The following is a 114,484-nucleotide window of genomic DNA, read 5'->3' as shown; positions in this document are numbered from 1 at the left end:
CCGTCACCCTGACCTTCGAGAAGGCCGGCGCCGTGACCTTCGACCTCTCCGTCGAAAAGATCGGCGCCAAGGGCATGGCCGGGCACATGGATCATGGTCAGATGGGAGCGGGCCAGATGGATCACGGCAAGATGGGTCAGGGGCACTCCGCCCACACGAACTGAGCCGCGCGGCTCTTCCCGATCCACGGTCGCCGGGGTGGCATGTGCGCTTCCTCCGGCGACCCCACATATGAGGCATCAGCATGTCGCGACTGAAAATCATCCGCTACACCGCCTGGGCGGCCGTGGTCGTCCTGGCCTTCGTGGCCGCCGTCACCATGGTCACCCAGATCGTTGCGCCCAAGGGTGGCGACAGCGTGCAGCGCGCGGCCATCGGCGGCCCCTTCACCCTGACCAACGCCCAGGGCGAACCGGTGACCGAGAAGGATCTGATCGGCAAGCCGTCCGCCATTCTCTTCGGCTTCACCTTCTGCCCGGACGTCTGCCCCACCACCCTGTCCGAGATGCAGGGCTGGATCGAGGCACTTGGGCCCGATGCGGACAAGCTCAACTATCTCTTCATCACGGTGGATCCGGAACGGGACACGCCGCAGGTGATGGCTGACTACGTCTCGGCCTTCGACGCAAGGATCCAGGGCCTGTCCGGTACGCGCCCGCAGATCGACGAGGTTCTGACCGCCTACAAGGTCTATGCCCGCAAGGTGCCGCTGGAAAATGGCGACTACACGATGGACCATTCCGCCGCCGTCTATCTGATGGACGCGGACAATCGCTTTTTCGGCACCATCGCCTATAATGAGGCCGAAGAGACCGCACTGGCAAAGCTGCGTCGACTGATCGACGGGGCGGCACCGGAAAGCTGAGCTGCCGCGCGCGACCCGGTGAAGACCTTCGTGCGGCACCGAACCTTGAGCGACAGGGAGACACCGACCGGATGAGGATGGACTGGCCCCTTTATGCCGGACTGAGTGCGGTCGGAGCCCTCGTGCTGGGCGCGGCTGTGGCCCTGTGGCTGCGCAACGGAGAATCTGTCTTTGCCGACAGGCTGCTCTCGGCCATCGCCGGCTGTTTCTGAAATCGCCCTTGGCCTTGCCTGCCGCTGACGCTAGAAGCCGCCCATGACAGACAAGACCCGCCTGGACCAGCTTCTGGTCGATCTCGGACATTTTCCCTCCCGCGCCCGGGCGCGGGACGCCATTCTTCGGGGCACGGTGACGCTGGATGGCGCGCCCTGCCTGAAGCCGGCGCAGAAGGTTGCGGCAGGCGCGAGCCTTGCCATCGCCGACCCGGCGGCGGCCTATGTCTCGCGGGCGGCCCTCAAGCTCCTCTGCGGTCTGGACAGTTTCGGGATCGACCCGACAGGCCGCATCTGTCTCGACATAGGTGCCTCCACCGGCGGCTTCACCCAGGTTCTTCTGGAACGGGGCGCCCGCAAGGTTCATGCGATCGATGTCGGGCACGACCAGCTGCACGAGAGCCTTTCCGGCGATCCCCGCGTGGTGCGGCGCGACGGGCTGAATGCCCGGGAACTGACGGGCGAGGATCTGGGCGGCGACGCGCCGTCCCTGCTTGTGTCGGACGTCAGCTTCATCTCGATCACCCTCGCCCTGCCGCCGGCCCTCGCCCTGGCCGCACCGGGGGCGGAGGGGGTGTTCCTGGTCAAGCCGCAGTTCGAGGCCGGACGGGAGAACATCGGCAAGGGCGGGCTGGTCGACCCGGTGATCGCCGAGGAAACCGCCGCGAGGCTCCAGCGCTGGCTGGCGGAGGTGCCCGGGTGGCAGGCCGGTAACCTGATCCCCTCCCCCGTGAAGGGCGGGGACGGCAACGGGGAATGGCTGCTGCACGGGCGCAAGCTCGGCTAGACCTCGGGGAATTTCGCCACCCCTGTTACTTTCGCCGCTTGTCCTGACGCCTTGCGCCCTGTATCGCCTGTGCCATGACACAGGACGCGCAAACCCTCACCATTTCCACTCTCGGCCACCGGGGCGACGGCATTGCCGAGACGCCCGCCGGCAGCCTCTTCGTGCCCGGCTCCCTGCCGGGCGAAACCGTCAGAGCGAAGGTCGACAAGGGCCGCGCCACGGTGCTGGAGCTGCTGGAGGCGAGTGCCGACCGGGTGACCCCGATCTGCCGCCATATCGACGAATGTGGCGGTTGCACGGTGCAGCATCTGGCCACAGCCCCCTATCTCGACTGGAAGCGGGACATGGTGGTCAAGGCGCTGGCGACCCATGCCATCGAGGCCCCTGTCGCGCCGACTATCGCCTCTGCGCCGCACAGCCGCCGACGGGCGGTGCTGACCGCGACGCGGGCCGGGCGTGCGATCCTGCTCGGCTATCACCAGAAGGCCAGCCACAAGCTCACCGACATTCGCGAATGCCCGGTGCTGATGCCCGAAATCGTCAGGCTCCTGCCCGGCCTGCGCAAGCTCTCGTCCGAGCTGATGCCAAAGAAGGGCGATCTGCGCTTCACCGTGCTGATGACCGGCGGCGGCGCGGATGTGGCGGTGGAAGGTGCGGCGCGCGACTTCGAACGGCGCCTCCCGGCCCTCTCCCAAGCCACGATGGAGCTGGATCTGGCCCGCCTGTCCGTCAACGGCGAAGTGGTGCTGGAAATCCGTCCGCCGCAGCTGACCATGGGCAAGACCGCCGTCGTGGCTCCGCCCGCCGGCTTCACCCAGGCGACCCAGGAAGCGGAAGAGGCTCTGGCCGGGCTCGTGCTCGACGGGCTGCAGGGCTGCCGGTCGGTCGCCGATCTCTTCTGCGGCTCGGGCACCTTCGCCCTGCGCCTTGCCATGGCGGCAAATGTGCATGCGGTGGAAGGGGATGCAGCGGCCGTGAAGAGCCTGGTGCAGGCGCTCAACCGCACGCAGGGGCTCAAGAAGGTTACCACGGAGCGGCGCGACCTTTTCCGCCGGCCGCTGATGGCCGCAGAGCTTGCCGCCTTCGACGGGGTGGTCTTCGATCCGCCGCGGGCGGGTGCCAGCACCCAGGCCGAACAGCTCGCGCTTTCGGGCGTGAAGCGGATCGTCGCCGTGTCGTGCAATCCGGCGACGCTGGCCCGGGATCTTCGCATCCTCCTCGATGGCGGCTACCGCATCCGGGAGGTCACGCCGGTGGATCAGTTCCTCTATTCCACCCACGTGGAAGCTGTTGCCATTCTTAAGAAATAACCCAAGATCGACATGCTGACCGACCCGCGAAAGAAAGCCATGGCCGAGCTGAAGACCTGCCCGTTTCTCGTGATCAACCTGGATCGCAGTCCGGAGCGCCTTGACGCGATCCGGGCGCAGCTTGAGCCGCAGGGCCTGGTGGTCGAGCGGGTACCTGCCGTCGATGCGCGGCTCATCAGCGAGGACGAGCGCCGCGCGCTCGGCTGCTACCGCTTCTCACCGGATGGCGGCATGCCTCTGTCGGTGGTGGACGCGGCCATCTGCCTCTCCCATTTCAAGGCGCTCACCCGGTTCCTGGAGAGCGACGCGCCCTTCGCTGTGGTGCTGGAGGATGATGCCCGGATCACCCCGCTGGCGCTCTCCGTCGTCGCGGAGGTGCTGCGCGATCCGCACAGACTTCCCGATTTCGACGGACTGGAGCTCTCGGGATGGGGGCGCAGCGAGATGCCGATTTTGCCCGTGATGCAGTGCGGACCCGTGACCATCGGCAAGGCACGCAAGAGCACGCCGGGTGCCGCAATGACCCTCTACTCTCGGCAGGGTGCTGCCAAGATCCTGCGCAAGGCCCATCCCTTGCGCTCGCACTGGGACAATTACCTCTCGCTGTCCTGGCTGCACGGAGCAAGGCTCTACACCGCCCGCCCCTTCCCGGCCTCCCAGGACAGTGGATTTGCCTCGACCAACGTCGAGGTAACCAACGCGCCGCAGATCCGCAAGCGGCCTCTCGACCAGTGGCTGCGCAGGGCGCGCTATCGCATTCATCAGGGGCCGCGCAAGTTTCTCTCCGACCTGATCTGGATGGGCCTGCCCGCCATGATGAACTGGCCCGGAAGCACGGTGAGCGTCGCGACCGACCTGCACCCGGACCACGCTTCGGTGGAGGCCTCCGGTGAGGCCGTGCCCACAAGCCGGTAAAAGTCCACTGAACCATCCGGCGCGCCAGGCGTTGAACAGGGAAATCCCGTTTGACTGGCTGGAACAAGGGCGCCCCACGTGCAGGACTTTCGATCCCATTATCTCAAGCCACAAGTGCTGCAGACCGCGGAAGGCTCCGAACGCCGGGTCGGCGTGGAGCTGGAATTTGCAGGCGTCTCGGCGCGGGCCAGTGCCGAGCTCGTCCGCTCCCTCTTCGGCGGGACCATCGTGGAAAAGGATCCGCACCGCTTCGTGGTGAAGGACACCCGCTTCGGCGAATTCGTGTGCGAGCTGGACAGCCAGTATGTGCATGACGCGGAGGGCGACGAGACGGCCATTGACGCCACGGATCTGAAGGTCCGCTTCCGCCGGTCGCTGCAGGAGATCGTGGGCGATGTCTCGGCGCTTCTGGTCCCCGCCGAGGTGGTCTGCCCGCCGATTGCCTGTTCGGATCTGCCGGAGCTTGCGGCGCTGGTCACCGCGCTGGAAGAGGCCGGCGCCTGCGGCACACGCGACAACATGCTCTACGCCTTCGGAGCCCAGCTCAACCCGGAAATCTCCACCTCCTCGCCGGCCTATATCGCCAGCGTGATGAAGGCCTATCTGCTGCTGTCGCCCTGGCTGCGCAAGATCATCGACGTGGACCCGACCCGCAAGCTGACCTTCTTCGCCGACCCCTTCCCGGCCGCCTATCAGCGCAAGATCCTCTCGCCGGACTACTGGCCCGAGATGGACCGGCTGATCGACGACTATCTGGCCGACAACCCGACCCGCAACCGGGAGCTCGACATGCTGCCGCTCTTCTCCCACCTGGACGATGCCCGGGTGCAGAAGGCCATCCGCGATCCGCTGATCAAGTCCCGCCCGACCTTTCATTACCGCCTGCCCGACGCAAGACTGGGGGATGCGGACTGGTCGCTGGCGCTGGAGTGGAACCGCTGGCTTGCGGTGGAGCGGCTGGCGGGCGACGGCGAGAAACTGAAGGCCATGAGCGCGGAGTTCGTGCGTTTCGACGGGGCAGGCAAGCCCAAGGCCTGGGCGTGGCGCGCAAGCGAATGGCTGGCGCTGGCATGATCGGACCGAAACCGAACCCGCGCCGCCGTCCGAGGATCGGCGTGACGACCTCGCGCGGCGGCGGCCGCTACATGTGGTGGTTTTACTGGATCGCACTGCGGCTTGCTGGCGCACGTCCCGTGCGACTGATCGCGCCTGCGAGCCAGCATCCCCTCGACCGGTTCGACGGCTTCATCATCGGCGGCGGTGACGACATCAGCCCGGATCTCTACCGGGGCGATACGCTGGTCGACGCCCGGCTCGATCCGGAACGGGACCGCATGGAGCTGGAAGTGCTCGCCCATGCAGGGCCTCGGGACGTGCCCGTGCTGGGCGTGTGCCGGGGGGCCCAGATGATCAACGTGCACCAGGGCGGCACGCTCTACCAGAATGTTCAGGCCGCCTTCGACAAGGTGCCTGACATGTGGACCCCGCTGCCCGTGAAGACCGTGACCTTCAAGACTGGCAGCCGGCTGAAGCGCCTCGCCCAGCGCGAGACCCTGCGGGTCAACAGCCTGCATCATCAGGCGGTGGACCGGGTGGGCGAGCAACTGGAAATCGTCGCCTGGGACGAGTTCGGCGTGCCGCAGGCGCTGGAGAACACCTCTGCCAGCTTCATGATCGGCGTGCAGTGGCACCCGGAGTTCCTGCTGCATCTGAAGCCCCACCGGCGCCTGTTCCGCGCCTTCATCAAGGCGGTGCGGACAGGCATGGAGCGCGGAAGGGCTCACCCGGAGATGGACGCGACGGCGGGCCACCAGGCATTTCAGTGATACTGAAATATTTTTGGAATGGCTCTTGCCCGGACCTCGGCACTCGATTACATCGGGGCCATGAGATTGGATCACTGGCTCTTGGCAAAGGGGGAAAGTCGCAGCGCCTTCGCGCGTCGCGCCAACCTGTCTGCCGCCTCCGTCACCGCCCTGTGCAACGACCCGAATGTCTGGGTCTCCCGCGAGATGGCCCGGCGCATTGCCGAGGCCACCAATGGCGACGTGACGCCCAATGACTTTCTCGGTCTTTCCACCACCAAGGAGCATCCCGTGTCCCAGGCCCGAGTCGCTGAAGCCATCCGCGCGTTCGAACGCGGTGAGATCGTTGTCGTCACGGATGATGACGACCGTGAAAACGAAGGCGATCTAATCGTCGCCGCATCGCGGGTGACCGCCGAGCAGATGGCCTTCATCGTGCGCCACACCTCCGGCATCGTCTGCGCCCCCATGACGGTCGCCCATGCCAAGCGCCTGCGGCTTGACCCGATGGTCTCCCAGAACGATGCGCCGCTCGCGACCGCCTTCACTATCTCGGTGGACTACAAGCAGGGCCTGACCACCGGCATTTCGGCCGAAGAGCGCTGCTCGACGGTGCGGGCGCTTGCCAACCCGAACGCGGGCGCAGCCGATTTCGTGCGTCCCGGCCACATCTTCCCGCTGATCGCCAAGGAAGGCGGCGTGCTCATGCGCTCCGGTCACACTGAAGCGGCCGTCGACCTGTGCCGCCTGGCCGGTCTCGACGAAGTGGGCGTGATCTCCGAGCTGGTCAATGACAACGGCACGGTGAAGCGGGGCGAGGAAGTCGCCGCCTTCGCCAAGGAACACAATCTGCCGATGGTGTCGGTGTCCGACCTGATCGCCTGGCGTCAGCGCACGGAAAAGCTCATCGAGCGCGTCAACGAGCAGCCGATCCAGACCCTGGCCGGTCCGGCCTATGCGGTGACCTATTCCACGCCCTACGACCCAATGCACCACGTGGCCGTGGTCTTCGGCGACATCCTCGACGGACGCAACGTGCCGGTTCGCCTGCAGCTGGAAAACGTGCTGGATGACGTCTTCGGCGCCTCCCAGCCGCTGGATGCCACCGTGCGCCTGATGGCGGAACGGGGCCGCGGCGTGGTGATCTATCTGCGCGAGGGCTCGGTGGGCGTTGCCCGTCAGTCCACCCGCGCCCGTGCCGATCTGGATGCCGCCGAACGGGAAGAGCACGGCTCGGCCCAGGTCCGTCAGGAACAGTGGCGCGAAGTCGGGCTCGGTGCCCAGATCCTGCGGGATCTCGGCGTCAGCTCCATCCGCCTGCTGGCCTCGCGCGAGCGCCACTACGTCGGCCTTGAAGGCTTCGACATCAAGATCGAAGCCACGGAGATCCAGGACATGTGACCGGCGGGGAGCCTGCCCGGCACCGGGCATTAGAAAGGCTTCCTTACGGTATTGTCAGGATCTTCAAGCCCGGCTAGGGTGAAACGCAGAAGTTTACAGGGCAGCCTCCCGCGCGGGGCTGCCCTTGTGCTTTTTCCCGTTTCCCGTCTTGCTTCAGGATCCCCCATGTCCGGTTCCCCCATGTCCGGTTCCCTTGCGCGGCCCGCGCTTGTCCTCGGCCTGATGGCCGCCGTCGGTCCGCTCGCCATCGACATGTATCTGCCGGCCCTGCCCGAAATCGCCTCCAGTCTGGAGGCGGATCCGGCGTCCGCGCAGCTCACGCTGACCGCCTTCTTCCTCGCCTTCGGCCTGTTCCAGATGGTCTACGGCCCCCTGTCCGACCAGCTCGGCCGCAAGCGTCCCCTCTACGCCGGGCTCGGGCTGTTCCTCCTCGGCTCATTCGCCTGTGCACTCGCGCCGACGCTGAGCTGGCTGGTGGCTGCCCGCGTGCTTCAGGGGGTCGGGGCGGCCTCCGTCATGGTGCTGCCGCGCGCCATTGTCCGCGACATGTTCACCGGCTACGAGGCCACGCGCCTGATGGCGCTGATCATGCTGGTGATCAGCGTGTCGCCGATGCTCGCCCCGCTGCTCGGCACGGTCTTCATGGCGCTTGGCGACTGGCACACGATCTTCGTCTTCCTCGCCGTTGTCGCCCTGCTCAGCATCGGCCTGACCCACTTCTTCCTTGGTGAAACGCTTGCGGAGGACGAGCGGGTTCCCGTCCACACCGCCTCGCTGATCCAGGGCTGCAAGACCCTGCTGCGCGATCCCCTGTTCATGGGCCTGACCCTGATCGGCGGCTGCGGCATGGCCAGCTTCTTCGTCTTCATCGCCAGCGCCTCCTTCGTCTACACGACCTATTACGGCCTGACCGAAGTTGGTTTCTCCATTGCGTTTGCGGTGAACGCCATCGGCTTCTTCGCCTCCTCCCAGCTTGCGGCCGGCATGGGCCAGCGGTTCGGCATCCATCGCCTGATCGGGGCGGCCCTGACCGGTTTCCTGCTGGTCGAGAGCGTTCTTCTGGCGCTGGTTCTCTCCGGCTTCGATCAGCTGCCGATCGTCATGGCGGGCCTCTTCCTCGGCAATGCCTGTCTCGGGCTCGTCATTCCCACCTGCATGGTGCTGGCGCTCGACCGGCATGGCCGGATCGCCGGTCTTGCGTCCTCGCTGGGCGGTACCCTGCAGATGGTCACCGGCGGTCTGATGATCGTGGTCGCGGGCCCCTTCTTCGACGGCACGGTGACACCGATGATCGCGGCGATCTTCGGCTGTGCGCTCGCCGCCTTCGTGCTGATGCATGTGCTGGGCGTGTCACGGCCGGCCGCCGATCCCGAACCCGGGTTTTGACATTTCGGGCAAGGCTTGAAACAAAGGAGGCGGCCCGCGCGGCCGCTTCGCTTCTCCGACAGCACGGTCCGATGTCCGACACTCTCCACGATCCCTTCGACGCCCCCGCTCCGCCCGCCGCCGAGCCCTTTGCCATCGGCTATCGCCGGTCCAACGGGGAAGGCCTGGTCTATGGCGGCCTGATGTTTGCCGCCGGGCTTCTCGTGCTGGGCCTCTTTGGCAAGGCGCGGATCCTCACGAGCCTGTCGCTCATCCCGATCTTCGTCGCCTACTGGCACTATCCCATGGTCGACCGGGGGCAGCCGCAGCTTGGCGCCAACAAGGACGGCCTCTTCCTCGAGCGGCTCGGGTTCCTGCGCTGGGATGCCATCGCAGGTTTCCATCTGCGCCAGACATCCGTGCGCATGATCGAGATCGCGGTTCTCGACATCACGCTGACCGGCACGCTGGAAGACGCGATTGCCAAGGCACAGGTCTTTCCCTTCTGGCGCGCGGTGATGACGCGCTGCTGGAAGGTGAAGAAAAACCAGGACGGCCAGACCGTGCTGCGGGTGAACCTGCATCCGCTCAATGGCGAGGCGGAAGAAATCGTCTCCCGCCTGCGGGCGTTCCGTCCCGTTTGAGGCCAACAGGGAAGGGATTCGCGCCGGCGCAAGGTCAGTCGCGACCGGGTTGACGATTGCGCCGCGCCTGTGATCAGTCCATCCTGCAGATCCTGTCTGTTCTGCCCATATCCGGGCCCCAAGCCGCTCGCAGAAGCGGTCATCATCTCGTGGAGGACTACATGATCAATTCCGCCGTTCTGGCAGGCCTCGGGCTTGCCGCCAGCGTCATCCTGACGTCCGGCGTCCAGGCCGAAACCCGCATTACCTACAAGTCCGCCAAGGCCGGCTCGTCCTATTACCAGATGGGCGTGGAGCTGGCGGAAGCGATGAAGTCCGGCACCAATGGCGAGATCATCGTAACGGTCGAGGAAAGCCAGGGCTCCGTCCAGAACGTGATGGAAGCCCGCGGCCGCGGCGGCGACTACGTCTTCACCACGCCGCCGGCGCTCGTCGCCTCGGCTCAGGGCGCCAAGGGTCCGTTCGACGGCAAGGGCAGCCCGAAGTTCGATGACATCCGCGCCCTCTTCCCGATCCCCTCGCTGACGATGCATTTCGTCGTGTCAAAGGCCGCCGGCGTCGAGGACCTCTCCGGTCTGGAGGGCAAGACCCTGCTGCTCGGCAAGGGCTCCTTCGGTGCGACCGAGGGCGAGAAGTACCTCAAGCTCTTCGGGCTGGAAGGCAAGGTGACCCTGGCAGAAGTGGAACTCTCCAACGCCGTGCCAGCGCTGAAGAACGGCCAGATCGACGGGTTCGTGACCGCAGGCTCCTGGCCCGCGCCGAACGTGGTGGAAGCCGCAGCCTCTGCCGACGTGAGCGTCCTGTCCCTGTCCGACGCTCAGGTGGCGGAGACCAAGCGCACCCGCACCGTCATTCCGGCGGGAACCTATGCCGGACAGGATCAGGACATCGTCACCACCTCGCTGGCCGTGGTCGCCTACTCGACGCTGGCGATGGATGAGGACACCGCCTATCAGCTGACCAAGACCTTCTGGGAAACGAAGGCCAAGCTGAGCGAAAGCGCGCGCTGGTGGGCCGGCGTGGATCAGGGCCTGATGGGCACCATCGAAGGCAAGATCCATCCGGGCGCCCTGCGCTACTACAAGGAAGCCGGCTTCCCGCTGACCGACGCCCAGCAGTAAGACCGTTGCCCCTCCCGGTCCCCGGACAGATCCCTGTCCGGGGACTTTCCTTTTGCCGAGCCCCTCATGATCCCTTCCGCCGAAACGCCGCCCGCCGGTCGCACTGCCGGCCGTACCGTCGCCCCTGCGCTGATCCGCCCTGCCCGCCTCATCCTTGCCCTGTGCCTTGTCGCCTTTCATCTCGGCCTGATCTTCTCCGGCCTGGTGCCGAACCTGGTCAGCCGGCCGCTGCACATGGCCCTGGCGCTTCCCTGGGTCTTCGTCTTCGGCGCCCGCTCGCCGGCTGCCTTCTGGACCGGCCTGCCCTTCCTCGTGGCGGGCATGGGTGGCTGCCTCTGGCTTGCCCTCAATCACGAGATGCTCGGCGATCAATACGGGTTCCTGGAAGGCCCCTTCCAGCAGGTCGTCGGCTTTGCGCTTCTTGTCACGGTGCTGGAGGCCGCCCGTCGCGCGATCAGCTGGCCCCTGCCCACCGTGGCGCTGATCGCGCTGGCCTACGGCTTCTTCGGCCAGCACATTCCCGGCGAATTCGGTCATGCGCCTCTGCCCGTGGACAGTTTCCTTGGCACCCTGACCATCGCCGAGGGCGGACTGTGGGGTTCGCTGACCGGGGTGTCCGTGTCGGTGGTGGCCATCTTCGTCATTCTGGGCGCCGTGCTGAATGCCGGTGAGGCCGGCAAGGGCTTCATGAACCTGTCCGCCTCGGCGGCAGGGCGGCTGAACGGAGGCGCGGCCAAGGTCTCGGTGCTGTCGTCGGCGCTTTTCGGCTCCATCTCCGGATCGGCCTCCGCCAACGTGGCTTCGACCGGCGCGGTGACCCTGCCAGCCATGACCCGTCTGGGTTACCCGAAGCGCCTTGCCGCAGCCGTCGAGGCCGTGGCGTCATCCGGCGGCCAGATCATGCCTCCGCTGATGGGGGCCGGTGCCTTCGTCATGGTGGAGCTGACCGGCACGCCCTATGCCTCCATCATGGCGGCGGCCGTCCTGCCGGCAATCCTCTACTTCCTTGCGGTCTGGGTGGGCATCAACGCCCATGCGAGCGTGCTCGACCTCAAGGGCATTGCCGAGGAGGACCGGCCAAGCTGGCGCGAGACGATGCTCACCACGGGCTTCTTCCTCGTGCCCTTCGGCGTGCTGATCTGGGGCATGTTCGTCGCCTCCTTCACGCCGCAATATGCAGGGACGCTCGCGATCCTCGCGGCCGCATTGCTGCTCTTCCTCGATGCCAGCCTGACCTTCGGCTTCCGCCGGGGGCTGGCCCGTCTGGAAGAGGCGCTCAACAGCGCCGCCGTTCAGGTGGCAATGATTGCCTCGATCATCCTCTGCGCCTCGATCGTCGTCGGTGTGCTGGCAGTCACGGGGCTTGGCGTGAAGATCACCTCCGTGATCCTGGCGGGCGCCGGGGGGCAGCTCTGGCCCTCGCTCTTCCTGACCGCTCTCGCCTGTCTGGTGCTGGGCATGGAGATCCCGACCACCGCAGCCTATGTGATCTGCGTCTCCGTCGCCGGGCCTGCGCTGAACCAGCTCGGCCTGGAGCCGCTGCAATCCCACCTCTTCGTGTTCTGGTTCGCGCTTCTGTCCACCATCACGCCGCCGGTCTGCGGCGCGGTGTTCATCGCGGCGGGAATGATCGGCGAGAACTGGCTGAAGGTGGCGACCAGCGCCATGGCGCTCGGCATCGGGCTCTACATCATCCCGCTCGGCATGATCGCCAATCCGGCCCTGCTCAAGCTGACGGAGACGCCGGTCGCGGCCCTCATCGCCTTCGGGCAGATCGGTCTCGGGCTGACCGCCGTGTCCTACGGCCTGATCGCCCGGCCGCGTCTCTGGGTCCGGGGGGCGCTGATCCTGACGGGAGCCCTGATCATCTTCATCCGGCCTCTGATCGGGGTCTAGGAACACGGAAAGGCCCGGCGGATCCGCCGGGCCTTTCTGCAGGATCGGGATGGGGCCCGCGACTGTCTGTTCAGTCCATTGTCACGTCAGATGTTTCGTGAACCAGGCGATCGTGCGCTCTTCGGCCAGCTTCGCCTTTTCCGCGTCATATCGCGGGGTCGTGTCATTGTGGAAGCCGTGGTTCGCGTTCTCGTAGATGTGGACCTCATAGGTCTTGCCATTGGCATCGAGCGCCGCCTTGAAGTCCGGCCAGCCGGCGTTGATGCGCTCGTCGAGCGCGCCATACTGGATGAGCAGCGGCGCCTGAATGGCCGGCACGTCCTCCGCCTTGGGCTGGCGACCATAGAAGGGCACGCCGGCGCCGAGCTCGGGATAGGCCACGGCCAGCGCGTTCACCACCCCGCCGCCATAGCAGAAGCCGACCGCGCCAACCTTGCCGGTCGAGCCTTCGTGCTTCAGCAGGAACTCGAAGCCCGCGAAGAAGTCGTTCATGAGCTTGACCGGATCAACGGTCTTCTGCAGCTCGCGCCCCTGGTCATCGGAGCCCGGATAGCCGCCGACGGAGGTCAGGCCATCGGGGGCGAGCGCCAGAAACCCTGCCTTGGCCATGCGCCGCGCCACATCCTCGATATAGGGGTTCAGCCCGCGGTTCTCGTGGATCACCAGCACGGCGGGAAGCTTGCCCGTCGCCGCGGCGGGGCGCACCAGATAGCCGTTCACCTCGCCATGGCCATTGGGCGAGGGAAACGTGATGCGCTCGGTCACGATCTCCGGATCGTCGGCGGCCACCTGCTGGGCGAGCGCATAGTTGGGCGAGAGCTGGTCGAGCAGCATGGCCGCCGTCAGGCCGCCGATGGCAAACTTGCCGGCCCGGTCGAGAAACTCGCGCTTGGTGATCCGGCCGTGGGCATAGAAGTCATAGAGATCGAGCAGTTCCTGGGGAAAGTCCTTCGCCGTCTTGCGGCGCACCGGTGTCAGGTCGTTCATCGGCATGTCCCTCCTTGGTTAGGCCCCTGCCCTGCCATGGCGGGCAAGAGGTCCGGAAAAGAGACTAGGCCAATCGGACGCCCGGTCGACGGCTGCAGCCGCGCGAAAGTGTAACGAGATGTCACCGGGTCCGGAAACAATGGGCCTTTTCGCCGCAACCTCGCGCAAACGTGATCCCGCAAAGAAAAAGAGGCGGCCCGGTGTCCCGCTGCCGCCCCTTCTCACATCAGACGTGCCGGACGTTCCGGCTGGCCCTTGCGCGATCAGCCGATCTGGCCGCGATGGCGCAGGAAATGGTCAGCAAGGGTGCAGGCCACCATGGCTTCGCCCACCGGCACCGCACGAATGCCGACGCAGGGGTCGTGGCGCCCCTTGGTCATGACATCGACTTCCTCGCCCTGCCGGGTGACCGACTGGCGGGTGGTGAGGATCGACGAGGTCGGCTTCACCGCAAAACGGGCCACAATGGGATCGCCATTGGAGATGCCGCCCAGAATGCCGCCTGCATTGTTGGACAGGAAGCGCGGGCGGGAGCCATTGCCGAGGCGCATCTCGTCGGCGTTTTCCTCACCGGTCAGCTCGGCTGCCTCGAAACCATTGCCGATCTCGACGCCCTTGACGGCGTTGATGGACATGAGCGCGGCGGAGATTTCCGTGTCGAGCTTGCCGTAGATCGGCGCGCCGAGACCGACGGGCACGTTCTCGGCCACAACTTCCACCACGGCACCGACGGAGGAGCCCGCCTTGCGGATGCCGTCCAGATAGTCCGCCCAGAGTTCGGCTGCCGCTGCATCCGGGCAGAAGAACGGGTTGAGATCCACCTGATCCCAGTCCCAGTTGTCCCGATTGATCTTGTGCGGGCCGATCTGGACGAGGGCCGCACGGATGCGCACGTCCGGGATCACCTTTCGGGCAACCGCACCGGCCGCAACGCGCATGGCGGTCTCGCGGGCCGACGACCGGCCACCGCCGCGATAGTCGCGGATGCCGTATTTGGCGTCGTAGGTATAGTCCGCGTGCCCCGGGCGATAGCGGTCCTTGATCTCCGAGTAGTCCTTGGAGCGCTGGTCGGTGTTCTCGACGAGCAGGGAGATCGGCGTGCCGGTCGTCTTCTGGATCCCGTCCTCGTCGATCATCACGCCCGACAGGATCTTCACCTGATCCGGCTCGCGACGCTGGGTGGTGAAGCGCGACTGGCCGGGCTTGCGCTTGTCCATGAAGCCCTGGATGTCATCCTCGGTGAGCGGGATCAGCGGCGGGCAGCCATCGACGACGCAGCCGATGGCCGGGCCGTGGCTTTCGCCCCAGGTTGTCACGCGAAACAGATGACCGAAGCTATTGTGAGACATGAGGCCCTTCCGGAAGCGCCGGCGACAGGCAGGACCCAGACGCCGGCGGGAAAAATTCAGCGGCCCAGCGATACGGCATGGCGCGTCCAACCTCAAGCCCTGCAGGGCGGCCTCATTGTCCTCCGCCGCCCTCGACAGGTGTTCATGACGCTGCAGCGCTTGAAAAACTACCCCTGCGACAGCTTTTTTCGGGTCTCGCAAAACTTGTGCGAGCGAAGTGAAAATATTCGCGCATTAACACCAAAGTTACTGTTTGCATTGTGAAAATCAGCTCGTCACCATCCGTCGTTCTCGTTATGACCCGCCCTTCAAAGCCCTTCGACGGCTAAAAATTTCGTCGTCGTTGCCTTTCCATTCGGCTCAGCTTTCCGGTCCCGCACTTGCCTGAAAAGAAGTCCCGCTCCTCATTGAAGATGCACCGCTGGCTGAGCGCCATCGTCCTGCTGCTCTTCCTGCCGCTGATGCTCTTCGCGGGACTGTGGCTGCGCCAGAGCCTTGGCGCGCTCGAAACGCTGGATCGCAATCTCGCGACCCTTGCGGCGCTGGAACACCTGAAGCCGGCCCTGCGGCGCGCCCTCCTCGCCGACCTGACCACCGAACCGCCCTTGCAGCTGGACACCACGGGACATCTGCATCTGAGGTCAGAACACCAGACCCGCGCGGTGGAGCTCTATTTCGAGTTGCTCAATCCCGGGAACCTCAAGGAGGCCCTTGAGAGCGGCTCGGAGCTGATCCGTCTCCTGACCAGCCATATCGAGATGCCACCGGCGGCCCCGCCGCGGGCGCAAACCCTTGACCTGTTGATCCGGCACACCTTACTGGAGGTGCTTCTGGAGGCCAATGCGGTTCGCGAGCGCACCTTGGCCATCGCAAACCATCCGTTGCTCAACATTTCGGACAAGCTCGCCATCACCGTCTCGGGAGGCCAGTACAAGCTTGTGGCGGACGCCGTGGACCGCTTCACGGCGGAGCTTCTTCAGGATGAAGATTGGGCAGCCGACCCGCAGCTGCGCGACCTCGCTACCCTCTACATGTTGGCAAACCGGACCTTCCAGACCTCCGGCCGGCGCCTCCTCGTCAGCGCAATCGAAGAAGAGCGCGGAGCGGATCTTTATCTTGCCCCCGTCCTGCGTGACTTTCCGCAGCTCATCGCGGCCACGCTCGATCTCTGGGTCGGGGCGATCCAGACCTCAAATCAGGAACTGTCCAGGCTGCGGCAGGAGAGCCTTCGCTCCGTCGGTCTGGCAAGCCTTTCCGGCGGACTGGTCATTGTCTTCACGCTGGCGCTGGCGGTTCTCTACAGCCGGCAGCTCATGGAGCAGGCGGGCGAAACCCTCATCCATCTGGAAAGCCTGGACAGTCTGACCGGGCTTGGCAACCGCCAGTCCCTGACCTACACCGCACCCGCGCCAAATGAGGCGGAGGACGTCTGGAGCGGGTTGCTGCATCTGGATCTGCGTCGCTTCAGAGCCATCAACACCCGCTACGGCGAGGATATCGGCGATCAGGTGCTGAAGGCCGTCGCCTCCCTTCTCAAGTCCATGATCCCAGAGACCGCACAAGTCGCCCGAGCCGGCGGCGCCGAGTTCATCGTGCTGATCTCCCGCCTGCACAAGCAGCGCGATCTGGAAGACCTGGCCGATCGCATCACGGTGGCCCTCGCAGCGGAACGCTTCGTTCATGGTCATGCGATCCCTCTGGACTGCTGTATCGGGCTCTCGCTGCTCAAGGCAGGCAGCGGCGATCTGGAGCGGCTGCTGACGGACGCCTCGCTGGCCCTGCGTGCAGCCAAGTCCAAGGGATCCTTCGGGACCTGCCTTTACGCTCCGCACATGCGCCAGTCCTTCGTGCGCAACAGCGAGATTGCCAAGGACCTGCAAGAGGCCATGTCACGGGGCCAGATCGTGCCATGGTACCAGCCGCAGATCTGCACCCGGACGGGACGGATCGTCGGGGTGGAGGCTCTGGTGCGCTGGATCGATGAGAACGGCGCCCCGCGGTCTCCCGCGAGCTTCCTGCCTGCTGCGGAAGAGGCTGGCTACATGAACCGGCTCGATACGGTCATTCGCGCCCGTGCCCTTTCGGAAATCGCCCGGATCCCGATCTGCCGCGAAGGGTCGTTCCATATCGGCCTCAACATCACGGCGGGCATCCTTGCCGAGCCGGATTGCGTGACCCAGCTTCTGGACGCCACCTCGCAAGCCGGGCTATCGCCGTCACAGGTCAGCATCGAGATCCTGGAGGCGGTGATGCTGGACCGGCCCGACGCGACCCCGATCCTGAAAAACGTCACGCATCTGTCCCGTCTCGGCTTCCACATGGAGCTGGATGATTTCGGCACCGGCCATGCCAGCATCGCGAGCCTGAGGGATCTCAAGATCGACCGGGTGAAGATCGACCGCAGCTTCGTGGCGGGTGTCCATGCAAACCAGGAACTTCAGACTTTCACCCGGGCTCTGATCCAGCTGGCCCGCAGCCTCGGCATCGAGGTTCTGGCAGAGGGCGTTGAGATGGAAGAGGAACGCCGCTGGCTGACGGCCAACGGCTGCGCCGTGCTTCAGGGCTATCTCTTCGCCAGGGCCATGCCGTTCGACGACCTGCGTGCGCTCATGGAGCGTCAGCCCTTCCTGCTTGAGATCGTGCCGCCGCCAGGCCGACAGACCACGGCTCAGGCGTGTTGAACCGCGCTGCGTCGCGGCGCTCGCGCTGATCGCGCAAGCCGATCGACAGGGACGTTGCGGCAGCGGACAGGCCGCCCCCTGCACCATCGATGAAATGCAGGTGCCGTCCCTGGGACAGGTCGGAGACAAAGCAGGTCATGATGGCCTCGTCCGCCTCGTGCAGACCGAAGACGAGCTCTCCCCGGGCTTCTCGCGCCTCGAGGAACTGGCGCATGGCAGTGACCTGCACCGGGCTCAGATCCAGCACGAGGCGCAGGCTGTCATCCAGCTTGCGATGGTCCGTCTGCCATGAAATCTCTTCCAGATAGCGGACCGGATTGAAGGGCCCGATCTTGCGGCGCAGTCTGGAAGCCACGAGCACGACGAGCGTCTCGAAGACGGCCGATACACCGGCGCGGAACCGGCCCTTGCGCCCGCCGACCATGCGGATCTCGCGTGCAAGGCCCGTCGGAGGCCAGCGGAAGGTCAGCCGCTCGGAACGGAAGAGACGGCGAGGGGATCCGAAGGCCTGACTGTCCCGGCCGATGATCCGCTCAAGCCGATCGCGGATTTCGGACAGAACCCGCTCTGCCCCCGGGCCGGGAGTGGGACGAATGATGAGAGAAACGATCCGGCCACGCTCGGACTGGATCGGCTCCCAGCGGCAGGACAGCCCGGAGAGATCAGGCGGCGGCGGATCGGCAATGGCAATGGCGAAGGCGTCCCGCTCGGTCGGCGACTTGAGGATGCTGTCTGCAAGCTCCAGTCCGCCGCCCACGGCCATGGCCAGATAGTTTCCCGGCTGCAATTCGTATTTGCGCAGGCGCACGTCCCGCCCACGGGCACGCAGGATGGACACAGGGATGGCGGCGATGCGCAGGTCCAGACCGGTTTCCTCGTGCGCCAGCTTCGCAAGGCCCGCAAGCGCAAGTCGCCCGGCCTGGAGATCGCTGCCTGGCACAAGCACCATCGCGCCGTCGCCGCCGAAGACGAAGGGAATGCGCTCGTCATCCACCGCATTGAGAACGCTGGCAATGACCGCCGAACCGACGAAGTTCACATCCTTCTGCCGGCCCTCGGAAATCGCCCTGCGGGACTGGACGATATCGGCGGCCAGCACGATCCAGTCGTCGGGAACCGGCCGGTAGGCGGCCAGATAACCGATGTCGCGAAAATCGCGAAAGCTGGGCAGGTGCAGATAGAAATCTTCCGTGCGATCGGCCATGCGCTTTCCATCGGTTGGGGGGTCAGCTACGCGTTCTTACGCAACGGAACCATAATCAGACCTTACCGACCGCGCAAAGCACTTGTCACAGTTTCGTGAACGAAACCCTGCACGCAAGGGATGCATCAGATCCAGGACGGTGCCCCGTCCTTCCAGACGAAGACGCGATCCTGAGGCACATCGAGCTTGGCGGTGTGCCGCGGGCTCAGCTCTTCCAGCATGCCGCGCAGAACCCGCATGACCCCTCCGTGGGCGACACAGATGGTTGGCTCATGCACTTCGGTCAGCCAGCCAGCCACCCGCTCGCGCAGCATGGCATAGCTCTCGCCCTGCGGCGGCACGAAGCCATACTTGTCGCGGGACCGTTCGGCCACCCGCTGCGGATCCCGCACCTTCAGCTCTTCGAGGGTGAAACCCTCCCAGGCGCCGAAGGTCAGTTCCTTCAGCCGGTCGTCGGTGCGATAGGCGGCCGGGTCGAGCCCCATGCCTGTCCGCACCCGCTCCATGGTCTCCCGGGTGCGGCCGAGGGGCGAGGCCACGAAGTCGAACACCTCCGCCGTCAGTCCCGCCTCCGCCAGATAGGCCGCCAGCCGCAGCCCGTTACCGCTCGCCTGCTCCTGCCCCACCGGATTGAGGGGAATATCCTTCTGGCCCTGCATCCGCCCCTCCCGGTTCCAGTCCGTCTGGCCATGCCGGATGAAGATGAGAAAGCGCGGGTCGTGGATGCGAGTGAGCGTATCAGTCATGGAAGGGGCCGTGGATGAGGACAGGGAGCGGGAGGACATATATGGGGCCGATCGGGACCGGTCCCAACCCTTGTCACAGGTTGCGGCCCCAGTTCAAGGGCAGAGCCTGCCCGCCGGCACCCGCGACAGGAGGAGAGGAGTGAGGACTGGGGCGGTCTCTCCACTGGCTGTCCGCTGTCTCAGACCTGAAACACCGGCAGCCACGCGCAAACCGCCGCTGGCCCCGCATTAATGAATTAATTACACTGCGTTAAATAACAATGATCCAGCGTTTCTTCCGCATCCGGTGCCCGTCATGGTTTCGCTGTCCAGCCTGCTGTCTCCTTCCACCGGTTCCCGTCTAACCGGGACGGACGCGCACGCCTCGCGCCAGCTCGCAGGTGCGAACACCTCGGCGGCACAGAGCGGGACGAGTGAAGCGGCCGAGGACACGCGCGATCCGGTGACGGCCGCCCTCGAAGATGCCGAAGCCCTCGGCGAGCAGCTGGCGTCCCAATGGGAACAGGCAAAGGCCAAGGCGGAAATCGTCTATCAGCTGATCACCGGCGGCAAGATCGAGGGGGAAGAAACCCAGGATCTGATCACCAACATGCTGCTCACCGCCTATGACGAGCTCTACACGGCGGAAGACCAGAATGCGGTTCTGGAGGACATGCCCTCCTATGCCCTGGCGCTGACCCAGTGGGGCCACGAGCACAAGACCACCTCGACCTATTCGCTTCTGGCGTAAGGAGACCGGCGGCTAACCTCGGCCCTTGCGCAGGTCGCGAAGCGCCCCGCGCCAGACCTCAAGCCGATCCGCCATGGGTGTCTCGAGCGCGCGACCGCCCTCGCTCAGGTTCGAGAAGAGCATTTGAGGCCGGGCACGCCGTTCCTTCAGCGCCGTCACGATGCCGGCCTCGAGATCCTCTCCCTCCACCTCGACCTCATGCCACAATGGCCAGAAGTGACGCAGACGATGGAAGTCGCAGCCGACCGTCGGGGCCAGGCCGGTGCGTGCAAGGAGCGTCCTTGCCTCCTGCCCCGGCGCGATCCCGTCGGACTTGCGGTTCCACAGCTCTATCCCGTCGAGAAGCGGAATGAACCGGTCGTCGAACTTCCCAAAGGCCTGACGGCGGATCGGATGGGCGAAGATCGCGACACCGCCATCAGTGCGGACCCGGTCGAGGGTTTCCAGCACGGGCCGATGCTCCACCAGAAAGCGGGAGAGCCCCCAGGTCAGAATATGGATGTCGTTGTCGGGAGAGGAATATTCGATCCCTGGGATCAGGCGGCACTTCGGTGTGGATGCTGCGGCGCAGGCCTCTCGATAGGCCTCGAACCGATCCGGCGCGAAGCCGGTGTCATGCTCGCTCATGAGCACTGCGTCGACGCCGAAGCGGCCGAAGAACCGGGCGACCTGCGAAAGCGACCAATGGCCGTCATAGGACCAGGTCGAATGGGCATGCAGCACGACGCGCAAGGATCTCGTCATGAACGGCCCTTTCGCAGGGTCCGCATTACCGTTCCATAGGCTTCCCGCAGGAAGAACCCGGGATAGGCTGCGTCGAAATTGTAGAAGCCTTTCGGCCCGCAAGGGGTGAGCACCCCGCGCAAGGACGTCAGCAGGCGTGGCCAGCGCGCCGCATGGAAGCGCGTCTTCGGCCCCTTGATCAGGAACAGGAGATGCAGGATCTCGCGGCCCAGATGCCGGACCTGCCGGCGCTGTGGCGGGTTGGCCGGCAGCCTTGGCACGAAAGCCGGATCAAGCGCCTGCTCGACCGCCCAGGCGGCATATTCGAAGCCGTTGCGCCGCGACAGGGCGAGTGATCCCCAAAGGCGACCATTCAGCTCCACGAACCAGTGACGGCCCTCGTCATCGCGCAGCAGCTCGACCATGAAGGGGCCGACCCATCCCGCGGCATCGATGAAGGCACGCACGGCGTTGCAGAGATCCTCGGAGGGTCTGGCAACCTCGCAGGCACTGGCGCCGGAGCCGTGAGGGTTCATCATCCGCAGCCGCCTATGCCCGAAAAGACAGTCCACCCCGCCTGCCCCGGCAAAGCCGAAGGCCCCCACACCGACCCCATGAACGAGAGGCTGCACCAGCAGGGGTTCCTCCGGGTCGACGACCGTCACCTTTGCAAGGTCTCCCGCAGCATGGAAGAACAGCGTCTCCCCCTTGCCCAGAGCGCCCGACGCCGTGAGCGTGATGGCGCGCGCAGGCCGCGCAATGGAGGGGAAATGCGTCACGGCCGCGAGATCCGCGACCTGGCGGACAAGAACCGTCGGCAGCACGGAGAGCCCGGCGACCTTCGCGAGGTCAACCTGCCGGGCCTTGTCGAGCGCCACGGCACAAGCCTCTCCCCTCGCGTTGGCAACCCGGATCTCCCGGCCGTTGCGCGTGAGTTGCGAAGCCACCTCGTTGACCAGCCACAGGCTGACGTCATCCACCCCCATGAGGACGGCAATGTCCGTCCGGGAGGCGATGGCCTGGCGAAGGTCGACCACGGCCTGTTCCGTCGAGACTTCCGGGGCGGTGATCTCGAAGACCTCCTCCAGCGGCAGGCCTTTCCAGGACAGGGACATCCCGCCGGGGCGCCGGAAGGCACAGATGCGAAACCCCGCCTGATGGAGGCTGAAGACGGCTTCCGGGAAGGCAAGCGACTGGGCAAACCCGATCAGAACCAGAGGGCGCATGGGCTTGTGATCCTTCAGAGCCAGGTCTTCTTCGCGCGGGAGGCAATGCGGCGCAAGCGGGGATAAAGCCCCTCGTCATCGTTCAGGAAGGCTTCCAGATCCGCCTCGGTTGTTCCCGACTGAACCGACCAGCGCGGAACCGGATGCGGATCTCCGGCGAAGGCACCGCCGTCGCTGGAATAGACACGACGATAACCCAGCCTCTTCAGCGCGGCCAGTGTGGCGCGGTCATAGCGGCCGAAAGGGATGGCTGCCTCGTCGACCGGTTGGTCGATCGTGTCCGAAAGCTTCCGGCGCGCGAGCACAAGCTCTTCCTCCAGCACCGATGGCGCCATTGCGATCCAACTGCGGTGGGAATAACCATGCGTGCCGATGCGATGTCCTTCTGAAAGCAATTCCCGGACCTGGCCCGAGCTCAGCGAGCCCTGCGTGTCCAGACGGCCAGCCAGCGGGAAGAAGACAGCCGTCAGGCCATGGCGTGCCAGCCCAGGCGCCCCGAGTGCATAGTCAGACAGATTTCCGTCATCAAAGGTGATGCCGACCTCGGCTCCGGACCCTGCAATCAGTCCCAGAAACGCGTCATACTGACCTTCAGAGATCCAGTATTTGCCTTCGCCCGGCTCAAGATCTCTGGCAGGCGTTCCGATGCCATGGAAGTTGACGATCATCTTTTTAGGCACAGGCGCCTCGAATATCTGAAATCAATTGCAAGAATAATATCGGAGACACCGGAAAGAGCGCCTGCGTGAACCCAAACAGTCCGCGGGCACGATATTACAGGCAGGATTTCCGGTAAAGAATTCAATCCAAAAAAAGAAAAGGGAGGCCACCCGGGGGGCCTCCCTTGCGTGTCTGCCGGATGCGGTGGTGTCAGTCCTTGGCGACGACGATGTCCGGAGCGTCGACCGCCTTCATGCCAACGATGTTGTAGCCGCAGTCCACGTGCTGGATCTCGCCGGTCACGCCACGGCCCATGTCGGAGAGAAGATAGAGCGCACTGTCGCCCACTTCCTCGATGGTCACGGAGCGGCGCAGCGGAGCGTTGTACTCGTTCCACTTCAGGATATAGCGGAAGTCACCGATGCCGGCGGCGGCGAGGGTCTTGATCGGGCCGGCGGAGATGGCGTTGACGCGGATCTGCTTGGGGCCCAGGTCCATGGCGAGATACTTCACGCTGGCCTCAAGTGCCGCCTTGGCCACGCCCATGACGTTGTAATGGGGCATGACCTTCTCGGCACCATAATAGGTGAGCGTCAGGATGGAACCGCCATGGTCCATCAGCTTCTCGGCCCGCTGGGTGACGGCGGTCAGGGAATAGACGGAAATATCCATGGTGCGGGCGAAGTTGCCCGGGGTGGTGTCGACGTAGCGGCCGGTCAGCTCTTCCTTGTCGGAGAAGGCGACGGCGTGGACGAGGAAGTCGATCTTGCCCCACTTGTCTTCCAGGGTCTTGAAGACCGCGTCGATGCTGGCGGCATCGGTCACATCGCAATGGCCGGCGACGAAGGCGTCGAGCTGTTCGGCAAGAGGTTCGACGCGCTTCTTCAGCGCTTCGCCCTGATAGGTCAGAGCCAGTTCCGCACCGGCGTCGCGCAGGGCCTTGGCAATGCCCCAGGCAATCGACCGGTTGTTCGCAACGCCCATGATCAGCCCGCGCTTGCCGTGCATCAGTCCACGCGTTTCCGCCATCTTCGTCTCCAGAAGAAATTCCTTAACCACCCGTCCGGGTTTGAGGTTCCTATGGCATACACCCCCTGTTCCTTCAAGTCGCCCGGACCCGCCACGGACCCCGTCGACGGGGCGGATTGGAGCCACTATGTTACCGCAACATTTCCCCGCGACGAGGAGGCTGCGCGTTCATGACCTGGACCGCCCACGCCGAACGACTGGCCGCCATGATCGGCGCCGCGAACGTTCTCACGACCCCCGAGCAGAAGGCTCCCTACCTCACCGAGTGGCGCGACAAGTTCCCCGGCAAAACACCGATGGTGCTGCGTCCGGGCACGACAGCCGAAGTGTCGCAGGTGCTCACCTATCTCTATGCGCACGACATCCGCAGCGTGCCGCAAGGGGGCAATACGGGCCTCGTCGGAGCGCAGATTCCCAGAGAATCCGGGGATGAAGTGGTGGTTTCCCTGTCGCGCATGACCCGCGTGCGCGACGTGGATCCGGATGGCTACACGATGAGCGTCGACAGCGGCGTGGTGCTTCAGCAGGTGCAGGAAGAGGCCGAGAAGGTGGACCGGCTGTTCCCCCTTTCGCTCGGCTCGCAAGGATCCTGCCGCATCGGCGGCAACATCTCCAGCAACGCCGGCGGGACCGCCGTGCTGTCCTATGGCAACACCCGGGATCTGGTCCTCGGGCTGGAAGTCGTGCTGCCCACAGGGGAGGTCTGGGACGGTCTCAGAACCCTCCGGAAGGACAATACCGGTTATGATTTGAAACAATTGTTTATCGGTGCGGAGGGCACTTTGGGGGTGGTGACGGGGGCCGCGCTCAAACTTTTCCCCAGGCCCCGGAAACTGGAAGCGGCCTTCGTCGGACTGCCCAGCGCAGAGGCCGCCCTGAAGCTGTTCTCCCTCGCCCGGGCCCAGGCCGGACCGGTGCTGACCGGCTTCGAGCTGATGCCCCGCATCGGCATGGAGTTCTGCCTCGCCCACTTGCCCGGCGCCCGCGCGCCCTTGAGCGCGACCCATCCCTGGTACGTGCTCATGGAGCTCTCGAGCGGGTCGGAGGCCTTCCCCATCCACGACCTGCTGGAAGCGATCCTGACCGAGGCGCTCTCGGCCGGTCATGCCACGGATGCGGCGATTGCCCAGTCGGTCGCCCAGGTGAGCGACTTCTGGCGCCTGCGCCACGGCATGTCCGAGGTGCAGAAGAAGGAAGGCGGCTCCATCAAGCATGATGTCTCCGTGCCGGTGGCCTCCATCCCCGCCTTCTTGAACGAGGCGATTGCGGCCGTGGAAGCACTCCTGCCCGGATGCCGCCCGGTGCCCTTCGGCCATCTGGGCGACGGGAACATCCACTTCAACATCAGTCAGCCCGTAGGCGCCGACAAGGAGGCGTTCCTGGCGCGCTGGGACGAGGTGAACGACCTTGTCCACGGCATCGTGCACAGCTACCGGGGGTCGATCTCCGCCGAGCACGGCATCGGCATCCTGAAGCGGGATCTGCTGACCCGTGTGAAGTCTCCCCTCGAACTGGAGCTGATGCACCGGATCAAGGCGGCCTTCGACCCGAAGGGCCTGATGAACCCGGGCCGGCTGCTGCGCGAGACCCGCTCCTGAGCGGCGGCCTCCGGTGACCGGGCCGGTGCTATCCTGTTGACAGGGGCACCCTTATGAGGACTTATGAGCGCCGGGCCGGAAGCGCCCGCCGCTCGCGGGCCTCACGGCCTCTGGTGAAGTCTTCCTCCGGATTGTCCGGACATGACCCTGATCCCGTCTTGACGCATCTGGCGCAGGCTGGGGGCAATGCGAGCTCCTCCTCAATGGTCCTGCGCCCTTGATGCCAAGGCAGGATAGATATGACACTTCCCTCTCTCGACGCGCTGAAGGCCCAGGCCCAGCGACTGCGCCGCAGCCTTGAGGCTGCCGGCACGCCGGTCTCCCATTCCCGCGCCCTCGAACTGATCGCCAGACAGCTCGGCTATCGCGACTGGAACACCCTGCATGCGGCCGTCGGCAACCAGCCCGACCTGCGCCTGGAACCGGGCAGCCGGGTGCGCGGCACCTATCTGGGCCAAAGCTTCGAGGGCGAGATCCTCGGGGTGGAACGGCGCAGCGTTTCCGGCACCCTTGCGGTGACGATCCAGTTCGACCAACCGGTGGACGTGGTGACCTTCGACAGTTTCTCCGCCTACAGGAGCCGGGTGCGGGCGACGGTCGACCAATCCGGTCAGACCCTGGAAAGGACGTCGAACGGTGAACCCCACATGACACTGCGAAGGGTCTAGTTGGGCGGGCGAAAGGCCTAGTTAGGCGGGCAAAAGATCTGGACAGGCGGGACGGACGGCGCATGATGACCTTCAGGCCGCCCGCCTGCTGCAAGGGGCCGGAGCGTGGCGCAGATCACAGCCCGGCCGGCAGGATGCGGGCAGTGTGTGCAGATGATGCTGGTCCGTCGCCCTGAGGGTGACACCCTGCTTCGCCGGAATGCCGAAGCGGAGGACAAGGGCCAGCGACGCAGAAGCCAAGGGGGCTGTCATGCATCATCAGGGTTCGAACGCATACTCCGGCACGCTTGCCCGGTATCAGCCGGGAGCCGCATGGCGCCTCGGGGCAACGGGCACCCTCGCCGCTCTGTTCTTTCTCCTCGCCGTGACCCTCGCCAGTGCCGGGATCCAGCCCAGAGGCGGAAACTGGCTGGTGATCGCCAGCCGGGCCTCCTCCGGCGAAGCGCTGGAGGTGGCGCGGGACTATGCCGGGCGCTTTGCGCAGACCACGGTTTTCCAGTCCAACAACGGCTGGTTCGCCATCACGCTCGGCTGGCTCGACAGTGCTAGCGGCGAGCAGATCAAGGCGGGGCTGATCAGCCGCCGTCTCATCCCCGGCGACAGCTATCTGCACAATGGCCAGAGGTTCTCGCGGGTCATCTGGTCCGCCACCGGGGTTCCCGGCGAGGCTCTCGCTCCCCTGCTGGCCGCAACCCGCTATGGCAGCGGCGGGGTCGCCGAGACGCCGCCGGTTGCAAGCGCTGATCCGGCCTATGGCATGCGGGGATACGTGACGGGGCTCAATCCGGCGGGCGACAATTACCTCAGCCTGCGCAGCGGCCCCGGAGGCTCCTCGCGGGAGCTCCTGCGCATGGGACCAAATACCCCGCTCACCATTCTGGGGCGCAGCGGATCCTGGTATCAGGTGCGCCTCGACAGTGGCCAGGCGGGGTGGGCCCATAGCCGCTATGTTGCCCTTTCGCCGGCCGCCGCTTCTCCTGTGGCAGCGCCCGTCACGCCGCAGCCGGCGCCCCAGGTCGTGGCTTCGCCGCTTTCCCCTGACCTGCACGCGCGGGTGGGCGACCTGACCGGCACCTCGGACAGCTATCTCTCCCTGCGCGGGGCGCCGACAGCACGCAGCGCGGAGCTGGCGCGTCTGCTGCCGCGCACGCCACTCACCCTGACGGCGCAGGCGGAGGGCTGGTACGAGGCACGGCTCGACAATGGGGTGACGGGATGGGTGAGCGCGGCCTATGTGGACATCGTGGCGCGCACGGCGGAGGTGACCACCTATGGCCCGCAAGGTACGCCGGAGAGCGGCTCGCAAACCTCCTCTGCCGATCCGCAGCCCTCGTCTGCGGAAGCGTCGGCGGACGGCGGGATCACGCATCAGGAGGCGGTGGCCCCTGCCTTCGACGGCAAGCGCGTGGCGCTTGTCCTCGGCAATTCACGCTATGAACACGCACCCGAGCTGCCCAATCCGAAGAATGATGCCGCCGACATCTCCGACAGTCTGAAGGGATTGGGCTTCGAGGTGATCACCGCCCTCGACGGCACGAAGGCAGGCATGGAACGCTCGATCCGCGACTTCGTGCGGGCGCTGCCCGGTGCGAAGATCGCTCTCTTCTTCTATGCGGGCCACGCCATGCAGGTGGACGGGGTGAACCACCTCATTCCCATCGATGCTAGCCTGGAGGACCAAACGGCGGTCGACTTCGAGACGATCCGCCTCGACACGGTGCTGGACTTCATGAACGCCCCGGACCGGCTGTCGATCGCCCTGCTGGATGCCTGCCGGGACAACCCGCTGTCGCGGCGCTTTACCCGATCCATGAGCGCGACCCGCTCGGCCTTCATCGGCCGCGGGCTCGCAGCCCCTGCCATTGCCGGCGGCAACATCCTGATCGGCTATGCGACCTCTCCCGGCGAGGTGGCGCTCGATGGCGCCGGGGACAACAGCCCTTTCACCACGGCGCTGCTGCGCCACATGAGCACCCGCGGTCTGGAAGTGGAGCTGATGATGAAGCGGGTGAAGGCGGATGTCTTCGAGGAGACCGGAGGCCAGCAGGCCCCCTGGCACAACTCCGCCCTTCGGGATGAGTTCTACTTCGCGTCCGCTCCGGCCGCCCCGCAAGCGGAGAGCGCGGGAGCGGACGCGCAATAAGGGTCAGGACGTCTTGCGCGCGATGACCAGATGGCCGGAGACGGGCTCGCCGTCCTCGAGCCGCACGGTGATCGGGTTCAGCTGCAGGATCTCGAAGCCTTCCTCGCCAAGCACCCGGCGCAGATAGGTCTCGGACTGGACGAAGCGCTGCTTGCGCCCGACCTTGTAGTCGCGACCGTCCATCTGGCTGTCGGGAAGCGTCTCGGTGGAGAAGGCGAAATAGCCCTTCGACGTGAGACGGTCGGCCGCGCCCTTCACCATGCGCTCGATGGCGCCCAGATAGGGGAACACATCGGTTGCCGCGATGAAGTCCCAGGACGGAAGGGTGTCGTCCTCGTCCTCGAACTCCTCGAGGAAGCTGACCGCCTCGCCCACATAGAGATCCTCGTAGACCTCCCGGTCGAAGGCCAGCTCGATGATCCGCTCGGACAGATCGACGCCGGTCAGATGTTCGGCATGATCCTCGAAGGCAACGCCGGTCAGGCCGGTGCCGCAGCCCAGATCCAGAAGACGCTGGAACGGTCCGATGCCGAGCTCGCGCACGGCTTCGCGCAGGATCAGCGGCACGCAATAGCCGAGCTGGTCCACCAGGATCTCGTCGAAGACATCGGCATGCTGGTCGAAGAGGGTCGCCACATAGGCTTCCGGCATGCTGTCGGGCGACGGGGCACGGCCCATGGCTGCCAGACGGATGGTCACGCCGCCGGTGTCTTCCGGATCCAGCGCCAGCGCCTCGCGATAGGCAGCCTCGGCCCCATCGAAATCACCGGCCTTTTCCAGATCCAGCCCGCGATTATAGGCCTCGGCCAGAGCTTCGTCGTCGATGTCGGTGTGGCTGTCGCTCATGGCGCTCGCGCTCCTGTCAGGGTTCAGGATCCGGCCCGAGGCCGTCCCTTTCCCGCCCTCATAGCGGATCGCCTGCCCTTGCGGCCAGCAGATTCCGAAAGGCCGGGTCCATCTCCCGTGGAGAGGGCTTCAGAACAGGGTCAGCTGATCATCCGGCGCCCCGCCGGAGGAACCGCCGCCAGAGCCGCCGCCAGAACGCCGTCCGCCGCGGGCCGTCTCCGGCGCCTTGGGCCGGGCTTCTGCGACGGCCTCCGGGACTTCCTCGATCAGACCGGGGTCGTCATTGGCGACGGAGTTGACCCGGGAGGAGACCGGAGTTGCGACCAGCATGTCGTCGTCGGCCGGGCGCAGGAGCCGGCGGGCGTCGCGCGCCATGACCTTTCCCATGTCCAGCCAGATACCGAACTCCTCCGGCCTCAGAACCGCCGGCATCCGGTCGTGAACCTGCGCAAGCGTACGATTGGCCGGCGTGGTCAGGATCGCGCCCGTGTCCATGTCGCCGCCATCGGGATCGCACCAGGTTTCCCAGAGCCCGGCCACGGCCATGACACCGCGATCGGCGCGATGAATGAAGAAGGGCTGACGCCCCTCGGCGGTGCGCCGCCATTCATAGTAGCCGCTCATGGGGAAGATGCAGCGCCCGTGCTTCATGGCGGTGCGGAAGGACGGCTTCTCGACCGCCGTCTCGGAGCGGGCATTGATCAGCAAGGTGAAACTTGCCGGGTCCTTCACCCACGCGGGGACCAGCCCCCAGCGCAAGAGCCCGAAATGACGATGCCCCCCGTGATCCTGCCGGACGATCGCGACCGGCTGGGTCGGCGCGATGTTGTAGCGCGGCGGGAAGTTCGGGACTTCCTCATAGGCAAACAGCGCCCGAACCTCGTCCGGTGTCGCATCGAGTGAGTAGCGCCCGCACATGTGCAGTGTCCTTGCCGACGAAGATTGCCCCAATGGATCCAGACAATTAGTCAAATCTCAAGGATCAGGGGGTTAGCGTCGTCCCATAGAGTTCTTGGGGATCCGGTATGAACAATGAGCAACCTGTACTTGGCAAGGGCCTTCTGGCCGCGGACAGGCTCGCTCATGCCAATATCAATCCCGCGACCGGACTGGCAACCGACTATCTGAATCACTTCAATGAAGTGGTGATGCTTCTCGAAATGCTCCCCGCCATGCCGGAATGCGCCGAAGACGTGCTGGACTGGAGCCCGGTTCCCTACGAGGCCCACTTCGAGACCTCCACCTTCAAGGACAAGGAACTGGCGGTGATGGCCTATCGGGCCGCGCCGCAGAAGCTGCGAACCCATCTGGAAGCCCGCGTGGCGGCGATCAATTCCGCCGTGGAATCCGCCCAGCAGCAGATCCGCGAAGCGCCCGATGTCTCCATCGCGGCTGCGGACATCTGCGAGATGGCGATCCAGCTGATCCGTCCGCTGATCAGTCAGGCCAGCGGCATCATCCATGGATATACGGCACCCGATCCGTCCCAAGCCGAGGGCGAGGACGCCCAGGCCGAGATCGACGCGATGTTCGCCTGATCCCGGATCCGGACGCCGCACATGTCTTCCCGCCTATATCCCGAACGCCCCATCCTGTCCGTCAGCATCCTGTGCCGGCGCGGCGACAGCGTGCTTCTCGTCCAGCGCAGCAAAGAGCCCTATCAGGGGCACTGGAGCCTGCCCGGCGGTGCCGTCGAGGTGGGCGAGACCCTGCTGGAGGCCGCAGCGCGCGAACTCCTGGAGGAAACCGGGCTGGTGGCGGAACTGCACGGGGTCGCGGAAATCTTCGACAGCATCCAGCGGGACGATGACGGGCGGGTCCGCAGTCATTTCGTGCTGGCAGTGGTGATGGCCGATGCCCCCGATGGCGAAGCGGTGGCCGCCGACGATGCGGCAGATCTGTGCTGGGTGACCCCGGATGCCGCCCTCGACCTGCTAACCACGCCCGGAACACCGGAGCGGATCACCCGTCTCCTGCCGGGTTTCCCTGCGTTCTTGCCCTGAAGTGGTGATGCGGCGGCGGCCTTAACCAAGGTGGTCTCGTCTGTGCAGAGAGCTTTCCGCGTCCGGCTTGGCGCTTGCAGGGTCTGCGCGAAGCACTCACTATTGCCGGCATGTGCCAGCCAGACCGCTCCTCCCGTCCCCGCCTGCCCCGGACCCTTATCCGGATCGGCTTCTGCGTCGCTCTTGCGACCGTGGCCGCCTGGGAACCCGTGTCACAGGCGCTTGTCTCGACCGCTCACGCCCAGAGCTCAGTGACGGCCCAGACGGATCCCGCGGAAGACGCGACAGGAGCAGCAACGGCCACCGGCGCACCTTATGACAAGGACCTGCAACGGCTGGCGGAGATCCTCGGGGCCCTGCATGCCCTGCGCCCGCTCTGCGGCGAGACGGACGACCCGTCCTGGCGCGACCGGATGATCGCGCTGCTGGATGTGGAAACCGATCAGGGAAACCGCAGACGGCTCTTCATCGAACGGTTCAACCAGGGTTTTCGCGGGTTTTCCTCAACCTATCGCACCTGCACGCCGGCGGCGCGTCTCTCTATGAAACAATACGTTAGCGAGGGCAGCGCCCTGATCCGCGACGTCACCACCCGTTTCAGCCGCTAAATTCCTTCCCAATTTTTACGCTTCTTACCGATTGGTTAACCTTTTCGTTTAAATTTGTGGGTGGCCGTTAAGTTTGTGTTCACGGTTGCTTATCAGCGCGGACCTCCGTGTTAGGCTCTCATTGAAAAGATTCGGGAGGCCACTCGGACGGTTCCGATCCCGCTACTGCCTTGAAACCGGTAAGGAAACGCATGATTTACGACGACTTGAACGATGCGGCCATGGAAGCGGAATTCGCCGAGGATGAAGACATCCGGCGCGCTGCCCTGAGCTTCATTTCCGACGCTTGGGCCGAAGCGATCGCCAACGGGGTGGATGCCGATGCCGTGGCCCACGCAGCCATGTTCACCGCACTTGCCGATCTGGTCGCCACCTATGGCGAGGACGCCGTGTCCAAACTGGCCGAAGGCCTGCCGGAGCGCATCCAGCGCGGCGATTACACGGTGAACCGTATCCTGCAGTGAGCCTTCCGGGTCTGTGCGACCCGCAGCATGTTTTGCCCTGGCGCCGCGTTCCGAGCGCCCGGCGTCCCGGCAGAGAGGCAGATGTCTCTCCGGAAAGGCCAGAAGGCTTTCCCCTCCGGTCTCAGACCAGCCAGCGGATCAGAAGGTCCGCATAGATCCCCACTCCGAACAGCATGAGCAAGGCACCGGCGAGATGATTGGCCCGGGCAAGCCATGATGAATCCACCCGTGCGGACATGTGGCTGACGCCCCAGCACAGGCCGGACCACCAGACGAGCGCTCCCGTGGCGACGCCCGCCAGCAGGAACAGCGCGCCCGAGGTGTCGCCGGGCTGCGGCCGCCATGTGCCCAGCCCGCCAAGAATGGCGACGAACCCGAGGATCACGCCCGGGTTGGTGAGGGTGAGGAGAAAGGCGGCGACCATGTCGGTCAAGGCCGAGGCGGCACCCGCCTGCGGGTCCATGTGGGGCCGGGAGCGGTAGACACGCCAGCCGAAGCCGAAGATCAGCGCGCCACCGGCCAGCTTGATCAGGCCCTCATGGCCTGTCACGAAACCGGTCACTGCCGAAACACCGAAGACAGCCAGAGCCGCATAGAGCAGGTCTGCGGCCACGGCCCCGAGGGCGACGGTCACCCCTTCCCGGACCCCGTGGGCGGCTGCGTGGCGAAGGGTCATGATGTTGACGGGGCCGACAGGCGCGCTGGTCAGAAGGCCGATGCCCGCCCCGATCAGCAGGAAATTCAGATTGGTCACACTGCCTCGCCGGCTGGAAGTCGCATCGGGACACTGCCCCCTTGGTCGAAGGGGATCAAGCCCCCTGGCCGCCACCGCCGTGACACTGCAACAGCAGGGCGCGGAAAATGACGGAGGAGCAGTGGTCCGGAGGCACGATTGCCTCTGGTGGAGCTTCCCGGAATATGATTAGGAAACGGTCTCTCTGCCCCGCTTTTCGGCCCCGCTTCCCGGCCCAGGCTCTGAAGGGACCCCTTCCCATGCTTCGCAGCCCCCTCGCCCCTGCCCGTCTTTCCCGCAGCGCCCGCACCCTCACCTTGATGCTGGCGACCAGCCTCGCCGGCCTGACGGTGGCCCCGGGTGCCGGTCTCGCAACCACGGTGAAGACCGACACGATCACCGTCGCCCCGCCCGTGGTGGACGAACAGGTGGACAGCTCGCCCTCCGATGCTCCGGCCGTGGAGAGCCTTGACGGCAGCCAGCAGCCGGAAGAGGCGACCGCAGACGCCCCGCTGGAGGAGAGCGCCGAGCTTCCCGCCCCGGCTGTTGCCCAGGGCGAGGCGCCGGAGATCCTGCGCGACGTGTCGAGCCTGCCGAAACTCGTCGCCCGAACCCACGACCAGCTGCTCGAAGCGGCGCGATCGGGGGATCTGGAGCGGCTGCGCATGGTGCTGGAAGGCAACGAGGTGATGCCGACCCTCTCCCTGTCCGAGATCGAGGACCCGATCGACTTCCTGCGGGAAAGCTCGGGCGATGGCGAGGGCATGGAGATCCTGGCGATCCTGGCCGACACGCTGGAGGCCGGCTTTGTCCATGTGGATGAAGGCACGCCGCAGGAAATGTATGTCTGGCCGTATTTCGCCCATTATCCGCTCGGCCAGCTCAGCCCCGCCCAGAAGGTGGAGCTCTACCGGATCGTGACCGCCGCCGACTTCAGTGAGATGCAGGCCTACGGGATCTGGCTGTTCTATCGGGTGGGCATCGGTCCGGACGGCACGCTGCATTACTTCGTCGCGGGCGAATAGGCCGGGCCGAGTTCGGCATAGAGGGCATAGCCCCGATAGAGGGTCGCGACGTCGAGTGCGCGGCCTGTGGCCTCCGCCACGCCCTGCAGCTCGGCGACCAGCTCGCCGCGCGGGGTCACATGGAAGGCCCGAAGCCAGGCGAGAAGCAGGGTGCGGAAGCTGCGCGGCAGACGCTCCTGCTCACCGAAATCGACCACCGACAGACGGCCACCCGTCTTCAGAGCGCCCGCCCCCACCGCGATGGCCTGACGCCAGACGGGGATCATGGACAGGGTGTAGGAAAAGAACACCCTGTCGAAGCCTTCTGCGACCTCGGGCGCGGCCGTGAAGTTGCGCAGGACCAGCGGGTCGGAGGCATCGCCGCGCACCAGACAGATGCGATCGGACAAGCCGGCCCGCGCCACATTGGCGCGCGCCGTTTCCAGCATCTCCGCCGAAATGTCGAAGCCGAAGAACCGGGCCTCCGGATACCGCCTTGCGGCCGCGATCAGGTTGCGCCCCGTGCCGCAACCGACCTCCAGCACCCGCTCTCCGGCGGCAGGCTGGAGCCGGTCGATCAGCCGGTCGCGCCCGAGCAGATAATATTTGCGGGTCAGATCGTAGATGTGGCGCTGGTTGCGATAGACCGCATCCATCAGCCGCGCGGTCTCGCCCGTCGCGATTTCCTCGGCCACCGGCTCAGCCCTTGAAGACGTAGAGATGGAAACCGCCATAGATGGAAGACCGGTCCATGGCGCCGAACTTCAGGCTCTCGTCAGCCTCATAGGTCCACTGTGCCAGGATGTCGTCCGCGACCCGTCCGGGCAGAAGGGTCGGCTCGGCGGCGGTACGGAAGATCACACGGGCGCCAGGGGCTGCGGTGCGCGTGATCTCGGACCAGAGCTCGTTGAGCTGCTGGTCTGTCATCCAGTCCTGGGCATCAAGCAGCACATAGGCGTCCAGACTGTCGTCCGCACAGCCCTGAAGATGTTCGGCGAAATTGCGGTTGATCACCTGCACCCGCTCGGCCCGCTCGCGGATCGTGTCGAAATGCTCGCGCTTGAGGTAGGGCGGAAGCGGACCGGAAGGGCCGGTGCTCTCGCCCTGCCCCTGTGTCTGAGCCTGCGGGGCATATCCGCGGGTGAAGGCCTGCCAGGCGAAGTAGTTGTCGGACAGGGAGAAATTGCAGGCGAGCTTTTCCAGCCGCTGGCGCAGAACGGCGGACATGTCGCGCTCGGCGCTGGCCGTGACCAGCGCGTCATATTGTGCGGGCGGAATGCCCAGACCGTAGAGCGACATCTTCTTGGACGTGGCCCAGCGGACCAGACGCTTGTCGAAGATCGGCGCCAGGGCCGTGTCGAAGAAGCTGCGCTGCTCGTCGAGGGTGCGGGCCCGAGCAATGTCCTTGGGGTCGATGCCATAGAGCCGGGCGACAAGGTGGCCGATCCCGATGAAATAGCCGAGCAGACCGTGGTGATAGAGGTCGCGGGAAAAGAGCGTGATGCGCTTGCGGCCCCAGCCGGCCAGATCGCGGCCCTCCCAGTAGGCGCGGCTCTCGGCATCCAGCGCATCGCGCAGGAAGCGCTCGTAGGCCGCGATATTGGCTTTCTCGTCCGCCTCGCCGAAGAAGCGGTAGAACGTGTCGTAATTGGGCAGAAGGCGTGCGGCCAGAAGCTTCAGACGCCCCAGCGCCACGTGAGCGCGGTTGAGATCGACGGCGGTGATCGAGGCGGGATCCGCCGTCAGATAGGACATGACATTGCAGCCGCCCGACGCGATGGCCACCATGCGGGATCCGGGTCCGAGGCGCAAGGCCGCCATGTCGACCTCCGGGTCCTCCCAGATCTGGGGATAGACCAGCCCCTTGAAGGCGAAGGTGAACAGCCGTTCCAGCATGCCCTCGGCGGACACGATGCTCGACCGGTGAACGGCCTTGCTCAGACGGGACTTGGAGGCTTCCAGGGAACTTGCAGCGGCACCATTGGTCATCGGTCACTCCCTCGGCGTCGTCGGACGTGGTCGGATGTCCTTACGGGAGTCGCGCGACACTTTGGTGACGGGGCCTGGCTCCCCGCGCCTTCCGTGCCCGAAAGCCGCAGCCGGAGGCCGGGCCCTGAAACGCGAAAAGCCCCCCGTTGCCGGAGGGCTTTTGCGATGAAGGGCCGGATCGGGGACAGGCTGGATCGGATCTAGCGGGTCACGACCACGAAGTCGGTGCCCAGGCCGGTGTTGCGGGCAAAGGACCGGTCGGTCACGATCAGGGAGCTTCCCGGGGTCAGCATGGCGGAGAGGTCACGGGCAACCTTGTCGCCGATCACGAGACGGTCCAGCGCCTGGGTCATGGTGGCGAGGGTCTCGCCCTCCGCCGGCACGGCCATCCAGTCCACGGACCGGTCGCCTTCGCGGAAGTTCAGGGCGGTGAAGACATGGGTGCCGATGGGCTTGTCCGCATCGCGCAGGGTCACTTCGGCCTCGTAGACATCCTTGAAGTTGCGGCGGATGCGCAGGGTGGCGTTCTGCGGGGCCTCGTAGCCTGCGGCCGCATAGACCGCGTGACGCAGGCCTTCCGTAACCTGTCCGGTCACGGGCAGGTCGGCGCCTTCCTGGAACAGGGCGACTGCAGCGCGGGTGCGCTTGCCGATCACGCCATCGGGCGCGCCGGCATCAAAGCCCATGCGGTTGAGCAACTGCTGCAGGGTGCGCGTCGCGTTTTCCGGTTCGCGCGGCGTCACGATCATGCGCAGCGGATCGTCGAAATGCGGGTTGGAGGCAATGGCCGCCGGGGTCTCATCGGTGCCTGTGGGCGCCATGGCGCCGCGCAGGGCGGGATCTGCGGCAATGGTGCTGGAGGTCAGGCTGGCAACTTCCTGGCCCAGGCCACGCGGCTGGGGCAGAACCTCGCTGGAAATCACGGTGGGAGCAACGCGCTCGCGGGTGACGACCACATGCACGCCCCGGTCGGTGATGCCGAAGAGATCACGAGCGAAGGATTCCGGCAGGCGGATGCAGCCGTGGGACGCGGGATAGCCCGGCAGGCGCCCCTGATGCAGGGCAATGCCCGACCAGGTCAGGCGCTGCATGTAGGGCATGGGCGCGTTGTCATAGATGTTGGAGAAGTGCTTGCGGCGCTTTTCCAGGATCGAGAAGACGCCGGTCGGGGTCGTGTGACCGCGCTGGCCGGAGGAGATCGGAGAGCTCTTCAGAAGCGTCGCGCCGCGGTAGACGTCGATCTTCTGCTCGTCCAGGGAGACGAGGATCTGCATCGGGGCTTCCTGCAGCTGGGCCTCGACAGCGGCACCGGCAGGCAAGGCAGCCGTCTGTTCCGACGCTTGGCCGGCACTCGTCCCGAACAGGAGGGAGGCTCCCAGCATCAGCGCTGCCGTGCGATAGGCAACACCGGTGGCGCGGAGACGCGCGCAGCTGAAACGGGAAGACATGACGCGGGACATGATCGGAACGGACACCTGAAAAGCCATGAGAGAGCCTCTAACGCAAAACCGGACAGCTCAAACAAAGGATTAAACGGCTCCCGTGTATTTTAGGTTAGGAGACAAGGTTACCGAAGTCTGAATGCTGTTGTTCTCAACCCTAGCGCGCTGATGCTCCACAGGCTGTGCCGCAGATCACAGGCTGAGCGAATGCACGGCCGCCCGCACCGCGAAGCGGCTCAGCGCACCGAAGCGGCCAAGGCGCGCAGGGTCTGCGCAACCGAGCGGGCATCCCCGTCACAGTCGCGCACCAGCTGATCGAAGTGATCGGTCAGGGCCCGGACCTGACGGCTTTCCCGGAAGATCAGATATTGCGAGCCGATATAGACCACGGCCAGCAGCGGCCCGAAGATCGTGACCGGTGCGGAAAACACTACCTTCGGATCGAAGAGATAGAGGCGCAAGGAGGGATAGAGCGCGCCACAGGTCTCCGCCATCTGCTCCAGCTGCTCCCGGCGTGCGTCGGCCGGAAGATCGCGCCAGTAGCCCTCGCCCCTCGCAAGACAGTCCAGATGGTCACGCGAACAGCAGATCTCGTAGTCCGATCCGGGCCGCCGCAACCAGTCCGCCCGTGCCCGCATGGAGGAGATCGCCTGGTCGGGTGTCTTGTCGCGGAAGGCGGCGTATTCGAAGGCAAAGACGGCGTCGGTCTTCAGGATGTCCGGCAGGGTTGCGGGCACATGGCGCACCTTGTAGCCCGCGGCCTCCCGGTGCCATTCATCGATCTTCGTGTCTGCAAAGGTGCGCTCGGCTTCCGCCACGCGGAAGGAGGAGGCCAGAAGGTCGGCCGCCGTTTCACGACGATCGGTCAGCCCCAGAAGCCAGTCCGCGCTGACGCCCAGCGCCTCGGCACATTCAGCGGCCAGATGGGCATTCGGCAGCCGTCCCTCGTCATCGGAGAGGAGCAGGGCAATGGTCGACCGGTCCGCACAGCAGGCCCTCGCCAGCGCCGAGCGGCTCATGGCGCGGGAGGTCATGGCCTCCTGCAGACGGTGACGGAAGATGGTAGATCGATCACGCTTGTCCATGCGCTGATTATGATCAGCATTCATGATTAAAATCAACAAGCGGGAAAAAACGTCGCGAAAACGCAGAATTCCCGACACGGGGAGATCCGCTTATTGAGAGGGAAAGAAACCCACGCAAACAAGGCCTTGGCCGACTTGGACAGCACCCGTCGCACCCTCGCCAAATGCATCACCTGGCAACTGCTCGGCATTGTCACCATGACCATTCTGAGCCTACCGCACACCGGATCCCTCCTGTCGGCCCTGGGACTGGCGGTGAGCGCATCCGCGACCGGTTTCGTCTGCTTCTTCCTGCATGAGAAGATCTGGAACCGGGTGCTCTGGGGCCGCCAGGGCTGACGGTGCCGGACCTGACCCCAACCTCCAGTGCACCCTGGACGCAACGCCAAAAGGCTGGATTCCCGGCACAAAGCCGAGAATGACCCGGGAGAGCGAATGCCCCCCGGCGGCCGACACGAAAAACCCCGCCGGAGCGGGGCTTTCCTTGAGGGTGGACCGTCTGGACCGATCAGGCGCGGGGAAGCCCGTCGAGGAAGGTGACCGCCTCGCCCCGGGAGGGGGTGGCAAGTTCCTTTTCCCACATGACCTTCTGGCCGCGGACGATGGTGCCGACCGGCCAGCCGGTGACTTCCTTGCCGTCATAGGGCGTCCAGCCGCACTTGGAGGCGATCCACTCGTTGCGGATGGTCTCCTTGCGCTTCATGTCGACGATCGTGAAATCGGCGTCATAGCCGACCGCGATGCGGCCCTTGCGCGCGGTCTGGAAAAGGCGCGCCGGGCCGGCGGAGGTCATGTCGACGAAACGGGCCAGCGACAGGCGTCCGGCGTTCACGTGGTCGAGCATGATCGGCACCAGGGTCTGCACGCCCGTCATGCCGGAGGGCGAGGACGGATAGGGCTTCTGCTTTTCCTCCAGCAGATGGGGCGCGTGGTCCGAGCCAAAGATGTCGAGGATGCCCTGTTGCAGAGCCCACCACAGGCGCTCGGCGTGACGGGCCTCGCGCACGGGCGGGTTCATCTGCACCAGGGTACCGAGACGCTCGTAGGCTTCCGCTGTCAGGGTGAGATGATGCGGGGTCACCTCGATGGAGGCCACGTCCTTGTGGTCGATGAGGAAATCGACTTCCTCGGCCGTGGACAGGTGCAGGATGTGGATCTTTGCGCCAACCTCACGGGCGATGCGCACGAGCCGCTGGGTGCACTGGAGGGCCGCGATCTCGTCGCGCCAGACCGGATGGGAGCGCGGATCATTCTCGATCCGCTCGCCCAGGCGCTCGCGCAGGCGGAATTCGTCCTCGGAATGGAAGGCGGCACGGCGGCGGGTGGTCGAGAGGATGTCGCGCACCCCCTTGTCATCTTCCACCAGCAGGTCGCCGGTGGAGGACCCCATGAAGACCTTGATGCCGGCCGCGCCCGGAAGGCGCTCGAGCTCCGGAATGTCCTTGACGTTCTCACGGGTGCCGCCGACCCAGAAGGCGAAGTCGCAGTGCATGCGATGATGGCCGCGCGCCACCTTGTCGGCCAGCGTGGCTTCGGTGGTGGTCAGCGGGTTGGTGTTCGGCATCTCGAAGACAGCGGTCACACCGCCCATGGCGGCCGCGCGGGAGCCGGATTCCAGATCTTCCTTGTGGTCGAGACCGGGCTCGCGGAAATGCACCTGGGTGTCCATCACCCCGGGCAGAACGTGCAGGCCGGTGCAGTCGATCAGTTCACCGGCCTGGGACGCGTGGAAGGAGCCGATGCCGACGATGCGGCCATTGCGGATGCCGACATCACGCTGGCCTTCGCCATCCTGATTGACCACGATACCGTTCTTGAGGATCACGTCGAAGGTCGGGGAAACGGGAGTGGACGGCACGGGCAGGTCTCCATCGTCTGAAGGTCTTGGCAGGTGTCGCGCTTATACCCCCCACCCCGCTGGCGCGCCAGTGCCTGTCTGACCGCATGGCACCCTTCTGCCCTTGCCAGCGGGCATTTTGCCGCCTATCTCGCAGTGAAGACTTGTCCTTCTCCGCATCAGCCCAGGTTCGACCGATGACCCCGCTTGCCTTCACCCTGCTCCCCGACCGTGCGCTCCTGGCTGTGGGTGGCGAGGAGGCCCATCACTTCCTGCAGAACCTGATCAGCTGCGATCTGGAATCGGTGGACCGGGACGGCGCGGGCTTCGGCGCGCTGCTGACGCCCCAGGGCAAGATCCTCTTCGACTTCCTGATCGCGCGGGATGGCGAGCGCTATCTCATCGACACCCCCGCAGAGACCTCCGCCGACCTGCTGAAGCGCCTGACCTTCTACCGGCTGCGCGCGAAGGTCACGCTTCAGGCCCTTGCGGACTGGGGCGTGGGGGTCGGCGCGCTTCCGGGTGACACCGCCGAGGGCCTCCTGTCAGTGACGGATCCCCGGCTGGCCGCGCTCGGTCAGCGGCACTACGGCCCGCTCGAGACCCTGTCAGCCCTTGCCGCCGAGACGGATGGCCCCGCCGCCTACGAGGCGCATCGCATCGCACTCGGAGTGCCGCAGGGCCTGTCGGATTTCGTCTGGTCCGACGTCTTTCCCCATGATGCGGACATGGACCAGCTCAATGGCGTGTCCTTCCGCAAGGGTTGTTACGTGGGCCAGGAAGTGGTCTCGCGCATGCAGCACCGTTCCACCGCGCGCAAGCGGATGATCCGGGTGAGTGCGGATGCGCCCCTGCCCGCACGCGGGACACCGGTGCTGGCGGGCGACCGCTCCATCGGCGAGATGGGATCCTCCTCCCGCACCGAGGGGCTGGCGCTCGTGCGCCTCGACAAGGCGCGGGCCGCGCTCGATGCGGGCGAGACGATCACCGTGGAGGGCGTATCCGTGCGCCTGGCCTTGCCCGATTGGGCCACATTCGGCTGGCCTGAGGGCGCCGAGAGCGAGTAAACAGGAACCCGCCGACCGATTCCCCGACGCGCCCGCCGAGGTTCCATGCCTGCCGAGAAGACCGATCCCGCGCCCCGCGCCTGGCAACGCATGTTGTCCGGGCGCCGGCTCAATCTGCTCGATCCCTCACCGCTGGATGTGGAGATCTCCGACATCGCCCATGGCCTGGCCCGGGTGGCGCGCTGGAACGGACAGACGGACGGGGATCATGCCTTTTCGGTGGCCGAGCATTCCCTGATCGTGGAGGAGCTGGCCCGCAAGCTGAAGCCGGACCTGCCGCCGAAGTGGCAGATGGCCGTGCTGCTGCACGACGGGCCGGAATATGTCATCGGCGACATGATCTCCCCCTTCAAGGCAGTGATGGGCGGGGCCTACAAGACCGTGGAAGCGCGCCTGCAGGCGGCGATCCACCTGCGCTTTTCCCTGCCGGCCGAACTGCCACAGGTGATCAAGAAGCTGGCCAAGCGCGCTGACATCATCTGCGCCTATTACGAGGCCATCGAACTGGCCGGTTTCTCGGAAGAGGAAGCGGCGAAGATCTTCGGACGGCCCCGCGCCTTTTCGCCGACCGAGCCGGCGCCGCGCCGCATGGGGCTGGCTCCGCTTCCCGCTTCCGAAGCGCAGGCCCGCTTCCTCAACCGGTTCCGCGAGATCGATGCGCTGATGCAGACGGGGAAAACCGGGAGCGGGAAGGCCTGACGACGGGTGACGCTGCCCCACGAAGGACGCTAGCATGGCGCTTCGTCCTGTGACTTGCCTGACCGGATCCGCCATGCTGTATGTCTGCCCCCTGTCCAAGCTGCCCCAGACCGTGCGCCAGGTCGGAGCGCGGCGTCTCGTGACGCTCATCAATGCGGATATGGCGGTGCCGACACCCGACGGCATTGCCCCGGAAGATCACCTCTTTCTCGGCTTCAACGACATTGCCGCGCCGGTGAACGGGCTTCTGCCCCCCGGCGAGGGCCATGTGCGCGATCTGCTGGGGTTCGTCGGCACCTGGGACCGGAGCACACCGCTCGTCATTCACTGCTGGGCCGGGATCAGCCGCTCCACCGCTGGCGCCTATATCACGGCCTGCGCGCTCAACCCGCAGGCCGACGAGGCCGCCCTTGCCCGAAGCCTGCGTGCGCGTGCGCCCTCGGCAACGCCCAATCCGCGGCTGGTCGCCATTGCCGACACGCTGCTGCAACGGGAGGGGCGCATGATCGAGGCCATCCGCGCCATAGGCCGGGGTGCCGATGCCTTCGAGGGTACGGTCTTTGCCATGCCGCTGGAGCCCATCGACGGAGAGATGCAGCGATGACATCTGGCGGCACGTCGCTCGAGATCGGCCTCAACGCGGTGATCGTGGCCGTGGCCAACCGGGTTCCGGCGATCGTGCAGGTGAGCGATCCGGCCGGGCGCGAGCCGGACAGCCTGCCCTTCGGCCCCTTCGACCCGCTGCGGCACCGCACCTTCGAGATCGGCCTGCGCACCTGGGTGGAGGAGCAGACCGCCCTGCGGCTCGGCTATGTGGAACAGCTCTACACCTTCGGCGACCGGGGCCGCCACCGGCAGCGAGAGGACCAGGACCCCCATGTGGTCTCCGTGGGCTATCTGGCCCTGACCCGCCAGTCGACTGACGCAGAAGAGGTGCTCTCCCAGCATCATTCCTCCTGGCGCTCCTGGTATGACTATTTCCCCTGGGAGGACTGGCGCGAGGGACGCCCGGACGTGCTGGACCAGACCATCCTGCCCGCGCTCGAAACCTGGGCCCGGGAAGACCCTGCGGAGGACGCCCAGCCCTACCTGCTGACCCGCGCCGAACGGCTACGCATTGCCTTCGGCGACGAGGAACACGGCTTCGACGAGGAGCGCGCGCTGGAGCGCTACGAGCTGCTCTATGAAGCCGGCCTGCTGGAAGAGGCCCTGCGCGATCAGCGTCCGGCGGCGCTGGCCCGCCCTGCCCTGCCCCGGCTGGGTCGCCCCATGCGCCACGACCATCGCCGCATCCTGGCAACCGCGATCTCCCGCTTGCGCGCCAAGCTGAAGTACCGGCCCGTCATCTTCGAACTGATGCCCTGGACCTTCACCCTGACCGAGCTTCAAGGCTCTGTGGAGGCGATTTCCGGCCGTCACCTGCACAAGCAGAACTTCCGCCGCCTGGTGGAAACCGCCGATCTGGTGGAACCGACCGGAGCGACCTCGACGGCGACCGGCGGACGGCCCGCAGCCCTCTTCCGCTTCCGTCACGAGCTTCTGAAGGAGCGCCCCGGACTTGGCCTGAGGGTGGGCGGACGGGCCGGCACCTGAGATCCCGCAGCGTCATAACGCTCTGGCCCTTAACCATGATTTTCCCTGACTCAGGTGCCGAGGCCGCGGATTTCCGTGATTTCGCGGCGCATTAACCGTCTCTCAAGGTTAAGTTGTCACTCTCAATTCGAACGATCTCCTCAAACAGAGGCGTGCCAGCGGAAGTGACCGGCCCACAAGCCGGGTCCCGCGTATCGAGTTGGAGTTGGCTGCGTCATGTCAGGCCCGAGTACCCAATCGTCGTCCCGGCGCCCCCGGCGCAGCCCTGCAAGGCAGGGTGGCACCGCCCGTCTGGTCCGCCGCATGAGGCGTCTCGGCCTCGGTGCGCCCATTGCCTTCTTCGCCCTGACCGGCGCCATCGGCCCCCAGGACATTCTCAGCCTTCTGGCCGCCCAGAAGAAGGAAACGCCGCGCTGGATGATGACGCTGGAACCGGCGCATTTTGCCTCCAGCTTCGCCCCGTCCATCGGACCCGATCTGGCCCTTGCCGATCCCAGCAAGCCGGCAGGCTTCCGCGACCCGGCCGAGGCCGCGCGCATTGAGGGGCCGGTCATGATGCTGACGGCGGCCGACGGCAGCGCTGAAGCGGTGCCGGTCTATGGTCTGCGGGACGTGCTGAAGGGCAGCGCGCCGCAGGATCTGCCGGAGACCATCGCGGTCAATCGCTCGACCAAGTCCGACCGGCTCATTTCCATGGCTCCCGACCGGCACATGGTAGACATGGCCGCCGGGGCGGTCTTTGCCCTGCCGAGCATCCTGGACGAGGATTCCAAGGGCGACCTGCCGAAGGTGGCCTTCGTCCTGCCCGAACCGATGGGGCCGATGAAGCCGCTCGAACCCGGCGTGGTGGTGGATGAGCTGGCCGAGCCGCATCCGATCGAGATGCAGAAGATGATGATGGCCCGCAATGCGGCGGCTGCCAGCCTGTCGCTGGTCTCCGCCTATGCGCCGGATACGCTCGCCAACACCAAGGATCCGTTCGACGCCCTGTTTGGCGCGGCCCAGTACGAAGACGACATGCCGCCGCCGGAGGATCCGGAGAATCCGCATTGGTGGGCGCAGAAGCCGCTCCCGGCTTCCGCCTACAGCGACAAGGAACAGAAGTGCCTGGCAGAGGCGATCTATTTCGAGGCCCGCGGCGAGAACGAGGACGGCCAGGTGGCAGTCGCCCAGGTGGTGCTGAACCGGGTGAAGAACCCGGCCTATCCGGACAGCATCTGCGGCGTGGTCTATCAGAACCAGAACAAGCGCAACCGCTGCCAGTTCTCCTTCGCCTGCGACGGCATTCCCGACCGCATCAGCCAGCCTGCCTCCTGGTCCACGGCCAAGAAACTGGCGAAGCAAGTGACCAGCGGCGAACGCTATCTGAAGATGGTCGACGCCTCGACCCACTATCACGCGACCTATGTGGCGCCGCGCTGGCGCAAGTCCATGGCCAAGCGTGGCCAGATCGGATTGCATGTCTTCTACAAGACCTATGCGGGTGGCTGGAAGTAAGGGGTCCCCACAGGTCTGAAACGCTCAGGGGCTGCGGTCGGCAATCGATCCGCAGCCCCTTGCATTTGACGGTTACTCAGGGGCATATTTCGCAGGTGCAGCATTTTCGTGCCACCACCGCAGGTTTTCCTGAGAGATCCCTGCGGAGTGGGCCGGAGACCGACCCATGACAGCCCCTCGCCCCACCTTGGCCACGCCCACGCAACCGCTTGCGCCGGACGACGCCCGGCCTTGCCCGGTTCATGCCGCCTCTCCCGCAGAGGTCGCGGCTCGGCTGAACGTCGATCCTCATTCGGGACTGTCTTCGGGTGAAGCGGTGACCCGGCTGAAGGCGTCGGGCCCCAACCTCCTCGACGCGGGTCCGAAGCGCGGCGCGTTCGATCTGCTCCTCGTGCAGTTCCGCAACCCGCTGCTGCTCATCCTCTTCCTCGCGGCACTTATCTCCGCGATCACCGGACATGTTGGCGATGCGGTGGCCATCGCGACGATCGCGATCATCAATGCCGTCGTCTCCTTCGTGCAGGACTTCCAGGCGGAAAAGTCAATGGCCGCCCTTGCCCGCATGGCGGCTCCCCAGGCGGTCGTCCGGCGCGAGGGTGCCTGGCAGGACCTGCTGGCGGCTGACCTCGTCCCCGGAGACATCGTGCGCCTCAAGGCCGGAGATATCGTTCCCGCCGATCTGCGCCTGACAGAGGCCGCGAGGCTTCAGATCGAGGAAGCCGCGCTGACGGGAGAATCCGAGCCGGTCGACAAGGCAGCGGAGCTGGGGCTGGCTCATGAGGCCGTCCTGGCCGACCGGCTCACCATGGCCTATTCAGGCACGCAGGTGGTCCAGGGGACCGGGATCGGCATCGTCACGGCGACCGGCATGGCGACGGAGGTCGGTCAGATCGCCCATCTTCTGGCCGAGACGGAGGAGCCGCCGACGCTCCTGCAGCAGCGCATGGGCCAATTGTCGAAGGTCCTGATCCTCGCCGCCTTCGCCGTTGTGGCGCTGACGGTTGCCATCGGGCTCTTCAACGGGCTCGATCCCATGGAGATGTTCAACACGGCAATCTCGCTCTCGGTAGCGGCCATTCCCGAAGGTCTGCCGACCATCGTCACCATCGTGCTCACAATCGGCTCGCGCTCCATGGCGCGGCAATCCGCACTCGTCCGCCGGTTGGCCAGCGTAGAGACCCTGGGCGCGACCACGGTCATCTGCACCGACAAGACGGGAACCCTCACCCAGAACCAGATGCAGGTGATACGGATCTGGACCGGACTGGAGCTCTTTTCGCTCACCGGCGAGGGGTTCGATCCGCAAGGGGCTATCCTCGATCAGGATGACAAGCCGGTCGATCCGCACTCCTGTCCCGGACTGATGGACATGCTCAGCGCCTCTGTGCTCTGCAACGAGGCGGACCTGGTCTTGCGGGAGGGGAAAGCCACGATCCAGGGCAATCCCACCGAGGGGGCGCTGGTGGTGGCCGGCGCCAAGGCGGGTCTTGACCGGGACACGCTGATGGATGACGCCTACAGCGTGCTCGCGTGGTTCCCCTTCGATTCCCGCCGCAAGATGATGAGCGTGCACCTGGCCCGCCACTCGGGCCGGGAAATCCTGATGACCAAGGGCGCCCCGGATGTGATCCTGCCCCGGGCGACCCACCTGTGGCTCGGTGGCGAGGCGGTGCCGCTTACCCCCGACCTGCGAGCAGAGGTGGAGGGCGTGGTGCGCGCCTTTGGCGAGGACGCCCTGCGCACGCTCGCCGTGGCCTGGCGGGAAGCGTCCGGCTCGCACATCAACCCGGATGATCCGGAAAAGGACCTGGTGCTCCTCGGCATCCACGGGATCATGGACCCGCCGCGCCGTCAGGTGGGTGTCGCCGTCCACGAGGCCCGTGCCGCAGGCGTCCGGACGGTGATGATCACCGGCGACCATGCCCATACAGCAGACGCGATCGCGCGGCAGATCGGGATCCTGCACGGACCGGGCCAGACAACGCTGACCGGGCCCGATCTCGACGGGATGGATGACGCCGCCCTGCGCGAGGCGGTGAGCCAGGTCGCTGTCTTTGCCCGCGTGACGCCCCAGCACAAGCTGCGGATCGTCTCGGCGCTGCAGGAACGGGGCGAGGTGACTGCGATGACCGGGGACGGGGTGAACGATGCCCCTGCCCTGCGAAAGGCGGACATCGGCATTGCCATGGGCATCACGGGCACGGCGGTGGCGAAAACCAGCGCGGCGCTCATTCTGCTGGACGACAATTTCGCCACCATCGTCGCCGCCGTGCGCCATGGCCGGCGGATCTACGACAATCTGCGCAAGTACATCCGGCAGGCCCTGACCGCCAATGTGGCCGAGGTTTCCACCATCCTGCTGGCCTTCCTGGTGATGGGGGCGGACGCACATCTCCCGCTGACGCCGCTGATGATCCTCTGGGTCAATCTGGTGTCGGACGGGGTGCCGGCGCTCACCCTCGGCTTCGAGCCGGGGGAAGGCGACCTGATGCGCCGTCCGCCCCGGCTACGCTCCGACAGCGTCTTCGCTGATGGCCTCAAATACCGGATCCTGAGCCGGGGGCTTGCCGTCGGAGCCGTCAGTTTCCTGGTGTTTCACCAGCACCTGGCCCAGGGGGCGGAGCTGGCCTATGCCCAGACCATGGGCTTTGCCGCGCTGATCTTCGCCCAGCTCTGGCATATTTTCGATGCCCGGACCAACGTCAGCCTTTTTGCCAGCAATCCCTTCGGCAATCGCAACCTGCTGATCGCCGTCGTCGCTTCGCTCGTGCTATCCGCGATGGCGATCTACACGCCCTTCGGGCAGGAGATCCTGCACACGCGACCGGTGGGAGCCGGCGATCTCTTCGAGGCCTTCGCGCTGGCCTCCCTCCCCACCTTGCTGCTGGCCGCCGTCAACCGGATCAGCGGGGGACGGATCCCGTAATTTTTACAGTATCGCAATATCTTAATGCTCTTTCGCTTAAGTGCCCCGCAGGACGAGCCTGCGGGGTCGGGCATGACCCATTCCGGGGTGCCCATGATCGACTCAATCGAGGATCCTCCTTCATGACCCTTCTGCGTCCAGCCCTTTTGCTGGCTTTCTGTTTTCTCAGCACACCCGTCCTGGCCCATGTGGACCCGTCCGAACACGGCTCTTTCGCCGCCGGCCTCACCCATCCGGCCTTTGGCCTCGACCATGTTCTGGCAATGATCGCCGTCGGCCTGTGGGCTGCCCTGATCGGCGAACGCGCGATCTGGCTTCTGCCCACCGGGTTCGTCAGTGCGATGGTGATGGGCTACGCCCTGTCGCTGTTCGGTGTTCACCTTCCCTTCGTCGAGCCGATGATCCTCGGATCGGTGATCGTGCTGGGCCTGATGGTTGCCGCAGCGCTTCCCCTGCCGCTCGGCTTCGGCGTGGCGCTCTGCGCTGCCTTCGGCCTGTTCCATGGCCATGCACACGGCGGCGAGATCGGCGATGCCGACTGGCTTTCCTTTGCCGCAGGCTTCGTGCTGGCGACCATTGTCCTGCATGCCTGCGGAGTGCTCTTCGGATTCGGCGCCAAGCTGGGGCTCGGCACCGACACCCGGCGCGGCGAGCTGGCTACCCGGTTCCTCGGCGTGGTCACGGCCCTGAGCGGGCTTTATTTGGTCTCAGCGGCCTGAGTTCCGAGGAATCACGCAGCAAAAAGGCGCCTTCCGGCGCCTTTTTCATGTCTGCAAGGAGCGGACGCGGCCTCAGCCGATCTCGATATCCAGCCCCAGATCCAGGATCGGAGCGGAATGGGTGATCCAGCCCGAGGAGATCAGATCGACGCCGGCCTCTGCAACAGCCTTGACGGTGTCGGCCTCGATCCCGCCGGAGGCTTCGAGCAGAACCTTGCCGCCCGCAATCGCAACCGCTTCGGCGAGCTGATCCGGCGACATGTTGTCGAGCATCACCACATCGGGCGCACAGCCAAGGGCTTCGCGCAGCTGGTCGAGGGTGTCGACCTCCACCTCGATCTTCACCAGATGCCCGGCAAAGGCCTTGGCCGCCTCGATGGCTGCCGTCACCCCGCCTGCCACCGCGATATGGTTGTCCTTGATGAGGATCGCGTCATCCAGACCGAAGCGGTGGTTCGAGCCTCCGCCGCAACGCACCGCGTATTTCTCGAAGGCCCTCAGACCCGGCGTGGTCTTGCGGGTGCAGACGATATCCGCCCGGGTGTGGGCGATCAGATCGGCGAAGCGGGCCGTGGCGGTGGCAATGCCTGACAGGTGACAGGCGAAGTTCAGGGCCACGCGCTCGGCCGAAAGGATGGCGCGCGCCGGACCGGACATGCGGGCCACCACAGAGCCCTTTTCCAGACGATCGCCATCGGCCATGAGCGGTTCGAAGGTCACGCGCACATCGGTCTGACGGAAGGCGCTTTCCGCCAGCGCCAGACCGGCGAGAATGCCCGGCTTGCGGCTGGCGATCACGGCGGTCGCCTGGCGGTCTGCGGGAATGGTGGCCTGGGAGGTCACATCCCCTGCCCGGCCCCAGTCTTCCAGAAGGGCGGCCTTGACGGCCTCATCGACCATCAGCTGCGGCAGGACGGGCAGATGGGCTTTCATCGGCTCAGGCTCCGCTCACGGTATCGGCCGCAGCCCGGGCAATCTCGCGCACTTCCGACAGGGTCGTGAAGGAGCGGCGCTGCTGGGCTGGATCGGTTTCGGGGAAGTCGCTGCGATAGTGACCGCCGCGGCTTTCGGTGCGCTTCAGGGCCGAGGCCGCGATGATCTTCGCCGCCACCATCATGTTGAGAATGGAAACGCGAGAGCACTTGGCTTCTGCAGCCTGGATGTCGGCCAGCGCCTGGCGCAGACCGTCGGCATCCCGCTCCACCCCCACGTTGCGGCTCATGGTCTCGCGCAGCTGGGTGATGGCCTCGCGCTCCTGAACGTTGCGCTGGCTGGGCAGACCGGGTTCGTTCTCGTGTTCGGCCCAGAAAGCGCTGCGCGGGGTCGGCATCAGGCCCTGGATGTCCTCGGCGATGCGCGCGGCAAAGACTACCGCCTCGAGCAGGGAGTTGGAGGCCAGCCGGTTGGCGCCATGCGCCCCGGTAGAGGCCACCTCGCCCGCCGCCCAGAGACCGTCGAGAGACGTGCGGCCGTTGGCATCGGTGAGAACGCCGCCCATGTGATAATGCTCTGCCGGAGCAACCGGGATCGGCTGGGTGACCGGATCGATGCCGGCGGCGGCGCAGGCGGCATGGACCGTCGGGAACCGGTCGGCGAAACTTGCGCCGATGGCCTCGCGGCAATCGAGGAAGGCGCCACGGCCGGAGGTCACTTCCCGGTGGATCGCCCGGGCCACGATGTCGCGCGGGGCGAGCTCGGCGAGCTCATGAACCTTTGTCATGAAACGTTCGCCCGCAGAGTTGATCAGGGTCGCGCCATCGCCGCGCAGGGCTTCGGTGGCGAGCGGTGCCGGATCACGGCCGATGTTGAGCGCGGTCGGGTGGAACTGCACGAATTCCGCATCCGCCAGAACGGCGCCAGCGCGCGCGGCCATGGCCAGACCGTGGCCGTTGGCCTCGCCCGGGTTGGTGGTGACGGAGAAGAGATGGCCGATGCCACCGGAGGCCAGCACCACCGCCTTGGCGGGGAAGGCCATGCGTTCCAGGCCACCGCGCTTGCGGGCCAGAACGCCCGTGACATAGCGGCCCTCGGTCATCAGGCTTTCGCCGATGAAACCTTCGAGAACGCGGATGGACGGGGTCTTGCGCACGGCCTCGATCAGGGCATCCATGATCGCCTTGCCGGCCATGTCGCCGCGCACGCGCACGACGCGATTTTCAGAATGAGCAGCCTCGCGGGAGAGCTGCAGGCGGCCTTCCAGATCCTTGTCGAAGGGGACACCATAGCCCAGAAGATCGCGCACCCGATCGCCGGCCTCGCGGGTCATCTGCTCGACGATCTTCGCCTCGCAGATGCCGGCCCCGGCCATCAGGGTGTCGTCCCGGTGCGCCTGATAGGTGTCATGATCGGAGACGGCAGCGGCAATGCCGCCCTGGGCCCAGGCAGAGGATGCGCCATGACCGATCTGGGCGTTGGAGATGACGGTGACCGGCCGCGGCGCGAGCTTCAGCGCGCAGAACAGACCGGCGAGACCGCCGCCCAGAATGACGACGTCATCGACGTCCTTACCCGCCAGGGCGGGAGCGAAATCCTCAAGCGAAACGCCCATTGGAATTTTCCCAGACTGAGGCGCCCTCCCCGTCCGGCGACGGGTTCTCACGGGCGCAAGGCATCGGCACGGGAGACGTGCCGGAAGGGGACCCCGCCGCCGCCGGCGAGGCCCAGTGTCGTAGGGCGCTGGCCGCGTGGCCGCCCTTATTTCTTCAGGTCGATCATCCGCTGAACGGCGACCCGGGCCTTTTCGGCGATAACCGGATCGACCACGACCTCTTCCTTCATGTAGAGCAGGCTGTCCAGGATCTTGGAGAGCGTGATGCGCTTCATGTGCGGGCAGAGGTTGCAGGGACGGATGTAGTCGACGCCCGGGGTCTCGCTGGCCACATTGTCGGCCATGGAGCACTCGGTGATCATCATCACCTTCTCGGGCTTGTTGGTCTTCACCCAGTCGATCATATGCGCGGTCGAGCCGGCGAAATCGGCCTCGGCCACCACTTCCGGCGGGCACTCGGGGTGCGCGATGATCTGCACGTTCGGCTCGATCTTGCGATAGTCGCGCAGCTCCTGGGCGGTGAAGCGCTCATGCACCTCGCAGGCACCGTCCCAGACGAGAACTTCCACGTCGGTCTTGTTGCCCACGTTGGCGGCGAGATACTTGTCCGGGATCAGGAAGACCCGGTCGACGCCGAAGCTTTCCACCACCTGAAGGGCGTTGGACGAGGTGCAGCAGATGTCGCACTCCGCCTTCACGTCGGCCGAGGTGTTCACATAGGTGATGATCGGAATGCCCGGGTTGCGCTCGCGCAGCGCGCGCACATCGGCACCGGTGATGCTTTCGGCCAGCGAGCAGCCGGCCTTCATGTCCGGGATCAGGACCGTCTTGTCCGGCGACAGGATCTTCGAGGTCTCGGCCATGAAGTGTACGCCGCACTGGACGATCACGTCCGCATCGGTGCGGGTCGCCTCGATGGCAAGCTGCAGGCTGTCGCCCACGATGTCGGCCACGCCGTGATAGATGTCCGGCGTCATGTAGTTATGCGCCAGGATCACCGCGTTGCGTTCCTTCTTCAGCACGTTGATCGCGTGGATCGTGGGCGCAAGCGCGGGCCATTCGATCGCCGGGATGATGTGCTTCAGCTTTTCGTAGATCGGCGCGGTCGCCTCCGCCACTTCGTGCGTGTAGGTGAGGTCCGGACGGGCCAGCGGCGGATAGCGGTCGAGGGCGACGGCTCCGGCCGGGGTGGCTCCGGCAAGGGCAGCCGGGGACGTGGTGATGGTCATGGCGACCTCCCTGAGGCTTTATGCTCAACTTGAGCATATCTGACGCAAAAGAAAACGGGCTTTACGCCCATGCCTTTTTTTCTTCGTTCTGATCGACCTCTATATAGGCAGAATGCCCAATCGAATCCAGTGCCTTTGTCACACTTCCGTCAAGACCGTGAGACAGGTGGCGGAATCCTCAGACTTTCCAGATCCTTGCCCGGCAACGTCATCGCCGCACCGGCTTTGCCGGTTAAGGACCCGCAGCCCAGACCTTGCAAAAGAACAAGGCACCGGCGGGCCGCAGGTCAGGGCATTGCCAGGCTCTGGACAGGCCTTCGGCGGCCCGTTTGCGACCACTGAAGGAGACCTCACATGCGGGGCGCGCCACAGGATTTTTGTGCTCATTGCGTCGATCCATTCACTTGGGTGATGGAATGCGGAGGATTTATCATTTCTGATAAGAGGCAAGCCTCGCTATTCTTGCGCCCTCTGGTCTTGCGCGGCCTCGGGACTTCTGTCCTTCCACCGCGATGAGCCATCCCGTCTTCTGGAGACGTCCATGTCCGCCTCTTCTACCCCTGCCCGCTCGCGGGACGTGGCCATTCCGCTGCTGATCGCCTGCGGCTGTGGCGTTGCCCTGCTCTCCTTCGGTCCGCGCTCGGCCATGGGGCTGTTCTTCCAGCCGATGACCAGCGCCCATGGCTGGAGCCGGGAGCTCTTTGCCCTGGCCATTGCCATCCAGAACCTGGCCTGGGGGGCAGCCCAGCCCTTCGCCGGCATGATGGCCGACCGGTTCGGCACCTGGAAGACCCTGACGCTCGGCGCCTTCCTCTATGCGGCCGGCCTGGCGCTCATGGCCCATGCGGAAAGCGCTGCAGAACTGCACCTCTCCGCCGGGGTGCTGATCGGCCTTGGCGTCGCCTTCTCGTCCTTCTCGCTGGTGCTGGCGGCCTTCGGCCGGGCCGTGACGCCAGCGCAGCGCTCGCTCGCCTTCGGCATCGGCACGGCCTCCGGCTCCATGGGCCAGTTCCTCTTTGCCCCGCTCGGCGACACGCTCATCAAGTCGATCGGCTGGCAGGAGACCCTGATCGCCTTCTCCGGCATCATGATGCTGGTGCCCTTCCTCGCCATCGCGCTCAAGGGCAAGTCGGTGCATGTGCCCACCCCGGGCGTGGCCGACCAGAAGCTGACCCAGGCCATTGCCGAGGCCTTCCGCACCCGCAGCTACCTGCTGCTGACGCTCGGCTTCTTCGTCTGCGGCTTCCACGTGGCCTTCATCACCGTGCACCTGCCGCCCTATATCGCGGATCTGGGCATGGACCCGAAGTGGGGCGCGACCGCGCTCGCGCTCATCGGCCTGGCAAACATCGCCGGGTCGCTGATCTCCGGCTATATCGGCGGGCGCTATTCCAAGCCGATCTTCCTGTCGCTAATCTATCTGGGCCGGGCGATTGCCATCACCATCTTCATCTCGGTGCCGGCTACCCCCTTCACAGTGCTTGCCTTTGCCGCCGTCATGGGTCTGCTGTGGCTGTCCACAGTTCCGCCGACCTCCGGTCTGGTCGCGGTCATGTTCGGCCCGCGCTACATGGCGACCCTGTTCGGCTTCGTGTTCTTCTCGCACCAGGTCGGGTCGTTCCTCGGCGTGTGGCTGGGGGGCAAGCTCTATGACGAGACCGGCAGCTATGACGCCATCTGGTGGCTGGGCATCGCCCTCGGCATCGCGGCGGCAATCGTGCACTGGCCGATCAAGGAAAAGCCGGTGGAGCGTCTGGCGGCGGCGGAGTGATCTGCGCGGCGCCGGGGAGACCCGAAAGATCTCCCCTCTCGTCGCTTACGGCCTTGTGCCGCGCTCTCGCGGCACAAGTGAAGGGTCTGGATACTCGGGACGAGCATGACGGACAGGGAAACCGGCTCTCACGGCCAATAAAAAAGGCGGGTCCAACGACCCGCCTTTTCTCATTCAGAGACTGAACCGGCCTCAGCCGGAGATCTTGGAGAAGTCGGCGACCACATGCACCGCGTCGCGGATTTCCGCCAGCAGGCGCAGGCGGTTCATGCGGATGTCGGCCTCGTCGGCGTTGACCAGAATGGCTTCGAAGAAGCTGTCGACCGGGGCGCGCAGGCGGGACAGCGCGGTCATGGCAGCCTCGAAGTCCTCGGCCTTCACCGCGTCGGCTGCTTCAGAGCGGGCCGTGTCGATGGCAGAAGCCAGGGTGATTTCCGCCGGCTCGCGGAAGTGATCCGCATGGGGCTTGCCGGTGACTTCTGCGCCGTCTTTCTTTTCCTCGGCCTTGAGGATGTTGACCGCACGCTTGTAGCCGGCGGCCAGGTTGATGCCGTCGTCGGACGCGACAAAGGCCCCCAGCGCCTCGACGCGCTTGACCACCATCAGCAGATCGTCCTGACCGCCCAGCGCCAGCACGGCGTCAATCAGGTCGTGGCGGGCGCCCTCGTCCTTCAGATAGACCTTCAGGCGGTCGGCGAAGAAGGACATGAGGTCGGCAACGAGGGCCTCTGCCGCGGCAGCCTCCAGCGACACCGACAGGCGACCGAGAGCAGCCTTGATCAGGCTTGCCAGCGGCAGACGCAGCTTGTTTTCCAGCGCGATGCGGATCACGCCGAGCGCCGCACGGCGGAGGGCGAAGGGATCCTTGGAGCCGGTCGGCTTCTCGTCGATGGCCCAGAAGCCGGCGAGCAGGTCGAGCTTGTCGGCGAGCGCCACGGCGATGGCGACCGGATCGGTCGGCACCTTGTCGCTCGGGCCCTGCGGCCGGTAGTGATCCTCGATCGCGATGGCGACAGAGGCATCCTCGCCCTGCTTGCCGGCATAGGTGCGGCCCATCAGGCCCTGGAGTTCCGGGAACTCGTAGACCATGGCGGAGACCAGATCGGCCTTGGCGAGTTCGGCAGCCCGGTTGGCCTTGGCAGTGTCGGCGCCGACCATCGGCGCGATCTCGGACGCCAGCGCACGCAGGCGCTTGACCCGCTCGCCCTGCGTGCCGAGCTTCTCGTGGAAGACGATGGCATCGAGCTTCGGCAGGTTGTCGGCCAGCTTGGTCTTGAGGTCCGTTTCCCAGAAGAAGCGGGCGTCGGAGAGACGGGCGCGAATGACCTTCTCGTTGCCGTGGATGATTTCCTTGCCGCCGTCGGAGGCCTCGATGTTGGAGGTCAGCACGAAGCGGTTGGCCAGACGGCCCGTCGCCGGATCCTTCAGCACGAAGCACTTCTGGTTGGCGCGGATGGTCAGGCGGATGCACTCGTCCGGGATCTCGAGGAACTCTTGCTCAAAGGAACCGATGAGCACCACCGGCCATTCGACCAGGCCGGCGACCTCTTCCAGCAGGCCCTCATCCTCGACCAGTTCCAGGCCCAGCGCCAGCGCGCGGTCCTTGGCGTCGTGCAGGATGATGTCCTTGCGGCGGTCGGCATCGAGCACGACCTTGTGCTTTTCCAGCTTGGGCACGTAATCGTCGAAGCGACGGACCTGGAAGGCCTCGTCGGCGAGGAAGCGGTGGCCGCGGGTCGTGGTGCCCGAGACGATGCCCTCGACCTCGAAGGGCACGACCTCCGGCTCTTCGGTTTCAGGCCCGAAGGTGGCGACGATGGAATGGAGCGGCCGCACCCAGCGCATGGTGCCCGTGCCCCAGCGCATGGACTTGGGCCAGGGGAAGTTGCGGATGATGCCCGGCATCACGTCGCTGAGAACCTCGATGGCGGAGCGGCCCGGCTTCTCGATGACGGCGACATAGAAGTCGCCCTTCTTCGGGTCGGACTGAATGGTCGCCTCGTCGATGGAGTTGAGACCTGCCCCGCGCAGGAAGCCTTCCAGCGCCTTTTCCGGCGAGCCGACGCGCGGACCCTTGCGTTCCTCGCGGGTGGCGCTGGAAGCGGCCGGAACACCGGCCACATGAAGCGTCAGGCGGCGCGGCGTGGCGAAGGCCTTCGCCCCTTCATAGGGCAGGCCCGCTTCCACCAGCGCGTTGGTGACGAGGGACTTCAGATCCTCCGCAGCGCGGCGCTGCATCCGCGCGGGAATTTCCTCGCTGAACAGTTCAAGCAGCAGGTCGGGCATCGGTCTCACATACCTTCGGGTCGAGCCCCGCGAGGCCGCGTCCGGCTTCGGGCAAGGGGCTTTTCGGGTGGTCGCGCCGTCCGGGCGAAGGCCGGGTCTCATCGGCCTGCGTGCGGCGCAAATTCTCGGCTCGTCCGTTACCAGTGACGGCGAGGATTGTCACCCCCTCCCGCTCATCCGTCGACACCGGAGGCTGCCAGCGGGGGACCTCAGCAGGGTACGCGCAGGATGTCATAGTCAAAATGACAGGAGTAATACTGGCAGTAATCACTGAACCACTTCATGTAGATGACAATACCTACAAGCGCCGAGTTTCATCATTCGGAAATAAAATGGCCCGATCATCCGCAGCCGTGAGGCTATAACCGGACAAAGAATTGAAACGCGCTTCATCCCCATCGGAGCCGCAGGTCAAACTGATCCTGCTCGTGATTCTGGCGGCTCTGCCGTGCGGATACTTTCTTGCGCAGATGCATCCGCTTGTTCTGGTCCTCTCCACCTCCGACCATCTGCTGCTGCATCTGGTGGAAACCATCATCGCCATCGGCTTCTGCATGGGCATCTTCGCCCTCGTCGCCACGCTTCACACCCTCTATCGGATGCACCGCAGGCTACATGCGCACCAGACAGCCGAGCATGTCGCCATCGAGCTCGCCAAGCAGGACGAACTCACCGGCCTCCCGAACCGGCGCAAGCTGGACGAAGACTTCAATCGCCTGATGGACATGGTCGAGGTCGACCAGATCCGGGCGGTGTTCATGCTCGACATCGACGGGTTCAAACCCGTGAACGATGTCTATGGCCACGGGGTCGGCGACCAGCTTCTGACGACCTTCGCCACCCGACTGACGCGGGAAATCGGGGATCAGGGTCTGGTGGCCCGCCTGGGCGGCGACGAATTCGCGATCATCACCCCGGTGCTGGAGGACAAGGAAGACGCCGTACAGATTGCCCGGCGTGTCATCGCCGCGATCCGAGATCCGTTCGAGATCGACAGCCGCGAGATCCGGGTCGGCACCGGGATCGGGATTGCCCTCTTCCCCCGCGACGGGCATTCGGCATCGGAGCTGTTGCGCCGCGCCGACATCGCTCTCTATCGGGCCAAGACCTCGGGCAGCTCCAACTTCCGCTTCTTCGAGCTAGCGATGGACGCCACGATCCTGCAACGGTCGCTGCTGGAGCAACGCATCCGCCGCGCCATGAGCGAGAAGAAGATCGAGCCGGAATTCCAGCCGATCGTGCGCCTGCAGGACGGGATGATCCTCGGCTTCGAGGCCCTGGCGCGCTGGCATGACCCGGAGTTTGGCAGCGTCCCTCCCCGGGAGTTCATTCCCATTGCAGAGGACGTGGGTCTGATTTCCGAGTTGACGGAGGCGATCCTGGTCAAGGCCTGCAAGGCGGCGCGACGCTGGCCGAACACGATCGGTCTGAGCCTCAATATCTCTGCCCTGAAACTGCAGGAACAGACCTTCCCCCTGCGCCTGGCCGCGATCCTCGCCGAACACGAGCTCTTGCCCCATCGGCTGATGCTCGACATCACCGAACCGCGCCTGCTGCGTCACACGCGGCAACTCCAACCGGTCCTGGAACAGCTCTGTGAACAGGGCGTTCGCCTGGCGCTGGATGACTTCGGCATCGGCACGTCCAGCCTCACCTTCCTGCGGGCGCATCCCTTTGACACGGTGAAGATCCACGGCCAGTTTTCAGGCGGGATCCTCGACGATCCGGAGAAGGCGGCCGTGGTGGAGGCCATCCTCATTCTCGCCAGGGGCATGGGGATCCGGACCGTCGCGGAAGGGATCGAGGATCCGGCCCTCATCAACCGCCTGCAGACCCTCGGCTGTCATGCGGGTCAGGGCCACGTCTTCGGCCCGGCGGTGAGCGCCGATGTGGCGACCAAGCTCGCCGCCCGGGGCTATCTCTTCCCGGCATCGCCGGACGATCACGACAGCAGCGGCGCCATGGCAAGGCTGGCCTAGAGCGACAGGAAGACGCTCACGATGCCGGCATTGAAGAGATCCACGAAGAAGGCGGAGACCAGCGGCAGGATGAGCATGGCCTTGGTCGAGGCGCCGTAGTGCTTGGTCACCGCCGTCATATTGGCGATGGCCGTTGGCGTTGCCCCCAGTCCGAAGCCCGCGAACCCGGCGCCCAGCACGGCGGCATCGTAATCGCGCCCCATGACCGGGAACAGCACGAAGAGGATGAAGGCCAGCGTCACCGCCACCTGCACCGCCAGCAGGGCCAGCAGCGGGCCCGCGAGGGCGGCCAGGGTCCAGAGCTTCAGGCTCATGAGTGACAGCGTCAGGAAGACGCCCAGAGCCAGATCGGACACGACCGCGAGCGAGCGCGAGCGCGCCGGCCAGGGAACCTGCGGAAAGGCAGCCGCACGCAGGTTCGACAGGACGATGCCCGTCGCCAGACAGACGAGGAACACCGGAAGCTCGAGGGCAATGGACGCCTGCAACACGTCGTGAATGGCAATCCCGATGGCGATGGTCACGTTGAGCACGAGCAGCGTGCGCATGAGCCCCAGATGGGTGACGCTTGAGTAACCTGCCTCCTCGTGCTCGATCCCGATCATGGGGGCCTGAGCATCGGCCGCCGGTCCGGGCTTTGCCCCCAAGCGATTGATGAGGATGTCGGCCACCGGACCGCCCAGGAGGGCTGCCGCGATGAGCCCGAGGGTCGCGGCCGACGTGCCCAGCTCCATGGCGCCGTGGACGCCATGGGTCTCCTCCAGGATCGGGGCCCACGCGATCGCCGTGCCATGGCCGCCAATGAGCGAAACGCTGCCGCCCAGCAGGCCGAACGCGGCTGGAAGGCCGAATGCCCCTGCGACACCGACGGCGACCAGGTTCTGCAACACCATAAAGGCTACGGTGAGCGCCAGAAGCAGCGCCAGCGGTCGCCCGCCGCGCAGCAGGTCGGACAGGCGCGCGTTGAGGCCGATGGCGGTGAAGAAATAGAGTAGCAGGAAGTCGCGGACATCCAGAGAGAAGGAGATCCGGATATCGGCGAAAAGATGCAGCAGGAGGGCTGAAATCGCGACCAGAAGCCCGCCGGACACCGGCTCGGGGATGTTGAACCGGTTGAGCAGGCTCCAGCTCTTGTTGACCTGAACGCCAAGCAGATAAACCACCACCGCCAGATTGAAGCTGGCGAAGGTGCCGAAGAGATAGTCGTTGCCGGTCAGGTCCTGCAGCGCGTTCACCAGCCGCCTCCCCCGCCGCCACCGCCACCGCCACCGGACGAGCCGCCGGAGAAGCCGGACCCGGACGACTTGGGGGCGGGAATGGATGAGGAGAAGGTCCCGGCCATGGCGCTGGCCGATCCGGCGAGCGAGCCGGCCACATCATGGGGGTCAAAGGTGCGGCCGATCATCCACGTCGGCTGATAGGCGGCCTGGCCCGCGGGCATGGCCGTCTCCAGCCAGGACTGAAAGGCCTGCGCCCAGGGCTTTTCCACGCCGAGCGCCACCGCATAGGGCAGCAGCGCCTCGAAATGGTCCGGCGTCATGCGCGGCACGCCCTCCATGTTCATGCGCTCCTCTTCCGCGACCTTCAGGTAGAGTTTCAGGCCCTCGATGGCATCGAGCGCCTGGCGGCCAAGCGCCGTCGGCGCGCCCATGATCAGCACGAAGAAGACGTTGACCGCCACCAGCAGCCCGGCGATCACCGGCAGATGCGATCCCACATCGAGGGCCTGCAACAGCAGGGAGCCTCCAGCGGCAAGAATGACCGCGAGGCCGGCGAAGAGGGCGAAGACATTGGCAAGCCGCGCCAGAAGATTGCCCCTGCGGGCGATGCGGCGGCCGAAGGCATTGGCGAAGACAGAGACGAAGATGCCCAGCATGACGACCGGAATGGTGGCGCCGATCTCCGCTTCGGTCGGCCGGGCGACCAGCAGCAGCGCCCCCAGGGAGAGCACGCTGAGCGCGACACCCGCGACGGCATAGAGGGTGTTCGTCCTGAAATAGCGTCCCCGGTTCTCGCCCTCGATTGCCGCGCGGAAAGACTGGCCGAGGCTTGCGACCTCCGGCCCATTGGCCTTGCTGACCTCGAAGGCCCCGCCGCGTGTGGTGACGAACCGGTGGATCGCATTCTCGCCACGGGGCAGCGCCTCGGCCCCCTCCCCGCCCTTGGCCCGGCCACGGACCCAGGGCCCGGGCCCTTCCGTCGCCTCATCGCGCAGGATGAGGCGCAGATCGCCTCCGGTTTCGTCGAGGACCATTCGCCCCTTGACCGCAAGATTGAGACAAGCCGCCGAAAGAGCCGTCCAGCCGGAGCCGGAGAAACCCCGGTCCTCGATATAGCTGGCGAGCGCGGGTGAAATGCCTTCAGGGGCCTCGAACCTCGGGTAGATCACGCCGGGTTCGGGATCACGACCGACGCGCAGCCACGCCACGCTGTAGTAAAGCGCCACCACCAGAAGCACGAAGCCGCCGACCAGATCGACCGCCCGGTCCTGCAGCCACCACAGAAGGGACTGGGTCTCGTCCGGCGGAGTGACCGCCCCCTTGGGCAGGGCGACGACGATCGACAGCCCCTCGCCGGGCTCCAGAGTCTGGGTCGTGCTGAAGGCAACCATATGATTGCCCTGCTCGCCACGAGCGATCCAGTCCCCTCCGGTTTCACCGTAGTCGCCGGTGAAGGCGGTCCAGCGCTCGGCGCTTACCCCGTCCGGCAAGGTGACCAGAGCAGCAGCCCGGTCGATGGGGAAGGCCCATTCGTTGCCGGTGACATTCCAGAACAGCTCGTCATGGGCATCGAAAAACCGGATCTGGCGGGTGGTCTTCCACACCAGGGTGTAGCGGTGGACCCCAGGGGCCAGGATGGTGTTTTCCTCGCCGATGTAGATGCGCACCCCATCGGCAGACGAGTTGACCTTGTGAGGCTCGGGCGCACCGTCCCGGTTTACCGCGAGAAGCTCGAAGCCGTTGCGCGCCCTGTGCCCATCATTGGCCTCGAAGACCAGCGGGATATCGCGGAAGATGCCGCGGAGGATCTGGCGCTGCTCGCTGCGGACCGTGATCTCTTCCGTAACGGTCAGCGTGCCGTCCCGGGCGATGTCGACGGCGGCATCATAGGAGAGGATGCGCTCGTCCGCCCAGGAGGCAGAGACGCCGAGCCAGAGCCCCAGAACCAGGGCGAGAAACACAGCAGAACTTCGCGCCGGAAAGCGGGCGAGGCTTGAGAAAAGGGTCACGTCCCCTCCTTGCAGCACCTGAGGCTCAGGATCCGAAGGAGACCTTCGGAACGGCGCGGTCGCCCGCATCCTCGATCTCGAAATAATCTGCCTTCACGAAGCCGAACTGCCCGGCCACGAGATTGGAAGGGAAGCTCTCCACCGCCACGTTCAGCATGCGCACCGCGCCGTTGTAATAGCGCCGCGCCTTCTGGATCGCGTCCTCGATCTCGTCGAGGCTCTCGTGCAGGGCGCGGAAGTTGCTGTCGGCCTTGAGCTCCGGATAGGCCTCGGCCACCGCAAGGAGCTTGCCCAGCGCCTGCGAAAGAGCGCCCTCGGCCTGGGCGCGATCCGCCGGCGAGGCTCCGACGGCCTGCCCGACCCGCGCCCGCATGGCCGTCACCTCTTCCAGCGTTTCCTTCTCGTGGGAGGCATAGCCCTTCACGGTTTCCACCAGATTGGGGATCAGATCGGCGCGACGCTTGAGCTGGACATCGATGCCGGACCAGCCCTCCTCGACCATCTGGCGCTTCTTCACCAGACCATTGTAGAGGGTGACGAGGTAAACGAGGAGCAGCGCGACGGCGCCGAGGACAATCCAGCTCATGTGCAAATCCGAAAACAAAAAGGGTTTGCGCGAACGCTAACCTCTCGGGCGAAGCCTGTCACCCGTGAACTGGAGGCCGGTCACCCCAACCGCAAAGGCCGGCCCCTTCCGGAGACCGGCCTCGCGTGTCAGGTCAGAAAGGCCCGCCTCAGAACCGGTAGGTCACACCGGCGCCGACCAGCCAGGGGTTCAGCTCGGCCTTGCCGTTGTACTTGGTGCCTGCGACGGTAACGTCGAAGTCCGGCTCCAGGAAGAGCTTCTTGACGTCCAGGTTCACGCCCCAGTGCTCATCAAGCATGTAGTCGAAACCGGCCTGCAGAGCGGCGCCGAAGGTGTTCTTGATGTGCAGCTTGTCGGCGGAGTCCCCACCCTGATTGAAGAAGATGGTGTAGTTGACGCCCGCGCCCACATAGGGCTTGAACTTGCCGAAGTCGGTGAAGTGATACTGCAGGGTCAGGGTGGGCGGCAGGATCCAGGTGGAGCCGACGGTGCCCAGCGAGGCAATGCTGCCCTTGGCCTTCACATCCGCGTAGGTGGTACCCAGGATCAGCTCGGCGGCAATGTTCTGGGTGAAGAAATAGGTGATGTCGAGTTCCGGGATCACCGTATCCGAGTAAGACAGGTCCGAACCGCCGAAGGCATCGACGGAGCCATTGTCCTCGGTGATGACACCCAGGGCACGGACGCGGATCTGCCAGGGACTGACCGGCTTGAAACTCTCCAGTACCGGCGCCGCCTCAGCTGCGGATGCGGAGCCCGGCAGATCAGCAGCACCCGCCGACCCCGTCGCCAGCCCAAGACCTGCGCCAATAGCCAAGACCACAATTCCACGCCATTTCGTACTCATCTTCTTCTCCTGTCGCAAGACGGCTAACTCAAAAAACTGGCGAGTATACCTCTGGCGACCAGCCAGCCTTGAGCTGGATCAATTCGCGGACAGGGAGATGAAGGCCGTTCACGCGCATGTTGTCGCAGGGATGGCAGCGCGTTTGCAGGCGTCGTGAACCCTGCCCGCGAAACGACAAGAGGCGGCCCGTTGGGACCGCCTCTTGCGCAAACTCGGATGAAGGTATCGGGAAGGCCTCAGCCCTCGTAGCCGACGCCGCCTGCCTTGGTCTGCAGGAAGGCCGCGCCGCAGGCCTTGGCCAGTTCGCGCACCCGCAGGATGTAGCTCTGACGCTCGGTGACGGAGATCACCCCCCGGGCATCCAGCAGGTTGAAGGCATGGGACGCCTTGATGCACTGGTCATAGGCGGGAAGCACCACCTGATGCACGTCGGCGCCGCTCTGTTCCTGGGCCTTCGCACCGGCAGCCAGAAGCGCGCGGCACTCGTTTTCCGCGTCCTTGAAGTGGCGGAAGAGCATCTCGGTGTCGGCATGCTCGAAATTGTGCCGGGAGTATTCCTGCTCGGCCTGATGGAACACGTCGCCATAGGTGACCTTGGCGCCGCCTTCCTGTCCGTTGTAGTTCAGGTCGTAGACGTTATCGACGCCCTGGATGTACATGGCCAGGCGCTCCAGGCCATAGGTCAGCTCGCCGGATACGGGCGAGCACTCGAAGCCCGCGACCTGCTGGAAGTAGGTGAACTGGGACACTTCCATCCCGTCGCACCAGCATTCCCAGCCAAGGCCCCAGGCGCCCAGGGTGGGGCTTTCCCAGTCGTCTTCCACGAAGCGGACGTCATGGAGCTTCGGGTCCAGACCGATCGCATAGAGCGACTTCAGATAGAGATCCTGCAGGTTGGCCGGAGACGGCTTCAGGATCACCTGGAACTGGTAGTAATGCTGCAGGCGGTTCGGGTTCTCGCCATAGCGGCCATCGGTCGGACGGCGGGAGGGCTGCACATAGGCGGCCTTCCACGGGCGCGGTCCGAGCGAGCGCAGGGTGGTTGCCGGATGGAAGGTGCCGGCGCCCACTTCCATGTCGTAGGGCTGCAGCACCACGCAGCCCTGATCCGCCCAGAAACGCTGGAGGGTCAGGATCAGGCCCTGGAAGGAATTCTCCGGGCGCATGTGAGACGGCAGAGTGTCGGTCGACATGAATTCGTTTTCCGCGCGAAAGTCGTTGGGAGGGCCCTCAAGGCCTTCGGGATCTGGTCAGCGGCGACAGGTGCCACGGCAGGACGGCAAGGTCAAGCCGGACGCGGTGCAAGCGCGCCGCCGCAAGCACCCGTCAGGGCTGTTTTCCACCCGCCGCCCGGTTAACTAGAATTCCTGCAGACGGGGGCGTTAACCCTCATTCGCCCGATTGTCGCCACCTTTCCCCGGCCTTTAGCGCCCCGTCGCAGGGACGGTCCGGGAACTGGACCTCCCCAATAATGAACACAGGACGTCCGCCCTCCGGCCAGCCGGAGGAAAGAGACAGGGACGTCACGCGGGTCGCCTCGCCCGCTCCGCACGGCAGATGCCGCGCCGGGTGCGTGAGACAGACCGGACAAGTGGACCCCAAGAGCCATGACCATTGATGCCACGCCCGCCGCGCCGGTCTCCGGTGCTGCTGCCCCCGATCATGCCGCGAACGAGCGCCGCCAGCGCGCCACGGGCTTCCTGATCACCTGCCTCGTCATCGCCATTTCCATGATGGTGGCCCATCGGCCCCACACCTCCGCCCCCTCTGACCTTCAACAGCAGATGGCCGCGCAAGACGCGAGCGCGCCCTTGACCGCAGCAGCCACCCCGTTTGTCGAGACGTCTGCGCTGGAACGGATCGACGCGACGGCCCTGGAAATGGATCTCGCCCGGGTGCTTCTGGCCAAGCGGTCGCTGGTGCGTGCCGAGGACGGATCTCCGATCCTGGAAGCGGAACGGGCCCGCATGGCCGTCCAGAGCAAGCTGACCGCCCTGCACCGGCTGCGCTTGGTGGTGGGTGCGCGCAAGGCACCGGACGATGGCCCTGAAAGCCTAGCCCCGCTGACGGTCGTGGATCTGGATCCCGGTCTCTTTGGCGCCTCCGAAGGGGCGAGTGAGCCGCGTCAGGTCCGTCGCCGCGGCCAGCGGGTGACCCTGTCCGGCCCCGTGCCGCTGCCCCGCGCCCGCCCGGCCCTCGACCCCATCGAACAGGCTGCTCTCAAGCGCACCGAGGCGGTTCTGGCTCTGGGCTATGCGCCCGCACGCCAGCGGTCGGAGGCCGACAGCCGCGCCTATGCGGCGCTGGACGCTGTCATCCGCAAGCCGGCCGAGGAGCCGGAGATACAGGACGAGCCTTCCGCGGAAGCGCCGCGCGGTTTCTTCGGCCGCATGGGCAGCCGCCTGCCCGCACGCGGCGAGGGTATCGCCATCTATGACATCACCAACCAGGTGGTGCACATGCCCGACGGCAGCAAGCTGGAAGCCCATTCGGGTCTCGGGCAGATGGTCGATGACCCGCGCTATGTGCACAAGAAGGGCCGTGGCCCTACGCCGCCCAATGTCTACAACCTTCGCATGCGCGAGCGGCTCTTCCACGGGGTCGAGGCCATCCGCATGCTGCCGGTCAACGGTAAGATCATGCATGGGCGCGACGGCATCTTGGCCCACAGCCAGCTGCGCCGTGGCGGCAAGGGATCCGCAGGCTGCATTGCCTTTGCCAACTATCCGAAGTTCCTGAAAGCCTTCAAGGCCGGCAAGGTGCGCCAGATCGTGGTGGTTCCGCACATGAAGGAGCTTGGCACCTACATGGCCATGCGGTGAGGGTCCGCGTCGGGACAGCTTGCGCCTGATCCCGGTCGCCACGGATCGTTCACCATGACAAACGGAAGCGGAAAGGCCGGGACCATGAGCTGGTCACAGTCTTTCTGCAATCGTGTGAACCTGTTGTTTACCAAGACAGGACACCCTTGAAACGGGCAACGGGAGCGCTTCGCCGCTCTCGCTAGGGGGCGCCTGAGACAATCGCATGGGTCGCACTGCGGCCGATGCGGGGACACACGAACTGGACCCGAATTGTAATGAGTAGACCGTCTGGGACCGGAACCCGGCGCACCTCCCGTGCGCCTGCAAGGACTGCGCGTGGCCGCCGCCTTTTTGTCGGCGCATCGCTGCTCTCGGCCACGGCCGCAGGCTGGCTCACCCTTTCCGGTGATCTCTCGCGCTTCATCGACCGCTCGCCCGAGCTTGCCTCGTCCATCGAGACCGGTGGCATGTCGTCCGGCGGCTCGGCCGGGCCGGTGACCCGCGCTGCATGGGACGAGACCCAGTTCCGCAATCTTTCGACCGCAGAGCGGGTCGCCCTGATCGACCGCATCATCGCCCAGCGCATCGCCAGCGCCACCGCATCCGCACCGGTCGCAGCGGCGCCCAAGGCGGACCGGGAACACGCAGCCCCTGCGGCTGTCGACAAGACGGTGTCGCCTGCGGAGGTGGTTGCCGAACTCATCACGACCGAGGTACCCGCTCCGGTGCGTCCGCAACGCGATGCGGCGCAAGAGGCTGCTGCGGCAGACGCCCTGCGCGCCATCCTTCAGGCCCGTGTCGACCAGGCCAACCGCCTGCAGGATCTGGCCGCACTCAGCGTGCCTGATGCTCCGGCTCAGACCGAAGTCGCAGCGGCAGATCCGCTCGACATGCAGCAAGAGGACGTTGCGGCGACCGATCCGACCGGGTCCGAGGAAACCCGCCCCTCCCCCGTGACCGATCTTATGGCGGGTCTCCTGCCGAACATCGTGCCCATCCCTGATCGCCGACCGCAGGTCCCGGCCTCGGCGCTCGTGGCACGGGTCGAGCAGGAGGCGCCTGCCCAGGCCACCGCCTCGGGGCGCACGACCGGCAAGAAGCCGGGATCGGCGATGCTGGCCTATGCGCCCGCCGGTGTCACGCCGGATGAGGATGACGACACGAGTGTCTTCAGCGGGCTGAAGAAGGTCTTCAAGTCTCCCGGATCGGCGACAGCCCTGCCGTCACGGGCCAGCGGCGTTGCCGTCTATGACATCTCGACCGCCACGGTGCACATGCCCGATGGCAGCGAGCTGGTGGCCCACTCGGGCATCGGCAAGATGATGGATGATCCGCGCTACGTGGATCGCAAGAACTCCGGCCCCACTCCGCCCAATGTCTATTCGCTGCGGATGCGCGAATCCCTTTTCCATGGCGTCGAGGCCATTCGCATGACGCCGAAGGACCCAGGTGCCATGTACGGGCGTGACGGCATGCTGACCCACACCAACCTGCTGCGGGGCCGCCTCGGCTCGCACGGCTGCGTGGCCTTCGTCGAATATTCGAAGTTCCTGAAGGCCTTCAAGACCGGCGCGGTGAAAACCCTGATCGTGGTGCCGACCATGAACGAGCTGCCGACCTACATGGCCATGCTCTGAGCGACCGCGCAACGCTCTCCCGAACCACGCTTGTCAGTCCCGGCCGGTGCCGGGACTGAGAGACAGAAGGGCCTGTGGTCAGAGGCCGTATCGGGCCCAGAGCGCCCGATCCTCAAGCGACGAGAGACCTTCGCGCACCACGCCGGCGCCAATCGCAGTGCCCAGATCCTCAGTGGAACCGGACGCCTCGGCCGAAAGCCCCAAGAGCCGGCGGCCGAAGAAACCGCGCGACGGCTGGATCAGCTCCAGCTCCGCATCCTCTCCGAAGCGGTCCTTGATCACCTGACGCACGTCGCCAATGCCATCCACGAGGCCGAGATCGCGTGCCGTGCGGCCCGTCCAGAACCGGCCGGTGAAGATATTGGGATCCTCGGAAAGCACATCGCCCCGACGCTCGCGCACCATCTCGATGAAGACATCATGAATCTCGAGCTGCAGGGTCTTGAGATAGGCGATGTCCTCTTCCTTTTCCGGCTGGAAGGGATCGAGGATCACCTTGTTCTCGCCGGCGGTATAGACGCGGCGTTCCACGCCCGCCTTCTTCAGCAGCTCGGGGAAGCCGAAGCCTGCGGAAACCACGCCGATGGAGCCGACGACGGAGGACGGATCCACATAGATCTCGTCGCCCGCGATCGCGATCATGTAACCGCCGCTGGCCGCCACATCCTCCACGAAGACCAGGATCTCCTTTTCCTTCTCCTTCGCAAGGTCGCGCAGCCGACGGAAGATAAGCCGCGACTGGACCGGAGAGCCGCCCGGAGAGTTCACCACCACGGCGACGGCAGGGGCCTCCTTGCGGCCGAAGGCCTTGTCGAGGACGCCGGCGACCGAGGACAGGTTGAGGCCGGGACGCATGGGAGACCCGCCCCCGATCACGCCTTCCATCCGCACAACGGGAATGGTGACGCCGGACTTGCGGAATTTCTTCGGAAGTAGTTTCTGCAGTTTCTTGAGCACGATCATCCCTTCCCGTGGCGTTCCTTGAGCCTTCCTGCGGCATTAGGACCTGATATAGGCTCTCAACGCGGGAGATGAAAGATTGCTCCGGCGGACCGCCGGCTCACAGACGTGACAGATGACGCGTCAGGACCGGGAGCCGAAAGCCCCGCCCCGGCGGCGGCGCTTCTTCCCGCCGTCCGTCGGCTCATCACCCGAGGACCCGTCTGCGCCGCGTCCGCCCTGCCCGAGCGCACGCATGTCGCCACGGGAGGAGAATTCCCAGAGGAGCTCGACGCCCGCATGTCCGTCGCGGCACCACACGACCCGGCCGTCGACCGGCAGGCCGAGGCCGCGGATCTGCAGGCTGATGTCAGAGGGAAGCGCCTGGACGCAGGGGCCCTCCAGCCGGCAGCCCGACTTGCTCGCGTCAATGATGCGGCAGTGCATGGAAATGGTGCGGGCCCGGTCGTAGACCTGAACCGGGATCGAGACTTCGCGGCGCCGCTCACGCCGTTTCTCCGAAGGGGTCGGTTCCTCGAAAACGAAGCTGACATCGGCCTGATTGCTGGACAGCGACGTGATGCGGCCGCGCAGCATCTTGTCGAGACCATTTATGCGCAGACCAATGACCTCGCGCAGACTGCAGACCTTTTCGGACAGGATCCGGCATCCGGCCTTGTCAAAATTCGACGCAGAGGCCTCGATACAAGTCAAGGTCTCGAGATCGACGACAAAGACAGGAAGGACTGCCGAAGCCGGTATGTCGGTCGCCAAGGCGGTCAATAGGTCCCCCGAATGCCTCGTCAAGAAAGACAACCCAAAGAATACCGGTAAAATTCCCAACGCAAGATTAACGCCCTCTCAGAGTTCAATCGCAAGATGACGCAATTGAGACGCATCGATCTTCACAAGACATCGAAGAGAACGGATGAGGGAAGAAGGGGTTCCCGCCTGACCCGAGAAAATTCAGAGGGTCTGCTGCGGCGGCGACAAGACCTGTCGCAGGGCCAGGAAGTCACTCCAGGCAGAGCGCTTCTCGTTGGGGTTCCGCAAGAGGAAGTCCGGGTGATAGGTCGCAAGGCACTGCATCTCGCGGCCTTCATGGGTCCACGGGATCCAGCGGCCGCGCAGACGCCGGATGCTTTCGGTGGTGCCGATGAGCGTCTTGGCCGTCGCAACACCGAGGAATATCAGGACCTGCGGACGCACAAGCTCGATCTGGCGCAGGACGAAGGGCTTGCAGAGTTCCACTTCCTGCGGCGTCGGGGTTCGGTCTCCCGGCGGGCGCCAGGGCACCACATTGGCGAGATACACAGATCCGCGCTCCTGCCCGATGGCCGCAAGCATCCGGTCCAGCAGGGCCCCCGATCGGCCGACGAAGGGGCGGCCGATCTGGTCCTCGTCGCGGCCGGGCGCCTCGCCCACCAGCATGACCCTCGCCTCGGGGTTGCCCTCGCCGAAGACTAGGGACTTGGCGGTGAGGCGCAGGTTGCAGCCATCGAAGGCCGCGAGGCGCACGCGCAGATCGTCAAGAGTGGCGCAAGAGCGAGCCAGATCGCTGGCGGACCGGATCGTTTCCGCCGTCGGTACGGCCGGCGCCGCCCCCGGACCGGGAAGAATGGTGGCGCTCTGGGGTGCAGGCGGGACAGGGCGCGTCGGGAAGGAGCGTCCGCCGCCCTGCCCTGCCGCAGCCGGGTCCATCTGACCGTTCACAGAACCGGCTTGGGGGACATTCGGCTGGTTGCCCGGAGCCATGGGCGTGTTTGACCGGGGCGCGGAGCGCGCATGCACAGCCGGGCCGGCATCGCGCGCCTGACGCTGTGCCGCCGCAAGTTCCACTGAACGCTGCACCCAGTCGAGGGGCGCATCCCCCACAAGACAGTCCACGCCTGCTTCCAGGTGGAATTCGAGCAGGGCTTCCAGATGTCTTGCGAATTGCGGGTCAGTGTGCACGTGAGGCCTCCGGCGGCCACCTTAGACAAGCCGGCCGGGAAAGACAAAATCCTTTGGGCCGTCACCCCCAGCTGAGAGCCGCCCGCCGGTGGCCCGCCTGCGTGATGGGGCAGGTTCAAGGCTCGTGCAGGGCAAGACCGCTTTGCCCCTGCGAGTTCCGCAGCTTTCGGAGCAAAAGGAACGGTCTCATGAGCGGATTTCCCTGCCCATGGGCTTGGATACAACGCAGGAATGCTTGAAAATCGGGATAAGGTCGGTATCTTACGTTTACGTAAAGGTTATTTTTTCTTGTCGGACGCCTGCATCTTCGCCTATCGAGGACTTGCCGCTGGACGTCCACAGGGATTTGATAAAAATGGCCTGCCGGCTGCGCAAGACGGCTTGTGTTTGCGGATGCGAAACGCTGCATAGGCCCAACCATCGGCAGGACGCACATGAGGGAGAAAAACATGTCGGAACAGGACCAACTCGACCCGCGCGAGAGCATGGACGTCGATGTTGTCATCGTCGGCGCCGGACCGGCTGGCCTTGCCGCCGCCATCCGCCTGAAGCAGATCGCCAATGACAAGGGCGAGGACCTGTCGATCGTCGTGCTCGAGAAGGGCTCCGAGGTCGGCGCGCATATCCTGTCCGGCGCCGTGATCGATCCGGTCGCCCTGGACGAGCTGCTGCCGGACTGGCGCGACGAAGCCGACCATCCGATGAAGACGCCGGTCACCGACGACCAGTTCCTCCTTCTCGGACCGGCGGGCACCATCCGCCTGCCGAACCTGCTCATGCCCAAGCTGATGAGCAACCACGGCAACTACATCGTTTCCCTCGGCAATGTCTGCCGCTGGCTGGCCGCCAAGGCCGAAGCCCTCGGCGTCGAGATCTATCCGGGCTTCGCGGCCTCCGAGATCCTCTATGACGATCAGGGCCGCGTGGTCGGTGTGGCAACCGGCGACATGGGCATCGGCCGCGACGGCCAGCCCAACGCCATGTTCACCCGCGGCATGGAGCTGCGCGGCAAGTATGTGCTGATCGGCGAAGGCGCGCGCGGATCGCTCGCCAAGGAACTCATCGCCCGCTTCGAGCTGGACAAGGGCGCCGATGTGCCGAAGTTCGGCATCGGCATCAAGGAACTGTGGCAGGTCGCCCCGGAAAAGCACAAGCCGGGCCTCGTGCAGCACTCCTTCGGCTGGCCGCTTGACGGCAAGACCGGCGGCGGCTCCTTCCTCTATCACCTGGAAGACAATCAGGTCGTGGTCGGGTTCGTGGTTCACCTGAACTATCAGAACCCCTATCTCTCGCCCTTCGAGGAATTCCAGCGCTACAAGACGCATCCGGCGATCCGCTCGACCTTCGAAGGCGGCAAGCGCATCTCCTATGGTGCCCGCGCCATCACCGAGGGCGGCTACCAGTCCGTGCCGAAGCTGTCCTTCCCGGGCGGCCTGATCATGGGCTGCTCGGCCGGTTTCGTGAACGTGCCGCGCATCAAGGGCTCCCACAACGCCATGCTGTCCGGCATGCTGGCGGCGGAACACGTGATGGCCGCTCTTGCCGAGGGCAAGGAAAATGCCGAGCTGACCGCCTATGACGACGCCTGGCGCGCCGGCAAGATCGGTGCGGACCTGAAGAAGGTGCGCAACGTGAAGCCGCTCTGGTCGAAGTTCGGCACCTTCATCGGCATCGCGCTCGGCGGGCTCGACATGTGGACCAACGAGCTCTTCGGCTTCTCCTTCTTCGGCACCCTGTCTCACGGCAAGACCGACGCCGCGAGCCTGAAGCCCGCCAAGGATTGCAAGAAGATCGACTATCCGAAGCCGGACGGAGAAGTCTCCTTCGACCGCCTGTCGTCGGTGTTCCTGTCCAACACCAACCATGAGGAAGATCAGCCGATCCACCTCAAGGTGAAGGACATGGAGTTGCAGAAGCGGTCCGAGCATGACGTCTTTGCCGGCCCGTCGTCGCGCTATTGCCCGGCCGGGGTTTACGAGTGGATCGAGGAAGGGGCCGATGCGCCGCGCTTCCAGATAAACGCGCAGAACTGCGTCCACTGCAAGACCTGCGACATCAAGGACCCGAACGGCAATATCACCTGGACGGTGCCGGAAGGCTCCGGCGGTCCGAACTACCCGAACATGTGAGGGCCCGCGCGTCTTGCCGGCGCGCCACCACCCACCCGAGACTTGCGAAAGGGCTGCCCGCCGGGCGGCCCTTTCTGCTGTCGACGACAGCTTGCGGGTGTCCGGACCCTGACGCAGATGGGGGGCTGAAAACAAATGCGGCGCCGAAGGTGACCCTTCAGCGCCGCAGGTGAATGAGCGGTCGATGGGAGATCCCACCACCTCAGCAAGGGGCGGGAAGCCGGAACGGCAAGGGCTGCGACAGAAGGTTCTTGTGACCTTCTTGCCGGAGCTTTCGCCTGACCGGTCCACTCATTTGTCGTTGCGTTCCGGATTTCGCCTGTCCGCTGCGCGGGCAACCAGAAAGGATCTCAGGGGTACTCGCGCACCTGGCTTCCCTTCTGTCCCGGGATCGTCTCGACATCCGGAGGCAGGATGGAAACAGATCCCCGCACACCTGCCCCTCTTTCGAGGATCAGGTGCGTGACAAGGCTTTTCTTGTTTTTAGAACGCTGCGTCGCTCCAGGCGAAACCCTTTCGGCCCACCGCCGGATCCTCGGATCCGGAGACTGGCGGGCTGACCGGTGACCCGGTCAAGGTTTTCGTCCGCGCCGCGAAGTGACGCTTAGGTAAGCCAGAGTCGGCAAAAGATCAAGATTTTTTTCGACCCCTGAAAAAATCGTCACTTTGCGATTTTCTCATATAATTCAATAGAAAAGCTGAAGATTTCTGCACCAATTGAACTTTTTGGTTACCTGACATGCACGGGACGCATGGCTCAAGTGTACCTGCGCGCACCTCAGAGCCGGTGTTATCTCGAAAAAAGGGCCCCGCGCAGACGCGGAGCCCCTCTGATCTTCGTCTGGCTCTGCCAGCTGCGAGCTCCGCTTCATGAAAGAGGAGCCCGTTGCCTGTCAGGCCGCGGCGCGATCGTTGCGCCGACGCGGGCGGCGGCCCCCCGGACGACCGGCGCCGCCATCGGCCTGAGCCCCGCGGGCCTCACCCATGCGACCGCCCTCGCCACGACCCTGGCCGCCCTGGCCGGAGCCCTTGCGCGGGCCCTTGCCCTGAGCGCCGGCGGCGTTTTCCTGCCGCTTCTGACCCTGGCCGGAGCCCTGGCCACGGCCCTGACCGCGGGACTGGCCCTGGTTCTGGCCACGACCACCGCCACCGCTCTTGCGGCCGCCACGGCTCGGCTTTGCAGCCGCGCTCATCGGCGGAATCTCGCCACTGGCCACGGGGATGTCGTTGCCGGTGAGCTTTTCGATCTGGCGCAGATAGCCGATCTCTTCCGGCGCGCAGAAGGCAATGGCGTCGCCATCGGCCCCGGCGCGCGCCGTACGGCCGATGCGGTGCACATAGGCTTCCGGCACTTCCGGCAGCTCGAAATTGTAGACGTGGCTGACGCCCGGAATGTCGATGCCGCGCGCGGCCACATCGGTGGCCACGAGGATGCGCATCTCGCCATCGCGCAGGGCCTGGATGGCCCGGTCACGCTGGTTCTGGCTCTTGTTGCCGTGGATCGAGGCAGCCTTCAGGCCTGCCTGAACCATCTTGCGCATCAGGCGCTCGGCGCCATGCTTGGTGCGGCAGAACACCAGGGACAGATCGTCCGGGTTCTCCGAAAGCATCGAGATGACCATGTCGGTCTTCTCGGCCTGATCCATGAAGTGAACGACCTGGGACACCTTGTCGGCGGTCTTGCCGGCGGGGGCGACCTCGACCCGGATCGGGTCGGTCAGGTAGGTGCCCGCCAGTTCGCTGATCTGCTTCGGCATGGTGGCGGAGAAGAGCAGGGTCTGACACTTCCTGGCCACCAGCCCGGAGATCCGGCGCAGGGAGTGGATGAAGCCCAGATCGAGCATCTGGTCGGCTTCGTCCAGAACCAGGAAGGTCGCGGTGTCGAGACGCACGGCCTGACGGTCGACCAGATCGAGCAGGCGGCCCGGCGTGGCGACGAGAATGTCGGTGCCGCGGGACATGCGCTTGATCTGGGCGTTGATGGAAACCCCACCCACGACAGACGTGACGCGCAGCGGCGTCTTGCGGACGAAGGAGATGAGGGTCTTGGCGATCTGGTTCACCAGTTCGCGGGTCGGCGCCAGGATCAGGGCCCGGGCGCCACAGGGCTGAACGCGGTCATTCTCTTCGAGAAGACGTTCCACCAGCGGCAGGCCGAAGGCAGCGGTCTTGCCGGTGCCGGTCTGCGCCAGACCCATGATGTCCCGGCGGGCCAGAACATGGGGGATGGCTTTTTCCTGGATCGGAGTGGGAGCAGAATAGCCGTTTTCGGCAACGGCGGCCAGAAGAGCCTCGGACAGGCCCAGCGATTTGAAATCGGTCAAATGATTACCTTCAAGAGGGTTTTGCCCGATCCGGCCAGATGCGCGTGATCGGACATCGGTCTGCGCACGACGTCGCGCGCAGACGGGTCACCGGTGGTATCGCCCGGAGGAGCCGCGTGTCCCGAACCTGTTTCGGGATCTGACTGGCTCCGCGCGTGACCGGGAGGTCGATGCAGGCGATCACGCCCGCTCTGAAAACTTTGGGGGTTTTGTGGAGGCGCCGGAGCTTTTGCCAAGGGGCAGTGCTTTCCCGCGTCATCACTCGGGCCACTCACGCGGCAGCCCGGATGAGGCCCATATGTCGCGAAATCAAGGAGAAGTCAAGTGCAGAGCTCTCCGGCCTCAGGTCCCGGAGGGCATCGCCCTCTTCCTGCGCGGTCGGGCACCAAGGTTACGAGGCCTGTCCCCCGAAGTGGTTTCACCTTGTCAATACTGACAATAATCGGCAGTCAAAAAGAAAAGCCGCAACAATTGCTTGACCATTCATCAATGGTTTCTCGATAGGACTTGATGAACCATCAAGAACGGGCAAGGCATGAGACTCATCGCAAACTTCCTCGAGGGCAAGAACAGGGCACGACGCGAAGCGATCATCATCGGTGCCGCGACGCTTATCGTCTGGGTGCTTGCCCATTTCGGCGACGGTTACGAGAGGCTCACCGCGTTTGTCGTCAGCCACGAGGACTGGGAGCTGGACGAACTGATCCTGGCGCTGATGCTGGCCGGCGTCGCCGGTCATGTCTATGCCGGCCGGCGCCTGTGGGATCTGCGGCGGGAATCCAATGCCCGGCTGGTAGCGGAATCCAAGGCGCGGTGGATTGCCTATCACGACTATCTGACCCGGCTGCCCAACCGCCGCTTCCTGGAGGAGCGCGCACAGGAGGAGGTCGAGCATCTCTTCCCCGACCACGACTACACGGTTCACGCCATCGATCTGGACGGGTTCAAGAAGATCAACGATCTGATCGGGCACGCGGGTGGCGACGCGCTTCTGGTGCAGACCGCCGAGCGGCTGACAGACCTCTTTCCCAACGGCCTGGTCTTCCGGCTCGGGGGAGACGAGTTTCTGGCGATCTGCCGCCGCCGCACGCCGGAGGATCAGGAGCGTTTCTCCCTCGAAGTCGTCGAGACCCTGACAGCGCCGATGATCATCGAGAACTCCCATGCGGAGGTGGGCGCCTGCATCGGCTTTGCCACGGCCCCGCAGGACGGCTCCAACCTCAAGGACCTGGCCGAGCTGGCGGACATGGCGCTCTACAGCGCCAAGCGGACCGGCCGAAACATGGTCCGCGCCTATGATACGTCGATGAAGGAGGAGATGTCTCATCGGGCTGCGGTGGAGAACCGCCTGCGCCAGGCCTTGCAGAAGCGGGAAATCACACCCTTCTATCAGCCTCTGGTGGATCTGCAGACCGGCGAGATCCGGGCCTTCGAGGCGCTGGCGCGCTGGCACGACCAGCAGGACGGCTTCATCTCGCCCGACATCTTCATTTCCATGGCCGAAGACATCGGCCTGATCATGGATCTGACCGAGCAGCTGCTGCTGAAGGCCTGCGAGGACGCGACCACCTGGCCGTCAAACATCCAGCTGGCGGTCAATCTGTCGCCCAAGATGATGATCGACCGGCTGCTCGGCATCCGCATCATCCGGGTGCTCGGGCAGACCGGGCTCGCACCGCAGCGGCTGGAGATCGAGATCACCGAGAGTGCGCTGATTGCCGATCTGGATCTCGCCAAGACCGTGATCCGGGACCTGCGCAATGCGGGGATCAAGGTCGTCCTCGACGACTTCGGCACCGGCTATTCGAGCCTCTCCCAGCTCTCGAACCTCTACTTCGACAAGATCAAGATCGACAAGAGCTTCGTGGCCACCTTCCAGAGCAACGACAAGCAGATGAACATCGTCCGCACGGTCGTCGCCCTCGGCAAGGGGCTGGGGATCACAATCACGGCAGAAGGCATCGAGAACGCCTCCCAGATGGAAGCGCTCAAGCAGCTGGGCTGCCGCTATGGTCAGGGCTACCTGATCGGAAAGGCCATGCCGCAGGAGCAGGTTCACGCCCATCTGGCGGGGGTCGGTCCGCAGCAGACTGATACGACGGCAGCAAGCTCCAGCGGCTGCGCCTGACACCCCTCACCGCCCCCGGACATGAAAAAGGCCCTCGCAGGTGTCTCCGCGAGGGCCTTGTCACATCTGAATGCCGGCGCAGGATCAGTCGGCCACACGAACCCGGGTGGCGGCCTCGACGCTGGCCAGCGCCGACATGTTCACCACGCCGCGCGAGGTGACCGACGGCGTCAGGATGTGGGCCGGCTTGGCGGTGCCAAGCAGGATCGGGCCCACATGCAGGGCGGAAGTTGCCACCTTCAGCAGATTGAGCGCGATGTTGGCGCTGTCGAGATTGGGGAAGAGCAGCAGGTTCGCCTCTCCCGTCAGCTTGCTGTCGGGCATGACGCGCTTGCGCAGTTCCTCGTTCAGCGCGGAATCGCCGTGCATCTCGCCATCGACTTCCAGATCGGGCGCCTTCGCCCAGAGGATCTCGAGGGCTTCGCGCATCTTGCGCGAGGAGGTCGTCGGACGGGAGCCGAAGTTGGAGAGCGACAGCAGCGCTGCCTTCGGCGCAATACCGAAGCGCCGGATCTCCTCGGCGGCCAGCAGGGCCATGTCGGCCAGCTCTTCCGCCGTCGGATCCTCGTTGACGAAGGTGTCCGACAGGAAGAGCGCACCCCTCGAGTTGATCAGCAGGGAGAGGGCAGAGAGATCCTTCACCCCTTCGCGCAGACCGATGACCTGACGAATGTCACGCAGGTGCTTGGGGAAGCGGCCTTCCAGACCACAGATCAGCGCATCCGCATCGCCACGGCGCACGGCCAGCGCCGAGATGACGGTCTGGTTGGTGCGCACCACGGTACGGGCCGCGACCGGGGGAACGCCGAGACGGCCGACGCAGTCGAAATATTCCTCGACATAGTCACGGTAGCGCGGATCGTCCTGCGGGTTGACGAACTCGAAATGCTCGCCCGGGCGGATGCGCAGGCCGAAGCGCTCGCAGCGGGCCTTGAGCACGTCCGGACGGCCGACGAGGATCGGGGTCGCCACGCCGTCTTCCAGCAGGATCTGGGTGGCGCGCAGGACGCGTTCGTCCTCGCCCTCGGCGTAGATGATCTTCTTCGGCGCCTGGGACGCAGCCTGAATGATCGGCTTCATCACCAGACCGGAGCGGAAGACGAAGCGGTTCAGACGGTCGAGATAGGCCGCGAAGTCATCGATCGGACGGGTCGCGACACCGGTGTCCATCGCAGCCTTGGCGACGGCCGGCGCGATGCGCAGGATGAGGCGCTGATCGAAGGGCGACGGGATGAGGTATTTCGGCCCGAAGGTCTCGGTCACGCCGCCATAGGCGCGGGCGGCCACGTCGGAAGGTTCCTCGCGGGCGAGCTGGGCAATGGCCTCGACGGCCGCCAGCTTCATTTCCTCGTTGATGGTGGTCGCACCCACATCCAGCGCACCGCGGAAGATGTAGGGGAAGCACAGTACGTTGTTGACCTGGTTCGGATAGTCCGAACGGCCCGTGCACATGACCACGTCCTGACGGACGGCCAGCGCGTCTTCCGGCATGATTTCCGGGCGCGGATTGGCGAGCGCGAGAATGAGCGGGCGCTCGCCCATGGCGGCGACCATTTCCGGCTTAAGCACGCCAGCAGCCGAGAGGCCGAGGAAGACGTCGGCGCCTTCGATGACTTCAGCCAGCTTCCGCTGGTCGGTCTTCTGGGCGAACTTGGCCTTCCACTCGTCCATCAGGGCCTCGCGGCCTTCATAGACCACGCCCTCGATGTCGGTGACCCAGATGTTTTCCAGGCTGGCGCCGAGCGCCACAAGCATGTTGAGGCAGGCGAGTGCTGCGGCACCGGCGCCGGAAGCCACGATCTTGGCCTTGGAAATGTCCTTGCCGGCGAGTTCCAGACCGTTGCGGACGGCTGCACCGACAATGATCGCGGTGCCGTGCTGGTCGTCATGGAACACCGGAATGTTCATGCGCTCGCGCAGCTTGGCCTCGATCTGGAAGCACTCGGGAGCCTTGATGTCCTCGAGGTTGATGCCACCGAAGGTGGGCTCGAGCGCTGCGACCGCATCCACAAACCGGTCCACGTCCAGCTCGTCGACCTCGATGTCGAAGACGTCGATGCCGGCAAACTTCTTGAAGAGGACCGCCTTGCCTTCCATCACCGGCTTGGAGGCCAGCGGACCGATGGCACCGAGACCCAGAACGGCGGTGCCGTTGGAGATCACGCCCACCAGATTGCCGCGCGCGGTGTAGTCGGCGGCCTTGGAAGGATCCCTGGCGATCTCTTCGCAGGGTGCGGCGACACCGGGGGAATAGGCGAGCGCGAGGTCGCGCTGGTTGCCAAGAGGCTTGGTCGCCTGGATCTCCAGCTTGCCGGGGCGCGGATACTGGTGGAAGAACAGAGCGGCTTCGGTGAGGTCGCTTCCGGTGGGCTTCGTATCGCTCATTGGCCGAGTGCCTTGTCTTTAACCGGGATGGTGGTGCGCGTCCCGGTTGGCAGATGCCAACCCTCGGGCAACCACGTCTTGAGGGTGTCGTATGGTCACGGGTGTAGCCGGGCTTCCGGCAAATGAGAAGCCTCGGCAACCGAATCCGCAAGCACCAGAGCGGGATATGCCGAAAAAAATGCGGCTCCACCCTTCCTCAGCGTGTTTTGAGCCCTGTTCCGACCGCGTCTGATCCGTTTGTCCGGTCAGGCTGACGCAAAGGTAAAAGGGCAGGACGCGACATGCACCCTGCCCTTTTACCTTTGCGTCAGCGAACCAATAGGGGAACGACGACGCCTCAGAGACGGGAGGCGATGAGCTTGCCCAGCCGCTCCATGCCCTCGCGGATGCGCTCCGGCTTGAGCAGGGAGAAGTTGAGACGCAGATAGTTGGCGCCGGAGCCGTCGGCAAAGAAGGCCTTGCCGGGGACGAAGGCCACCTGAATGTCGCGGACGGAAGCCTTCAACAGCTCGGCGCAATCCTGACCTTCGGGCAGACGCACCCAGACGAACATGCCTCCATCGGGCTCGTTCCAGGTCACGCCTTCGGGCATGAAGTCGCGCAGGGCCTGCAACATGGACTCGAGCCGATGGCCATAAGCCGTGCGGATCCGCTCGACCTGTTCGTCGAAGATGGTCTCGGCCACCCGCGCCATGACCATCTGGTTGACGGCGGAGGTGTTCAGGTCGGCGGCCTGCTTGATTAGCACCAGGCGCTGGACGACCGGCTTGGCCGCGACAACCCAGCCCAGACGCAGGCCGGGCGACAGGGTCTTGGAGAAGGAGCCGCAGAAGATGGTGCGGGTGGCATCGATATGGCCGCTGCGGTCGATGTCAAGTTTCAGGATGGGTGCCACGTCCTCGCCGGAATAGCGCAGGGCCTGATAGGCGGCATCCTCGATGACCGCGCAGTCCAGCGCCTCGGCCTGCTCCAGCAGGCGGACACGGGCCGCGACACTCAGGGTCTCGCCGGTGGGATTGGCAAAGTCCGGCGTGGTGTAGGCGAATTTCACCGCGCCGCCGACTGCCTCGGCCGCGGCCCGCAGGGCCTCCGGGGTCTCGTTGCCGAAGGGCTCGAGACGGGCGTAGGTGGGTTCATAGGCATTGAAGGCCTGCAGCGCGCCGAGATAGGTCGGCCAGCCGACCAGCGCCGTATCCCCCGGGGACAGGAACAGCTTGCCCAGATAGTCGAGCGCCTGCTGGGATCCGGAGGTGATCATGATGTTGTCGATGCCGCAGTCGATGCCGAAGCGAGCCATGTAGCCGGCGATCCAGCGGCGCAGCGGCGCAAAGCCTTCCGACACCGCATATTGCAGGGCCTGGCCGCTGCGGTCGTCCGAGAGGACTTCCCCATAGGCGCTGCGGAAAGCCTCCGCGGGGAAGAGCTCCGGATCGGGAATGCCGCCGGCGAAGGAGAGAATGTTCGGGTCGTCGAGGAGTTTCAGCAGCTCGCGGATCTCGGAGGCCTGCATGCGCGCGGTTCGACCCGAGAATTGCGTTGTCCAGTTCAGCATCGGTTTCCTGCCCAGAGGGTCTTTTTCTTGGTCGGACCCTGTCTCGAGGCACGCTCACAAAGCGCATGCCCGGCGGGGTCCTGTCGTTTCATAGGTCAGCATCACTGACCTTTCTTGAGACTTTATTACTCCCGACGATCATTCCGCGCAACTTTTTTTCGCAATCGACCCGATTTCTTTTCGAAAAGATAGGGACTGGCGAGCCGGACGTGGCTCGCCTATCTGTGGGTCACGCCTCGGCACCCCTCTGCGTCCGGAGACCCATGATGAACCGCCTCGATGAAAGCCGCCCCTTCATTCCGCTGAATATCGCCGTGCTGACGGTTTCGGACACCCGGTCCCTCGACGAGGACCGGTCCGGAAAGACGCTGGTCGACCGCCTGGAAACCGCCGGGCACCGGCTCGCGGACCGGCAGATCGTCACCGATGACGTGCCTGCCATTCAGGCGGTGGTGAAGGCCTGGATCGAGGACAAGGGCGTGGACGTGGTGATTTCCACCGGCGGCACCGGCTTCACGGGCCGCGACGTGACACCAGAGGCGCTGGAGCCCCTGTTCGAGAAGCGCATGGACGGATTCTCGGAGGTCTTCCACCGGATCTCTTATGACAAGATCGGCACGTCGACCATCCAGTCCCGCGCCACGGGCGGCGTGGCGGGCGCCACCTATATCTTCGTGCTGCCGGGATCTCCCGGCGCCTGCAAGGACGCCTGGGACGGCATCCTGAATTGGCAGCTCGACTACCGGCACATGCCCTGTAACTTCGTGGAGATCATGCCCCGGCTCGACGAGCACCTGAAGCGCGGCAAGCTTCAGGGCGCGTGAGCGCCCGCCGGACCCCGCGCCACGCCCTTGCCTAGTCGCCGAGATCAAGCGGCGGGGTCGGGCTGGGGGTTGGCGGTGCGGGGCGCAGGATGACTTCCCGATGGGGATAGGGAATCCCGACGCCATTGGCCTTGAATGTGTCCCAGAGCGCCAGCAGCACCTTGCCGCGCACGTTGGTGAGCCCCTGCTGGGGATCGGAAATCCAGAAGCGCAGGACGAAATCCAGCGACGACTCACCGAAGCCGGTGAGCCAGCAGACCGGGCGACGGTCCGCATTGACACGGCCGACACTCATGGCGGCCTCGATGGCAAGGCGGCTGACCTCGTGCGGATCCGCCTCGTAGGACACGCCGAAATTCACGTCGAGGCGCACCAGATCATCCGAGAAGGACCAGTTGATCACCCGGCCGGTGATGAAGTCCTCGTTCGGGATCAGATATTCGCGACCATCGCGCGTCACCACGGACACAAAGCGCGCCCGCAGCTCGCGGATCCAGCCGAAGGTGCCTTCCAGCGAGATCGTGTCGCCGGGCTTGATGGACCGGTCGAGGAGAATGATGATCCCGGAAATGAAGTTCGAGATCACCTTCTGAAGGCCAAAGCCGAGCCCCAGACCGATGGCCCCGGAGAAGACCGTGAAGGCCGTGAGGTCGATGCCGACCGAGGACAGCGCCCCGACGCCGGCGACGAAGATCAGGCCGATCTTGGCGAACTTTCCGACAAGCACCCGCAGGGAGGGCGTCAGTTCCTCGGTCTTCTGCACCCGCTCATCCAGATAGCGGCCGGCCACGACGGCCAGCCACATCGTCACAGCCAGAAGAACAACCGCCTTGATCAGCGTGAGCACGGAGAGCCGCACCTCGCCCACCGGCAAAGCCAGACTGTCGAGAAAGCCTGCCACGCGCTGGTCAAGCCCGAGGATCACCAGCGCGGCATAGATCCATGCAAGCCAGCTGATGGCGCGGGCAATGAGCCGGTTGCGGATCACCCGCGACAGGACCGACACGAAGAGCCAGACGACGGACAGGGACAGGGCGATGGAGAGGAGATAGCTGCGGCTGGGCCAGGTCAGGCTGCGCATGACCGAAAGCGCGACAAGCGCCAGACAGATGAAGATGACCCAGTCGAGACGGCGCAGGAAGGCGACCACCACCCGGAGCAGGCCCGGATGGCCACGGATCTCGCGGGCACGCTCTTCCAGCTGCGGCTCGATGCGCGCCTTCAGCACACGGGCCGCCAGGAACAGGACGGCGATGATCAGCAGCTGATAGAGGAGCCAAGGATTGAGGAGCGGGTCGAGGCCCCGCATGACTGCCCGTTCCAGATCTGTCAGCACCGTGTCGAGATCCATGTCCCCTCCCTTGTTCCGCCGGTCGCTGGATCGTCGGCGTCTGCCTCAGCGGAGTTGCTTCCGCCCGAAGGAAAAGGCGCGAGCGTCGTGCGGGTTGCCTCAGATCCGAAACGCGAGACCTGTGACCACAGGCTGGCCCGCTCAGCCGTGCAGCTTGAGAACCAGGCTTGCAGGCAGGCGCAGGGTGCCGATGCAGAAGCGGGCGATGGCACGGCGGATGGCGCGCAGGCGGCCTTCCCGGCGCGGGCGGTCCGGCGAGATCGCGGCCTTGCGCAGGCTGACCACCCGGCGCGCGCCGATGCGCCGCACCAGATCCAGATCCTCGAGGTTCGGCAGGGCCCGGTGGCCGCCAAGTTCCTGATAGAAGTGGCGCGTCAGAAGCAGTCCCTGATCGGCATAGGGCATGCCGAGCAGCCGGGTGCGAAGCGTCGACCAGCCTTCCCACAGGCGGGGCGCGAGGCCAAAGGCTTCATAGCGCAGCTTGAAGGCAGCGGCGATGCGCCGGGCGCTTCCGGCCCGCTCCGCGCGCTCGATGAAGGCCTGCACATCATGATGCCAGCCGGTCTCGAGCACCGTATCCGGATTGAGGAAGAGCAGCCATTCGCCGCGCTCGGACGCGCTGACGCCGGCAATCAGTCGGCGAGACCGGGGGCCTGCAACCGTAAGCCAGGTGCATCCAGCAGCGTCGGCGACCTGATCCGTGTTGTCGGAGGAGCCGCCGTCGACAACGATGACCTCACGCACCACGCCGTCGGCTGCGGCGGGCACAAGGGCGGCAAGGGTGTGAGCCAGGTCCGCTTCAGAGTTCAAGGTCGGAATGATGACGCTGATCATGGGTTAGGTTGTAGCGAAGTTTTTCGGGCATGGCGAGGAAAGATGCTTGTTTTCTCGCGGCTTCAGGCCCATGTTCTTCTTCTGTTCCGCATCTTCGAGGTCCGACTCGCGCCATGCCCCAACCTTCCCATGCGTCAGAAACCCTGCCGACCATGATCCCCCGCCCGGATCTTGATCCTAGAACATTTCATGAACACGCAGGACATTCCGAGTCGGAGACGATCCATGCCGACCGGCGGCGGGGGCGCGGCGCCGGGCTGAACATGAGCGGACGCTTCGAGCGCGAGAGCCGGGAAGCGCTGGACGATGGCTGGGGGAGCCTTGAAGAGCTGCCGCCCTTCCAGACCGACGTGCAGGAAGAACGCGCCCGCACCATCATCACCCGCAATGCCTCGCCGGACATTTCCTTTGACCGGTCGATCAATCCCTATCGCGGCTGCGAGCATGGCTGCATCTATTGCTTCGCCCGGCCCAGCCACGCCTTCCTCGGCCTGTCGCCGGGTCTCGACTTCGAGGCGAAGCTCTTTGCCAAGCCGAACGCGGCCGAGGTGCTGGAGCGGGAGCTGGCCCGTCCGGGATATCAGCCGCGCACGATTGCCATCGGCACCAACACCGACCCCTATCAGCCCATCGAACGAAGCTACGGGCTGATGCGCGAGATCCTCGAGGTGCTCGACCGCTACAATCACCCGGTGGCGATCGTGACCAAATCCGCGCTGATCGAGCGGGACGCGGACATTCTGGGGCGCATGGCCGAACGCAATCTCGCCAAGGTGGCCCTGTCGATCACCACGCTCGACCGCAAGCTCTGCCGGGCGATGGAGCCCCGCGCCTCGGCTCCGCACAAGCGGCTTGCCGCGCTCAAGACCCTCGCGGAGGCCGGTGTTCCTGCCTCGGTCATGATCGCCCCCGTGATCCCTGCCCTCACCGACAGCGAGCTGGAGAGCATCCTGGAGGCCGCCGCCGAACATGGAGCGGATGGCGCCGCCTTCATCCTGCTGCGCCTGCCCCGGGAAGTCTCGGAGCTCTTCCGGGACTGGCTGGTGCGGGAGCGGCCGCGTCAGTATCGCCACGTGATGAACCTGATCCGCTCCATGCGTGACGGCAAGGACTATGACGCCAAGTGGGGCGAGCGGATGCGCGGCACCGGCCCCTATGCGGAACAGATCGCACGCCGGTTCCAGCTAGCGACCAAGCGGCTCGGGCTGAACGGGCGCCGCCGCAAGCTCGACTGCGACCAGTTCGTCGCCCCGCAAAAAGGCGGGGTTCAACTGGCCCTGTTCTAGGCTTGGCGCTTGCAGGGTGGTGCGGGCCTTGGCATGGTCTGGCGATGTCCATGCCCTCACTCTTCGATCTGCCCTTCGATGACGCTCCCAACCTTAAGCTGGAGCGCAAGCACGCGCGTGCCTTTGACGGATTGCTGGCCGGAGTGGACGAGGCCGGGCGCGGCCCCTGGGCCGGTCCCGTGGTCACCGCGGGCGTGATCCTCGATTACCGGCGCGTGCCGGCGGGGCTGAATGATTCCAAGAAGCTCAGCGAGGACCGGCGCGAGGCCCTGTTTGAAGAGATCCTTCGCAGCGCCACCGTCTCGATCGCCTCCGCCTCGCCTGCGACCATCGACCGGATCAACATCCGTGCGGCGACCCTCGGGGCCATGCGGCGCGCGGTGGAGGGCTTGGCGCTCACCCCGCGCATGGTGATCGTCGACGGGCGGGACGTGCCGCCCGGGCTGGCCATGGCCGGGCAGAACCTGATCAAGGGCGACGGCCGCTGCCTTGCCGTCGCGGCGGCCTCCATCATCGCCAAGGTCACGCGGGACCGGATGATGATGCAGCTGGAGGAGACCTGCGCCGGCTATGGCTTTGCCCAGCACAAGGGCTATGGCGTTCCCGCCCATGCGGAGGCCCTGACCCGGCTTGGGCCCTGCCCTCACCATCGGCTGAGCTTCCGTCCCGTGCGCCTCGCCGCCGGCGAAGCCGACTGATCATTCCGCTTCCCAAGGACTGCCCGCAAGCCGCGCCGGCGAGGCGCTGCCCACAAAAAAAGCGGCCCGAAGGCCGCTTCTCGAATTCGTTGAGCGAATGATCGTCGAGCGATCAGTTCAGCTTGGTCTTCACCTGCTCGATGCTCTGAGCCAGAATGTCGTCGGCGACCTTGTCCTTGACCTTGGCGGTCAGGATCTGCTCGGCGGCGGCAACGGCCACATCGGCGGCGCGGGCGCGGACTTCGGCAATCGCCTGGGTCTCTGCCTGGGAGATCTTCTCTTCCGCAGCCTTGGCGCGGCGGGCGATCATTTCTTCCAGAGCCTGGTTGGTCTCCAGGGTCAGACGATCAGCTTCGGACTTGGCTTCGGCGATGATGGCTTCCGCCTCGGCCTCTGCCTCGTGACGCTTGCGCTGATACTCGGACAGCAGGGCCTGAGCTTCTTCACGCAGACGGCGTGCTTCGTCCAGTTCCTTGCGGATGTCATCCGCACGCTTGTCGAGGGCGGAGCCCATCTTGCCCGGGATCTTCATCCAGATGACCAGGGCGAAGAACAGGACGAGGCCGATGAATGCCCAGAAAGTCGCATCAAAATGCATGGAACTCGTCCCCTTAGTTCAGAGCCGTCTTCACGGCCTTGGACACATCGGTGGCCGTCGGCGCCGTGCCCAGCAGCTGCTCGACGAGCGCGCTGGTGGTGTCGGTGGCGATTTCCTCGATCTTGTCCATGGCGCCGGACTTGAGGGCGGCGATCTGGGATTCGGCTGCGCTCAGCTTGGCGGCAACGTCAGCTTCAGCCTTGGAGCGGCGCGCTTCGGTTTCGGCCTTGAGCTTGGCGCGGGTTTCGCTGGCAATGCCGTGAGCCTTGTTGCGGGCTTCGGCGAGTGCCTGCTCGTAAGCTGCGATGGCAGCGTCGGTGTCCTGCTTCAGGCGATTGGCTTCCGCCATGTCACCTGCAATGCGGTCCTTGCGGTCCTCGAGGATACCGGCGATGCGCGGCACGGCCACGTTCTTCATGATCCAGTAGAACAGGCCGAAAGTGATGGCCAGCCAGAGGATCTGAGAGGCGAAAGTCGAACTGTCGAACGGCGGGAAACCGGCGCTATGCGCCTCGCCGTGCTGCACTTCGATCGTTTCGGTCGTGCCTTCGGTGTTCGAATGGGTTTGGCTTGCCATTTCCTGTCTCCACAGTCCGGACAGGCGGCGCTGTCTCCCCTCAGTCGGGGAGAGGCGCGCCGCCACCGGAGTCGCGTCTAAACTCGCTTAAAGGGTTAAGCGAACAGAATTACGCGAACAGGAGAAGAAGGGCGATCAGCAGGGAGAAGATGCCCAGAGCTTCGGTCACGGCGAAGCCGAACACCAGACGACCGAACTGGCCATCAGCGGCGGTCGGGTTGCGCAGGGCGCCTGCCAGGTAGTTACCGAAGATGGTGCCGAGTGCGATTGCTGCACCACCCATGCCGAGGCATGCGATACCGGCGCCGATGTACTTTGCTGCTTCTGCTTCCATGACACGTGCTCCTAATTGGATTTGCAGATTTCACCAGGCAGCGCCCCCATTGTTGTTCTGGCGGGGCGCCGCGTGACTTGGTCTCGACCCTTAGTGGGACGGATGAAGGGCGTCGTTCAGGTACATGCAGGTCAGGACCGTGAAGACATAGGCCTGCAGGAAGGCGACCAGGAACTCAAGCGCGGTCAGTGCAACGGTCATGCCCAGGGGCAGGATGGCACCGGCAACGCCCAAGCCGCCCATGGCGCTCAGACTGACGACGAAGCCCGCGAACACCTTGAGGGTGATGTGGCCAGCCAGCATGTTCGCGAAGAGACGAACGGAGAGGCTGACCGGGCGGGACAGGAAGGAAATCACCTCGATCGGCGCCACGATCGGGATCAGCGCAGCAGGCACGCCCGACGGCACGAAGAGGTGAAGGAAATGGGTACCGTGACGCATGAAGCCGTAAACGGTCACGGTCAGGATCACGATCATGGCCAGCACGAAGGTGACGATGATGTGGGAGGTCACGGTGAAGAAGTAGGGGAACATGCCGAACAGGTTCGCCACCAGGACGAACATGAACAGGGAGAAGACCAGCGGGAAGAACCGCATGCCTTCCGTTCCGGCCGAGCTGCGCAGCATGCCCGCGACGAACTCATAGGCCATTTCCGCGATGGACTGCATGCGGGACGGCACCAGGCCGCGACCGCCGGTCGCAAAGATCAGGAATGCGGAGGCCGCCGCCACGGTCGCAACCATGAACAGCGAAGAGTTGGTGAAAGAGAAATCCAGACCACCCACTTCAATCGGGAAAAGTTTCTGGATCTGGAACTGATGGATCGGATCGTTCGCCACCTGTCAGCCTTCTTCGCTCGTTCAATTTACGACACGCCCGTGGTCAGTACCCTGCCCGGCGGACGCCTTGGATCTCACTTCGGACGGTCGTTCCGGTGGGTGTCCTTCGACATTTCCCCGATCCGACGCTCCGGTTCCGCCACATAGCCCGCGGAACGCAGAACATTCAAGACCCCGGCAGCAAAACCGAGCAGAAGGAACACGATCAGCCCGAAAGGCGTCGTCTCCAGCCACTGGTCCACCAACCATCCGATCCCGCCACCAACAACAATGCCGGCAATGAACTCCGAAGAGAGTTTCATGGCCTGGGCATAGCCCCTGGTGTCACCCTTCGATCGCTCCTGCTCCTGCCGTTCTTCGGCGGTGCGGCGCTCGTCGAGCTTCTGGTTCAGACGGTCCCGGCGTTCGGACAGTCCGGCCTCGGGAGCGTTGCCGCCCGCCTCTCCAGATCCGTTGTTTTGTGCAGAGTTCATCGATTTTCCCCCGCACCGGACCTCGAAAAGGACGGTGTTTGCCAAGCCCCTGTAAGCCGCGCGCACCATAGTCGGCACCCTTGAACGTGTCAAGAACAGGTAACGACCTGTTAACGCGCTGAAAAAACTGAACAAATCCCGTTATGAACGGTTTTCGTCAGACCATGGTCCAATTTGTCGCTCTGTCAGACCTGCCAGCATGCCCCGGCGTCAGGCCGTTTCCCGGAACTGCTCGGCAGTTTCAAGGTCGACGGAGACGAGCTGGGACACACCACGCTCGGCCATCGTGACCCCGAAGAGCCGGTTCATGCGGGCCATTGTGATGGGATTGTGGGTGATCACCACGAAGCGTGTGTCCGTCCGCTTGGCCATTTCCTCCAGCAGGTCGCAATAGCGCTCCACATTGGCGTCATCGAGCGGTGCGTCCACTTCGTCCAGCACGCAGATCGGCGCGGGATTCGTCAGAAACACGGCGAAAATCAGGGCCATGGCCGTGAGCGCCTGCTCGCCGCCGGAGAGCAGCGTCATGGTCTGGGGCTTCTTGCCCGGCGGGCGGGCAAGGATTTCCAGGCCCGCATCCAGCGGATCTTCCGAATCGACCAGCTGCAATTCGGCGGTGCCTCCGCCAAAAAGATGGGTGAAAAGCCGCTGGAAATGATCGTTCACCACCTGGAAGGAGGACAGCAAACGCTCGCGGGCCTCCTTGTTGAGGTTGGAAATGCCGGTGCGCAGGCGGCGAATCGCCTCGATCAGATCGTCGCGCTCGGAGGTGAGCGTTTCCTTCTGCTCGTCGATCTCGCGCAGTTCCTCTTCCGCACGCAGGTTCACCCCGCCGAGGCGCTCCCGTTCCCCCTTGAGCCGCTCCAGCTTGCGCTCCACCGCCTCCGGATCCGGGAGAGGGGCATCGTCGTGCAGGCCGGCAAGCTCCGGCAGAGCCGTCACCGGCATGTCCAGATCGTCGTCGATCCGCATCTCGATGGCCTGCTTGCGTTGTTTTGCCGCAGCCAGCCTTTCCTCGGCCCGGATCAGTCCCTCGCGCGCGGTGGACAGGCCTTCGAGCATGGAGCGCGCCAGACGATCGATCTCCTGCAGATCGGCCTCGGCGCGGATCATCTCATCGTCCGCCGCCTTCTTCGCCGTCTCGGCCGTCTCGATCGCGCCGAAGAGCGAGCGGCGCTTGAACTCGATCTCCTCGGGCGCCTCCATCAGCTCCGCGCGCTCCTCCTGCGCCTCGAGACGGCGCTCTTCCAGCACCGAGATCTGTTCGGCCGCCCGCGCGGTGCGCAGCTTCCAGCCGTCATATTCCCTGGCAATCGCCTGGAGCCGGCGGTCACGCATCTCCTGCTCGCGGGCAAGGCCCTCGGCGCGGGCTCGGGCTTCGGCCAGAGCGGCACGGCCTTGCGCCACTTCAGCCTGAAGCGCCGCGATGCGGGTTTCGAACCCCTCGACGGCGGGAGCCTCTTCCAGATGCATCTCGGCCTCGGAGAGGATCTCGCGCGCGGCAGCCGCCTCGTCTTCCAGGCGCTGGCATTTCTCTTCTGCGGCAGACTTGCGGGCGGCAAGCTGGGTCGCCTGACGCTCGGCCGCGGCAAGGGTCTCGCGGGCGGCAGCCAGAAGTCTCTGACGCTCGCGCACCTGCTGGCGGGCAGCCTGTTCGGTCTCGCTCGCCTGACGCACCCTATGACCAGCATCCTCCAGCACGGCGGCGGCGGCCTCGACCTCAGCGGCGGCAAGGTCGATCACCTCGGCCAGCTCGGCCAGGCGGTTGCGCTGCGCCAGCCGCTGGGCGGCAGGGGTCGGCGCGTCGGCGGCGATCACCAGCCCGTCCCAGCGCCACAGCCCCCCTTCCCGGCTGACCAGCCTCTGGCCGGGTTTCAGCTCGGGCTGCAGGCGCGCGCCGTCAGCTGCATCGACAAGGCCGATCTGCGCCAGCCGGCGCGCCAGAGCCGCAGGCGCCTTCACCTGGGTCGCGAGGGACAGAGCGCCTGTCGGCAGGGCCGGATCCTGATCTGCTGAAAGTGCCGGGCCCCAGTGGACCGGGGCAAGCGGGTCGAGGGAGGCATCAAGATCCTCGCCCAGCGCCGCGCCGAGCGCGGTCTCATAACCGGGTGCCACCTGCAGGCTGTCGACGACGGGTGCCCAGTCTCCGCCCAGGGTCGCACTCAGAACCTTTTCCAGAGTGCGCGCCTCGGTCTGGTGGGCAGACAGTTCCCGCTCGGCGGCGGCCAGGGGCTGGCGAGCCTGCTGCTCGGCGGCGCGTGCGGCAAGCGTCGCTTCCTCGGCGGCCTCGGCGGCAGCTTCGGCTTCCGCAAGCTCCTCGCCGGCCAGCTCGACCGCCTCGCGCGAGGCTTCGACGCCCTCGACGGCCGCAAATTCCGCCTCGATGGCCGCAAGCGCCTGGCGCGCCGCTCCGGCTTCCGCCGTCAGACGCTCGCTGCGCTGTCGGGCGTCCGCCACGGTGCGCAGAAGCTGGTTGCGCTCGGCCGAGACCCGCGCCTGTTCGGCGGTCAGATCGGAGAGCGCCTCCTCGCGGCCGCTCAGACGGTCCTGCAGTTCGGCGACGATCTCGCGCGCCGCCTCGCTGCGCTCGGCAACGGATTCGTTTTCCTCCAGCAGCTCGGCGCGTTCCTCCTGAAGGCGTTCGAGAACCTCGTCGTTTTCGGCCAGAAGGCTCTTTTCCCGGCGCACGTCCTCGTCGAGCTGCACCAGCCGGCGCTCCAGATCCTGAAGCTTTTCCTTGATGCGACGCTCCTCGGCATCAAGGTCATTGCGGGCAATGACGAGGCGCTGCAGCGTCGCACCCGCTCGGGCTGCGTCCTCGCGCAGTTCGGGCAGCTTGTGAGCGGCGATCGCCTGGGTGCGGGCGCTTTCGGCCTGCACGGCGGCGGCATCGTTCACCGCAGACCGGGCGGCGGCGAAGGTTTCTTCGGCCTCCAGCAGGGCCTCACGCGCCTCGTTCCAGCGCAGATAGAGGATCGTTGCCTCGGCGGAGCGGATCTCGGAGGAGAGGTTGCGGTAGCGCGATGCCTGACGGGACTGACGACGCAGGCTTTCGAGCTGACTGTCGATCTGGACGAGGACGTCTTCCAGGCGCTCCAGGTTCTGCTCGGCGGCACGCAGGCGCATCTCCGCTTCCTTGCGGCGCGAGTGGAGGCCGGAAATGCCGGCGGCCTCTTCCAGGATCTGACGGCGGGAGGTGGGCTTTGCGGAAATCAGCTCGCCGATCTGGCCCTGACGCACCATGGCCGGCGACCGGGCACCGGTGGATGCATCCGCAAACAGGAGCTGGACATCGCGGGCCCGCACATCCTTGGCATTGATCTTGTAGTTGGAGCCGTTCTCGCGCTCGATGCGGCGGCTGACCTCGAGCATGTCCGCATCATTGAAGGCGGCAGGCGCGGTGCGATCCTGATTGTCGAGGAAAAGGGTCACTTCGGCCGTGTTGCGGGCCGGACGGTTCAGCGAACCGGAGAAGATGACGTCGTCCATGCCAGACGCACGCATGTTCTTGTAGGAATTTTCGCCCATGACCCAGCGCAGGGCCTCGACAAGATTGGACTTGCCGCAGCCATTGGGTCCGACGACGCCGGTGAGGCCCCGCCCGATGACGAATTCCATCGGGTCCACGAAGGACTTGAAGCCCACGACCCGCAGCTTGGAGAATTTCATGCGCGCCCCCGCCCCATGGGGATCGCCGTTGCGCCGAAGCCTTGCCCCGCGCCGTGACGGCCACCGGGACCACGCCCGAAATCAGATCTGCACACGGCAGGACAGGCAGCCGGGAGCCCCCTCCCGGCCGCCGGATGGTCTTCAGAGTTTCTCGTCGATGATCTTGGAGATCTCTTCAATCGACAGGGCCCCGGAATGCTTCTCGCCATTGATGAAGAAGGTCGGCGTCGCATCCACGCCGAAGTTCGCACCACGATCCCTCACGGCGTTGATGGCGTCAAGAAGTCCCTGGTTCTGCAGGCAGGCCTCGAAGGTTTCCTTGGTGAAGCCGATCTGCTTGGAGAAGTTGAGCATGGAGTTGTAGGGATCCGGAGTGAAGGCCCAGCTGCTCTGATCGTGGAACATCACATCCACGATGTCATAATACTTTTCTTCCGGTGCGCAGCGCGCCAGCATGAACCCGGCGGCGGCGATCTGGTCGAGCGGGAATTCGCGCAGCATGAAGCGCACCTTGCCGGTGTCGATATACTTGGTCTTCAGCTCGGGCCAGGTGGTCTTGTGGAAATGCGCGCAGTGGCTGCAGGTCATGGACGCATATTCAACAATGGTGACCGGCGCATCTTCCGCACCCATCACCTTGTCGCCCAGGGGACCCGGCTTCAGCAGCTCCTCGAGATCGACATCGGCAGCGAAGGCGAAGCCCGGCAGGGCTGCGAAGCTGACGGCAAGGGCGATGCCGGAGGCGGATTGAAGGAAAGTTCTACGAGAAACGCTCACGGGCCAATTCCTGTTGCTCAAGGTCCTTTTCGGGACGCCGTCCGGCCTCCCCGCCCGGATCCGGGCAAGTGTCTGTTTCCATGTGCCCTGTCCGGGAACATGCGTCAACAGGAGAGGAGAAATATGGCCTTTTCGGGAAAGGGCGGAGCCTCATCCGCAGGCATGAGACCAGCTCACACAGTCGTGAAGACAAAGGTCTTGCCTGAACGCGCCTTTGCCTGCTGCGACAGGTGCCGGAAAGGCGTCAGGAGCGCTTGCCCGCATCACCCCGGGCAATGACCCTCTCCCCGAGCTTGCGGAGAGCCTCGCGCAGGCGATCATCCTCGACGCCCTCGACCTGCCGGTCGAGCCGGGCGCGTTCTTCGCCGGTCAGCGGGCGTGGCGGCCTGGGGCGCGATTTCGGCCGGGGCATGACGGGCTTCTGGGCGATCTTGATGCGGCCCACGGCCGCCCAGCCGAAGAAGGCGTTGATGCGCTCGATGATCTGGCCGGTCTCATGGGAGAGCATCATGGCCGTCGGGCCATCAGTGTGGACAAGAAGAGTTGCCGGCTCGGCGATGTCCTCGCCATCGGCATCCTTGCGGCGCGACCAGATCAGCCGGTCGGGCTGGACCCTTTCGCCATAGCGGGGGCCGACGATCTCGGGCCAGGCGGCAACAATGTCCACCGAGGCAAAGCCACGCTTGCGGCACAGGGGTGTCATGGCCTTGCCGATGAGATCGGCAAGGGTCCGGGGCTTCTGGGGCTGCTGGGGCGTCCGGGGGGCAGCGGCGGGCGAGGCGTCGACGGACGCCGCCACCGGCTCGTCCTGCCGGGACGTCAGTGCCTGTCCGGATGTGACACCGAGCGCGCTGATGACTTGCCTCCTTCAATCGGCCCCGTGGGGCCGTTTTCGCTGCAGTCGACGGATTCGTCCATTCTGATCAGAACCTTCCCTTGGCATTGAGTCAGAAAAAAGACCTTTTCGCTGTTTTCGCGACGTGAGGCGAAAGTTTGCACCGGTTTTCCCCAGCCCCTTTGCTTGGGTGACTTGAAACATTCTTCGCGCCCGGCAGCATGGCGCCATGAAGACACCCACCCCCACTGCCGCATTACTTTCCTGGTACGATCGCCATGCACGCGTCCTGCCCTGGCGCACGTCGCCGGAGGACCGCAGCCTCGGCGTCCTGCCGGATCCCTATCATGTCTGGTTGTCGGAGGTCATGCTGCAACAGACCACTGTCGCGGCAGTGAAGGACTATTACACCGGGTTCCTGGCCCTCTGGCCGCGTGTGGAAGACCTTGCCGCCGCGCCTGAGGAGGACGTGATGAAGGCCTGGGCGGGGCTCGGCTATTACTCGCGGGCCCGAAACCTGAAGAAATGCGCCGAGACGGTGGCCTTCGAGCTGGAGGGCCGCTTTCCAGACACGGAAGACGGACTGAAGACCCTGCCCGGGGTGGGGCCCTATACGGCCGCTGCCATCGCATCGATTGCCTTTGACCGGCCGGCCGCCGTGGTGGACGGGAATGTGGAGCGGGTGCTCACCCGCTATTTCGAGATCATGACACCGCTGCCGGACGCCAAGCCCGAGATCAAGGCGCGGATGGCGGAGCTGACACCGGTCGAGCGGCCGGGCGACTTCGCTCAGGCGGTGATGGATCTGGGGGCCACGATCTGCACGCCGCGCAATCCGGCCTGCGGGCTCTGCCCCTGGATGGACGACTGCGCAGGCCGGATCGCCGGCACCGCCCCTTCCCTGCCCCGCAAGGCGCCGAAAAAGGCCAAGCCGAACCGGGCAGGTGCCGCCTTCGTGCTCGTGCGCGCGCAGGACGGGGCCGTGCTGTTGCGCCGCCGCCCGCCGAAAGGATTGCTCGGGGGCATGAGCGAGGTTCCCGGCACGATCTGGAGCGAGGACTTCGACGGGGACGGGAGCGAGGCGCTGACCCAGGCGCCCATCCCGGCCGAATGGCACAAGCGGCTGGCGCAGGTGACCCACACCTTCACCCATTTTCACCTGACCCTGACCGTCTACCGGGCAACCGCGCCTGCCGACTACCAGCTGCCCGAGGGACACTGGTGGTCCCCCCCTTCGGAGCTTGCTGGCGAGGCGCTGCCGACAGTGATGCGCAAGGTGGTGGAAACGGGCCTAACCTGAGGCCTGCCCGGGGACCGGAGGAACCTTCAAGGGCATTTGCGCCCGCAGGGATATAATCGGTCTCGAGGTTTCGTCGGACAGGCAATAATCGCCCGACGATTTCGCTTGCGAAATGCGCGGATTGAGCGCCTTAGCACAGCCAGTTCAACCGCTGGCTTTCAAGGCGCTTTTCCCGCATGTTCAACCACACGCTCCCGGCCCTCTTCACGAAGTCCGAAACCACCGAAATCATCCGTCTGGCGGAGAATGCCGGCCTTGCCCAGGGCGGTCTCGTCGGCGGCCAGCGCCACGACAATATCCGTCGTGCGCGCATCAACTGGCTGGATGATCAGGGGGATGCCGCCTGGGTGATGCGCCGCATTCTCGACGGGGTGGCCCAGGCGAACCGGGACAGCTTCCAGTTCGACATCACCGACTTCCTCGAGCGGCTGCAGGTTGCCGCCTATGACGAGACCGACGAGGGCCATTATGACTGGCATTCGGACATCGGCGACGGACCTCTGGCACGCCAGCGCAAGCTGACCATCGTCACCCAGCTGTCGGAAGGGGACAGCTACGAAGGCGGCGCTCTGGAGCTCTCTCTCGGCGGGCACGAGATCCAGGCCTCCCGCGACAATGGCTCGGCCATGGTCTTTGCCAGCTTCATGCTTCACCGCGTGGTGCCGGTGAGCAAGGGCCGCCGCTATTCCCTAACCTGCTGGTGCCACGGCCCGAGCTTCCGCTGAAAGCCTGCCCTGAAAGCGCGCCGTGGAAGCATACCGTGAGACCGTCTCCGCCGCATGTCCGGCGGCGGCCCACGAGATAATCGGTCGCTGGGGCTTCAAGGCAATCCCTGGGGGCCTGCGGCTGATGCGATGGCCCCTGCCCCGGATTTCGGATAGGCTGCCCCTGCCGGACGCGAAGTCCCGAGAAATTTCATGCCCTGCGCGCAAAGGGCACTGGACTTCCAAGTTAGAAAAGTTCTAAACTAGCTTCAACACCGACTTCTAGCGGAGGCTATGGCCATGAAAGGCAATGAGAAAGTCATCGAACGCCTGAACGAAGCCCTGTTCCTGGAGCTTGGCGCGATCAACCAGTACTGGTTGCATTACCGCCTGCTCGCAGATTGGGGCTATGCGCGTCTCGCCAAGAAGGAGCGCGAAGAGTCCATCGAGGAAATGCAGCACGCGGACAAGATCACCGACCGCATCATCTTCCTCGAAGGCCACCCGAACATGCAGAAGGTTGCGCCTCTGCGGATCGGTCAGGACATCAAGGAAGTCCTCGAGTGCGATCTGGCCGGCGAGTATGATGCCCGCGCCTCCTACTCCAAGTCCCGCGACATCTGCCGCGACGAAGGCGACTATGTCTCCATGGCGCTGTTCGAAGAGCTGCTGAAGGACGAGGAAGGTCACATCGACTTCCTGGAAACCCAGCTCGACCTTCTGGAAAAGATCGGCGTGGAGCGCTACGGCCTGCTGAACGCCGTGCCGGCCGACCAGGCCGAGTAACATCTTCCCGTCAGGGACATGAAAGAACGCGGCACCTCACGGCGCCGCGTTTTTTTGTGCCCTCAGGGTCAGGCTGCCGCTGCGGCCTTGGTCCAGGCGAATTGCTGGAAACGCTGGTCGGTCGGCGTCTTGGCCAGATGATTCGTGTAGTTGGACATGATCTTCTGGGAATAGCCCAGAACCACCTCGAGGATGTTGCGGCGGGTGAAGCCTGCGGCCAGGAAGGCTTCGACGGTCGCGTCGCTCACGAAGCCGCGCTCGCGCACCAGCGCCAGGGTAAAGGTCCGCAGGGCTTCCAGACGCGCGTTGGGCAGGGGCGTCTCGTCGCGCAAGGCGTTGGAAATCTCGTCGGACACGCCCATTGCCTTGGCAATGAGGGTGTGGGCGGGCACGCAATAGTGGCACTCGTTCTCGACGTTGATCGTCTGCCAGACGACCGTCAGCTCGTCCTTGTCGAGGGTCGACTTCTGGAACAGGCCATGGAGCACCTGATAGCCCTCCAGCAGTTCCGGAGATTCCGCCATCACCGCATGAAGGCCCGGGATCGATCCGAAGGCGGCAATCGACTTTTCAAGCAGCGGCTTGCTGGCGGCAGGGGCGGTGTCGAGATCATAGGCGGTAAATTGGGTCATGGTCTGTCTGGTCCTTCTGGGCCGGGCGCGCAGGTGCCCCGGCTTCAGGGCCTCATATGGGATCACTTTGAGTGATCACTCAATACAGAATTTGAGCGATCACTCAAATGTCATCGCGTCCGGCAGGTTGGACGAGACAAACCGGCCTTCAGGGACTATCTAGAACCTCATGCAACGCGCGCGACCATACGACCGGGACGAGGCCCTCGACGCCGCCCTGGGGCTCTTCTGGGAAAAGGGCTATCACGCCACCTCCCTCAAGGACCTCGAGGCCGTCCTGCGCATGAAGCCCGGCAGCATCTATGCGGCCTTCACCAGCAAGGAGAAGCTCTTCCTGCTGACGCTGGAGCGCTATTACGAGCGCTCGCGTGAGGAGTTCCGGTCTGTCGTGACGGAGGCACCCGGTCCGATGGCCGGGCTGAAGGCCTTCCTGAAGGCCGTCGCCTCCGCGGAGATCCGCAATCCGAAGCATCGGGCCTGCATGCTGGTGAAAACCCTGCTCACCACGACGACGGAGGATGCGAAGATTACCCGGACCGTGGACAGCTATCTGGAAGGCATGGCGCAGGAGATGGCCCATGTCTTTGAGCAGGCGAAGGCGGCTGGGGAGATCCGGGCCGACCTCGACCCGCGTCGGCTTGCCCGGCGCTTTCAGTCGGATCTGAGCGCACTGAAGATCGAGGCCTATCGGGATGCCCCGGCGGAAGAGCTCGCGCGCCGGGCGGACGAGCTGGCGCAGGATCTCGACGACCTGCGCCCGGCGCCCCACTGAGCCGCCTCACCGCTCCTCCTGCGAAAGCGGACGGATGCCGAGCCCCCTAGCCCTTCCAGACGAGGGACTGCAGGTCCTGCCTGTACCGTTCCTTGAATGAGACCAGAGCCTTGTTCAGGGCCAGCCCCTTGAGCCTGAAGCGATGGAAGCGCTCCGCAGGGCCAATGAAAGCCGCCGAGGAGACGTGACCGATTTTCCGCTTCGGCAATTTGGTGAGGTATTTCAATACAATATTCGCATGTCGCGCCAGATGGACCGCCACCATTGGAGGTGAGGAATTGACGCGAATACTCTCCAGGCCACGGCAGTCTTCCAGGGAAACGGCACCGTCAAAGAAAATACGGCTGAGGTTCTCCGAGGGTGTGGCGAAGAATTGCGTGAAATCGACGATCCGAACACGGCCGGGAAACGCCTGTTGCAGCGCCTGGGTGATCGGTTCCCAGGCGATCGGATTGCCCCGCAAGACTGCCCCCTGGACGGCGGGGCCCAGCGCTTGCGCATCGTAGCTGCTCACAAATCTGGAAAGGGAATAGGTCCCTCCCATTTTCACATACTGAACGTATGACGAGCTGATGAAATCGCAGTAATCACGGATGAAGAAGACTACATCTACCTCTATGCCGGTCCCTTCGATCAGGTACTGAAAGTTGCTCAGCCGGGCCATGAAATCTGGGTAGAAACCGTCACCCCTTTCCTCAAAGGGCAGACCGAAGATCGTCTCGTGGGAAAGAAGAACGGTTTGCTGACCGGTTTCACCAGACAGCTCTTCAAGGCGCTTCAGGAAGGCCTTCTTCAGCTTGCTGCGATCACATCCGGGGCGCGCACTCGTCAGAATTCGATGGATGGGGTCGACGTCTCCCCGTTTGATCAACCGGCGGGGACACGTCATCCCCAACCCGTTGAGCAAGGTCTCATGGCTGTAGAACCACCTTTGGAGCGACGTCGACCCCGTTTTCTGAGCCCCGGCGTGAAGTAAGATGCGTTTCAATTTGGCGTCCTGGACCCTGAAAACGAAGCGCGAAGCCGCCCTACTGGAAGGCGGTCTCGGCGAAGCTGCGGAGCTTGCGGGAATGGAGGCGCTCGCTCGGCATGTCGCGGAGCTTTTCCAGCGCGCGGATGCCGATTTCCAGATGCTGCGCGACCTGACGCTTATAAAAATCAGTCGCCATGCCCGGCAGCTTCAACTCCCCATGCAACGACTTGTCGGAGATGCACAGCAAGGTGCCGCAAGGCACGCGGAAGCGCAAGCCGTTGGCGGCGATGGTCGGCAGATCCTTGTCGAGCGCGTGGTCCTCGCGCACATAACCATGAGCCAGCACGTAGTCGCCGAGCTTCTGGCTGGTCCGCAGGCCGGCATCTGCGGCAGCCTCACCGGACCGGAAGCCTGGGACGGCCCTGCCTCGCCCGCATGGGCGATGACGTTGCCCGGCTCCACGAAGGCCTCGTAGCCGCTGTCCGGATCGGCGAGGAGCTCGTGCAACATGCGGCAACATCTCCCCTATCAGGGATGAGCTCGCGCCATGGCCGGATCTTCTGGCCAGAGGCTGAAGATCCGGGCAAGTCTCGCGCTTATTGACCATAAGCCGCCTTGATCGCCTTCACCGTGTTTTCCGTGTTGTTGATCGCGCTGGCGATCATGCGGAAGTTGGTGAGCGACGATGCGTAGCCGTTGTAATGCTCCGTAATCGCACCGGCCGTTGCATCCGTGACGACCATCACATCGAACCCGGCTTCGACCAGCCCGCGCATGTGGGATTCGGTGCAAAGGTTGGAGGACATGCCGGCCAGAATGACCTTGTTGATGCCCCGCTTGCGCAGCTGCAACGCCAGATCGTTGCTGTCCGGTCCGTAGACCTTGTGCGGGCTCGTGACAACGGTCTCGCCATTGTTGATATAGGCCTTGTAGCGATCCAGCCAGTCGGCGCCGGAGCCTTCGAAGCCGGTCATCTCGAGAGCCGACGGGCGGTCGAACATGCCGATGTTATGCATCAGCTTCTCCAGCGTGCCTTCGAAGTGCCACTTGTGGTCATGTTCGTAGTAGTAGTGCGGGGACACGAACATCGGCATGCCGGTTTCGTCGGCCACCTTCAACAGGGCCTCCAGGTTCTCGACCGTACCGTTTTCGGTGATGCTTTGGCCCACGACGCCCCAGGTCACGCCATCGGGGGACAGGAAGTCGTTCTGCGGGTCGGTGATCACGATGGCCGTGTCGTCGGTCGTGATCTGAAAGCCCGGCATCGGCAAGCCATCATTGATTGGCGGCAGTTTCGCCGTTGCAGCCCGAGAGGTTTCGGTCTGCCCATAGGCGAAGTCGGCTGCGGCATAAAGAAATGCTGTCCCTGCCAGGAACACCGGAAGGAGGGGATGCCACTTCAGTCGTGTCGTTCTCATGGTTGCCTCATCGATAAAGAGCGCGGTTCCAGATTTTGGACATCCGGATGGGAAACGGCCGAAGCGAAAGCAGACAGGTTTTGCTTCTCTCGCGTCCTTTTCATCCGGACGAATATTGGTATAAATCCGGGTGGGGCGTTCTTATTGTCGCTGCGTGTCAATGTTTGAACCGATGGCGTCAATCAGAAGTGAGAAAGAACTTGATTGCGCGCGACGGCAACACGCGCGAGGGGGGCGGTGTGCCGGAAGTCTCGGTTCTGTACGTGAAGAAGATGATCGACAACGCGAGTCCGGCCTGCGATCCGGAGGTGCTTTATGCGAGCATCGGACTGACCAGCAAAGCGGCAGCAGATCCGTCGAGAATGATAGCGGCCGAGGACTATTACGCCCTGCTGGAGACAATCGCGGCCCATGAAACCGGCGACATCCGGTTTCACATGGGAACCTCGACGTCAATGAAGTGCGAAGAATACGGCGCTGTCGGTCTCGCCTTCAAGTCGGCGCCGACACTGCGCCACTCCTTTTCGCGCCTCGACCGCCACGCCAGGGCTTTCAACAAAGTGTCGGTCTTCGAGCTGGCCGATGACGGCGATACCGTCCGATGGCTGCATCACAAGCGCGAACCGAGCCGCAAGGGGCTGTTTCTGTCCAACGAAGGCGCCCTAGCCACAATCATCACGCTATGCCGGGAGGCACGATCACCGGCTTTTTCTCCAAAAGCCATTCACTTCCGCCACCAGCCACTCGGATCGGAACAGGCCCTTGCAGACGTTTTTCGGGCCCCGATCACCTATGGCGCCGAGATTGATGCCATCGTGTTTTCGACCGAGGACGTCGACCGGCCCAACACCGTCGGCGACTGGAGCATCTGGAGCTTCTTTTCAAAGCACGTGGACGACGCTCTCTCGGAAGAAGACGCTGAAGACGCGCTGGAAAAAGAGGTGATCCAGGAGATTGCGGACCGGCTCAGCGACGGTGTGCCGTCACTCGGCGGGGTCGCGTCCAACCTCGGCATCGGCCCGAGAACCCTACAAAGGCGGATCGCCGACCGCGGCAAGACCTATCAGGCGCTGGTTGATGAAGCCCGGGTGAAGCTTGCGCAGGAACTGCTCGCACGGCCGAAATACTCTCTCGCCGACGTCGCCTTCATGACTGGCTTTTCCGAGCAGAGTTCCTTCACCCGCGCCTTCAAGCGCTGGCACGGCCTGACACCGAAGGCTTACCGAATGTCTCTGACGGAACGGGCGCCCTCGGTGTTTTGACCGGCTCGTGGCCCTACTGGAAGGCGGTCTCGGCGAAGCTGCGGAGCTTGCGGGAATGGAGGCGCTCGCTCGGCATGTCGCGGAGCTTTTCCAGCGCGCGGATGCCGATTTCCAGATGCTGCGCGACCTGACGCTTGTAGAAGTCCGTGGCCATGCCCGGCAGCTTCAACTCCCCGTGCAACGGCTTGTCGGAGATGCACAGCAAGGTGCCGTAGGGCACGCGGAAGCGGAAGCCGTTGGCGGCGATGGTCGCCGATTCCATGTCGAGCGCAATGGCGCGGGACTGGGAGAAGCGGCGCACGATGCCCTTCTGGTCCCAGAGTTCCCAGTTGCGGTTGTCGATGGAGCCGACCGTGCCCGTGCGCATGACGCGCTTGAGCTCATAGCCGTCATAGCCGGTAACCTCGGCCACCGCATCCTCCAGCGCCACCTGCACCTCGGCCAGAGGCGGGATCGGCACCCAGGTCGGCAGATCCTTGTCGAGCACGTTGTCCTCGCGCACATAGCCATGGGCCAGCACATAGTCGCCGAGCTTCTGGCTGGTCCGCAGGCCAGCGCAGTGGCCCAGCATGAGCCAGGCATGGGGCCGCAGCACCGCGATGTGGTCGGTGATCGTCTTGGCGTTGGAGGGGCCGACGCCGATGTTCACCATGGTGATGCCGGAGTGGCCCTTGCGCTTGAGGTGATAGGCCGGCATCTGCGGCAGCTTCACCGGACCGGAGGCCTGGGACGGCCCCGCCTCGCCCGCATGGGTGATGACGTTGCCCGGCTCCACGAAGGCCTCGTAGCCGCTGTTCGGATCGGCGAGGAGCTCGTGCGACATGCGGCAGAACTCGTCGATGTAGAACTGGTAGTTCGTGAAAAGCACGAAGTTCTGGAAATGCCCGGCGGCCGTCGCGGTGTAATGCTGCAGGCGATGCAGGGAATAATCCACCCGCGGCGCAGTGAAGGAGGCCAGCGGCAGGATGCCGTTTTCGGGCTCGTAGGTGCCATTGGCAATGGCATCGTCCATCACGGAGAGGTCCGGCAGATCGAAGACATCGGCCAGCGGCAGGTCCAGGTTCGCAGCGGCCGCTCCCCCTTCCACATGGGTGCCGTCATAGAAGGCGAAATGCAGCGGGATCGGCATCTCCGACGCCCCGATCAGCACCGGAATGTCATGGTTCTTCATGAGCAGCGAGATCTGCGTGCGCAGATAGTCGCGGAAGAGATCCGGGCGGGTGACGGTCGTGGCGTGATGCCCGGGGCCGGACACGAAGCCATAGGCAAGGCGGCTGTCGACGCGGGAATGGCTCTCGGTCGTTACGCGCACTTCCGGATAGAAGGCGCGGACCCGGCCATCGCGGTGCTCGCCGGCGATCAGCTTCTGGAAGGCGTCGCGCAGGAAGGCGGTGTTGGTCTCGAAGATCTCGATCAACCGGTCGGCCGCCTGGGTCGGATCGGTGAAGGCTTCAAAGGGAAACGCAGGGGACAGTTCGATCGGACGGGAGGCGGAGCCACTGCCGAAATAGGATGCGATGGACATGTCAGAACTCCAGATTCTTATTGTTATATCGTCAGCATCGGTTTCCCTTGGGTGAAGGTCAATCCCGGTTTTCTGAAGTTTTGACGACGATCCCCGCCCTTATGCCTCCACCCGCAGGTAGCCCGTGAGGCCGGTCTTCTGGTGCTCGATGACATGGCAATGGAAGGCCCAGTCGCCGGGGTTGTCGGCAACGAGCGCAACTTCCATCGTCTCGCCTTCCAGCAGCAGGGCGGTATCCGTCCACAGCGGCGGAAGCGGGCGCTTGTTGGAGCGCAGGAGCCTGAAGGTCATGCCGTGAAGATGGATCGGGTGATCGTTTGGTGTCTCGTTGCGCAGACGCAGGATATAGCTGCGCCCCTTGCGCATCACCGACAGGGGCCCGACCGGATCCGGCGTGTCCCCTTCCCAGGCGATGCGGTTGATGGACCAGAACGTATAGCCCAGCGAGCCGCAGACGCTGGCAATCGGCGGCGCGCCTTCCGGGGTCCAGCCGAAGAGGAACTCAAGTACCTCCGCATTCGCCAGATCGGGTTCGGAAATCGGATTGCGCGGCAGGGGCTTCAGCTCGTCGAGGGAGCGCCCGGCGCTGGCACCTACCGCACGGAAGCGGGCGAGAGGTTTCGGACCGCGCGCGCTCTGCCGGGTTAGAACCAACTCCTGTCCCTCGGTCGAGGGAACCCGCATGGCAATGTCGGCGCGCTGCCCCGGGGCCAGCAGGATGCCGGCGGCCGGCAGCGAAGCGGGAACCGGATTGGAATCGAGGGCGATCACCCTTGCGGTCTCGGGTGAGGCCGGCACGTCTGCATTCATCAGGTCATAGGTGCCCACCCGGGTCACGTCGGTGACCGCAAGGCGCAGCCGCACCAGAGATCCGGCAGGAAGATCATAGACCGGCTCCTGCTGCCAGTTGACCGTGGAGACCGTGCCGAGGGTGCCGCCGCGCGCCGCGCTGCGCGCCTTGAAGAGGTCAATGAACTGGCCGTCGCTGCCGAGGCGGAAGTCACGGATGTTCAGGGGCAGGTCCTGATCGAACCCGACCGGCTCCGCCTCCTCCACCACCAGCAGCCCCGTCAGGCCGCGCGCCATCTGGTCCAGCGTGTTGCAATGGGGGTGATACCAGTAGGTTCCGGCATCCTCCGATGTCAGCTCGTAGCGGAAGGTCTCGCCCGAATGGATCGGCGGCTGGGTCAGATAGGGCACGCCGTCGAAGCGATTGGGCACCCGCAGCCCGTGCCAGTGCACGATGGAAGCCTCGTCGAGCCGGTTCTCCACGTCGATCTGCACGGTCTCGCCCTGGCGGAGGCGCAGGACGGGCGGCATGGCATCGGCGGCGAAGCTCATCATGCCTTCGGTCACGGTTCCCGGCACCAGCGAGGCCCGGTAGGGGGCGATCACCAGCCTGTGGTCGGCCACGGTGGCCCGCGCTGCCGTCAACCCGCCAGCCGTGGCAGCCGCGAGCACGGCCCCTCCCCCGAGCAGGACTTCGCGACGCGACACGTTGGACATGGATGATCTCCTGGAGCTTTTCCTGAGCCGCTCTCTAGCACGGCCGGAGCCGCGCATGAAACCTGAGGCGTTCATTCCGCATATGCATTTATCGTAAACACGGAGCCGGCTTCCAGCCCGTGCGACTGCGGCATGCGGGCGCAGCGACTGGCTTGTGACAGGCGGGCAAAAAAAATTTCGCCACGCTCGCGCCCCTTCGTTTAACGATTGCCGAGGAGCTTTCGGCGCAATCATGCCGTGAAAACTGCGTATTTCCGCCAGTTTCCGGACAAGACAGTCAGTTAACCTCTTGTAAAGCCTTTACCAACGTAAACAAAGCATTGATTTTCATGAAATTTCGCCGTCCGGCACTTAACTCCTGATTTACCAAACTCGGTAACCATGACACTCGAAATTGCGTGAGGTAATGCGTCGCAATGAGAGTTCTGCGTACCGGGGTGTCCTCCGTGGCACCCCACCCCCATTCCGAGCCGGCCTGGCTCGACACGATCATGAAGGGCGACTGTGTGGCCGCCCTCAACAAGCTGCCGTCCAAGTCGGTGGACATGGTCTTTGCTGACCCGCCCTACAATCTTCAGTTGGGTGGTGATCTGCATCGGCCGGACCAGTCGAAGGTGGATGCCTGCGACGATCACTGGGACCAGTTCGAAAGCTTCGAGGCCTATGATGCCTTCACCCGCGCCTGGCTGCTGTCCGTGCGCCGCGTGATGAAGGATGACGCCTCTCTCTATGTGATCGGCTCCTATCACAACATCTTCCGCGTCGGCGCGATCCTGCAGGATCTCGGCTTCTGGATCATGAACGACATTGTGTGGCTCAAGTCCAACCCGATGCCGAACTTCCGGGGCAAGCGCTTCACCAATGCGCATGAGACGATCATCTGGGCCGTGAAGTCGAAGGACGCCAAGCCAACCTTCAACTACGACGCCCTGAAGACCTTCAATGACGACCTGCAGATGCGCTCCGACTGGCACTTGCCGCTGTGCACGGGCTCGGAACGTCTGAAGGACGACAACGGCGACAAGGTTCATCCGACCCAGAAGCCGGAAAGCCTGCTCTACCGGGTTCTGACTGCCTCGTCCAACCCGGGCGACGTGGTGCTCGATCCCTTCTTCGGCACCGGCACAACCGGGGCTGTTGCCAAGAAGCTTGGCCGTCACTTCGTCGGCGTCGAGCGCGAGCAGACCTATATCGATGCGGCAACCGCCCGGATCGAAGCCATCGAGTTCGGCCAGGGTGCCGGTCTGGAAATGCAGAAGGGCAAGCGTGCCGAACCGCGCATTCCCTTCGGCAACCTGCTGGAAAGCGGCATGATCGAACCGGGCACCGAGCTGACCTCGGCAAATGGCAAGCATCTGGCCATTGTGCGGGCCGATGGCTCGCTCAAGTCCGGCAGCTTCACCGGCTCGATCCACAAGGTGGGCGCCATGGTGCAGGGGCAGACCTCCTGCAACGGCTGGACCTACTGGCACATCAAGCGCGGCCGCAAGACCTCGCCGATCGACGATCTGCGCCAGGAAATCAGATCCCGTCTGCGCGCCTGACCAATCGGCGCGACCGGGCAAGACCTCGCGATCCCCGCGGGACAACGAACTGACCTCCTTCTCCCCCGGCATCGGCCTCCGATGTCGGGGGTTTTCTGATGCGGAGGGCCCTGCCCGCTCCTCAAGCAATGCCAGGGTGCGCGGGTCGCGGCACTCCTGGCACCCGCCGATCCGGTCTCAATCGAAGGCAACAAGCGCCTTGCGGCGGCGGCCGACGGCAAGGGTGAGCTGATCTTCGGCAGCCAGATCCCCGACCGCGATGCGGCGACGGGGATCCTCGACCACCCGGCCATTGAGGCGCACGCCGCCCCCTTCCACCAGACGCCAGGCGTCGCTGGTCGAGGTCGCAAAGCCCACATGCACCACGAGCTGCAGCAGGCCGAGACCATCGGCCAGATGCTGCAGGTCAAGGCGGTGGGTGGGGGCCGCGAGCTCCTCCTCCCCGGCGAAGAGCCGGTCGCCCTGTTCGCGGGCATTGCGGGCCTCTTCCGCCCCGTGGACGATCGCCGTCACCTGGGTCGCCAGGATCTTCTTTGCCTCATTCAGCTCCGCGCCCTGCAATTCGGAGAGGCGCAGCACTTCCGTCATGGGCAGTTCGGTGAAGAGGCGCAGGAAGCGCGGCACATCCGCGTCCGCCGTGTTGCGCCAGAACTGCCAGAAGCCGAAGGGCGAGAGATGCTCCGGGTGAAGCCACACCGCACCGGCCGCCGTCTTGCCCATCTTGGCGCCGGACGCCGTGGTGATGAGCGGCACGGTGAGGCCGAAGAGCTGCTTGCCATCGCCCTTTCGTGCCAGTTCCACCCCGTTGATGATGTTGCCCCACTGGTCGGAGCCGCCGATCTGCAGGGTACAGGCGTGACGGCGGGAGAGTTCCAGGAAATCCACGGCCTGCAGCATCATGTAGCAGAACTCGAGCACGGTCAGGGGCATCTGGGCCTCCAGCCGCGACTTCACGCTGTCGAAGGTCATCATCCGGTTGACGGTGAACTGGCTGCCGAAATCCCGCAGGAACTCGAGGAAGCGGAATTCGGTGAGCCAGTCCGCATTGTCGACGAGGAGCGCACCGTCCTCTCCGCGGAAGTCGATCAGCCGCTCGACCGAATGACGAATGCCGCTGATGTTGGCCGCGATCTGCTCGTCGCCCAGGAGGGGGCGCGCTTCATTGCGGAAGCTCGGATCGCCGACGCGCGAGGTGCCGCCCCCCAGCAGCAGGATGGGCCGGTGCCCCAGCTTCTGCAGCCAGCGCATGGTCATGAGCGGCATGAGATGGCCGACATGGAGGCTCGCGGCTGTCGCATCGAAGCCGGCATAGGCCGTGACCGGGCCGGCGGCCAGATTGCGGTCCAAAGTCTCGAGATCGGTGCACTGATGCACCAGACCGCGCTCCAGCAGAACCTGCAGGGCTTCGGATTTCAGCTTTGTGGCCGGTCGTCCGGCCTCGATCATGTGGGTGGTCATTTCGGGCATTCCTGACTGACTTTCTGGGGGGCCTGTCAGGTGCCTCATACGAAAAAGCCGCCTGACGCGGCGGCTTTTCGGGAGAGATCAGATGAACACGATCCTACGCAGCCGCCGATATGGAGGTCACGTAATAAAAATACACGAAGGATGCGGTCATCTGGGTCATGACCACGATATGGCGCCAGCGTGCCGGGCTTGTCAAGCGTGATGACCGAGCTGGTTGCGAAGCGGGTGAGACAGTATCCCTAGATGGTCATCCTCGGCCTCGTGCCGAGGATCCAGCTATGTGCCCGCAGACTGGGTGCTCGGGACAGGCCCGAGCATGACGATGGAGAGGGGAGGCCGTGTGGAGGGAGCGGGTGAGCATGACGGCGGAGAGTGCAGCAAGGCACATCGTGGCTGGCATGAAAAAGGCCCGGTCTTGCGACCGGGCCTTCGTGTTTCGTGACAGCGTTGCCGATGTTATTCGGCGGCTTCCGCCGGGGCCGGGGCTTCCCACTTGAGGACCGGCTTGCGGGCGGCAGAGGTCTCGTCGAGACGACGGCGCGGCGAGAAGTAAGGCGCGCCGGAGAAGCGGTCGGTCTCGCCGTTCCTGGCGCTCATCACCAGATCCCGCAGGGTTGCGACGAAGAGGTCGAGGGACGCCCGGCTTTCGCTTTCGGTCGGCTCGATCAGCATCGCCCCATGCACCACCAGCGGGAAGTACATGGTCATCGGGTGATAGCCCTCGTCGATCATCGCCTTGGCGAAGTCGAGGGTGGTGACGCCCGTGTCCTTCAGGAAGGTGTCGTCGAAGAGCACTTCATGCATGCAAGGGCGCTCGCCGAAGGGCAGGCTCATGAGGTCCTGCAGGCCGACGCGCACGTAGTTGGCGTTGAGCACCGCATCCTCGGAGGCCTGACGCAGGCCGTCGGAGCCATGGCTCAGCATGTAGGACAGCGCGCGCACATACATGCCCATCTGGCCGTGGAAGGCGGTCATGCGGCCGAAGGGCTGCTCGCCGGCTTCCAGGGCTTCCGGGGTTTCCACCAGCACCGGGCCGTCTTCACCCTTGCGGATGAAGGGCAGCGGCGCGAAGGGGGCCAGGCGCTCGGACAGGACCACCGGACCGGAGCCCGGGCCGCCGCCGCCATGCGGGGTGGAGAAGGTCTTGTGCAGGTTGATATGCATCGCATCGACGCCGAGATCACCCGGACGCGCCTTGCCCACGATGGCGTTGTAGTTCGCGCCGTCGCAGTAGAAATAGGCGTTGGCCTTGTGGATGGCGTCGGCGATCTCGATGATCTCGCGTTCGAACAGGCCACAGGTGTTCGGGTTGGTCAGCATGATGGCGGCAATGTCGCCCTCGTGCTCGGCGATCTTGCGCTTCAGGGCTTCGAGGTCGACGGTGCCGTCCTCGTCCTTGGCATCGATGGACACCACCTTGTAGCCGAGGAGGGCCGCGGTCGCCGGGTTGGTGCCATGGGCGCTTTCCGGAACCAGCACGATCTTCGGATCACGGCCGGCCGCCTTGTGGGCCGCCTTGATAGCCATCATGCCGCACTGTTCGCCATGGGCGCCGGCCTTCGGGCTCATGGCCACGGCGGTGGTGCCGGTCATGGTCATCAGCCAGTGCGCCAGGGTGTCGATCAGCTCGACGGCGCCCTTGACGGTGGAGAGCGGCTGCAGCGGGTGAATGTCGCCGAAGCCCGGCAGACGCGCCATCTTCTCGTTCAGCCGCGGATTGTGCTTCATGGTGCAGGAGCCGAGCGGATAGAGCCCGGCGTCGATCGCGTAGTTGTTGCGCGACAGGCGCACGTAGTGGCGCATGGCTTCCGGCTCGGCCAGGCCCGGCAGCTCGAGGGCCGCCTTGCGCTCATGACCGCCGAGTTCCATCTCGAAGGCGTCCGGCATGTCGAAGTCGACGCCGGTCGTGTCGAAATGGCCGAATTCGAAGATCAGCGGCTCTTCCATGTCGAGGGCACGGTTGCCGGTGAAGGTCTTCGGGGTATAGCTCACGGACGTGTCGCCGGCAGAAGTCGGGCGTCCCTGGGTATTCATGCTCATGCCAGCACCTCCTTGAGGGCTGCGACGAGGGCGTCGCGATCGTCGTCGGTGTTCACTTCGGTGTTTGCGATGACCAGAAGGTTCGCAAGCTCGGCCTTGCCCGGAACCAGGCGGGAAACCGGCACGCCGGCCAGGATCCCCTTGGCGGCAAGGGCTTCCACGACCGCATCGGCCGCCTTCGGCAGCTTCACCGTGAACTCGTTGAAATAGGCGCCGGTGAGGACCTCGACACCGGCAACCGAGGCCAGCGCCGTCTTCAGCTTCACCGCATTGGCGTGGCAGATGGTGGCCATCTGACGCAGGCCCTTGGAGCCCAGCAGCGACAGGTGAATGGTGAAGGCCAGGGCGCACAGACCGGAGTTGGTGCAGATGTTGGACGTAGCCTTGTCGCGGCGGATGTGCTGCTCGCGGGTGGAGAGCGTCAGCACGAAGCCGCGCTTGCCGTCCGCGTCGGTGGTTTCGCCGCAGAGACGGCCCGGCATCTGGCGGATGTACTTGGACCGGGTGGCAAAGAGGCCGACATAGGGGCCGCCGAAGTTCAGGCCGTTGCCGATGGACTGGCCTTCGCCGACGACAATATCGGCGCCCTGGGCCCCGGGGGGCTCGATCAGGCCGAGGGAGACCACTTCCGTGAAGACGGCGATCAGCAGCGCGCCGCACTCGTGGGCCTTGGCAGCGATCGGCTTCAGATCGACGATCTGGCCGTAGAAGTTGGGCGACTGGACGACGACGCAGGAGGTTTCCTTGTCGATCTGCGCCAGAATGTCCTCGGTGCCGGCCGGATCGGCCGGCAGAGAGACGACATCATCGTCGGCCAGATCGGCAAGACCCTCGACCACGGCGCGGTACTGCGGGTGCAGACCACCGGAGAGAACGGCCTTCTTGCGCTTGGTGACCCGGTGCGCCATGAGCACGGCTTCGGCGGTGCCGGTGGAGCCGTCATACATGGAGGCGTTGGCCACATCCATGGCGGTCAGGCGGGCAACCTGGGTCTGGAACTCGAAGAGATACTGCAGGGTCCCTTGGGTGACTTCCGGCTGATAGGGCGTGTAGCTCGTCAGGAACTCGGACCGCTGGATCAGGTGATCGACGGTCGCCGGCACGTGGTGCTTGTAGGCGCCTGCGCCGACGAAGAACGGCACGGAGGAGGCCGGTACGTTCTTTGCGGCCAGCGCGGAGAGCTGACGCTCCACCTGCAGCTCGCTGGCGCGGCGCGGCAGATCCATCAGGTCGTTGAGCCGGGCCTTCTGTGGGATGTCGGCAAAAAGATCATCAATGCTGTCAACGCCGATCCGGGCGAGCATGTCGGCCCGGTCCTGGTTGCTCAGGGGAAGGTAGCGCATGGTCAGCGGTCCCTGTTGGTTGTTTCGTTTTCGTTCGTTGTCAGCTCAACGAGCTGGAAATAGTCCGGCAATACGGCCTTCGCACGATCCGTTGCGTCGTCATGCTCGGCCTTGTGCCGAGCATCCAGACTGTCAGGCTCCAAGAGCTGGATCCTCGGCACAAGGCCGAGGATGACGACCCCGCGGAGAAGCCCTACCCCGCCATCACCACCGGATGGGCTGCCACGACGATCTCGCAGGAGACCGAGTTGGCGATGAAGCACAGGGCATGCGCTTCCTCGTGCAGCTCCACCATCAGGGCGGGATCGGGAGGGATCGCGCCTGCCAGAGTGAGGACAGGGTTGAGGGTCACCCTGGTGATCCCCATACGCTTCGGATGGCTGTCCGGATCGATCACCTCCATGAGGCCTTCCGCGTGATCCTCGTAGCGCAGCACCTTCACGCCCTTGCGCCGGGCAATGTCGATGAAGGTGAGCATGTGACAGGAGGACACGGCGGCAAGGAACGCCTCTTCCGGATCGACACCCGCGGGCGAGGACCAGGGCAGAGGCACCACGGAGGGCGAGGCCGAAGCGGCCACCTCGGCACCACCGTCGAAGCGCCAGACATGGGCCCGGGAATAGCGACCCTTCTCAAGGTCGCCCTCCAGGCTCCACAGCACTTCAGCGGTGTGAAGGTGGCCGGTCATGGGATCAGAGCGTGTCCACGTAGGCCTTGTAGGCGGTAGCGTCCATCAGGTCGTCCAGCTGGGACTTGTCGGCGATCGACATCTTCCAGAACCAGGCACCGGCTTCCGGATCCTCGTTGACCATGGCCGGCGCGTCGGCCAGCGCATCATTAGCTTCGGTCACTTCGCCATCGATCGGGGCGTAGACTTCGGAAGCAGCCTTCACGGATTCCACGACGGCGGCTTCGTCGCCCTGAGAGAGAGCCTTGCCGCCTTCCGGCAGCTCCACATAGACGACGTCGCCGAGCTGGCCCTGGGCGTAGCTCGTCACGCCAACGGTGGCGATGTCACCGGCAACGGCGATCCACTCGTGGTCCTTGGTGTAAAAGGTGGTCATGTTCAGCGTCCTGTTTTTCTGGAAGTTCGGCTCTCAGGCCTTGGGTTTGCGGTAGTAACGGTTGGGCACGAAGGGCATCTCGACCACTTCGGCAGCCAGCGGCTTGCCGCGCACCATGAGGTCGAGGCGGGTGCCCGGGGTGCCGTGTTCGGTGGCGACATAGCCCATGGCGATGGGGGCGCCGACGGTCGGGGCGAAGCCGCCCGAAGTCAGGGTGCCCACCAGAATGCCATCGGGGGTGCGGATCTCGGCGCCTTCCCGGGCCGGCGCACGGCCTTCGAGCTTGAGGCCGACGCGCAGACGGCCGGGGCCATCCTTCAGCTCGGCCTGGATGCGTTCGGCTCCGGGGAAGCCCCCCTCCTCCCGGCGGCGCTTCTGCATGCAGAAGGTGATGTTGCCTTCGACCGGAGAGGTGGTGGTGTCGATGTCGTGGCCATAGAGGCAGAGGCCGGCTTCCAGGCGCAGGCTGTCGCGGGCGCCCAGGCCGATCGGCGAGACCCGCTCGTCGGCCAGAAGGGCGCGGCAGATGGCTTCGGCTGCGCCTGCGGGCACGGACATTTCCACCCCGTCCTCACCGGTGTAGCCGGCGCGCGCCACATGAACGGCAATGCCGTCGAATTCCATGGGGGCTGCGGTCATGAAGGCGAGATCGGCGGCGGCGGGCGCATGGGCTGCGACCACGTCCACGGCCTTCGGACCCTGAAGAGCGATCAGCGCGCGGTCCTCGATGATTTCCAGTTTCACGTCAGCGGGCAGATTGGCGGCCAGGTGGGCGTAGTCCCCGTCCTTGCAGGCGGCGTTGACGACGATCATCAGCTTGCCGTCCTCGGCCGGATCGAGCGGGCGCGTGACCATCAGGTCGTCGATGATGCCGCCCTCGGCATTGAGCAGCACGGTGTAGCGCTGACGGCCATGGCCGAGCTCGACGAAGTTCGAGGGGGTCAGGGCTTCGAGCGCGCGGGCGGTCGTCTCGTGATCGGGACCGATCAGCAGGGCCTGACCCATGTGGGACACGTCGAACAGGCCGGCGCTGTCGCGGGTGGCCTTGTGCTCGGTCATGATGCCGGCAGGATACTGCACGGGCATGTCGTAACCGGCGAAGGGCACCATGCGGGCGCCGAGCTCCACATGGAGATCGTAAAGGGGAGTTTTCTTCAGCGCGCCTTCGCCATGAGCATCGGCCATAGAGGTACCTCGAACAGATAAGGGCTTCACACGGACAGGCGGCTCCCGTCATCTTGCGATGACCGCGAGCGTTTCCTTCCGTGCCCCCTCTGTCCGATCTACCTGAGAGATTTCCCGCGCACCCGGTCCACGGGCGTTACGCGGTTACTCCTTCGGTGAGCTTCTCCGGAGACGGTTGACCGATCTTCCGGATGACTGCTTTCCAGAGCGCTTATGTCCCGAGCGGTCCTTTTGCCTGAGAGTTTCCGGGGCGGTTGCTCCTTCGGCGCCGGTGTCTTGCAGCCGGCCTCTCCCGCTTGGGTCGGTTCGACGGACCCCCTCAGCCATGGCTGCGGGACCTTCCCTCGACGGTTCGGAGACGACCCGAACCGAACCGGGCGCAAGTCTTTCCTGCGCCCGAAGTCTTGTCAATATGGCGAGGCCCTGCCGTCAGCGGCGGGCCAGCGCCTTCTCGTCGAAACCAACAAGAATCTGCATTTCGCTGTCACGCGGCACAACGAAGCTGGAGTCCACCATGGTCCAGGCTTCGCTCGGCGTGCCGGCCCCGAGCGTCACGGGCACATTGAGCACCTGATCGTAGACCGCCTTTTCATCTTCGACCGGCGTGACGATCATCACCTTGACCGGCAGCAGAACTTCGCCGCCCTTCCAGGCCGGGCCCGGCGTGACGTGACCGGAGACACCCACCTTGATGCGAACCTGATCGGTGCCTTCGCGGGTGCAGCCGCGCGCCCAGTCGGACACGGTCGCCTGATAGAGCAACTTGCGCGGATCCTCGTCCGCGTTGCGCTCGAAGTTCATGATGAGATGGGTATTGGGAATGAGGCGGATCGACGGGCAGTAGAGATCGGCGGCATAGGCCTCCGGATCGATCTGATGCGGTGCGCCGCCGCCGGAAATGATCTTGGTCAGGGCGGAACGGTTGTCGCCGGACGAAGCCGCCGCAGGGCTTGCCGAAACACCA

General features: G+C 65.0%; 99 protein-coding genes, 1 pseudogene and 1 riboswitch (2 of these 101 cut by a window edge). Of the genes and pseudogenes, 46 read left to right on the top strand and 54 right to left on the bottom strand.

Going from position 1 to position 114,484, the window contains the following annotated elements:
* From FR728_RS02485 to FR728_RS02430, 13 genes are all read left to right on the top strand, one after another.
* Positions 1-164, top strand: the 3' portion of a protein-coding gene (locus FR728_RS02485) for a copper chaperone PCu(A)C (RefSeq protein ID WP_149891063.1). 376 nt of this gene lie to the left of the window's left edge; 164 of the gene's 540 nt are visible here — the last part of the coding sequence; its start codon lies off the left edge, out of view; it ends in the stop codon at positions 162-164.
* Between the two features lie 80 nt (positions 165-244).
* Positions 245-865 carry an SCO family protein gene (locus tag FR728_RS02480; RefSeq protein ID WP_149891062.1) on the top strand — a complete coding sequence of 207 codons (621 nt, stop codon included), beginning with the start codon at positions 245-247 and terminating at the stop codon, positions 863-865.
* Positions 866-942: 77 nt separating this feature from the next.
* Positions 943-1,077: a hypothetical protein gene (locus FR728_RS19670; RefSeq protein WP_280115319.1), complete on the top strand. Its 135-nt coding sequence runs from the start codon at positions 943-945 to the stop codon at positions 1,075-1,077.
* Between the two features lie 43 nt (positions 1,078-1,120).
* Positions 1,121-1,864: a TlyA family RNA methyltransferase gene (locus tag FR728_RS02475; RefSeq protein WP_149891061.1), complete on the top strand. Its 744-nt coding sequence runs from the start codon at positions 1,121-1,123 to the stop codon at positions 1,862-1,864.
* A 74-nt stretch (positions 1,865-1,938) separates the two neighbouring features.
* The gene (locus tag FR728_RS02470; RefSeq protein ID WP_149891060.1) at positions 1,939-3,174 is read left to right on the top strand and encodes a class I SAM-dependent RNA methyltransferase; all 1,236 of its coding nucleotides are present in this window, start codon (positions 1,939-1,941) and stop codon (positions 3,172-3,174) included.
* A 12-nt stretch (positions 3,175-3,186) separates the two neighbouring features.
* Entirely contained in the window at positions 3,187-4,089 is a 903-nt protein-coding gene (locus FR728_RS02465; RefSeq protein WP_149891059.1) for a glycosyltransferase family 25 protein, read from the top strand.
* 78 nt (positions 4,090-4,167) lie between these two features.
* Complete coding sequence (locus tag FR728_RS02460; protein ID WP_188318763.1) at positions 4,168-5,163, top strand: amidoligase family protein; 996 nt, start codon at positions 4,168-4,170, stop codon at positions 5,161-5,163.
* Positions 5,160-5,915, top strand: a complete 756-nt coding sequence (locus FR728_RS02455; RefSeq protein ID WP_149891057.1) for a gamma-glutamyl-gamma-aminobutyrate hydrolase family protein — start codon at positions 5,160-5,162, stop codon at positions 5,913-5,915. Before FR728_RS02460 ends, FR728_RS02455 begins: the two co-directional genes overlap by 4 nt.
* A gap of 60 nt (positions 5,916-5,975) precedes the next feature.
* Entirely contained in the window at positions 5,976-7,295 is a 1,320-nt protein-coding gene (gene ribB, locus FR728_RS02450; protein ID WP_149892164.1) for a 3,4-dihydroxy-2-butanone-4-phosphate synthase, read from the top strand.
* A gap of 165 nt (positions 7,296-7,460) precedes the next feature.
* Positions 7,461-8,681 (top strand): multidrug effflux MFS transporter, encoded by a 1,221-nt coding sequence (locus tag FR728_RS02445; protein WP_208998625.1) that lies wholly within the window; start codon positions 7,461-7,463, stop codon positions 8,679-8,681.
* Positions 8,682-8,752: 71 nt separating this feature from the next.
* Positions 8,753-9,304 (top strand): hypothetical protein, encoded by a 552-nt coding sequence (locus FR728_RS02440; RefSeq protein WP_149891056.1) that lies wholly within the window; start codon positions 8,753-8,755, stop codon positions 9,302-9,304.
* 161 nt (positions 9,305-9,465) lie between these two features.
* Positions 9,466-10,425, top strand: a complete 960-nt coding sequence (locus tag FR728_RS02435) for a TAXI family TRAP transporter solute-binding subunit (RefSeq protein ID WP_149891055.1) — start codon at positions 9,466-9,468, stop codon at positions 10,423-10,425.
* A 66-nt stretch (positions 10,426-10,491) separates the two neighbouring features.
* Positions 10,492-12,321 carry a TRAP transporter permease gene (locus FR728_RS02430; RefSeq protein WP_149891054.1) on the top strand — a complete coding sequence of 610 codons (1,830 nt, stop codon included), beginning with the start codon at positions 10,492-10,494 and terminating at the stop codon, positions 12,319-12,321.
* An 81-nt stretch (positions 12,322-12,402) separates the two neighbouring features.
* Here the strand turns inward: FR728_RS02430 and yghX are convergent, their stop codons facing one another.
* The gene (yghX, locus tag FR728_RS02425; RefSeq protein ID WP_149892162.1) at positions 12,403-13,290 is read right to left on the bottom strand and encodes a YghX family hydrolase; all 888 of its coding nucleotides are present in this window, start codon (positions 13,288-13,290) and stop codon (positions 12,403-12,405) included.
* A 281-nt stretch (positions 13,291-13,571) separates the two neighbouring features.
* Positions 13,572-14,657: a chorismate synthase gene (aroC, locus tag FR728_RS02420; RefSeq protein ID WP_149891053.1), complete on the bottom strand. Its 1,086-nt coding sequence runs from the start codon at positions 14,655-14,657 to the stop codon at positions 13,572-13,574.
* A gap of 380 nt (positions 14,658-15,037) precedes the next feature.
* Here aroC and FR728_RS02415 point away from each other — a divergent pair, with 380 nt between their 5' ends.
* On the top strand, positions 15,038-17,338 hold the full coding sequence (locus tag FR728_RS02415; RefSeq protein ID WP_149891052.1) for a putative bifunctional diguanylate cyclase/phosphodiesterase: 2,301 nt from the start codon (positions 15,038-15,040) through the stop codon (positions 17,336-17,338).
* On the opposite strand, the gene FR728_RS02410 is transcribed toward FR728_RS02415, so the two are convergent.
* Together FR728_RS02410 and FR728_RS02405 are read right to left on the bottom strand one after the other, a co-directional pair.
* Positions 17,265-18,542, bottom strand: a complete 1,278-nt coding sequence (locus FR728_RS02410; RefSeq protein ID WP_149891051.1) for a DUF3095 family protein — start codon at positions 18,540-18,542, stop codon at positions 17,265-17,267. The two genes, FR728_RS02415 and FR728_RS02410, sit on opposite strands and share 74 nt — an antisense overlap.
* Before the next feature lie 125 nt (positions 18,543-18,667).
* Positions 18,668-19,288 carry a histidine phosphatase family protein gene (locus FR728_RS02405; RefSeq protein WP_149891050.1) on the bottom strand — a complete coding sequence of 207 codons (621 nt, stop codon included), beginning with the start codon at positions 19,286-19,288 and terminating at the stop codon, positions 18,668-18,670.
* 295 nt (positions 19,289-19,583) lie between these two features.
* Between FR728_RS02405 and FR728_RS02400 the strand changes: the two genes are divergently transcribed.
* Positions 19,584-20,018: a hypothetical protein gene (locus FR728_RS02400; protein ID WP_149891049.1), complete on the top strand. Its 435-nt coding sequence runs from the start codon at positions 19,584-19,586 to the stop codon at positions 20,016-20,018.
* A 12-nt stretch (positions 20,019-20,030) separates the two neighbouring features.
* Here FR728_RS02400 and FR728_RS02395 read toward each other — a convergent pair whose 3' ends face one another.
* From FR728_RS02395 to fabI, 4 genes are all read right to left on the bottom strand, one after another.
* Positions 20,031-20,762: a PHP domain-containing protein gene (locus tag FR728_RS02395; RefSeq protein ID WP_149891048.1), complete on the bottom strand. Its 732-nt coding sequence runs from the start codon at positions 20,760-20,762 to the stop codon at positions 20,031-20,033.
* The gene (locus FR728_RS02390; protein ID WP_149891047.1) at positions 20,759-21,967 is read right to left on the bottom strand and encodes a hypothetical protein; all 1,209 of its coding nucleotides are present in this window, start codon (positions 21,965-21,967) and stop codon (positions 20,759-20,761) included. Before FR728_RS02390 ends, FR728_RS02395 begins: the two co-directional genes overlap by 4 nt.
* 14 nt (positions 21,968-21,981) lie before the next feature.
* Positions 21,982-22,635, bottom strand: a complete 654-nt coding sequence (locus FR728_RS02385) for a polysaccharide deacetylase family protein (protein WP_149891046.1) — start codon at positions 22,633-22,635, stop codon at positions 21,982-21,984.
* A 202-nt stretch (positions 22,636-22,837) separates the two neighbouring features.
* On the bottom strand, positions 22,838-23,656 hold the full coding sequence (gene fabI, locus FR728_RS02380; protein WP_149891045.1) for an enoyl-ACP reductase FabI: 819 nt from the start codon (positions 23,654-23,656) through the stop codon (positions 22,838-22,840).
* A gap of 170 nt (positions 23,657-23,826) precedes the next feature.
* Here fabI and FR728_RS02375 point away from each other — a divergent pair, with 170 nt between their 5' ends.
* From FR728_RS02375 to FR728_RS02365, 3 genes are all read left to right on the top strand, one after another.
* On the top strand, positions 23,827-25,254 hold the full coding sequence (locus FR728_RS02375; RefSeq protein WP_149891044.1) for an FAD-binding oxidoreductase: 1,428 nt from the start codon (positions 23,827-23,829) through the stop codon (positions 25,252-25,254).
* A 239-nt stretch (positions 25,255-25,493) separates the two neighbouring features.
* Positions 25,494-25,922 (top strand): glyoxalase superfamily protein, encoded by a 429-nt coding sequence (locus FR728_RS02370; protein ID WP_149891043.1) that lies wholly within the window; start codon positions 25,494-25,496, stop codon positions 25,920-25,922.
* A 250-nt stretch (positions 25,923-26,172) separates the two neighbouring features.
* Complete coding sequence (locus tag FR728_RS02365; RefSeq protein ID WP_188318762.1) at positions 26,173-28,065, top strand: caspase family protein; 1,893 nt, start codon at positions 26,173-26,175, stop codon at positions 28,063-28,065.
* A gap of 3 nt (positions 28,066-28,068) precedes the next feature.
* Here the strand turns inward: FR728_RS02365 and FR728_RS02360 are convergent, their stop codons facing one another.
* Together FR728_RS02360 and FR728_RS02355 are read right to left on the bottom strand one after the other, a co-directional pair.
* The gene (locus FR728_RS02360) at positions 28,069-28,911 is read right to left on the bottom strand and encodes a class I SAM-dependent methyltransferase (RefSeq protein ID WP_149891041.1); all 843 of its coding nucleotides are present in this window, start codon (positions 28,909-28,911) and stop codon (positions 28,069-28,071) included.
* A 129-nt stretch (positions 28,912-29,040) separates the two neighbouring features.
* Positions 29,041-29,829, bottom strand: a complete 789-nt coding sequence (locus FR728_RS02355) for an SOS response-associated peptidase (protein WP_149891040.1) — start codon at positions 29,827-29,829, stop codon at positions 29,041-29,043.
* A 107-nt stretch (positions 29,830-29,936) separates the two neighbouring features.
* Here FR728_RS02355 and FR728_RS02350 point away from each other — a divergent pair, with 107 nt between their 5' ends.
* From FR728_RS02350 to FR728_RS02335, 4 genes are all read left to right on the top strand, one after another.
* Complete coding sequence (locus tag FR728_RS02350) at positions 29,937-30,449, top strand: hypothetical protein (protein ID WP_149891039.1); 513 nt, start codon at positions 29,937-29,939, stop codon at positions 30,447-30,449.
* Between the two features lie 21 nt (positions 30,450-30,470).
* The gene (locus tag FR728_RS02345; RefSeq protein ID WP_149891038.1) at positions 30,471-30,914 is read left to right on the top strand and encodes an NUDIX hydrolase; all 444 of its coding nucleotides are present in this window, start codon (positions 30,471-30,473) and stop codon (positions 30,912-30,914) included.
* A 209-nt stretch (positions 30,915-31,123) separates the two neighbouring features.
* Positions 31,124-31,522 carry a TIGR02301 family protein gene (locus FR728_RS02340; RefSeq protein WP_244304356.1) on the top strand — a complete coding sequence of 133 codons (399 nt, stop codon included), beginning with the start codon at positions 31,124-31,126 and terminating at the stop codon, positions 31,520-31,522.
* 191 nt (positions 31,523-31,713) lie between these two features.
* The gene (locus FR728_RS02335; RefSeq protein WP_149891037.1) at positions 31,714-31,986 is read left to right on the top strand and encodes a hypothetical protein; all 273 of its coding nucleotides are present in this window, start codon (positions 31,714-31,716) and stop codon (positions 31,984-31,986) included.
* Between the two features lie 121 nt (positions 31,987-32,107).
* Here the strand turns inward: FR728_RS02335 and FR728_RS02330 are convergent, their stop codons facing one another.
* Complete coding sequence (locus FR728_RS02330; RefSeq protein WP_149891036.1) at positions 32,108-32,740, bottom strand: LysE family translocator; 633 nt, start codon at positions 32,738-32,740, stop codon at positions 32,108-32,110.
* Between the two features lie 239 nt (positions 32,741-32,979).
* On the opposite strand from FR728_RS02330, the gene FR728_RS02325 reads away from it, so the two are divergent.
* On the top strand, positions 32,980-33,744 hold the full coding sequence (locus tag FR728_RS02325; protein ID WP_208998624.1) for a hypothetical protein: 765 nt from the start codon (positions 32,980-32,982) through the stop codon (positions 33,742-33,744).
* Here the strand turns inward: FR728_RS02325 and FR728_RS02320 are convergent.
* From FR728_RS02320 to FR728_RS02305, 4 genes are all read right to left on the bottom strand, one after another.
* Positions 33,723-34,379: a class I SAM-dependent methyltransferase gene (locus FR728_RS02320; RefSeq protein WP_149892159.1), complete on the bottom strand. Its 657-nt coding sequence runs from the start codon at positions 34,377-34,379 to the stop codon at positions 33,723-33,725. The two genes, FR728_RS02325 and FR728_RS02320, sit on opposite strands and share 22 nt — an antisense overlap.
* A gap of 43 nt (positions 34,380-34,422) precedes the next feature.
* Complete coding sequence (locus tag FR728_RS02315; protein WP_149891035.1) at positions 34,423-35,712, bottom strand: BtaA family protein; 1,290 nt, start codon at positions 35,710-35,712, stop codon at positions 34,423-34,425.
* A gap of 200 nt (positions 35,713-35,912) precedes the next feature.
* Entirely contained in the window at positions 35,913-37,199 is a 1,287-nt protein-coding gene (locus tag FR728_RS02310; RefSeq protein WP_208998622.1) for a L,D-transpeptidase family protein, read from the bottom strand.
* Positions 37,200-37,390: 191 nt separating this feature from the next.
* Entirely contained in the window at positions 37,391-38,263 is an 873-nt protein-coding gene (locus FR728_RS02305) for a helix-turn-helix domain-containing protein (RefSeq protein ID WP_244304355.1), read from the bottom strand.
* Positions 38,264-38,365: 102 nt separating this feature from the next.
* Between FR728_RS02305 and FR728_RS02300 the strand changes: the two genes are divergently transcribed.
* Positions 38,366-38,578, top strand: a complete 213-nt coding sequence (locus FR728_RS02300; protein ID WP_208998621.1) for a DUF2061 domain-containing protein — start codon at positions 38,366-38,368, stop codon at positions 38,576-38,578.
* Between the two features lie 169 nt (positions 38,579-38,747).
* On the opposite strand, the gene FR728_RS02295 is transcribed toward FR728_RS02300, so the two are convergent.
* On the bottom strand, positions 38,748-40,097 hold the full coding sequence (locus tag FR728_RS02295) for a dihydroorotase (RefSeq protein ID WP_149891034.1): 1,350 nt from the start codon (positions 40,095-40,097) through the stop codon (positions 38,748-38,750).
* 176 nt (positions 40,098-40,273) lie between these two features.
* Between FR728_RS02295 and ygfZ the strand changes: the two genes are divergently transcribed.
* From ygfZ to FR728_RS02260, 7 genes are all read left to right on the top strand, one after another.
* Entirely contained in the window at positions 40,274-41,143 is an 870-nt protein-coding gene (gene ygfZ / locus FR728_RS02290) for a CAF17-like 4Fe-4S cluster assembly/insertion protein YgfZ (RefSeq protein ID WP_149891033.1), read from the top strand.
* Positions 41,144-41,188: 45 nt separating this feature from the next.
* Complete coding sequence (locus tag FR728_RS02285) at positions 41,189-41,842, top strand: YfbR-like 5'-deoxynucleotidase (protein WP_149891032.1); 654 nt, start codon at positions 41,189-41,191, stop codon at positions 41,840-41,842.
* A gap of 73 nt (positions 41,843-41,915) precedes the next feature.
* Complete coding sequence (locus FR728_RS02280; protein WP_149892155.1) at positions 41,916-42,446, top strand: tyrosine phosphatase family protein; 531 nt, start codon at positions 41,916-41,918, stop codon at positions 42,444-42,446.
* Positions 42,443-43,435, top strand: coding sequence for an NUDIX hydrolase (locus tag FR728_RS02275; RefSeq protein WP_149891031.1), 993 nt, complete (start codon positions 42,443-42,445; stop codon positions 43,433-43,435). The genes FR728_RS02280 and FR728_RS02275 overlap by 4 nt, the downstream gene beginning before the upstream one ends.
* A 303-nt stretch (positions 43,436-43,738) precedes the next feature.
* Positions 43,739-44,932 carry a cell wall hydrolase gene (locus FR728_RS02270; RefSeq protein ID WP_149891030.1) on the top strand — a complete coding sequence of 398 codons (1,194 nt, stop codon included), beginning with the start codon at positions 43,739-43,741 and terminating at the stop codon, positions 44,930-44,932.
* A gap of 166 nt (positions 44,933-45,098) precedes the next feature.
* Complete coding sequence (locus FR728_RS02265) at positions 45,099-47,858, top strand: cation-translocating P-type ATPase (protein WP_149891029.1); 2,760 nt, start codon at positions 45,099-45,101, stop codon at positions 47,856-47,858.
* A gap of 122 nt (positions 47,859-47,980) precedes the next feature.
* Entirely contained in the window at positions 47,981-48,577 is a 597-nt protein-coding gene (locus FR728_RS02260; protein WP_149891028.1) for a HupE/UreJ family protein, read from the top strand.
* A 72-nt stretch (positions 48,578-48,649) separates the two neighbouring features.
* Here FR728_RS02260 and nadC read toward each other — a convergent pair whose 3' ends face one another.
* From nadC to nadA, 3 genes are all read right to left on the bottom strand, one after another.
* Positions 48,650-49,510 (bottom strand): carboxylating nicotinate-nucleotide diphosphorylase, encoded by an 861-nt coding sequence (gene nadC, locus FR728_RS02255; protein WP_149891027.1) that lies wholly within the window; start codon positions 49,508-49,510, stop codon positions 48,650-48,652.
* Between the two features lie 4 nt (positions 49,511-49,514).
* The gene (locus tag FR728_RS02250) at positions 49,515-51,125 is read right to left on the bottom strand and encodes an L-aspartate oxidase (protein ID WP_149891026.1); all 1,611 of its coding nucleotides are present in this window, start codon (positions 51,123-51,125) and stop codon (positions 49,515-49,517) included.
* Positions 51,126-51,271: 146 nt separating this feature from the next.
* The gene (gene nadA / locus FR728_RS02245) at positions 51,272-52,354 is read right to left on the bottom strand and encodes a quinolinate synthase NadA (protein ID WP_149891025.1); all 1,083 of its coding nucleotides are present in this window, start codon (positions 52,352-52,354) and stop codon (positions 51,272-51,274) included.
* A 541-nt stretch (positions 52,355-52,895) separates the two neighbouring features.
* On the opposite strand from nadA, the gene FR728_RS02240 reads away from it, so the two are divergent.
* Positions 52,896-54,125 carry an MFS transporter gene (locus FR728_RS02240; protein ID WP_149891024.1) on the top strand — a complete coding sequence of 410 codons (1,230 nt, stop codon included), beginning with the start codon at positions 52,896-52,898 and terminating at the stop codon, positions 54,123-54,125.
* Positions 54,126-54,317: 192 nt separating this feature from the next.
* Here the strand turns inward: FR728_RS02240 and glyS are convergent, their stop codons facing one another.
* Positions 54,318-56,411, bottom strand: a complete 2,094-nt coding sequence (glyS, locus tag FR728_RS02235; protein WP_149891023.1) for a glycine--tRNA ligase subunit beta — start codon at positions 56,409-56,411, stop codon at positions 54,318-54,320.
* A gap of 470 nt (positions 56,412-56,881) precedes the next feature.
* Between glyS and FR728_RS02230 the strand changes: the two genes are divergently transcribed.
* On the top strand, positions 56,882-58,390 hold the full coding sequence (locus tag FR728_RS02230) for a putative bifunctional diguanylate cyclase/phosphodiesterase (RefSeq protein WP_149891022.1): 1,509 nt from the start codon (positions 56,882-56,884) through the stop codon (positions 58,388-58,390).
* Here the strand turns inward: FR728_RS02230 and gltS are convergent.
* The 5 genes from gltS to FR728_RS02205 all read right to left on the bottom strand — a co-directional run bounded on the left by gltS (position 58,387) and on the right by FR728_RS02205 (position 64,218).
* Positions 58,387-59,625 carry a sodium/glutamate symporter gene (gene gltS / locus FR728_RS02225; protein ID WP_244304354.1) on the bottom strand — a complete coding sequence of 413 codons (1,239 nt, stop codon included), beginning with the start codon at positions 59,623-59,625 and terminating at the stop codon, positions 58,387-58,389. The two genes, FR728_RS02230 and gltS, sit on opposite strands and share 4 nt — an antisense overlap.
* Positions 59,622-61,619, bottom strand: a complete 1,998-nt coding sequence (locus FR728_RS02220) for a DUF2207 domain-containing protein (RefSeq protein WP_244304353.1) — start codon at positions 61,617-61,619, stop codon at positions 59,622-59,624. The genes gltS and FR728_RS02220 overlap by 4 nt, the downstream gene beginning before the upstream one ends.
* 25 nt (positions 61,620-61,644) lie before the next feature.
* A complete protein-coding gene (locus FR728_RS02215; protein ID WP_149891020.1) occupies positions 61,645-62,205 on the bottom strand; it encodes a LemA family protein in 561 nt (186 codons plus the stop codon).
* Positions 62,206-62,353: 148 nt separating this feature from the next.
* The gene (locus tag FR728_RS02210) at positions 62,354-63,052 is read right to left on the bottom strand and encodes an OmpW/AlkL family protein (protein WP_149891019.1); all 699 of its coding nucleotides are present in this window, start codon (positions 63,050-63,052) and stop codon (positions 62,354-62,356) included.
* Between the two features lie 236 nt (positions 63,053-63,288).
* Positions 63,289-64,218: a glycine--tRNA ligase subunit alpha gene (locus FR728_RS02205; RefSeq protein ID WP_149892153.1), complete on the bottom strand. Its 930-nt coding sequence runs from the start codon at positions 64,216-64,218 to the stop codon at positions 63,289-63,291.
* A 441-nt stretch (positions 64,219-64,659) separates the two neighbouring features.
* Between FR728_RS02205 and FR728_RS02200 the strand changes: the two genes are divergently transcribed.
* Entirely contained in the window at positions 64,660-65,874 is a 1,215-nt protein-coding gene (locus tag FR728_RS02200; RefSeq protein WP_244304352.1) for a DUF2778 domain-containing protein, read from the top strand.
* Between the two features lie 257 nt (positions 65,875-66,131).
* The gene (locus FR728_RS02195) at positions 66,132-67,493 is read left to right on the top strand and encodes a tlde1 domain-containing protein (protein WP_188318761.1); all 1,362 of its coding nucleotides are present in this window, start codon (positions 66,132-66,134) and stop codon (positions 67,491-67,493) included.
* A 78-nt stretch (positions 67,494-67,571) separates the two neighbouring features.
* On the opposite strand, the gene FR728_RS02190 is transcribed toward FR728_RS02195, so the two are convergent.
* The 3 genes from FR728_RS02190 to FR728_RS02180 all read right to left on the bottom strand — a co-directional run bounded on the left by FR728_RS02190 (position 67,572) and on the right by FR728_RS02180 (position 70,385).
* A complete protein-coding gene (locus tag FR728_RS02190; RefSeq protein WP_377175058.1) occupies positions 67,572-68,456 on the bottom strand; it encodes a S49 family peptidase in 885 nt (294 codons plus the stop codon).
* A gap of 120 nt (positions 68,457-68,576) precedes the next feature.
* Entirely contained in the window at positions 68,577-69,206 is a 630-nt protein-coding gene (locus tag FR728_RS02185) for a PilZ domain-containing protein (RefSeq protein ID WP_188318760.1), read from the bottom strand.
* 192 nt (positions 69,207-69,398) lie between these two features.
* Complete coding sequence (locus tag FR728_RS02180) at positions 69,399-70,385, bottom strand: uracil-DNA glycosylase (protein ID WP_149891015.1); 987 nt, start codon at positions 70,383-70,385, stop codon at positions 69,399-69,401.
* A 449-nt stretch (positions 70,386-70,834) separates the two neighbouring features.
* On the opposite strand from FR728_RS02180, the gene FR728_RS02175 reads away from it, so the two are divergent.
* On the top strand, positions 70,835-72,514 hold the full coding sequence (locus tag FR728_RS02175) for an electron transfer flavoprotein-ubiquinone oxidoreductase (protein WP_149891014.1): 1,680 nt from the start codon (positions 70,835-70,837) through the stop codon (positions 72,512-72,514).
* Between the two features lie 893 nt (positions 72,515-73,407).
* On the opposite strand, the gene FR728_RS02170 is transcribed toward FR728_RS02175, so the two are convergent.
* A complete protein-coding gene (locus FR728_RS02170; RefSeq protein ID WP_149891013.1) occupies positions 73,408-74,838 on the bottom strand; it encodes a DEAD/DEAH box helicase in 1,431 nt (476 codons plus the stop codon).
* Positions 74,839-75,373: 535 nt separating this feature from the next.
* On the opposite strand from FR728_RS02170, the gene FR728_RS02165 reads away from it, so the two are divergent.
* Entirely contained in the window at positions 75,374-76,966 is a 1,593-nt protein-coding gene (locus tag FR728_RS02165) for a putative bifunctional diguanylate cyclase/phosphodiesterase (protein WP_149891012.1), read from the top strand.
* An 84-nt stretch (positions 76,967-77,050) separates the two neighbouring features.
* Here the strand turns inward: FR728_RS02165 and FR728_RS02160 are convergent, their stop codons facing one another.
* Together FR728_RS02160 and FR728_RS02155 are read right to left on the bottom strand one after the other, a co-directional pair.
* Positions 77,051-79,351, bottom strand: coding sequence for an NADP-dependent malic enzyme (locus tag FR728_RS02160; protein WP_149891011.1), 2,301 nt, complete (start codon positions 79,349-79,351; stop codon positions 77,051-77,053).
* Between the two features lie 337 nt (positions 79,352-79,688).
* On the bottom strand, positions 79,689-80,903 hold the full coding sequence (locus FR728_RS02155; RefSeq protein WP_149891010.1) for an aminotransferase-like domain-containing protein: 1,215 nt from the start codon (positions 80,901-80,903) through the stop codon (positions 79,689-79,691).
* Between the two features lie 266 nt (positions 80,904-81,169).
* Between FR728_RS02155 and moaB the strand changes: the two genes are divergently transcribed.
* Complete coding sequence (gene moaB, locus FR728_RS02150; RefSeq protein ID WP_149891009.1) at positions 81,170-81,727, top strand: molybdenum cofactor biosynthesis protein B; 558 nt, start codon at positions 81,170-81,172, stop codon at positions 81,725-81,727.
* A 31-nt stretch (positions 81,728-81,758) separates the two neighbouring features.
* On the opposite strand, the gene FR728_RS02145 is transcribed toward moaB, so the two are convergent.
* Together FR728_RS02145 and FR728_RS02140 are read right to left on the bottom strand one after the other, a co-directional pair.
* Positions 81,759-83,078 (bottom strand): mechanosensitive ion channel family protein, encoded by a 1,320-nt coding sequence (locus FR728_RS02145; RefSeq protein WP_149891008.1) that lies wholly within the window; start codon positions 83,076-83,078, stop codon positions 81,759-81,761.
* Positions 83,079-83,219: 141 nt separating this feature from the next.
* Positions 83,220-83,912: a glycosyltransferase gene (locus tag FR728_RS02140; RefSeq protein WP_149891007.1), complete on the bottom strand. Its 693-nt coding sequence runs from the start codon at positions 83,910-83,912 to the stop codon at positions 83,220-83,222.
* A 113-nt stretch (positions 83,913-84,025) separates the two neighbouring features.
* On the opposite strand from FR728_RS02140, the gene FR728_RS02135 reads away from it, so the two are divergent.
* The gene (locus FR728_RS02135) at positions 84,026-85,198 is read left to right on the top strand and encodes a PA0069 family radical SAM protein (RefSeq protein WP_377175064.1); all 1,173 of its coding nucleotides are present in this window, start codon (positions 84,026-84,028) and stop codon (positions 85,196-85,198) included.
* Between the two features lie 50 nt (positions 85,199-85,248).
* Positions 85,249-85,896, top strand: coding sequence for a ribonuclease HII (locus FR728_RS02130; RefSeq protein WP_244304350.1), 648 nt, complete (start codon positions 85,249-85,251; stop codon positions 85,894-85,896).
* A gap of 112 nt (positions 85,897-86,008) precedes the next feature.
* Here FR728_RS02130 and FR728_RS02125 read toward each other — a convergent pair whose 3' ends face one another.
* The 8 genes from FR728_RS02125 to FR728_RS02090 form a co-directional block, all read right to left on the bottom strand.
* Complete coding sequence (locus FR728_RS02125) at positions 86,009-86,494, bottom strand: F0F1 ATP synthase subunit B (RefSeq protein WP_149891005.1); 486 nt, start codon at positions 86,492-86,494, stop codon at positions 86,009-86,011.
* A 13-nt stretch (positions 86,495-86,507) separates the two neighbouring features.
* A complete protein-coding gene (locus tag FR728_RS02120; protein WP_149891004.1) occupies positions 86,508-87,071 on the bottom strand; it encodes a F0F1 ATP synthase subunit B in 564 nt (187 codons plus the stop codon).
* Positions 87,072-87,180: 109 nt separating this feature from the next.
* Entirely contained in the window at positions 87,181-87,405 is a 225-nt protein-coding gene (locus FR728_RS02115) for a F0F1 ATP synthase subunit C (protein ID WP_073008805.1), read from the bottom strand.
* Between the two features lie 90 nt (positions 87,406-87,495).
* Positions 87,496-88,245, bottom strand: coding sequence for a F0F1 ATP synthase subunit A (locus tag FR728_RS02110; RefSeq protein ID WP_149891003.1), 750 nt, complete (start codon positions 88,243-88,245; stop codon positions 87,496-87,498).
* Between the two features lie 74 nt (positions 88,246-88,319).
* A complete protein-coding gene (locus FR728_RS02105; protein ID WP_149891002.1) occupies positions 88,320-88,718 on the bottom strand; it encodes an AtpZ/AtpI family protein in 399 nt (132 codons plus the stop codon).
* Positions 88,719-88,928: 210 nt separating this feature from the next.
* Positions 88,929-92,387 carry a chromosome segregation SMC family protein gene (locus FR728_RS02100; RefSeq protein WP_149891001.1) on the bottom strand — a complete coding sequence of 1,153 codons (3,459 nt, stop codon included), beginning with the start codon at positions 92,385-92,387 and terminating at the stop codon, positions 88,929-88,931.
* 141 nt (positions 92,388-92,528) lie between these two features.
* Positions 92,529-93,164 carry a DsbA family protein gene (locus tag FR728_RS02095; protein ID WP_149891000.1) on the bottom strand — a complete coding sequence of 212 codons (636 nt, stop codon included), beginning with the start codon at positions 93,162-93,164 and terminating at the stop codon, positions 92,529-92,531.
* A 244-nt stretch (positions 93,165-93,408) separates the two neighbouring features.
* The gene (locus FR728_RS02090) at positions 93,409-93,963 is read right to left on the bottom strand and encodes a DUF721 domain-containing protein (protein WP_208998619.1); all 555 of its coding nucleotides are present in this window, start codon (positions 93,961-93,963) and stop codon (positions 93,409-93,411) included.
* Positions 93,964-94,228: 265 nt separating this feature from the next.
* Between FR728_RS02090 and mutY the strand changes: the two genes are divergently transcribed.
* The 3 genes from mutY (at position 94,229) to bfr (ending at position 96,789) form a co-directional block, all read left to right on the top strand.
* On the top strand, positions 94,229-95,299 hold the full coding sequence (gene mutY / locus FR728_RS02085; RefSeq protein WP_149890999.1) for an A/G-specific adenine glycosylase: 1,071 nt from the start codon (positions 94,229-94,231) through the stop codon (positions 95,297-95,299).
* Between the two features lie 176 nt (positions 95,300-95,475).
* Positions 95,476-96,024: a 2OG-Fe(II) oxygenase gene (locus FR728_RS02080; RefSeq protein ID WP_149890998.1), complete on the top strand. Its 549-nt coding sequence runs from the start codon at positions 95,476-95,478 to the stop codon at positions 96,022-96,024.
* 279 nt (positions 96,025-96,303) lie between these two features.
* The gene (gene bfr / locus FR728_RS02075) at positions 96,304-96,789 is read left to right on the top strand and encodes a bacterioferritin (protein WP_149890997.1); all 486 of its coding nucleotides are present in this window, start codon (positions 96,304-96,306) and stop codon (positions 96,787-96,789) included.
* Positions 96,790-96,857: 68 nt separating this feature from the next.
* On the opposite strand, the gene FR728_RS02070 is transcribed toward bfr, so the two are convergent.
* On the bottom strand, positions 96,858-97,421 hold the full coding sequence (locus FR728_RS02070) for a carboxymuconolactone decarboxylase family protein (protein WP_149890996.1): 564 nt from the start codon (positions 97,419-97,421) through the stop codon (positions 96,858-96,860).
* A gap of 169 nt (positions 97,422-97,590) precedes the next feature.
* On the opposite strand from FR728_RS02070, the gene FR728_RS02065 reads away from it, so the two are divergent.
* Complete coding sequence (locus FR728_RS02065; RefSeq protein WP_149890995.1) at positions 97,591-98,193, top strand: TetR/AcrR family transcriptional regulator; 603 nt, start codon at positions 97,591-97,593, stop codon at positions 98,191-98,193.
* A 46-nt stretch (positions 98,194-98,239) separates the two neighbouring features.
* Here the strand turns inward: FR728_RS02065 and FR728_RS02060 are convergent, their stop codons facing one another.
* The 3 genes and pseudogenes from FR728_RS02060 to FR728_RS02050 all read right to left on the bottom strand — a co-directional run bounded on the left by FR728_RS02060 (position 98,240) and on the right by FR728_RS02050 (position 100,584).
* Entirely contained in the window at positions 98,240-99,181 is a 942-nt protein-coding gene (locus tag FR728_RS02060) for a hypothetical protein (RefSeq protein WP_149890994.1), read from the bottom strand.
* 40 nt (positions 99,182-99,221) lie between these two features.
* A pseudogene (locus FR728_RS02055) lies at positions 99,222-99,676 on the bottom strand (hypothetical protein); the annotation flags it as partial.
* A gap of 86 nt (positions 99,677-99,762) precedes the next feature.
* Complete coding sequence (locus tag FR728_RS02050) at positions 99,763-100,584, bottom strand: cysteine hydrolase family protein (RefSeq protein WP_149890993.1); 822 nt, start codon at positions 100,582-100,584, stop codon at positions 99,763-99,765.
* A gap of 200 nt (positions 100,585-100,784) precedes the next feature.
* On the opposite strand from FR728_RS02050, the gene FR728_RS02045 reads away from it, so the two are divergent.
* The gene (locus FR728_RS02045; protein WP_188318759.1) at positions 100,785-101,846 is read left to right on the top strand and encodes an AraC family transcriptional regulator; all 1,062 of its coding nucleotides are present in this window, start codon (positions 100,785-100,787) and stop codon (positions 101,844-101,846) included.
* 13 nt (positions 101,847-101,859) lie between these two features.
* Here the strand turns inward: FR728_RS02045 and FR728_RS02040 are convergent, their stop codons facing one another.
* A complete protein-coding gene (locus FR728_RS02040; protein ID WP_149890991.1) occupies positions 101,860-103,371 on the bottom strand; it encodes an AMP nucleosidase in 1,512 nt (503 codons plus the stop codon).
* Between the two features lie 99 nt (positions 103,372-103,470).
* Positions 103,471-104,877: a multicopper oxidase family protein gene (locus FR728_RS02035; protein WP_149890990.1), complete on the bottom strand. Its 1,407-nt coding sequence runs from the start codon at positions 104,875-104,877 to the stop codon at positions 103,471-103,473.
* Positions 104,878-105,293: 416 nt separating this feature from the next.
* Here FR728_RS02035 and FR728_RS02030 point away from each other — a divergent pair, with 416 nt between their 5' ends.
* Positions 105,294-106,421 (top strand): site-specific DNA-methyltransferase, encoded by a 1,128-nt coding sequence (locus tag FR728_RS02030; RefSeq protein ID WP_149890989.1) that lies wholly within the window; start codon positions 105,294-105,296, stop codon positions 106,419-106,421.
* 177 nt (positions 106,422-106,598) lie between these two features.
* Here the strand turns inward: FR728_RS02030 and tyrS are convergent, their stop codons facing one another.
* From tyrS to FR728_RS01995, 7 genes are all read right to left on the bottom strand, one after another.
* On the bottom strand, positions 106,599-107,879 hold the full coding sequence (tyrS, locus tag FR728_RS02025; protein ID WP_149890988.1) for a tyrosine--tRNA ligase: 1,281 nt from the start codon (positions 107,877-107,879) through the stop codon (positions 106,599-106,601).
* A gap of 465 nt (positions 107,880-108,344) precedes the next feature.
* Complete coding sequence (gene gcvPB, locus FR728_RS02020) at positions 108,345-109,928, bottom strand: aminomethyl-transferring glycine dehydrogenase subunit GcvPB (RefSeq protein ID WP_149890987.1); 1,584 nt, start codon at positions 109,926-109,928, stop codon at positions 108,345-108,347.
* Positions 109,925-111,271, bottom strand: a complete 1,347-nt coding sequence (gene gcvPA, locus FR728_RS02015) for an aminomethyl-transferring glycine dehydrogenase subunit GcvPA (protein WP_149890986.1) — start codon at positions 111,269-111,271, stop codon at positions 109,925-109,927. Before gcvPA ends, gcvPB begins: the two co-directional genes overlap by 4 nt.
* Before the next feature lie 193 nt (positions 111,272-111,464).
* A complete protein-coding gene (locus FR728_RS02010; RefSeq protein WP_149890985.1) occupies positions 111,465-111,959 on the bottom strand; it encodes an OsmC family protein in 495 nt (164 codons plus the stop codon).
* A 4-nt stretch (positions 111,960-111,963) separates the two neighbouring features.
* On the bottom strand, positions 111,964-112,335 hold the full coding sequence (gene gcvH / locus FR728_RS02005; protein WP_149890984.1) for a glycine cleavage system protein GcvH: 372 nt from the start codon (positions 112,333-112,335) through the stop codon (positions 111,964-111,966).
* Positions 112,336-112,368: 33 nt separating this feature from the next.
* On the bottom strand, positions 112,369-113,520 hold the full coding sequence (gcvT, locus tag FR728_RS02000; RefSeq protein WP_149890983.1) for a glycine cleavage system aminomethyltransferase GcvT: 1,152 nt from the start codon (positions 113,518-113,520) through the stop codon (positions 112,369-112,371).
* Positions 113,521-113,733: 213 nt separating this feature from the next.
* Positions 113,734-113,825, bottom strand: a riboswitch (glycine riboswitch).
* A gap of 124 nt (positions 113,826-113,949) precedes the next feature.
* Positions 113,950-114,484: the 3' portion of a hypothetical protein gene (locus FR728_RS01995; protein ID WP_208998618.1), read on the bottom strand. It continues 35 nt past the right edge of the window; the window shows 535 of its 570 coding nt (coding positions 36-570); the start codon falls outside the window, past its right edge; the stop codon is at positions 113,950-113,952.

This window comes from Roseibium aestuarii (genome assembly GCF_008477545.1).
In the GTDB taxonomy this organism is placed as follows: domain Bacteria; phylum Pseudomonadota; class Alphaproteobacteria; order Rhizobiales; family Stappiaceae; genus Roseibium; species Roseibium aestuarii.
This window is presented reverse-complemented; position numbering and strand designations above follow the sequence as displayed.

Bases quoted from the DNA above. Each gene is read 5' to 3' on its own strand.
- FR728_RS02285 (WP_149891032.1), top strand. From the start codon at position 41,189: ATGCCTGCCGAGAAGACCGATCCCGCGCCCCGCGCCTGGCAACGCATG.
- FR728_RS02445 (WP_208998625.1), top strand. From the start codon at position 7,461: ATGTCCGGTTCCCCCATGTCCGGTTCCCTTGCGCGGCCCGCGCTTGTC.
- FR728_RS02365 (WP_188318762.1), top strand. From the start codon at position 26,173: ATGCATCATCAGGGTTCGAACGCATACTCCGGCACGCTTGCCCGGTAT.
- FR728_RS02345 (WP_149891038.1), top strand. From the start codon at position 30,471: ATGTCTTCCCGCCTATATCCCGAACGCCCCATCCTGTCCGTCAGCATC.
- FR728_RS02470 (WP_149891060.1), top strand. From the start codon at position 1,939: ATGACACAGGACGCGCAAACCCTCACCATTTCCACTCTCGGCCACCGG.
- FR728_RS02385 (WP_149891046.1), bottom strand. From the start codon at position 22,635: ATGATCGTCAACTTCCATGGCATCGGAACGCCTGCCAGAGATCTTGAG.
- FR728_RS19670 (WP_280115319.1), top strand. From the start codon at position 943: ATGGACTGGCCCCTTTATGCCGGACTGAGTGCGGTCGGAGCCCTCGTG.
- fabI (WP_149891045.1), bottom strand. From the start codon at position 23,656: ATGGCGGAAACGCGTGGACTGATGCACGGCAAGCGCGGGCTGATCATG.
- FR728_RS02195 (WP_188318761.1), top strand. From the start codon at position 66,132: ATGAGTAGACCGTCTGGGACCGGAACCCGGCGCACCTCCCGTGCGCCT.
- FR728_RS02125 (WP_149891005.1), bottom strand. From the start codon at position 86,494: ATGCATTTTGATGCGACTTTCTGGGCATTCATCGGCCTCGTCCTGTTC.
- tyrS (WP_149890988.1), bottom strand. From the start codon at position 107,879: ATGACCACCCACATGATCGAGGCCGGACGACCGGCCACAAAGCTGAAA.
- nadC (WP_149891027.1), bottom strand. From the start codon at position 49,510: ATGAAAGCCCATCTGCCCGTCCTGCCGCAGCTGATGGTCGATGAGGCC.
- FR728_RS02100 (WP_149891001.1), bottom strand. From the start codon at position 92,387: ATGAAATTCTCCAAGCTGCGGGTCGTGGGCTTCAAGTCCTTCGTGGAC.
- FR728_RS02040 (WP_149890991.1), bottom strand. From the start codon at position 103,371: ATGTCCATCGCATCCTATTTCGGCAGTGGCTCCGCCTCCCGTCCGATC.
- bfr (WP_149890997.1), top strand. From the start codon at position 96,304: ATGAAAGGCAATGAGAAAGTCATCGAACGCCTGAACGAAGCCCTGTTC.
- FR728_RS02115 (WP_073008805.1), bottom strand. From the start codon at position 87,405: ATGGAAGCAGAAGCAGCAAAGTACATCGGCGCCGGTATCGCATGCCTC.
- FR728_RS02230 (WP_149891022.1), top strand. From the start codon at position 56,882: ATGCATCCGCTTGTTCTGGTCCTCTCCACCTCCGACCATCTGCTGCTG.
- FR728_RS02320 (WP_149892159.1), bottom strand. From the start codon at position 34,379: ATGGATGCGGTCTATCGCAACCAGCGCCACATCTACGATCTGACCCGC.
- FR728_RS02350 (WP_149891039.1), top strand. From the start codon at position 29,937: ATGAACAATGAGCAACCTGTACTTGGCAAGGGCCTTCTGGCCGCGGAC.
- FR728_RS02165 (WP_149891012.1), top strand. From the start codon at position 75,374: ATGAGACTCATCGCAAACTTCCTCGAGGGCAAGAACAGGGCACGACGC.
- FR728_RS02455 (WP_149891057.1), top strand. From the start codon at position 5,160: ATGATCGGACCGAAACCGAACCCGCGCCGCCGTCCGAGGATCGGCGTG.
- glyS (WP_149891023.1), bottom strand. From the start codon at position 56,411: ATGCCCGACCTGCTGCTTGAACTGTTCAGCGAGGAAATTCCCGCGCGG.
- FR728_RS02140 (WP_149891007.1), bottom strand. From the start codon at position 83,912: ATGATCAGCGTCATCATTCCGACCTTGAACTCTGAAGCGGACCTGGCT.
- FR728_RS02145 (WP_149891008.1), bottom strand. From the start codon at position 83,078: ATGGATCTCGACACGGTGCTGACAGATCTGGAACGGGCAGTCATGCGG.
- FR728_RS02325 (WP_208998624.1), top strand. From the start codon at position 32,980: ATGCTTCGCAGCCCCCTCGCCCCTGCCCGTCTTTCCCGCAGCGCCCGC.
- FR728_RS02260 (WP_149891028.1), top strand. From the start codon at position 47,981: ATGACCCTTCTGCGTCCAGCCCTTTTGCTGGCTTTCTGTTTTCTCAGC.
- FR728_RS02370 (WP_149891043.1), top strand. From the start codon at position 25,494: ATGACACTTCCCTCTCTCGACGCGCTGAAGGCCCAGGCCCAGCGACTG.
- FR728_RS02065 (WP_149890995.1), top strand. From the start codon at position 97,591: ATGCAACGCGCGCGACCATACGACCGGGACGAGGCCCTCGACGCCGCC.
- FR728_RS02155 (WP_149891010.1), bottom strand. From the start codon at position 80,903: ATGCTGAACTGGACAACGCAATTCTCGGGTCGAACCGCGCGCATGCAG.
- FR728_RS02010 (WP_149890985.1), bottom strand. From the start codon at position 111,959: ATGACCGGCCACCTTCACACCGCTGAAGTGCTGTGGAGCCTGGAGGGC.
- FR728_RS02305 (WP_244304355.1), bottom strand. From the start codon at position 38,263: ATGAATGCTGATCATAATCAGCGCATGGACAAGCGTGATCGATCTACC.
- nadA (WP_149891025.1), bottom strand. From the start codon at position 52,354: ATGACCATCACCACGTCCCCGGCTGCCCTTGCCGGAGCCACCCCGGCC.
- FR728_RS02190 (WP_377175058.1), bottom strand. From the start codon at position 68,456: ATGATCGTGCTCAAGAAACTGCAGAAACTACTTCCGAAGAAATTCCGC.
- FR728_RS02130 (WP_244304350.1), top strand. From the start codon at position 85,249: ATGCCCTCACTCTTCGATCTGCCCTTCGATGACGCTCCCAACCTTAAG.
- FR728_RS02105 (WP_149891002.1), bottom strand. From the start codon at position 88,718: ATGAACTCTGCACAAAACAACGGATCTGGAGAGGCGGGCGGCAACGCT.
- FR728_RS02390 (WP_149891047.1), bottom strand. From the start codon at position 21,967: ATGCGCCCTCTGGTTCTGATCGGGTTTGCCCAGTCGCTTGCCTTCCCG.
- FR728_RS02030 (WP_149890989.1), top strand. From the start codon at position 105,294: ATGAGAGTTCTGCGTACCGGGGTGTCCTCCGTGGCACCCCACCCCCAT.
- FR728_RS02210 (WP_149891019.1), bottom strand. From the start codon at position 63,052: ATGAGTACGAAATGGCGTGGAATTGTGGTCTTGGCTATTGGCGCAGGT.
- FR728_RS02280 (WP_149892155.1), top strand. From the start codon at position 41,916: ATGCTGTATGTCTGCCCCCTGTCCAAGCTGCCCCAGACCGTGCGCCAG.
- FR728_RS02435 (WP_149891055.1), top strand. From the start codon at position 9,466: ATGATCAATTCCGCCGTTCTGGCAGGCCTCGGGCTTGCCGCCAGCGTC.
- FR728_RS02035 (WP_149890990.1), bottom strand. From the start codon at position 104,877: ATGTCCAACGTGTCGCGTCGCGAAGTCCTGCTCGGGGGAGGGGCCGTG.
- FR728_RS02160 (WP_149891011.1), bottom strand. From the start codon at position 79,351: ATGAGCGATACGAAGCCCACCGGAAGCGACCTCACCGAAGCCGCTCTG.
- FR728_RS02410 (WP_149891051.1), bottom strand. From the start codon at position 18,542: ATGGCCGATCGCACGGAAGATTTCTATCTGCACCTGCCCAGCTTTCGC.
- FR728_RS02265 (WP_149891029.1), top strand. From the start codon at position 45,099: ATGACAGCCCCTCGCCCCACCTTGGCCACGCCCACGCAACCGCTTGCG.
- FR728_RS02480 (WP_149891062.1), top strand. From the start codon at position 245: ATGTCGCGACTGAAAATCATCCGCTACACCGCCTGGGCGGCCGTGGTC.
- FR728_RS02215 (WP_149891020.1), bottom strand. From the start codon at position 62,205: ATGAGCTGGATTGTCCTCGGCGCCGTCGCGCTGCTCCTCGTTTACCTC.
- gcvH (WP_149890984.1), bottom strand. From the start codon at position 112,335: ATGACCACCTTTTACACCAAGGACCACGAGTGGATCGCCGTTGCCGGT.
- FR728_RS02205 (WP_149892153.1), bottom strand. From the start codon at position 64,218: ATGCGCCCGGAGAATTCCTTCCAGGGCCTGATCCTGACCCTCCAGCGT.
- ribB (WP_149892164.1), top strand. From the start codon at position 5,976: ATGAGATTGGATCACTGGCTCTTGGCAAAGGGGGAAAGTCGCAGCGCC.
- mutY (WP_149890999.1), top strand. From the start codon at position 94,229: ATGAAGACACCCACCCCCACTGCCGCATTACTTTCCTGGTACGATCGC.
- FR728_RS02375 (WP_149891044.1), top strand. From the start codon at position 23,827: ATGACCTGGACCGCCCACGCCGAACGACTGGCCGCCATGATCGGCGCC.
- FR728_RS02360 (WP_149891041.1), bottom strand. From the start codon at position 28,911: ATGAGCGACAGCCACACCGACATCGACGACGAAGCTCTGGCCGAGGCC.
- FR728_RS02400 (WP_149891049.1), top strand. From the start codon at position 19,584: ATGGTTTCGCTGTCCAGCCTGCTGTCTCCTTCCACCGGTTCCCGTCTA.
- FR728_RS02275 (WP_149891031.1), top strand. From the start codon at position 42,443: ATGACATCTGGCGGCACGTCGCTCGAGATCGGCCTCAACGCGGTGATC.
- FR728_RS02395 (WP_149891048.1), bottom strand. From the start codon at position 20,762: ATGACGAGATCCTTGCGCGTCGTGCTGCATGCCCATTCGACCTGGTCC.
- FR728_RS02200 (WP_244304352.1), top strand. From the start codon at position 64,660: ATGACCATTGATGCCACGCCCGCCGCGCCGGTCTCCGGTGCTGCTGCC.
- FR728_RS02250 (WP_149891026.1), bottom strand. From the start codon at position 51,125: ATGGGCGTTTCGCTTGAGGATTTCGCTCCCGCCCTGGCGGGTAAGGAC.
- FR728_RS02315 (WP_149891035.1), bottom strand. From the start codon at position 35,712: ATGACCAATGGTGCCGCTGCAAGTTCCCTGGAAGCCTCCAAGTCCCGT.
- moaB (WP_149891009.1), top strand. From the start codon at position 81,170: ATGAACCGCCTCGATGAAAGCCGCCCCTTCATTCCGCTGAATATCGCC.
- FR728_RS02405 (WP_149891050.1), bottom strand. From the start codon at position 19,288: ATGACTGATACGCTCACTCGCATCCACGACCCGCGCTTTCTCATCTTC.
- FR728_RS02475 (WP_149891061.1), top strand. From the start codon at position 1,121: ATGACAGACAAGACCCGCCTGGACCAGCTTCTGGTCGATCTCGGACAT.
- FR728_RS02440 (WP_149891056.1), top strand. From the start codon at position 8,753: ATGTCCGACACTCTCCACGATCCCTTCGACGCCCCCGCTCCGCCCGCC.
- FR728_RS02175 (WP_149891014.1), top strand. From the start codon at position 70,835: ATGTCGGAACAGGACCAACTCGACCCGCGCGAGAGCATGGACGTCGAT.
- FR728_RS02430 (WP_149891054.1), top strand. From the start codon at position 10,492: ATGATCCCTTCCGCCGAAACGCCGCCCGCCGGTCGCACTGCCGGCCGT.
- FR728_RS02335 (WP_149891037.1), top strand. From the start codon at position 31,714: ATGATTTACGACGACTTGAACGATGCGGCCATGGAAGCGGAATTCGCC.
- FR728_RS02465 (WP_149891059.1), top strand. From the start codon at position 3,187: ATGCTGACCGACCCGCGAAAGAAAGCCATGGCCGAGCTGAAGACCTGC.
- FR728_RS02270 (WP_149891030.1), top strand. From the start codon at position 43,739: ATGAGGCGTCTCGGCCTCGGTGCGCCCATTGCCTTCTTCGCCCTGACC.
- ygfZ (WP_149891033.1), top strand. From the start codon at position 40,274: ATGACCCCGCTTGCCTTCACCCTGCTCCCCGACCGTGCGCTCCTGGCT.
- FR728_RS02080 (WP_149890998.1), top strand. From the start codon at position 95,476: ATGTTCAACCACACGCTCCCGGCCCTCTTCACGAAGTCCGAAACCACC.
- FR728_RS02050 (WP_149890993.1), bottom strand. From the start codon at position 100,584: ATGAGAACGACACGACTGAAGTGGCATCCCCTCCTTCCGGTGTTCCTG.
- gcvPA (WP_149890986.1), bottom strand. From the start codon at position 111,271: ATGCGCTACCTTCCCCTGAGCAACCAGGACCGGGCCGACATGCTCGCC.
- gcvPB (WP_149890987.1), bottom strand. From the start codon at position 109,928: ATGAGCATGAATACCCAGGGACGCCCGACTTCTGCCGGCGACACGTCC.
- FR728_RS02070 (WP_149890996.1), bottom strand. From the start codon at position 97,421: ATGACCCAATTTACCGCCTATGATCTCGACACCGCCCCTGCCGCCAGC.
- FR728_RS02135 (WP_377175064.1), top strand. From the start codon at position 84,026: ATGCCCCAACCTTCCCATGCGTCAGAAACCCTGCCGACCATGATCCCC.
- aroC (WP_149891053.1), bottom strand. From the start codon at position 14,657: ATGTCTCACAATAGCTTCGGTCATCTGTTTCGCGTGACAACCTGGGGC.
- FR728_RS02310 (WP_208998622.1), bottom strand. From the start codon at position 37,199: ATGGCTTTTCAGGTGTCCGTTCCGATCATGTCCCGCGTCATGTCTTCC.
- FR728_RS02120 (WP_149891004.1), bottom strand. From the start codon at position 87,071: ATGGCAAGCCAAACCCATTCGAACACCGAAGGCACGACCGAAACGATC.
- FR728_RS02240 (WP_149891024.1), top strand. From the start codon at position 52,896: ATGTCCGCCTCTTCTACCCCTGCCCGCTCGCGGGACGTGGCCATTCCG.
- gcvT (WP_149890983.1), bottom strand. From the start codon at position 113,520: ATGGCCGATGCTCATGGCGAAGGCGCGCTGAAGAAAACTCCCCTTTAC.
- FR728_RS02355 (WP_149891040.1), bottom strand. From the start codon at position 29,829: ATGTGCGGGCGCTACTCACTCGATGCGACACCGGACGAGGTTCGGGCG.